Annotated in this window: 92 protein-coding genes, 2 tRNA genes and 1 other RNA gene (1 of these 95 running past the window's edge); 43 read left to right on the top strand and 52 right to left on the bottom strand. The window is 73.2% G+C overall.

The annotated features are described in order from the left end of the window. The first annotated feature begins 8 nt into the window (after positions 1–8). Both PKE99_RS20480 and PKE99_RS20475 read left to right on the top strand, forming a co-directional pair. Positions 9–1064 carry a 2-oxoacid:ferredoxin oxidoreductase subunit beta gene (locus PKE99_RS20480; RefSeq protein WP_051737093.1) on the top strand — a complete coding sequence of 352 codons (1056 nt, stop codon included), beginning with the start codon at positions 9–11 and terminating at the stop codon, positions 1062–1064. A 121-nt stretch (positions 1065–1185) separates the two neighbouring features. Continuing rightward, positions 1186–1788 carry a TetR/AcrR family transcriptional regulator gene (locus PKE99_RS20475; protein WP_051737094.1) on the top strand — a complete coding sequence of 201 codons (603 nt, stop codon included), beginning with the start codon at positions 1186–1188 and terminating at the stop codon, positions 1786–1788. A gap of 21 nt (positions 1789–1809) precedes the next feature. On the opposite strand, the gene PKE99_RS20470 is transcribed toward PKE99_RS20475, so the two are convergent. The 15 genes from PKE99_RS20470 to PKE99_RS20400 form a co-directional block, all read right to left on the bottom strand. Further along, entirely contained in the window at positions 1810–2415 is a 606-nt protein-coding gene (locus tag PKE99_RS20470; protein WP_197040521.1) for a TetR/AcrR family transcriptional regulator, read from the bottom strand. A 47-nt stretch (positions 2416–2462) separates the two neighbouring features. Further along, a complete protein-coding gene (locus PKE99_RS20465) occupies positions 2463–2873 on the bottom strand; it encodes a Zn-ribbon domain-containing OB-fold protein (RefSeq protein WP_037042658.1) in 411 nt (136 codons plus the stop codon). 11 nt (positions 2874–2884) lie between these two features. Then, positions 2885–4096: a thiolase family protein gene (locus tag PKE99_RS20460; RefSeq protein WP_037042659.1), complete on the bottom strand. Its 1212-nt coding sequence runs from the start codon at positions 4094–4096 to the stop codon at positions 2885–2887. Further along, a complete protein-coding gene (locus PKE99_RS20455; protein WP_037042666.1) occupies positions 4096–4899 on the bottom strand; it encodes a crotonase/enoyl-CoA hydratase family protein in 804 nt (267 codons plus the stop codon). Before PKE99_RS20455 ends, PKE99_RS20460 begins: the two co-directional genes overlap by 1 nt. Further along, the gene (locus PKE99_RS20450) at positions 4896–6347 is read right to left on the bottom strand and encodes an aldehyde dehydrogenase (RefSeq protein ID WP_037042668.1); all 1452 of its coding nucleotides are present in this window, start codon (positions 6345–6347) and stop codon (positions 4896–4898) included. Before PKE99_RS20450 ends, PKE99_RS20455 begins: the two co-directional genes overlap by 4 nt. A gap of 195 nt (positions 6348–6542) precedes the next feature. Further along, a complete protein-coding gene (locus PKE99_RS20445; protein WP_051737028.1) occupies positions 6543–7148 on the bottom strand; it encodes an Rv1363c family protein in 606 nt (201 codons plus the stop codon). Beyond that, positions 7145–7822, bottom strand: a complete 678-nt coding sequence (locus PKE99_RS20440) for an Rv1363c family protein (protein ID WP_051737029.1) — start codon at positions 7820–7822, stop codon at positions 7145–7147. Before PKE99_RS20440 ends, PKE99_RS20445 begins: the two co-directional genes overlap by 4 nt. A 26-nt stretch (positions 7823–7848) precedes the next feature. Next, entirely contained in the window at positions 7849–9198 is a 1350-nt protein-coding gene (locus PKE99_RS20435) for an MCE family protein (protein WP_051737030.1), read from the bottom strand. A gap of 1 nt (position 9199) precedes the next feature. Next, on the bottom strand, positions 9200–10525 hold the full coding sequence (locus PKE99_RS20430) for an MCE family protein (RefSeq protein WP_051737031.1): 1326 nt from the start codon (positions 10523–10525) through the stop codon (positions 9200–9202). Then, entirely contained in the window at positions 10525–11790 is a 1266-nt protein-coding gene (locus PKE99_RS20425) for an MCE family protein (protein ID WP_051737032.1), read from the bottom strand. Before PKE99_RS20425 ends, PKE99_RS20430 begins: the two co-directional genes overlap by 1 nt. Before the next feature lies 1 nt (position 11791). Beyond that, positions 11792–12856, bottom strand: a complete 1065-nt coding sequence (locus PKE99_RS20420; RefSeq protein ID WP_037042670.1) for an MCE family protein — start codon at positions 12854–12856, stop codon at positions 11792–11794. Next, entirely contained in the window at positions 12853–14052 is a 1200-nt protein-coding gene (locus PKE99_RS20415; RefSeq protein WP_063739690.1) for an MCE family protein, read from the bottom strand. Before PKE99_RS20415 ends, PKE99_RS20420 begins: the two co-directional genes overlap by 4 nt. Next, positions 14049–15245 (bottom strand): MCE family protein, encoded by a 1197-nt coding sequence (locus PKE99_RS20410; RefSeq protein ID WP_051737033.1) that lies wholly within the window; start codon positions 15243–15245, stop codon positions 14049–14051. Before PKE99_RS20410 ends, PKE99_RS20415 begins: the two co-directional genes overlap by 4 nt. A 4-nt stretch (positions 15246–15249) precedes the next feature. After that, the gene (locus tag PKE99_RS20405) at positions 15250–16104 is read right to left on the bottom strand and encodes an MlaE family ABC transporter permease (RefSeq protein ID WP_037042673.1); all 855 of its coding nucleotides are present in this window, start codon (positions 16102–16104) and stop codon (positions 15250–15252) included. Between the two features lies 1 nt (position 16105). Next, positions 16106–16882 carry an MlaE family ABC transporter permease gene (locus PKE99_RS20400; RefSeq protein ID WP_037043073.1) on the bottom strand — a complete coding sequence of 259 codons (777 nt, stop codon included), beginning with the start codon at positions 16880–16882 and terminating at the stop codon, positions 16106–16108. Positions 16883–17344: 462 nt separating this feature from the next. Here PKE99_RS20400 and PKE99_RS20395 point away from each other — a divergent pair, with 462 nt between their 5' ends. The 3 genes from PKE99_RS20395 (at position 17345) to PKE99_RS20385 (ending at position 20603) form a co-directional block, all read left to right on the top strand. Next, entirely contained in the window at positions 17345–18436 is a 1092-nt protein-coding gene (locus tag PKE99_RS20395) for an ABC transporter ATP-binding protein (protein ID WP_037042675.1), read from the top strand. A 23-nt stretch (positions 18437–18459) separates the two neighbouring features. Next, entirely contained in the window at positions 18460–18909 is a 450-nt protein-coding gene (locus tag PKE99_RS20390; protein ID WP_037042677.1) for a universal stress protein, read from the top strand. A 137-nt stretch (positions 18910–19046) separates the two neighbouring features. Then, entirely contained in the window at positions 19047–20603 is a 1557-nt protein-coding gene (locus tag PKE99_RS20385; RefSeq protein WP_037042680.1) for a class I adenylate-forming enzyme family protein, read from the top strand. Between the two features lie 6 nt (positions 20604–20609). Here PKE99_RS20385 and PKE99_RS20380 read toward each other — a convergent pair whose 3' ends face one another. The 3 genes from PKE99_RS20380 to PKE99_RS20370 are packed head-to-tail and all read right to left on the bottom strand — an operon-like array spanning position 20610 to position 24577. Beyond that, positions 20610–21545, bottom strand: a complete 936-nt coding sequence (locus tag PKE99_RS20380; RefSeq protein WP_051737034.1) for an alpha/beta fold hydrolase — start codon at positions 21543–21545, stop codon at positions 20610–20612. Next, positions 21542–23062 (bottom strand): class I adenylate-forming enzyme family protein, encoded by a 1521-nt coding sequence (locus tag PKE99_RS20375; protein ID WP_037042681.1) that lies wholly within the window; start codon positions 23060–23062, stop codon positions 21542–21544. The genes PKE99_RS20380 and PKE99_RS20375 overlap by 4 nt, the downstream gene beginning before the upstream one ends. A gap of 60 nt (positions 23063–23122) precedes the next feature. Next, complete coding sequence (locus tag PKE99_RS20370) at positions 23123–24577, bottom strand: aldehyde dehydrogenase (RefSeq protein ID WP_037042683.1); 1455 nt, start codon at positions 24575–24577, stop codon at positions 23123–23125. A gap of 295 nt (positions 24578–24872) precedes the next feature. Here PKE99_RS20370 and PKE99_RS20365 point away from each other — a divergent pair, with 295 nt between their 5' ends. Continuing rightward, a complete protein-coding gene (locus tag PKE99_RS20365) occupies positions 24873–26105 on the top strand; it encodes an acyl-CoA dehydrogenase family protein (RefSeq protein WP_037042685.1) in 1233 nt (410 codons plus the stop codon). Beyond that, on the top strand, positions 26105–27262 hold the full coding sequence (locus tag PKE99_RS20360; protein ID WP_037042687.1) for an acyl-CoA dehydrogenase family protein: 1158 nt from the start codon (positions 26105–26107) through the stop codon (positions 27260–27262). The genes PKE99_RS20365 and PKE99_RS20360 overlap by 1 nt, the downstream gene beginning before the upstream one ends. Before the next feature lie 155 nt (positions 27263–27417). Here PKE99_RS20360 and PKE99_RS20355 read toward each other — a convergent pair. From PKE99_RS20355 to PKE99_RS20340, 4 genes are all read right to left on the bottom strand, one after another. Continuing rightward, positions 27418–27490: transfer RNA gene (locus PKE99_RS20355), tRNA-Ala, on the bottom strand. 69 nt (positions 27491–27559) lie between these two features. Next, positions 27560–28324, bottom strand: coding sequence for a DsbA family protein (locus PKE99_RS20350; protein ID WP_037042690.1), 765 nt, complete (start codon positions 28322–28324; stop codon positions 27560–27562). Position 28325: 1 nt separating this feature from the next. Next, on the bottom strand, positions 28326–28826 hold the full coding sequence (locus tag PKE99_RS20345; protein WP_051737035.1) for a MauE/DoxX family redox-associated membrane protein: 501 nt from the start codon (positions 28824–28826) through the stop codon (positions 28326–28328). Positions 28827–28871: 45 nt separating this feature from the next. Continuing rightward, a complete protein-coding gene (locus PKE99_RS20340) occupies positions 28872–30353 on the bottom strand; it encodes a cryptochrome/photolyase family protein (RefSeq protein ID WP_037042692.1) in 1482 nt (493 codons plus the stop codon). 58 nt (positions 30354–30411) lie between these two features. Between PKE99_RS20340 and PKE99_RS20335 the strand changes: the two genes are divergently transcribed. Further along, the gene (locus PKE99_RS20335) at positions 30412–31140 is read left to right on the top strand and encodes a VIT1/CCC1 transporter family protein (RefSeq protein ID WP_081923911.1); all 729 of its coding nucleotides are present in this window, start codon (positions 30412–30414) and stop codon (positions 31138–31140) included. 60 nt (positions 31141–31200) lie between these two features. Next, positions 31201–31890, top strand: a complete 690-nt coding sequence (locus tag PKE99_RS20330) for a GntR family transcriptional regulator (RefSeq protein WP_037042694.1) — start codon at positions 31201–31203, stop codon at positions 31888–31890. Positions 31891–31893: 3 nt separating this feature from the next. Here the strand turns inward: PKE99_RS20330 and PKE99_RS20325 are convergent, their stop codons facing one another. After that, positions 31894–32991 (bottom strand): class I SAM-dependent methyltransferase, encoded by a 1098-nt coding sequence (locus PKE99_RS20325; protein WP_037042697.1) that lies wholly within the window; start codon positions 32989–32991, stop codon positions 31894–31896. A gap of 159 nt (positions 32992–33150) precedes the next feature. Here PKE99_RS20325 and atzF point away from each other — a divergent pair, with 159 nt between their 5' ends. Genes atzF through PKE99_RS20295 form a run of 6 tightly spaced genes read left to right on the top strand, consistent with a single transcriptional unit; the run spans position 33151 to position 38503 of the window. After that, on the top strand, positions 33151–34506 hold the full coding sequence (atzF, locus tag PKE99_RS20320) for an allophanate hydrolase (protein ID WP_231498109.1): 1356 nt from the start codon (positions 33151–33153) through the stop codon (positions 34504–34506). A 50-nt stretch (positions 34507–34556) separates the two neighbouring features. Next, positions 34557–35249, top strand: a complete 693-nt coding sequence (gene biuH / locus PKE99_RS20315) for a biuret amidohydrolase (RefSeq protein WP_037043078.1) — start codon at positions 34557–34559, stop codon at positions 35247–35249. Continuing rightward, a complete protein-coding gene (locus PKE99_RS20310; RefSeq protein ID WP_037042700.1) occupies positions 35246–35920 on the top strand; it encodes a cysteine hydrolase family protein in 675 nt (224 codons plus the stop codon). Before biuH ends, PKE99_RS20310 begins: the two co-directional genes overlap by 4 nt. Further along, positions 35917–37599 carry a hypothetical protein gene (locus tag PKE99_RS20305; RefSeq protein WP_037042703.1) on the top strand — a complete coding sequence of 561 codons (1683 nt, stop codon included), beginning with the start codon at positions 35917–35919 and terminating at the stop codon, positions 37597–37599. The genes PKE99_RS20310 and PKE99_RS20305 overlap by 4 nt, the downstream gene beginning before the upstream one ends. Continuing rightward, positions 37596–38102, top strand: coding sequence for an AtzH-like domain-containing protein (locus PKE99_RS20300; RefSeq protein ID WP_231498110.1), 507 nt, complete (start codon positions 37596–37598; stop codon positions 38100–38102). The genes PKE99_RS20305 and PKE99_RS20300 overlap by 4 nt, the downstream gene beginning before the upstream one ends. Before the next feature lie 11 nt (positions 38103–38113). Then, on the top strand, positions 38114–38503 hold the full coding sequence (locus PKE99_RS20295; protein WP_037042706.1) for an allophanate hydrolase-related protein: 390 nt from the start codon (positions 38114–38116) through the stop codon (positions 38501–38503). A gap of 1 nt (position 38504) precedes the next feature. On the opposite strand, the gene PKE99_RS20290 is transcribed toward PKE99_RS20295, so the two are convergent. After that, entirely contained in the window at positions 38505–39773 is a 1269-nt protein-coding gene (locus PKE99_RS20290) for an MFS transporter (protein WP_231498111.1), read from the bottom strand. 173 nt (positions 39774–39946) lie between these two features. On the opposite strand from PKE99_RS20290, the gene PKE99_RS20285 reads away from it, so the two are divergent. Continuing rightward, positions 39947–41110: a class I SAM-dependent methyltransferase gene (locus PKE99_RS20285; protein ID WP_037042708.1), complete on the top strand. Its 1164-nt coding sequence runs from the start codon at positions 39947–39949 to the stop codon at positions 41108–41110. A 98-nt stretch (positions 41111–41208) separates the two neighbouring features. Here PKE99_RS20285 and ssrA read toward each other — a convergent pair. Further along, positions 41209–41605: a transfer-messenger RNA gene (ssrA, locus tag PKE99_RS20280) on the bottom strand. Between the two features lie 57 nt (positions 41606–41662). Continuing rightward, on the bottom strand, positions 41663–42076 hold the full coding sequence (locus PKE99_RS20275) for a winged helix-turn-helix transcriptional regulator (RefSeq protein ID WP_037042710.1): 414 nt from the start codon (positions 42074–42076) through the stop codon (positions 41663–41665). Between the two features lie 67 nt (positions 42077–42143). On the opposite strand from PKE99_RS20275, the gene PKE99_RS20270 reads away from it, so the two are divergent. After that, a complete protein-coding gene (locus tag PKE99_RS20270) occupies positions 42144–43088 on the top strand; it encodes an NADP-dependent oxidoreductase (protein WP_306470744.1) in 945 nt (314 codons plus the stop codon). 70 nt (positions 43089–43158) lie between these two features. Here PKE99_RS20270 and PKE99_RS20265 read toward each other — a convergent pair whose 3' ends face one another. The 9 genes from PKE99_RS20265 to PKE99_RS20225 all read right to left on the bottom strand — a co-directional run bounded on the left by PKE99_RS20265 (position 43159) and on the right by PKE99_RS20225 (position 51258). After that, positions 43159–44064: an amidohydrolase family protein gene (locus tag PKE99_RS20265; RefSeq protein ID WP_037042713.1), complete on the bottom strand. Its 906-nt coding sequence runs from the start codon at positions 44062–44064 to the stop codon at positions 43159–43161. Continuing rightward, complete coding sequence (gene smpB, locus PKE99_RS20260; protein WP_037042716.1) at positions 44061–44546, bottom strand: SsrA-binding protein SmpB; 486 nt, start codon at positions 44544–44546, stop codon at positions 44061–44063. Before smpB ends, PKE99_RS20265 begins: the two co-directional genes overlap by 4 nt. A gap of 28 nt (positions 44547–44574) precedes the next feature. Next, positions 44575–45489, bottom strand: coding sequence for a permease-like cell division protein FtsX (gene ftsX, locus PKE99_RS20255; protein WP_037042718.1), 915 nt, complete (start codon positions 45487–45489; stop codon positions 44575–44577). Between the two features lie 37 nt (positions 45490–45526). Beyond that, positions 45527–46216 (bottom strand): cell division ATP-binding protein FtsE, encoded by a 690-nt coding sequence (ftsE, locus tag PKE99_RS20250; RefSeq protein WP_037042719.1) that lies wholly within the window; start codon positions 46214–46216, stop codon positions 45527–45529. Positions 46217–46297: 81 nt separating this feature from the next. Continuing rightward, complete coding sequence (gene prfB / locus PKE99_RS20245; protein WP_037042721.1) at positions 46298–47413, bottom strand: peptide chain release factor 2; 1116 nt, start codon at positions 47411–47413, stop codon at positions 46298–46300. Positions 47414–47486: 73 nt separating this feature from the next. Further along, a complete protein-coding gene (locus tag PKE99_RS20240; protein ID WP_037042723.1) occupies positions 47487–47996 on the bottom strand; it encodes a PadR family transcriptional regulator in 510 nt (169 codons plus the stop codon). Positions 47997–48168: 172 nt separating this feature from the next. Continuing rightward, on the bottom strand, positions 48169–49011 hold the full coding sequence (locus PKE99_RS20235; RefSeq protein ID WP_051737038.1) for a leishmanolysin-related zinc metalloendopeptidase: 843 nt from the start codon (positions 49009–49011) through the stop codon (positions 48169–48171). 63 nt (positions 49012–49074) lie between these two features. Next, entirely contained in the window at positions 49075–50079 is a 1005-nt protein-coding gene (locus tag PKE99_RS20230; RefSeq protein WP_037042726.1) for an acyl-CoA dehydrogenase family protein, read from the bottom strand. Positions 50080–50088: 9 nt separating this feature from the next. Continuing rightward, positions 50089–51258 (bottom strand): acyl-CoA dehydrogenase family protein, encoded by a 1170-nt coding sequence (locus PKE99_RS20225; RefSeq protein WP_037042727.1) that lies wholly within the window; start codon positions 51256–51258, stop codon positions 50089–50091. A gap of 174 nt (positions 51259–51432) precedes the next feature. On the opposite strand from PKE99_RS20225, the gene PKE99_RS20220 reads away from it, so the two are divergent. Together PKE99_RS20220 and PKE99_RS20215 are read left to right on the top strand one after the other, a co-directional pair. After that, positions 51433–51675 carry a ribbon-helix-helix domain-containing protein gene (locus PKE99_RS20220; RefSeq protein ID WP_037042729.1) on the top strand — a complete coding sequence of 81 codons (243 nt, stop codon included), beginning with the start codon at positions 51433–51435 and terminating at the stop codon, positions 51673–51675. 11 nt (positions 51676–51686) lie between these two features. Beyond that, positions 51687–52079: a hypothetical protein gene (locus tag PKE99_RS20215; RefSeq protein WP_037042731.1), complete on the top strand. Its 393-nt coding sequence runs from the start codon at positions 51687–51689 to the stop codon at positions 52077–52079. Here PKE99_RS20215 and PKE99_RS20210 read toward each other — a convergent pair. Beyond that, a complete protein-coding gene (locus PKE99_RS20210) occupies positions 52076–52834 on the bottom strand; it encodes a tyrosine-protein phosphatase (protein ID WP_051737097.1) in 759 nt (252 codons plus the stop codon). The two genes, PKE99_RS20215 and PKE99_RS20210, sit on opposite strands and share 4 nt — an antisense overlap. 47 nt (positions 52835–52881) lie before the next feature. Then, positions 52882–53649: a hypothetical protein gene (locus PKE99_RS20205; RefSeq protein WP_037042733.1), complete on the bottom strand. Its 768-nt coding sequence runs from the start codon at positions 53647–53649 to the stop codon at positions 52882–52884. A 68-nt stretch (positions 53650–53717) separates the two neighbouring features. On the opposite strand from PKE99_RS20205, the gene PKE99_RS20200 reads away from it, so the two are divergent. Further along, entirely contained in the window at positions 53718–55208 is a 1491-nt protein-coding gene (locus PKE99_RS20200) for an AMP-binding protein (RefSeq protein WP_081923912.1), read from the top strand. Between the two features lie 60 nt (positions 55209–55268). On the opposite strand, the gene soxR is transcribed toward PKE99_RS20200, so the two are convergent. Next, positions 55269–55733, bottom strand: a complete 465-nt coding sequence (gene soxR / locus PKE99_RS20195) for a redox-sensitive transcriptional activator SoxR (protein WP_037042735.1) — start codon at positions 55731–55733, stop codon at positions 55269–55271. Between the two features lie 322 nt (positions 55734–56055). On the opposite strand from soxR, the gene PKE99_RS20190 reads away from it, so the two are divergent. Both PKE99_RS20190 and PKE99_RS20185 read left to right on the top strand, forming a co-directional pair. Then, entirely contained in the window at positions 56056–56910 is an 855-nt protein-coding gene (locus tag PKE99_RS20190) for a transglycosylase SLT domain-containing protein (protein ID WP_051737039.1), read from the top strand. Positions 56911–57134: 224 nt separating this feature from the next. Then, positions 57135–59216 (top strand): acyltransferase family protein, encoded by a 2082-nt coding sequence (locus PKE99_RS20185; RefSeq protein WP_081923913.1) that lies wholly within the window; start codon positions 57135–57137, stop codon positions 59214–59216. 5 nt (positions 59217–59221) lie between these two features. On the opposite strand, the gene PKE99_RS20180 is transcribed toward PKE99_RS20185, so the two are convergent. After that, a complete protein-coding gene (locus tag PKE99_RS20180) occupies positions 59222–59446 on the bottom strand; it encodes an RNA-binding S4 domain-containing protein (protein ID WP_037042737.1) in 225 nt (74 codons plus the stop codon). Positions 59447–59519: 73 nt separating this feature from the next. Between PKE99_RS20180 and PKE99_RS20175 the strand changes: the two genes are divergently transcribed. After that, positions 59520–60461: an NAD(P)H-dependent flavin oxidoreductase gene (locus PKE99_RS20175; protein WP_037043088.1), complete on the top strand. Its 942-nt coding sequence runs from the start codon at positions 59520–59522 to the stop codon at positions 60459–60461. 1 nt (position 60462) lies between these two features. Here the strand turns inward: PKE99_RS20175 and PKE99_RS20170 are convergent, their stop codons facing one another. The 4 genes from PKE99_RS20170 to PKE99_RS20155 all read right to left on the bottom strand — a co-directional run bounded on the left by PKE99_RS20170 (position 60463) and on the right by PKE99_RS20155 (position 63658). Then, positions 60463–60930 (bottom strand): DUF3592 domain-containing protein, encoded by a 468-nt coding sequence (locus PKE99_RS20170; protein ID WP_037042739.1) that lies wholly within the window; start codon positions 60928–60930, stop codon positions 60463–60465. A 31-nt stretch (positions 60931–60961) separates the two neighbouring features. Next, on the bottom strand, positions 60962–61771 hold the full coding sequence (locus PKE99_RS20165) for an HTTM domain-containing protein (RefSeq protein WP_231498123.1): 810 nt from the start codon (positions 61769–61771) through the stop codon (positions 60962–60964). Beyond that, complete coding sequence (locus PKE99_RS20160; RefSeq protein ID WP_037042743.1) at positions 61768–62091, bottom strand: hypothetical protein; 324 nt, start codon at positions 62089–62091, stop codon at positions 61768–61770. Before PKE99_RS20160 ends, PKE99_RS20165 begins: the two co-directional genes overlap by 4 nt. A 151-nt stretch (positions 62092–62242) precedes the next feature. Then, a complete protein-coding gene (locus PKE99_RS20155; RefSeq protein WP_037042745.1) occupies positions 62243–63658 on the bottom strand; it encodes a phytoene desaturase family protein in 1416 nt (471 codons plus the stop codon). Positions 63659–63752: 94 nt separating this feature from the next. On the opposite strand from PKE99_RS20155, the gene PKE99_RS20150 reads away from it, so the two are divergent. The 16 genes from PKE99_RS20150 (at position 63753) to PKE99_RS20075 (ending at position 79250) form a co-directional block, all read left to right on the top strand. Further along, positions 63753–64589 (top strand): class II aldolase/adducin family protein, encoded by an 837-nt coding sequence (locus tag PKE99_RS20150; RefSeq protein ID WP_081923934.1) that lies wholly within the window; start codon positions 63753–63755, stop codon positions 64587–64589. 140 nt (positions 64590–64729) lie between these two features. Next, on the top strand, positions 64730–65944 hold the full coding sequence (locus tag PKE99_RS20145; RefSeq protein WP_037042749.1) for a cytochrome P450: 1215 nt from the start codon (positions 64730–64732) through the stop codon (positions 65942–65944). A 4-nt stretch (positions 65945–65948) separates the two neighbouring features. After that, positions 65949–66632 carry a TetR/AcrR family transcriptional regulator gene (locus PKE99_RS20140; RefSeq protein ID WP_271214899.1) on the top strand — a complete coding sequence of 228 codons (684 nt, stop codon included), beginning with the start codon at positions 65949–65951 and terminating at the stop codon, positions 66630–66632. Continuing rightward, positions 66629–66829: a ferredoxin gene (locus PKE99_RS20135; protein ID WP_037042750.1), complete on the top strand. Its 201-nt coding sequence runs from the start codon at positions 66629–66631 to the stop codon at positions 66827–66829. Before PKE99_RS20140 ends, PKE99_RS20135 begins: the two co-directional genes overlap by 4 nt. Positions 66830–66921: 92 nt before the next feature. After that, positions 66922–67863 carry an AraC-like ligand-binding domain-containing protein gene (locus PKE99_RS20130; protein ID WP_037042751.1) on the top strand — a complete coding sequence of 314 codons (942 nt, stop codon included), beginning with the start codon at positions 66922–66924 and terminating at the stop codon, positions 67861–67863. 76 nt (positions 67864–67939) lie between these two features. Beyond that, the gene (locus tag PKE99_RS20125; RefSeq protein WP_037042753.1) at positions 67940–69175 is read left to right on the top strand and encodes an acyl-CoA dehydrogenase family protein; all 1236 of its coding nucleotides are present in this window, start codon (positions 67940–67942) and stop codon (positions 69173–69175) included. A 202-nt stretch (positions 69176–69377) separates the two neighbouring features. Then, a complete protein-coding gene (katG, locus tag PKE99_RS20120) occupies positions 69378–71567 on the top strand; it encodes a catalase/peroxidase HPI (protein WP_037043090.1) in 2190 nt (729 codons plus the stop codon). Positions 71568–71717: 150 nt separating this feature from the next. Continuing rightward, on the top strand, positions 71718–73121 hold the full coding sequence (locus tag PKE99_RS20115; RefSeq protein ID WP_037042754.1) for a DNA-binding protein: 1404 nt from the start codon (positions 71718–71720) through the stop codon (positions 73119–73121). 368 nt (positions 73122–73489) lie between these two features. After that, complete coding sequence (locus PKE99_RS20110; RefSeq protein WP_037042756.1) at positions 73490–73957, top strand: MSMEG_3727 family PQQ-associated protein; 468 nt, start codon at positions 73490–73492, stop codon at positions 73955–73957. A gap of 13 nt (positions 73958–73970) precedes the next feature. Continuing rightward, positions 73971–75671, top strand: a complete 1701-nt coding sequence (locus PKE99_RS20105) for a PQQ-dependent dehydrogenase, methanol/ethanol family (RefSeq protein ID WP_037042758.1) — start codon at positions 73971–73973, stop codon at positions 75669–75671. 51 nt (positions 75672–75722) lie between these two features. Continuing rightward, complete coding sequence (gene pqqA / locus PKE99_RS20100) at positions 75723–75818, top strand: pyrroloquinoline quinone precursor peptide PqqA (protein ID WP_037042760.1); 96 nt, start codon at positions 75723–75725, stop codon at positions 75816–75818. Between the two features lie 60 nt (positions 75819–75878). Beyond that, positions 75879–76772 (top strand): pyrroloquinoline quinone biosynthesis protein PqqB, encoded by an 894-nt coding sequence (gene pqqB / locus PKE99_RS20095; RefSeq protein WP_037042762.1) that lies wholly within the window; start codon positions 75879–75881, stop codon positions 76770–76772. An 8-nt stretch (positions 76773–76780) separates the two neighbouring features. Then, positions 76781–77482, top strand: coding sequence for a pyrroloquinoline-quinone synthase PqqC (gene pqqC, locus PKE99_RS20090; RefSeq protein WP_037042763.1), 702 nt, complete (start codon positions 76781–76783; stop codon positions 77480–77482). A 7-nt stretch (positions 77483–77489) separates the two neighbouring features. Continuing rightward, positions 77490–77804 (top strand): pyrroloquinoline quinone biosynthesis peptide chaperone PqqD, encoded by a 315-nt coding sequence (gene pqqD / locus PKE99_RS20085; RefSeq protein WP_037042765.1) that lies wholly within the window; start codon positions 77490–77492, stop codon positions 77802–77804. Then, a complete protein-coding gene (gene pqqE / locus PKE99_RS20080) occupies positions 77797–78888 on the top strand; it encodes a pyrroloquinoline quinone biosynthesis protein PqqE (RefSeq protein WP_037042767.1) in 1092 nt (363 codons plus the stop codon). Before pqqD ends, pqqE begins: the two co-directional genes overlap by 8 nt. Next, on the top strand, positions 78885–79250 hold the full coding sequence (locus tag PKE99_RS20075) for a hypothetical protein (protein WP_051737040.1): 366 nt from the start codon (positions 78885–78887) through the stop codon (positions 79248–79250). Before pqqE ends, PKE99_RS20075 begins: the two co-directional genes overlap by 4 nt. A gap of 56 nt (positions 79251–79306) precedes the next feature. Here PKE99_RS20075 and PKE99_RS20070 read toward each other — a convergent pair. The 3 genes from PKE99_RS20070 to PKE99_RS20060 all read right to left on the bottom strand — a co-directional run bounded on the left by PKE99_RS20070 (position 79307) and on the right by PKE99_RS20060 (position 83793). Continuing rightward, a tRNA-Met gene (locus PKE99_RS20070) sits at positions 79307–79383 on the bottom strand. Positions 79384–79662: 279 nt separating this feature from the next. Beyond that, positions 79663–82593 carry a UPF0182 family protein gene (locus PKE99_RS20065; RefSeq protein WP_197040540.1) on the bottom strand — a complete coding sequence of 977 codons (2931 nt, stop codon included), beginning with the start codon at positions 82591–82593 and terminating at the stop codon, positions 79663–79665. A 177-nt stretch (positions 82594–82770) separates the two neighbouring features. Next, on the bottom strand, positions 82771–83793 hold the full coding sequence (locus tag PKE99_RS20060; RefSeq protein WP_197040522.1) for a YlbL family protein: 1023 nt from the start codon (positions 83791–83793) through the stop codon (positions 82771–82773). A 50-nt stretch (positions 83794–83843) separates the two neighbouring features. On the opposite strand from PKE99_RS20060, the gene PKE99_RS20055 reads away from it, so the two are divergent. Beyond that, positions 83844–85379, top strand: coding sequence for a zinc-dependent metalloprotease (locus PKE99_RS20055; protein ID WP_037042772.1), 1536 nt, complete (start codon positions 83844–83846; stop codon positions 85377–85379). Positions 85380–85599: 220 nt separating this feature from the next. Here the strand turns inward: PKE99_RS20055 and PKE99_RS20050 are convergent, their stop codons facing one another. Next, on the bottom strand, positions 85600–86202 hold the full coding sequence (locus PKE99_RS20050) for a M48 metallopeptidase family protein (protein WP_051737041.1): 603 nt from the start codon (positions 86200–86202) through the stop codon (positions 85600–85602). Between the two features lie 128 nt (positions 86203–86330). On the opposite strand from PKE99_RS20050, the gene PKE99_RS20045 reads away from it, so the two are divergent. Both PKE99_RS20045 and PKE99_RS20040 read left to right on the top strand, forming a co-directional pair. Beyond that, positions 86331–87461, top strand: coding sequence for a ThiF family adenylyltransferase (locus PKE99_RS20045; RefSeq protein WP_197040523.1), 1131 nt, complete (start codon positions 86331–86333; stop codon positions 87459–87461). Further along, entirely contained in the window at positions 87458–88774 is a 1317-nt protein-coding gene (locus PKE99_RS20040; RefSeq protein WP_037042774.1) for an ABC1 kinase family protein, read from the top strand. Before PKE99_RS20045 ends, PKE99_RS20040 begins: the two co-directional genes overlap by 4 nt. 205 nt (positions 88775–88979) lie before the next feature. On the opposite strand, the gene PKE99_RS20035 is transcribed toward PKE99_RS20040, so the two are convergent. From PKE99_RS20035 to PKE99_RS20020, 4 genes are all read right to left on the bottom strand, one after another. Further along, positions 88980–89219, bottom strand: a complete 240-nt coding sequence (locus PKE99_RS20035) for a hypothetical protein (protein ID WP_037042776.1) — start codon at positions 89217–89219, stop codon at positions 88980–88982. Between the two features lie 81 nt (positions 89220–89300). Continuing rightward, positions 89301–89693 carry a WhiB family transcriptional regulator gene (locus tag PKE99_RS20030; protein ID WP_425566440.1) on the bottom strand — a complete coding sequence of 131 codons (393 nt, stop codon included), beginning with the start codon at positions 89691–89693 and terminating at the stop codon, positions 89301–89303. Positions 89694–89872: 179 nt separating this feature from the next. Next, the gene (locus PKE99_RS20025; RefSeq protein ID WP_037042778.1) at positions 89873–90106 is read right to left on the bottom strand and encodes a hypothetical protein; all 234 of its coding nucleotides are present in this window, start codon (positions 90104–90106) and stop codon (positions 89873–89875) included. 219 nt (positions 90107–90325) lie between these two features. Continuing rightward, positions 90326–92404 (bottom strand): ATP-dependent DNA helicase UvrD2, encoded by a 2079-nt coding sequence (locus PKE99_RS20020; RefSeq protein ID WP_037042780.1) that lies wholly within the window; start codon positions 92402–92404, stop codon positions 90326–90328. 105 nt (positions 92405–92509) lie between these two features. On the opposite strand from PKE99_RS20020, the gene PKE99_RS20015 reads away from it, so the two are divergent. Further along, positions 92510–92752, top strand: a complete 243-nt coding sequence (locus PKE99_RS20015) for a mycoredoxin (protein ID WP_037042784.1) — start codon at positions 92510–92512, stop codon at positions 92750–92752. Between the two features lie 70 nt (positions 92753–92822). Here PKE99_RS20015 and nudC read toward each other — a convergent pair whose 3' ends face one another. Then, positions 92823–92989 carry the 3' portion of an NAD(+) diphosphatase gene (gene nudC, locus PKE99_RS20010; protein WP_037042786.1) on the bottom strand. The gene runs 829 nt beyond the window's last position, so the window shows 167 of its 996 coding nt (coding positions 830–996); its start codon lies beyond the right edge, outside the window; the stop codon is at positions 92823–92825.

Below are 92989 nucleotides of genomic sequence, written 5' to 3'. Positions count from 1 at the left end.
GCACCGACCTGGGTCTGCCGTCGATCGGCGGGCTGGACCTCGTCCCGACCACCGACGCCAAGCAGACCGCCAAGGACTACACCTCCGACCAGGAGGTCCGCTGGTGCCCCGGCTGCGGCGACTACGCCGTGCTCGCCGCGGTGCGCCAGTTCCTCCCCACCCTGGGGATCCGCCGCGAGAACACCGTGTTCGTGTCCGGGATCGGCTGCTCGAGCCGCTTCCCGTACTACCTGAACACCTACGGGATGCACTCCATCCACGGCCGCGCCCCGACCATCGCCACCGGCCTGGCCGTCTCCCGGCCCGACCTGTCCGTCTGGGTGGTCACCGGCGACGGCGACGCGCTGTCCATCGGCGGCAACCACCTGATCCACGCGCTGCGCCGCAACGTCAACCTCAAGATCCTGCTGTTCAACAACCGGATCTACGGGCTGACCAAGGGCCAGTACTCGCCGACGTCCGAGGTCGGGAAGGTCACCAAGTCCACCCCCATGGGCTCGGTCGACCACCCGTTCAACCCGATCTCCCTCGCGTTGGGTGCCGAGGCGTCCTTCGTGGGCCGGGCGCTGGACTCCGACCGCAAGGGCCTCACCGAGGTCCTCGGCGCCGCCGCCGCCCACCGCGGGTCGGCGCTGGTCGAGATCTTCCAGGACTGCCCGATCTTCAACGACGGCTCCTTCGACCTGCTCCGCAAGCCGGAGACCAAGGACCAGCGGCTCGTCCCGGTCCGGCACGGGGAGCCGATCCGCTTCGGACCGGTCGGCGACGACGGGCTCGGCCAGTACGCCGTCATCCAGCGCGGCTTCCGGCTCGAGGTCGTCGACGGCGCGAGCTTCGACCCCGCCGACATCGTCGTCCACGACGCCACGAACCTGGAGCTGGCCTTCGCCCTGTCCCGGCTGTCCGACCAGGACCTCAACCACACCGTGACCGGGATCTTCCGCGACGTCGACCGCACCACCTACGACGACGCCGCCCGCGCCCAGCTCGAGGAGGCCCGGAGGGGCGGGGCCCCGGACCTCCAGAGCCTGCTCGACGGCCGCGACACCTGGACGATCGCCTGATATGGGGACGGTCACCGAGCTGTCCGGCGAGTCCCGTCCGGTAGCGTCGACGGGCGCACGGAGGGGGAAGGCGATGGCGAAGGGCTCCGAGGGAGGGCGGAAGCGGGCACCGCGTGCCCGGGTGACGGACCCGGCCACGGCGATCCTGCTCGCCGCGGAGTCCTGCTATCTCCGACTCGGTATCACGAAGACGACGATGGACGACGTCGCGCGGGAGGCCGGCGTCTCCCGCCCCACCGTGTACCGGCACTACGCGACGCGGGACGATCTGATCACCGGTGTCCTGCTCGCCCGGGCCCGGGACCTGCTGGACCGGGCCCGCCGGTTCATCGACACCCGGTCGACCATCGACGCGAAGCTGGTCGACGGGATGATCTTCCTGGTGGACAGCGGGCGGCGGGACCCCATGGTCCTGCAGCTCGTCAGCCTCGAGTTCCTCGAGGTCGCCAACCGCGTCAGCGACACGCCGAAGCTGGCCACGGACCTCACCGCCGAGCTCTGGGCCCCGATCCTGCGGGAGGCCCAGGAGGCCGGTGAGGTCCGCGCGGACCTCGACGTCGACCGCTTCTGCGCCTGGCTGACCTTCGTCGAGCTGATCCTGGTGGGCCGCATCGAGCGGCTCGGTGCGGAGGACCCCTCCCACCGGCGTCTCATGGAGCGGTTCGTGGTGCCCGCGCTGCACCACGCCGTGGAGTACGACCGCAGCGCGGCCCGGGCGGGCTGAGCAGGGCTCGCGCCCGCGGGATCAGCCCGCGGGCGCGAGCGCCGGCAGCAGGAAGTCCCCGATGAGGTCGCGGGCCGTGGGGCCGTCGGGGTCGAACAGGTCCTCGCGGCTGACCATCATCAGCTCGAGGTCGGCCATCAGCGCGCAGAACTCGTGCAGGTCGACGTCCGGGCGCATCTCCCCCGCGGCCTGGGCGGCCGACAGGATGGGCTCCCAGATCTCGTAGGTGAGGTTCTCCGCCACGTTCGTCGACGTGAGGATCCCGCTGGCCGCGCCGAGGTTCTCCGGCCGCAGCAGGGCCCGCAGGATGGGGTCCTTGCGGCCGCCGTCGATGAGGAACGCCAGCCCGTCGACCAGCTTGTCGGCGAAGGTCGTGCGGCTGTCGATGTACTCGCGCGCATGCCCGCTGAAGGCCCGCGAGCGCCGGGACACGACCTCGACGATCAGCGCGTCGCGGTCGGCGAAGTACCGGTAGACGGTGGGCCTTGAGACCCCGGCGCGCTTGGCGATGTCGTCCATCGTGGTGCGCTGCACGCCGTAGGCGAGGAAGCACTCTTCCGCCGCGGCGACCAGCCGGCGCCGTGCCTGCTCCGGGCCGCCCGCGAAGGGCCCCCGTCCTCGTCCCACGTTCATCCCCCCGCCGTTCGGACCGTCAGCGTACCGGTCGGCACGGCTCAGACCGGCTCGAACACGGGCAGGACCTCGCCCGGCTCCTCCTCGGAGCCCGACGGGACGAACCGCGCCCGGACCTGCGCACCGGCACGCAGACCGGCCGGATCGTCGGCCAGTAGCCGGACCATCAGCCACGGCCCCTCCGCCAGCTCCACGACGGCGCTGACGTACGGCACGGCCTCGGCGAGCGCCGGCAGCGGCGCCTGGTGCACCACGACCCAGCTGACCAGAGTGCCCTCCCCGGACACGACCACCGGCTCCAGATCCGCCGACCCGCTGTCCGGGTCGGTGCGTGCCTCGGGCGGCAGCACGGCGCCGGACGGGCCGCGCTGCATCAGCAGCTCGCCGCGGGCCGCGGCGTCGTAGAACGCCGCACTCGCCTCGTCCCGCTCGACCAGGGGGAAGCTGCTCACCCTGCCTCCGCTCACGCCGCCGTCCTCTCGTGCGGGCCCCGCTCGTGTGGACTGAGCACCAGTGTGGAGTGGTGCTCGAGGATCCCGCCGTTGCCGCTGACCAGGACGACGTCGTTGCGCGGGGCCTGGCGTACTCCCCCGTCGCCACGCGCCTGGATGACCGCTTCCGAGAGCGGCGTGAAGCCCCACATGTAGTAGGACGACAGCTGCCCGCCGCCGGTGTTGCACGCCAGCTTCCCGCCCGGCGCGAGCCGCCCGTCGGACACGAACGCCCCGCCCTCGCCCTTGGCGCAGAAGCCGTAGTCCTCCAGCGTGACCAGGACCGTGTACGTGTAGCAGTCGTACAGCTCGGCCACGTCGACGTCGTCGACCCCGATTCCCGCCATCCGCATGGCCGCCGGGCCGGACCTTCCCGCGGGGGTGACCAGACCCCAGTCCGACCCGGCGTGCATGCGGCGGGGGGCGTGGGCCTGGCCGTACCCCCACACGTGGACCGGCGGCTGCGCCAGGGACGCCGCGCGGTCCGCCGCGGTCACGACGACCGCGACCGCTCCGTTGCTGACCAGGCAGCAGTCCAGCAGGTGCAGGGGATCGGCGATCCAGCGCGACGCCTGGTGGTCGGCCACCGTGAGCGGCTCGCGCATCTGGGCGAGCGGGTTGTGCACCGCCCACGCCCGCTGCGCCACGGCGATCTCGGCGAGCTGCTCGGAGGTGGTGCCGTAGCGCTCCATGTGCCGCCTTGCGCACAGGGCATAGAGGATGTTCGGGTTGGTGGCGCCGGAGTTCACGGACCAGCCCGCCATGCCGCGCAGGTTCCGAGGCGCGCCGGGCCGCTTCGCGCCGGAGCCCCAGGCCGCGCCGGCCGACTGCTTCGGCTTGAGCGGGGTGTCGGCGAACACGCAGGCCACGGTGGTCGCGGCACCCGCGGCGATCGCCTGGGCAGCCTGCGCCACCATGACCCCTGCCGTGGCCCCGTAGGCGTTGACCTGGTTGAGCACCGCCAGGTCGTGCAGGCCGAGCACGGCGGCGAGGTTGACGTTCACGTCCTGCTTCACCCCGGCGCTGACGAGCAGCCCGTCGAGGTCGCCCAGGCCCAGCCCGGCGTCGGCGACGGCGAGCCTGACCGCCTCGGCGGCGAGCGAGGTCGAGGACCGCCCGTACACCTTGCCCATCTCGGTCAGCCCGAGACCGGCGATCGCGGAGTTCAGCCCAGTTCCCGTCATCAGCGCCCCTCCCAGACCGGGTCGCGCTTCTCGGCGAAGGCCGTGGGACCTTCCCTGGCGTCCCGGCTGGTGAACACGACCTTCACCGCGTCCCGGTTGATCGCCCAGGTCTCCGGGCCCCAGTCCGAGCCGGCCGACCAGGTCTCGTGCACCACCCGCTTGCTCTGCTGCACCGAGAGCGGGGCGTTGGCCGCGACGAGCTCCGCCAGCTCCAGCGCCGCGTCGAGGGCCGTGCCCTGCGGGGCGACCCGGTTGACCAGGCCCAACTCGTAGGCGCGCGCGGCCGACATCGGCTCGCCGGTCAAGATCGTCTCGAGCGCGATCTTCAGCGGGATCTGGCGCTGCAGCCGGATGACGCCACCGGCGGCCGCGAACAGTCCGCGCTTGACCTCCGGCAGCCCGAGCGAGGCCGTCTCGTCGATCACCGCGAGGTCGCAGGACAGCATGATCTCCGTGCCGCCGCCCATCGCGTAGCCGTTCACCGCCGCGATCGTGGGCTTGCCGATCCAGTGCTGGACGATCCCGCCGAAGCCCCACTCCGGGTGCTCGCGGTCGTCGATCCGGTTGCCCTTGGCCAGCTCCTTGAGGTCCGCGCCCGCGCAGAACCCGCGCCCGGCGCCGGTGATCACCACGACCCGCACCTCGGGGTCCTGCTGCGCCTGCTCCAGCGCGGCGCCCGCGGCGATCGACAGCGCGGCGTTCACCGCGTTCATGGCCTTCGGCCGGTTCAGGGTGACGACGCCGACGTGGCCCCGGCGCTCGAAGAGCGCAGCGGGCTCGGTGGTCGTGTCCGGGCTGGTCATCGGGCCTCCGGGGGCAGGTAGACGGACTTCAGCGCGACGTACGGGGCGAGGCCCTCGGGCCCCAGCTCCCGCCCCAGCCCGCTGGCCTTGACACCACCGAACGGGCCGAGGACGTCCAGGGCGTAGTGGTTGACGCCCACCGTGCCGGTCTCGATCCGCGCGGCCAGGGCCTCGCCGCGCTCCTGGTCCGCGGTCCAGACGGTGCCGCCGAGGCCGTACTCGGAGTCGTTGGCCAGGGCGACGGCCTCGTCCTCGTCCGAGTAGGGCGTCACCACCAGGACGGGCCCGAAGATCTCCTCGCGCGCGATCGGGCTGGTGTTCTCGACGTCCGCGAACACGGTGGGCTCCACGAACCAGCCCTCCGGCCGGTCGGCGGGGATGGACCCGCCGGCCGTCAGGCGCGCTCCGCTCCGACGGCCGGCGTCGACATGGGCGAGCACCCGCTCGCGCTGGGCCGCGCTGACCAGCGGCCCGATCTGGGTGGTCCTCTCCAGCGGGTCACCGACGCGCAGGGACTTCACGGTGTCCGTCACGGCGTCGACGATCTCCGCGTAGCGCGAGCGCGGCGCCAGGATCCGGGTGCTCGCGTGGCAGGTCTGGCCGTTGTTGGCCAGCGACACCTCGGGCAGGGCGGCGAGGAAGACGTCCAGGTCGGCGTCCTCGGCGACGAGGGCCGCGGACTTCCCGCCGAGCTCGAGGGTGACCGGGCGCAGCAGCCGTCCGCAGACCTCCCCGATTGCGCGCCCGGCAGCCGTGGATCCGGTGAACGCCACCTTGTCCACGCCCGGGTGCTCCACCAGGTATGAGCCGGCCTCGCGGCCGCCGGGGAGCACGTTCAGCACGCCGGGCGGGAGCCCGGCCTCCGCCGCCGCGTCCGCGAAGGCGTAGGCGTCGAGCGCGGTCTCCGGGGACGGCTTCAGCACGACCGTGCAGCCCGCGGCCAGTGCGGGTGCGAGCTTCATCGCCGCGAGGGCCTGCGGATAGTTCCAGGGGGTGATCGCGGCGACGACGCCGGCGGGCTCGCGGCGGACGCGGGTGCGGGCCAGGGGGCCGTGGCGCACGTCGTCGGCGTCCAGCCCCGCGGCCAGCCCGGCGTAGTAGTCGAACATGATCGCCGGGGCGAACCCGTTGGCGCCCACCGACATCGCCCGCGGCATGCCGTTCTCGCGGCTCACCAGCTGGGCCGTCTCCCTACCCCGGGCCTTCAGCGCCGCCCCGAAGCGGCGGATCACCTCCGCCCGTTCGGCCCCCGTCGTGCGGCCCCACGGACCGCGCAAGGCGTCGTGCGCGGCCGCCACACCGGCGTCGACGTCGGTCGACGCGGCCAGCGCGGCGGTCCCGAGCGGCTTCCCGGTGGCGGCCTCGAGGATCTCGGTGACCTCGTCACCCGCGGGGGTGCGCCAGTCGCCGCCGACGAAGAAGTCGGGCCGGTCGAGGGTCGCTTCCACTGGTCGTTCTCCGTTCCGCGTGCCGCCTCCGTGCGGCCCGGTCCCCCGGACCGTAACGACGCACGTTCGAGACACGCAACGTTTTCTGTCTCACCATCACGAGCCTTGACGCCGCGAGGCCGGGCGGCCGGGTGCGTGGGCCGCCCGGCCTCACGAGCCGGGGAGAGGGGCTGGGGACGTCCCGTCCCCGGCTGTCTAGACCGGGGTCATCTCCGACACGAGCCAGTTCCCGTCGACCTCCTGCACGGTCACGCGCAGGCGGCTGCCCGAGAGGGTCGGATCGGGCTTGGCCGAGGACTGCGTGGTCTGGTTCAGGAACATGAGCAGCGTGACGGTGTCGGTGCCGTCCGTGCCGACGACGGACGTCGAGACGACGTTCGAGCGGGTCGTCAGCTGCTGCTGCGCGGCGGCCGGGGCCACGACGTCCTTGAGCAGTGACCCGTAGTCGTCCTTGAACTGCCCGGTCAGCATGGCCGTGCGGCCGTCCTGGTCGGTCGCGATCGACCGGTAGTCGTAGGACAGCAGGTCGGTGACCTTCTGCTCGGCCGCGGCGGTCGCCGCCGTGCGCGCGTTCTCCACCTGCAACTGCCGGATGGCGAAGAAGGCGAACAGCCCGGCCACGAGCGCGAGCACCACCGCCGCCACACCGAGCACGGCGAAGGCCCGCCGGGGCCGCCGTCGTGCCCCCGCCCAGGCCGCTCCCGGCAGGTGCACGGCGTACCGCGCTCCGCTGCCGACCGCCCGGGCTCCGGTCCCGACGCCTCCGCCCGCGGCGGCCAGCGCTCCACCCACCCGGCTCACGGCACGAACTCCACCCGCGAGACGAGCCAGCGGCCGTCGTGCTTCTCCATCTGCTCCACCAATCGGTAGAAGCGCTGCTCACCGTTCGGCACGGTCTTGTTCCTGACCGTGGTCCTCACGGCGACGACTGCGCTCGCGGTGTCGCCGTCGTACTTCTCGACGCCGGCCTCGGTCACCTCGCCGGTCGTGACGACCTCGCCGTCCTTGACCACCCCGACGTAGGAGTCGATGTTCTGGGTGAACAGGCCGCCGAAGTCGCCGGTGGAGCCGTCGAGCACGCGCCGGACGTCGTCCTCGGCGTGGTTGAAGTCGATCGTCGTGAGGTTCACGGCGGTCTGGCGGGCCGCGGACAGGGCGTTCTCGCGGTCGGCCTGCTTCGCAGCACCGTTCGCCCAGAACACACCCGCGGTGATCGCCGCGGCGAGGAGCAGCACGGTCACCACCAGCAGGGCGACCAGGCCGGCCGGCCCGCGCCCCCGGAGTGGCGGCTCCGGATCCGCCGCCCCGGCGTCCGACGACTCCCCCGCAGGCTCGGTCTCGTCGGCGGCGGGCAGCACCGTGGTCGCCTGCCCGTCCTCCGCGCGGTCCTCCCGCGCCTGTGGACCGACCTCGGTCGGGGTCTCGGCGGCCACGTCGACGTCGTCGTCGACGACGCCGTCCTCCCACGTGGGCACGGGCGGTGGGCTCGCACCGCGGCGGGTCATGCGCCCGCCCCGGTGAGCAGAAGTGAGTGCCATGTCAGCTCCTCGGGCGTCGGTGCCGGAGTGCCGTTCGCGCCGATGGCGGCGAGTGGCTCGGCGAAGGCGGGCTGTCCGTCGAGGGCCGTCCGCGGCTCGAGCGTGAGCCGCCCGGCGGCCTCGGGGCTGTACCCGCTGCCTCGGCACTGGAAGATGGTCGCCGCGCGCCGGCCGGGGGGTGACCCGGGTTCGAAGCACGGCAGGTTCCGCGCGCTGCGCGCCAGCGTGGGGTCGGACTGGGGCAGCTTGCAGTAGCTGTTCTGCGGCAGCGGCAGGTCCCCCAGCTCGGAGGAGTTCCGCGCGCCACCGGGCTGGTCCGGCGAGGTCCAGCCCTCGACGCAGCTCGGCGGGTTCACGTTCGTCTCGAGGTTGAACCGCAGGGCGCCGGGCTGGTCCTTGGGCACGATCATCTGGTTGACCACGGCCCACATCGGATAGACGACCAGGACCTGCTCGATCGGCGCGTGGTAGGCCTCGGCGAGCCGGGTCAGCACGCCGGTCGTCGACAGCAGGGTGGGCGTCGTCCGGCTCAGGTCCTTGAGCAGGTCCGTCGCCTTGCCGGCCGCGGTCGAGCCCTCGGTGAGCACGCTCCGCAGCGCGGGGTCGTTGTCGCGCAGGGCCTGGGAGAACCCGGCGAGATCGCGGCTCCAGCCGCGGATCGCGTCGCTCGACACCAGTTGCGGGTCGGCGAAGGGCTGGAAGTCCTGCAGCAGCTTCTGCGTGGGCTCGTAGTTCCCCTGCGCGGTCCGCACCAGCGTCTGCGTGTTGTCGATCAGCCGGCCGAGGTCGGGCCCGATGCCGTCGAAGGCCGCGGCGAACTCGTCGAGCGTGGACTGCATCTGCTCCGGCGGGACCGAGGCGAGCAGCCCGTCCGCGGACTGCAGCACGTCGGCGGTCGCCGGCGGGATCGAGGTGCGGGACAGCGGGATCACGTCGCCGTCGGCGAGCTCCGGCCCGGCGTTCCCGGGTGGCGGGATCAGGTCCAGGTACTGCTCGCCGATCGCCGAGACGCTGTGCACCTCGGCGCGGCTGTCGGCCGCGGGCAGGCGGGACGCGTCGATCGACATCGAGGCGACCACGTGGCCGTCGGAGAGGTCGACCGCCGTCACCTTCCCGACCGTCACGCCCCGGTACGTGACGTTGGCGTTCGGGTACAGGCCGCCCGCCGCCGGGAGCTCGGCGGTGGCGGTGATGCGGCCGATCCCGAGCAGGCTGGGCACCCGGACGTACACGAACACGATCAGCAATGCGGCGACCAGCGTGAGCACCGTGAAGATCAGCAGCTGCACCTTGACGAAGCGTGAGATCAGCATGTCAGTTGCCTCCCGTCAGGCCGCCGACGAGGCCGCCGACCGGGCCGGGTCCGGGGTCGCCCGGGGGCCGCTCGTCCGGCGGGACCGGCTCCCCCGACGGCGGCGCGGGCGGATCGGTCGGCCGGCTCGCGGGCTGCGACCCGGCGACCCCTCCGCCGCTGGGCAGCAGATCCCCGGCGACGTCCGGGACCGGCACGGCGGGCGGCTGTCCGTCCGGGCCGGGCTGGACCGGCGCCAGCAGCGGGTTCGCGTTCTGCAGCGCCGCGCCCCCGGTGCCCGCGAGCACCTTCTCGAAGTTCCCGAGGCTGCCCGCGAAGGGGGTCCCGGTGAGGAAGTTGCGGTCCAGGGTGGACAGCGTGAGGTCCAGGGTGAGCCAGAAGTTCACGTAGTCGCCCCGGAAGGTCTCCGAGAAGCCCTTGAGCGGGAACACGATCGTCCCCAGCAGCCCCAGCGAGTCGGTCAGCGACCGTCCGGAGTCCGCGAGGCCGCGCAACGCGGGCTCGAGGTTCGCGACGTTGGCCGCGAGGTCGTCCGCGGTCCGCTGGACGACGTCGTCGGCGGCCACCCCGAAGTCGCCGAGCGCGGTCAGCGTCCCGGTCAGCTTGTCCCGTTCGCGGTTCAGCACCCGGAGTGCCGGCGGGATGGAGTCGAGCGCGCCCTCGATCGCCGAGTTCTGCTCGGCGAAGCGGGCCGACAGCCGGTCGAGGCCGTCGATGGCCCGGACGATGTCCTGCTTCTGGTCGTCGAGTCCGCCGGCGAAGGTGTCCAGCTGCCCGAGCAGGCTGCGGTACTGGTCGGTGCGCCCGTCGAGCGCCTTGTCCAGTTCGGTCGTGATGGTCTTGAGCTGCTGCAGCCCGCCGCCGTTGAGCAGGGCGGCGACCGACGCCAGGATCTGCTCGGTCTCCGGGTACTTGCCGCTCTGGGCCAAGGGGATCCGCGAGTCGGCCGCCACGAGCTGTGGCGCCGGCTCCGCGGGCTGGTCCAGCTCGACGAACTTGGCGCCGAGGAGGCTGACCTGGCCGACCTTGGCCGTGACGTTGGCCGGGAGCGTCACGTCCGGGTCGAGCGTGACCGTGACCAGGGCCTTCCAGCCGTCGAGCTCGATCTTCTCGATGTTGCCGACGGTCACGTCCCCGATCCGGACGGGGTTGTTCGGCACCAGGTCCGCCACGTCCCGCATCTCGATCTGGACGCGGTAGGAGCCGTCCTCCGTGCCCTCCGCGCCGGGGAGGGTGAAGTCGTTGAGGCCTTTGTAGTCGCAGCCGCTCAGCAGCAGCGTCGAGGCGACCAGCGCCGCGGCGACGGCCGTCCTGCGGAAGGTGCGCATCAGTTGCCCCCGTTCGGGACGAGCAGGCCACCGAGGCCCGGCACGTCGACCGGCGGCGGCAGCTGCGCCGGCTGCTCGGCGACCGGCGGCGCCGGGTCGATCGGGCCGGGGTCGGGCTGGTTCGCGCCGCCCCCGGGCACGAGCAGCGGGTTCAGGTTCGCCGGCGGCTGCTGCACTCGCAGGACGTTGAGCAGCGGACCGAGGTAGCTCTTGCAGGACTTCACGCCCTCGTCGACGCTCTGGTACGCGACCGAGTAGGCCGAGCAGATGAAGTCCGCCGGGGTGTTGAGGTTGTCCACGACCAGCGCGCCGGAGAGCGACCCGCTGCGCGGCGAGTAGATGTTGAACAGGTTCATCAGCGTGCTCGGTCCGACGTGGAGGATCGTGGCGAGGTCGTCGCGGCTGTTCGCGAGGGTGCGGGTGAAGTGCCCGAGCTTGTCGACGGCGGTGTTCAGCGGGGCGCCGTTGGTGTCGACGAACTCGTCCACGGCCCGGGCCGCCGCGTCGATGCCCTGCAGGGCCTGGGTCAGCTCGTCGGTGTTGTCGTTCAGGAACGACGACACGGTGGACAGCCGCCCGTTGAACTCCACGATCTGGTCGTCGAGCGCGGACAGCGCGGTCACGAAGGCCTGCAGGTTGCGGACCGTGCCGAACAGGTCCTCGCGACCGTCGGTCAGGGTCTGCACCGCAGCCGAGGCCTGCCGCACCATCTCGTTGAACTTCGCACCCTGCCCGCCCGCGGCGTTGGCCGCGACGGTGTCGGCGAAGCGCTTGAGCGCCCCGTCCTTGTCGACGCCCTCCGGCCCGAGGGCCGAGGAGATGTTCCCGAGCTCCTTCTTCAGGTCGTCGAACTCGAGCGGGGACGCCGTCCGGCCCTCGGGGATCACGCCGCCGTCCTCCAGGACCGGCCCGCCCGTGTAGGCGGGCGCGAGCTGCAGGAACCGCGTGGCGACGAGGGTGGGCGAGATGATCGCGCCCTTCACGTCGGCGGGCAGGTCGTACTTCGAGTCGTAGTCGAAGCTGACCTTGACCGCGTCGCCCGCCGGCTCGATCGCGGTGATCTCGCCGACGTCGACGCCCTGGATACGGACCCGGTCCTTCGGGTAGACGTTCTTGACCGAGGCGAAGTACGCCACCCCGGTCTTGGTGCCGCCGTTCACGAGCAGGACGGTGACCGCGCCGATCAGCAGTGCCACGACGACCACGGCCAGGACCTTCGTGACCGTGCCGGTCGCCCTGACCAGCGCTGCGGTACGGGAGCCCATGTCAGTTGCCTCCCAGTCCGATGAGGTTCGACGGGGCCGGCAGCTCCGGCACCGCCCCGGCGGCCGGGTTGTTCGGCACCGTGAGGCTGGGGATGTAGTCGCTGACCGGGAACAGCGTGGGCGCCAGCCCCGAGAGGTCGCCGTGCCCGGTGAAGTACGGGCCGGTCGACAGGCCCTCGCCGAGACCCGTGATGAAGCTCGACACCCGCTGGACCGAGGACACGATGTTGCCCTCGTTGCGCTTGAGCACGTCCATCGCGGAGTTGAGCTGGTCGAGCGCCGGGGCGAGGCGGTCGCGCTGCTCCTCGGTCAGCCCGACGATCTGGTCGGCGACCGCCTTCGTGTTCACCAGCAGGCTGTGGATCGCCTCCCGGCGCTGCTCCAGCTCCTGCAGCAGGGTGTTGCCGTCGACCAGCAGGGTCGTCAGCTGCCCCGTGTGGCTCTGCAGCACGTCGGTGACCTTCTCCGCGTGGTCGAACAGCTCCCGCAGCGCCCGGTCCCGCGAGGCGATCGTCTGCGAGATCCGGGTGATGCCCGCGAAGGCCGGCGCGATCTCGTCCGGGGTGTCGGAGAAGGCGTCGGAGAAGGTGTCCATGGCCTGGCCGAGCTGGTCCATGTCGACCTCGCCCGTCCGTCGCGTCAGGTCCTCGATGCCCTGGGTGACGCTGTACGGCGAGGTGGTGCGCTCCACGGGGATCGTGTCGCCGGAGCCCATCTCCCCGTCGCCGGCAGGCTCAAGACCCAGGTTCCGCTCGCCGAGCAGGGTCTGTGTCTTGATCGCCGCCCGGGTGGCGTCCCCGAGCGTCACCCCCTTGGCCGTGAAGGTGACGACGACATCGGCGCCCTCGAGGTCCACCGACCTGACCTTGCCGACCTCGGTCCCGGCGACCTTGACGCGGTCGCCGGCCTTCAGCCCGCCGCCCTCGGCGAACCGGGCCTCGTAGCTCGTGCCGGCGAACACCGGGAGGGCGGCCAGCTGGAAGGACCCGAACAGCAGCACCAGCAGCCCGGCCAGGCCGGCGATCGCGATGACGACGGGGTTCTTCTCCCGGAACCGGAGCTTCATCGCTCTCCCTCCTGGGCCTGCGGCTGCGGGGCCGGGGCGTCGACCGGGTTCGGGTTCTCCCCCGGTCCGGTGCCCGGCGGGTTCTCCCGGCGCTCCTCGACGACCGGGTCGTAGGCCTCGCGCTGCTCCGGGGTCTCGAGCGGCTCGATGCCCGGCTTGCAGCGGTCGACGTTGTCCGACGGGCCGACCCACGGCGTGTACATCGGCTGCCCGTCGGGCCCGGTGAGCTTGAGCCGCAGGGAGCAGATGAACAGGTTGTAGGTGGCGCCGCGGGACCCGAGGCGGCTGACCCGGAGGTAGGCGCCGGGCAGCAGCGACAGGTTGGTGTCGACGGCCTCCTGGCCCTCGTTCACGAGCGTGGCGACGCGGTCGACCTGGTCGACCGTCCCCTTCAGCGGACCGCGGAGCTTGCCGAGCAGCTCGTCGGTACCCGTGACCAGCCGGTCGATGTCCGTGAAGGACTGTCCGATCCGGCCGCGGTCGTCGTTGAGCCCGCTGGTCAGCTCCTGGAGCTGGTCGATCGTCTGCGCCAGCTCGGGAGCGCGGCGGTCCAGGGTGCCCAGGACCGTGTTCAGGTTGGTGACGACCTGCCCGATCACCTGGTCGCGGTCGGCGAGGGTGTTGGTCAGCGAGGCCGCGCGGGCCAGCAGGGACTCGATCGTGCCGCCCTCGCCCTGGAACACCGAGATGACGTCCTGTGTCAGCGAGTTGATCTTCTCCGGGGCCAGGCCCTCGAACAGCGGGTTGAAGCCGGCGAGCAGCACGTCCAGGTCGAGCGCCGGCGTGGTCTGCGCGACCGGGAGCGTGGCGCCCTCCTCCAACGGGGCGGTGCTGCCCGGGCCCTCGCTCAGCGCCAGGTACCGGTCGCCGGTGAGGTTGAGGTACCGGGCGGAGGCCAGGACCCCCTGCGGCAGGGTCCGGTCGGCCTCGACGTCGAAGGTCACCTTGCCCTGGGTGTTGTCGTACACCTCGACGTCGGAGACCTTGCCGACCTTCACCCCGGCGATCCGGACGGAGTCCCCGGGCCGCAGCCCCGAGGTGTCCCGGAAGACCGCCGAGTACTCCTTGGTGGCGGAGAACCAGCCGCCGCCGGACAGCTCGAACCCGATCAGGCCGAGCACCATGAGGGTGACGACCACGAAGACGATGCTCTTCGTGAGCGGCGCGGCGATGGCCTGCGCGTTGCTGCTGCTCATCGCTCACCTCCCTGCTGCGCCGTGCCCTGCGCCGCGAGCGGGCCGAACAGCTGGGCCACGAGCGGCGGGTCGCCGATCCGGAGGGTGTTGTCGCCGGGCTCCGGGTTCGGCTCGCCGCCCTTGTCGACGTTGCGCAGCAGCTCCGGCGGCGTGCTCAGACCGTCGACGGAGGGCAGGCCGTTGCAGTTCGGACCGCCCGTCGCCGCGACGACCGGCGGCCCGTCGTAGGCGCGGTCGCCCGGCTCGAAGGTCGTGTTGCCGACCAGGCCGGGCACCGTGTCGCCCTGGGTCTTCTCGAGGCGCTTGCGGCCCTCGTCCATGCCCTGGATGAAGCAGGCGAACTCCGGCGAGTACTCGCGGAGCAGGTCGGTGGTCGGCAGGCCGGTGCGCACGACCTCCTCCAGGTCGTCGCCGTTGTGCCGGAAGAAGTCCGCGCCGACCCCGGAGAGGCGGGTGACCTGGTAGAAGAAGCTGTCCAGCTGGGCCTGCTGGTCCACGACGGTGCGGCTGGTGAAGGCCGCGTCGTCGAGCAGGTGCGTCAGGTCCGGCGCGATGTCGGCGTAGAGGTCGGTCAGGTCCGCGCCGCTGGCCAGCGTCCGCTGCAGGTCCGGGAGGTTCTCGTTGAACCGGCGCAGGTAGGCCTCGAGCTCGCCGGCGGTCTCGCCGATCTGTGCGCCGCGGCCCTGCAGGGCCTGGGCCATGTTCCCGAGGAAGGCGCTGACCTTGTCCGGCTGCAACGTCGTGAGCACGGAGTCGAGGTGGTCGAACAGGGTGTTGACCTCGACCGTGACCCGGTCGGTCATGAGCGTGTCGTTCGCCGCGAGGCGCACGGACGAGGGCTGCTCCGGGACGGTGATGCCGACCGTCTTCGCCCCGAACGCCGTGAGCTGGTTGAGCTGCACCCCGGCGTTGGCCGGGATGGCGTCGAGCGTGTCCGGGTCCATCTTCAGCGTGATCTCGACGGTCCCGCCGCCCTCGTCGAGGGCGACGGCGCCGACCTCGCCGACGTCGACGCCGAGTAGCTGGACCCGGTTGCCCGGGTACATCTGCAGGCCGGTCCGGTCGGCGCGCACGTAGACGGGCACGGTCGAGGTGAAGGCCTTGTTGTAGACGGCGACGCAGAGCGCGGCGAACCCGCCGATGACGCCCAGCAGGATCAGGGCGTAGACCTTGAGCTTGATCGAGTTCGTCATGCCGCTATCCCGAGATCCGGAAGGCGTCGGAGTCGGCGTAGAGCGCCATGGAGATGGCCAGCTCGACGGCGAGGACCGCGATCAGCGAGGTGCGCACGGCCTTGCCCACCGCACGTCCCACCCCGGCGGGGCCGCCGGAGGCGGTGTAGCCGTAGTAGGTGTGGATCAGGATCACCACCACGGCGATCCCGACGGCCTGGGCGAAGGAGTAGAGCACGTCCTGCCACTGCATGAACGTGTCCATGTAGTGGTCGTAGGTGCCCTCGGACAGCCCGAAGAAGTTGACCTGGGTCAGCTTCCAGCCGATCCACGCCCCGCACATCGCCATCGCGAAGATGGGGATGATGGTGATCATCCCGGCGACCAGCCGCGTCGTGACCAGATACGGCAGCGACCGGACGCCGATGACCTCCAGCGCGTCGATCTCCTCCGACACCCGCATCGCACCGAGCTGCGCGGTGAACCCGGAACCGACGGTGGCCGCCAGCGCGGCGCCGGCGACGATCGGGGTGAGCAGCCGCGGGTTGATGATCGCCGAGGCGAACCCGCCGAGCGCCTCGAGCTGCAGGTTCTGCAGCGCGTCGAAGGTCTGGACGCCGCCGGTGACCCCGGCGAACAGCGTGATGAACAGAGTGATCACCGAGGAGCCGCCGATCACGGCGAGCGCCCCGGAGCTCATGCCGACCTCGGCGATGAGCCGGACCTGCTCGGTCTTGTAGCTCTTGACCGCCTTCGGGGTCCAGGCGATCGACCTGCCGTAGAACTCGGCCTGCCGGCCGAGGTCGTCGAGCAGCCGCAGCGGGCCGGTGAGGAGCCGCTTCGCGCTCTCGGCGACCGAGCGCGCACCCATCTGCGCCATCTCAGTGCCCTCCGACGATGCCGAGCGAGTAGGGGATCTGCGTGAGCAGGATGTTGATCGGGAACAGCGCGAGGAACGTGTAGACGACGGTCTCGTTCACCGCGTTGCCCACGCCGCGCGGCCCGGCGGCACAGGTCATGCCGCGGTAGCAGCCGATGAGCGCGCCGACCACGCCGAAGACCACGGCGCGGATCTCGCCGTGGACCAGGTCGGGGAAGCCGACCAGCAGCTTCATCGAGTCGACGTACTGCCCCGGCGAGGCGCCCTGCAGGAACACGCCGAACACGAACCCGCCGGACAGCCCGATGAGGATCATGACGCCGTTGAGCAGGAAGGCGTTCACCGCCGTGGCCAGCACGCGGGGGACGACGAGGCGCTGGACGGTGTCGATGCCGAGCACCTCCATCGCGTCGAGCTCCTCGCGGATCTTGCGGGCGCCGATGTCCGCGCAGATCGCCGTCGAGCTGGCGCCGGCGATGATGAACGTCGTCGCGACGGGGCCGATCTGGGTGACCGTGGCGAAGCCCGAGCCCGAGCCGGACAGGTCGATCGCGCCGATCTCGACCAGGATCAGGTTGAACTGGAAGGTCACCAGGGCGACGAAGGGGATGCCCAGCAGGATCGCGGGGCCGAGCGAGACGCTCGCGACGAACCAGGTCTGCTGGATGAACTCGCGCCACTGGAAGGGCGGCTTGAACATCGCCACGAACGTGTCGAGCGTGAACGCGAAGAAGCCGCCGATGGGTTTGACGACGCGGGTGAGCGTGGGCGCGGCCATCACGCCCCCGTCCGGGAGGACGGAGCGAGGCGCGGCCGGCATGCGGTGGGGAGCTGCTGCATCTGGGCCTCTGCACTGAGACTGCGGGGACTACGCGGGGACGGGCCTTGCGCGTCGGGCGCCACGATCGGGGGCTCGGCGTCCGTTCAGAAGGACTCAACGACGGGTGACGCAACAAGTTACGTTCTTCGTAACGTCGGATGAGCCCCAATCCTGGGCCATCGGTGCGGTGAGCTGGGGATATACCGCCGATTCCCACACGTCCAGGTGAAAGCCACCGCGCTCACGATGCTTCATCTGACAGATTGCGTTGTACGTATCAAACCATCCGGAACCGCAGGTCAGGGCCCCGACGAAGGACACGGGACGACAGCCGGTGACGCACACCACAGCGTACCGCACGTCCCTAGGACCTTTAGGTTGGGTGCCGAACCCGCGCGACGAGCCCACGGAGGTGCTCCCATGCCCGGTGTCGAGGTGACCGTCGAAGGACTGTCCAAGTCCTTCGGCCGTGCCAACATCTGGTCCGACGTCACCCTCACCCTGCCCCCGGGCGAGGTGTCGGTCCTGCTCGGACCCTCGGGCACCGGCAAGTCGGTGTTCCTGAAGTCGCTGATCGGGCTGCTCAAGCCCGAGATGGGCTCCATCGTCATCCACGACACCGACCTGGTGCGGTGCAACGAGTCCAAGCTGTACGAGCTGCGCAAGCTCTTCGGCGTCCTCTTCCAGGACGGCGCCCTGTTCGGCTCGATGAACCTCTACGACAACATCGCCTTCCCGCTGCGCGAGCACACCAGGAAGAGCGAGTCGCAGATCCGCGACATCGTCATGGAGAAGATGGACATGGTCGGCCTCAAGGGCGACGAGATGAAGCTGCCCGGCGAGATCTCCGGCGGCATGCGCAAGCGCGCCGGCCTCGCCCGCGCGCTCGTCCTCGACCCCGAGATCATCCTGTTCGACGAGCCGGACTCCGGCCTCGACCCGGTCCGCACCGCCTACCTCAACCAGCTGATCATCGACCTGAACGCGCAGACCGACTCCACGTTCCTCATCGTCACCCACGACATCAACACCGCCCAGACCGTGCCGGACAACATCGGCATGCTCTACCGCAAGCACCTCGCCATGTTCGGCCCCCGCGAGGTCCTGCTCACCAGCGACGACCCCGTCGTCGCCCAGTTCCTCAACGGCCGCCGCCAGGGCCCCATCGGCATGTCCGAGGAGAAGGACACCGCCCAGGCCGCCCGCGAGATGGCCGAGGTCGACGAGCTCGACGGGCTGCCCCCGATCAAGCCCCAGCTGCAAGCCACCGCCGGGCTGCCCGAGCGCAAGGCCGTCGCCCGCCGGCAGAAGCGGGTGCGGGACATGCTGCACACCCTCCCGCCCGCGGCCCAGGAGGCCATCCGCCGCTCGTTCGGGGAGAACGGCGCCCCGCAGGAGCGCGCGCAGGCCGTCGGCGCGGCGCCCTACGGCCGGCCGGAGGACCCGACCCGCACGCTCCCGAGGGTCAGTCCGGACGACGACCCGACCACCCAGCTGCCGCAGGTCCGTTGAGACCACCGACCCAGGAGGCACCGATGCCCGCCTACTCCACCGTCGTCGTCGGCACCGACGGCTCCGACACCTCCTACGCCGCGGTCACCCGGGCCGCGGCCGTCGCCCGCGCCCACGACGCCGGCCTCGTGATCGTGTCGGCGTACCACCCGAGCGAGAAGGACACCGGTCCGGCCGACGACGTCCTCAAGGAGGAGGCCCACCTCGTCCACGGCTGGACGCCTGCCGAGGAGACCCTCCGGACCGCGCGCGACCACGCCGCCCGCGAGATCGCGGCCGACCGGATCAGCACCTCGGCCGCCGACGGCGACCCCGTCGACGTCCTGACCCGCGCGGTGAAGGACAACGCGGCGGACCTGCTCGTGGTCGGTAACCGGGGGCTCGGCAGCCTGGTCGGACGCCTGCTCGGCTCCGTCCCCGGGGACGCCGCACGCAACGCCGGGGTCGACGTGCTGATCGTCCACACCACCTGATCGCCTGCGAGACGATTGACGCAGACTGTCTCATGTGTCAGGGTCGGAGCGGCCACCCGCTCGGGTGAGTCCGCCCGGTCGCGCCGCTCCCGACGGCACGTCCGGACCACCGTCGACGCCGACTGGAGTGGTGCGCCGTGAACCTCGCCGAGCTGGTGCGTTTCTGGGGTCACTGGCGGCCCGAACACGAGGCCCTGATCTGCGGGGACGTGCGGCAGAGCTGGGCCGAGCTCGACGCGGTGACGGACGCGGTCGCCGCCGGCCTGGCGGCCCGGGGCGTCCGGCCCGGCGACCGCGTGGGCGCATTGATGGGCAACCGCCCCGAGCTCGTCCACGTGATCCTCGGGACGCTCAAGCTCGGTGCCGTCAGCGTGCCGCTCAACGTGCGGCTCACGGCCGGCGAGCTCGCTCCGCTCGTGCTCGACGCCGACTGCCGCATCGTGGTCACCGAGGAGGCGCTGGCCCCGGCCCTGGAGGTCGCGGCCGCCGCGCAGCCCCTCGACGTCGTGTGCCTCGGCGGCTCCGACCTGCCCGGGTACGCCGAGCTGCTGTCGGCCGGGACCACGCCGCCGGCCGTCGGGATCGCCGACGACGACGCCGCGTTCCTCTGCTACACCTCGGGCACCACGGGCGTGCAGAAGGGCGCGGTGCTGACCCACCGCAGCGTCCTCGCCCCCGCCGAGGCCAAGGTCGTGTCCGAGGGGCTGAGCTGGCGGGACCGGATCCTGGTCGCCGTCCCGCTCGTCTACACCGGGGCCGTCATCTCCTGCTTCATGCAGTTCACCGTGTACGCGGGCGGCACGATGGTGCTGGAGCGGGACTTCGACCCGGACCGCTACCTCGACATGATCGAGCGGCACCGGATCTCGGCGCTCACGACCGTGCCCGTGCTGTGGGAGCGGATGGCGCAGTCGCCCGACTTCACCCGGCGCGATCTCTCCTCGCTGGTGTCCGCCGCGGTGGGCGGGGCGCCGGTGCGGCTGGACCTGCTCGAGACCTACCGCGAGCGGGGCGTCTCCCTCGTGCAGGTCTACGGGATGACCGAGGCCTCGGGCCTGATCAGCGCGCTGCGGGCGGAGGACGCCGCGACGTACCCGGGGTACGCGGGCAAGGCGATCATGGGGACCACGATCCGCATCGCCGCAACCGACCCGGCCGAGACCGCCGCGTCCGGCGAGGTCGGCGAGATCCTGGTGCGCGGGGCACACGTGATGCGCGGGTACTGGCGCAACCCGGAGGCCACCGCCGCGACCGTGCTCCCCGGCGGCTGGCTGCGGTCCGGCGACCTGGGCGCGATGGACGAGCGCGGCTACCTCAAGGTGGTCGACCGCACCAAGGACATGCTGATCTCGGGTGGCATCAACGTGTACCCCGCGGAGATCGAGCGGGTGCTGGCCGGGGTCGAGGGCGTCACCGAGCTGGCCGTGATCGGGGTGCCGGACGAACGGTGGGGCGAGGTCCCGATGCTCGTCGTGCACTGCGCGGGCGATCCCGACCCGGTGCTCGACCGCCTCACCGAGAAAGCCCGCGGCGACCTCGCCGGGTTCAAGCGGCCACGCTTCGCGGTCGCCGCCGGGCCGCTCCCCCGCACCTTCTCCGGGAAGATCGCCAAGCCGGAGCTGCGCAAGGCCTACCCGACCGTCCCGGCCGACGCCGTCGCCCTGCGCGTGTCGTCGGCGGAGGGGTCCGCGTGAGCGGTCTCAGGTCCACCAGGGACCGAGCGAGCGCAGGAACCCGAGGATCGCCTCGGTGACCTCTGCGGGCCGCTCCTGCTGGATCCAGTGCCCGGCACCCGGCAGCAGCACCGTGCCCCGCAGGTCGTCGAGGTGGCGCTCCTGGCCGGCGTGGGGCATCACGACGAGAGCCGGGTCGTCGGTCCCCGCGACGAACAGGCAGGGCGCGGTGACGCGGGCCCCGGCCAGGTGCGGGGTGGCCGTCCAGTTCCGGTCGATCGCCCGGTACCAGTTCAGCGGGCCGGTGAACCCGGTGCGGGCGAAGGCCTCGGCGTAGGTGCGCAGGTCTGCGTCGGAGAGCCACGGGGGCAGGCCGTCCGGTTCGGCGAGGCGGTCGAGGTAGCCGCGGCCGTCGTCGGGGCCCAGCAGGGCGTCGACGGTCAGTCCGCCGAGCACGAGCCGCATGGTGCGCTCGGGGTCCTTGGCCAGCTCCGCGTCGGCCACGCCCTCCTCGTGGAAGTGCCGGATGTAGAAGAACCGGTCCGCCAGGCGCTCGCGCCAGATCTCGAGCGGGAGCCGGCGGGCGCGCGGGGTGAACGGGACGCTGAGCGCGCAGACGCCGGCGACCCGGTCGGGGTGCAGCAGGGCGAGCTGCCACACCACGGTCGCACCCCAGTCGTGCCCGACGAAGACCGCCCGCTGGTACCCGTGCGCGTCGAGCAGCCCGACGAGGTCGCCGGTCAGCGCCTCGATCCCGTAGGCCGCCGGCTCCGCCGGACAGCTCGATCCGCCGTAGCCGCGCATGTCCGGGGCGAGTACCCGGAACCCGGCGCCGGCCAGGGCCGGCTGCACGTGCCGCCAGGAGTACGCGAGCTCGGGGAAGCCGTGCACGAGCACGACCGGTGGGCCGGAGCCCTGCTCCCGGACCGACAGCGCGACGTCGTCGAGCCGGACCGTCCTCATCGGACCTTCGGGAACCGCTGCGGCGCGTCTGCGTAGACACCCCGCAGGTCCCGCTTGGCGATCTTCCCGCTCGCCATCCGCGGGAGCGGGCCGTTGTGCGGGATCACGTACCGCGGGACCTTGTAGTCCGCGAGGCGGTCGTTGCAGAAGGCGACGAGCGCGGCGGGATCCAGCTCGCCCTCGGTGTGCACGACGGCGGCGGGTGTCTCGCCGAACTTCTCGTCCGGTACCGGGATCACGGCCACCTCGGCGACGCCGGGCGCCTGCGCAAGGACGGTCTCCAGCTCGGCCGGGGAGATCTTCAACCCACCCGAGTTGATCATCTCGCCCATCCGGTCGACGTAGGTGAGCAGGCCCTCCTCGTCGAGGGTGCCGAGGTCGCCGGTGTGCAGCCAGCCGCCGCGCAGGGCCTTCTTGGTGGCCTCCTCGTTGCGCCAGTAGCCGGGGAACATGCCCGGGCCCCGCATGATGATCTCGCCGACCTCACCCGGGGCACAGTCGTGGCCGTCGGCGTCGACGACGCGGATGCGGGTGAACGGGCCACCCCAGCCGCACTTGTCCGGGTGCGCGAGCGCGCCCTCCGCCGACATCGCCGTGGCGGTGCCGCCGATCTCGGTCTGGCCGTAGATCTGGCGCAGCGCGACGCCGCGGGGGCGCCACTTCTCCAGCAACGGCACCGGGACGCGGGCGCCACCGACCCACGCCGTGGTCAGGTGCTCCATCCGGGTCCGCTCGAAGCCCGGCACGCGGGACACCTGCTCGAACAGGATCGGCGGCCCCGTGAAGGTGGTGATCCGGGCCTCCTGCAGCACCTCCAGGGCGCGAGCAGGGTCGAAGCGCGGCTGCAGGTACATCGTCCCGCCCTGCACGAGGCCGCGGGCGAGCCCCCAGATCACGCCGGCTGCGGTGAACATCGGCAGCACCAGCAGCACGCGCAGGTCGTTGGGCGCAACCGGCTCGCCGAGCGACCACTCGTGCATGATCCCGGCGACCGTCCGGTGGGTGAACACCACGCCCTTCGGCGTCCCCGTGGTGCCGCTCGTGAAGACGATCGCCGTCGGGTCGTCCGGGAGCACGTCGGGTCGCGCGGTCGGAGGGTGAGCACCTCCTCGCAGCGCGGCGACGGAGTCCAGGCCCCGCGGGGCGAACGCCGCGCCCGTGGCGACGACCTCGTCCAGCAGCGGGAGGTGGGCGGTATCGCCGCACACCACGGTGGGCTCGCACAGCTCCACCAGCGCACCCAGCTCGGCGGCGAGGAAGCGCTGGTTGAAGCCGCACACCACCGCCCCGACCTTCCACGCCGCGACGGCGGCCACGCACCACTCGAGGCTGTTCGCCCCGACGATCCCGACCCGGTCCCCCGCCGCGACGCCGTCGTCGCGCAGCGCGGCGGCCACCCCGTCCGACCACGTGTCCAGCTCGGCGTAGGTGACGACGTCGCCGTCGAAGTCGATCGCGGGATGGTCGGGAACGGTGCGGACCCACCAGGTCAGGGCGTCGACGACGGTGCCGCTCACGGGACCTCCAGCTGCGGTGGGACCGGGGCGGCAGGTCGGTGGCCGCCGCCCCGGCGGACTTCAGGAGAACAGGGGTGCGACGTCCTCGGTGAGGTTGACGGTCTTCAGCTCGTAGTACGCGTGGACCGCCTCGGGGCCGGTGTCGCGGCCGACGCCCGAGCACTTCACCCCGCCGAAGGGGGCCTCGGTGTTGTAGGTGAAGGAGTTGACACTGAACGTGCCGGTTCGCACCCGCCGCGCCACGTCCGCCGCCTTCTGCGGGTCCGTGGTGAACACCGCGCCGTGCAGGCCGTACTCCGAGTCGTTGGCGATCGCGATCGCCTCGTCGACGGTCTCGTAGCGGAGCACCGACGCGACCGGGCCGAAGATCTCCTCCTGAGCGATCTTCATGCCGTTCTCGACGCCGGTGAACACGGTGGGCTGGACGAACGCGCCCTTCTCCAGGCCGGCCGGGATGCCGCCGCCGGTGGCCACCGTGGCGCCCTCGGCCCTGCCCGCCTCGATGTAGCCGAGCACCCGCTCCTGCTGGCGCTTCGACACCAGCGGGCCCATCGTCGTGGCCGGGTCCAAGGGGTCGCCGACCACGAAGGACTCCGCGGTCGCGACCAGCGCGCCGACGACCTCGTCGTACCGTGAGGCCGGCACCAGCACCCGGCTGTAGGCGGCGCACACCTGCCCGGTGTTGAAGAACGAGCCCATCGCCAGGCCGGCCATGGTGGTCTGCAGGTCGGCGTCGTCGAGCACGATCGCCGCGGACTTGCCGCCCAGCTCCAGCTGCAGGCGCTTGAAGCTGCCGCCCGCCTCCTGCCCGATCTGGCGACCCGCGGCCGTCGAGCCGGTGAAGCTGATCTTGTCGACGCCCGGGTGTGCGACCAGTGCGCGGCCCGCGTCGCGATCACCGGTGATGTAGTTGAAGACACCGGCGGGAACGCCGGCCTCGTGCAGCGCCTCGGCGATGAAGAATCCGTCGAGCGGGGTCTCCGGAGCAGGCTTGTAGACGACGCTGCATCCGGTGACCAGGGCCGGCCAGATCTTCGACACCGCCATGTTGAACGGACCGTTCCACGGCGCGATCGACGCGACGACGCCGACCGGTTCCTTCACCACGGCGGCCGGGCCGTACATGGTCTGCCGGACCTCGGACAGTGGCGTGTTGCGCGCGACCTCGAGGAAGTACTTGCCGACCGCGAGCGCGCCCGGGATCTGCATCCCGGCGATGGAGGTCGGCAGGCCCATCTCTGAGGTCACCAGCCGGCCGATCTCGTCGAGCTTCGGCTCGATCAGGCCGAGCGCCCGCTCGAGCACCTCGGCGCGCTCCTCGACCGACCGAAGCCGCCACACGCCCTCGTCGAAGGAGCGGCGAGCGGCCTTGACCGCGGCGTCGACGTCCTCGGCGTTGGCGTCGGGGGCCTCGCCGATGACCTCCTCGGTCGACGGCGAGACGACGGGGATGCGGGTCGACGAGCTGGGCTTGCGCCACTCGCCGTCGATCAGGAGCTCGTCACGGATGGTCATGGTCGTCCCTTCGGGGCCGCGGTGACTCGGGGATGGCGGTCCGCTCGATCGGGAGCCACCGGTGGGTACGACGTCACCGGTGTCCCTTCGTCGGGCCGGACGGGCGTGCGGACGGACGACGGCGGCGGGGTCGCTCGTTCGACGTCGCAGTGCCGGGAGCCTAGAGCCTTTAGGTGAGCGGTGTCCAGGGTCACCCGTGCTCGCATCCGTCGTCCGCGCGCAGCACACTGCCGACAGGCTCCGTCACCTACCTACATCTGTTAGGTTGAGGCGGACGTCAGCCGGAGGAGCAACGATGGACCTCGAGTGGTCAGCGGCCGACCTCGCCTTCCGCGACGAGGTCCGTGCCTTCCTCGACGAGCGGCTCACGCCGGACCTGCGCCGGGCCGGACGTCTCATGACGAGCGTGTACGCCGACCACGAGGCGAGCATGCGGTGGCAGGCGATCCTGCACGAGCGCGGCTGGGCCGCGCCGGCGTGGCCGGTCGAGTACGGCGGCTGCGACTGGACGGTGACCCAGCACTACCTCTTCAGCCGGGAGTCCATCCTGGCCGGCGCTCCCCCGCTGTCCCCGATGGGCATCAGCATGGTGGCGCACGTGCTGATCGAGTTCGGCACGCCGGAGCAGAAGGAGTTCTTCCTGCCCCGGATCCTGACCGGTGAGGTGTTCTTCTGCCAGGGCTACTCCGAGCCCGAGGCCGGCTCGGACCTCGCCGCGCTGTCGATGACGGCCGAGGCCGACGGCGACGACCTGGTCTGCACCGGGAGCAAGATCTGGACGACCCACGCCGGCGAGGCGAACTGGATGTTCTGCCTGGTCCGGACCTCGCGGGCGGCCAAGAAGCAGCAGGGCATCACGTTCCTGCTGATCGACATGAGCTCGCCGGGCATCGAGGTCCGCCCGCTGGTGATGACGTCCGGGGAGCAGATCCAGAACCAGGAGTTCTTCGACCACGTGCGCGTGCCGAAGGCCAACGTCGTCGGTGAGATCGACGACGGCTGGACGGTCGCGAAGTACCTGCTGGAGTTCGAGCGGGGCGGCAGTGCCGCCGCCCCGAAGCTGCAGATCATGGCGGACGAGGTGGCCCGGGCCGCGGCCGGCCAGCCCGGACCCGACGGGCGCCCGCTGCTCGAGTCACCGGCATTCGCGGCCAAGCTCGCCGACGCCCGCATCCGGATCGACGTGCTCGAGGTGCTGGAGTTCCGCGTGCTGTCCGCGGCGGCGGGCGGGAGGAACCCCGGGACCGCGTCCTCCATGCTCAAGATCCTCGGCACCGAGCTGAGCCAGACGTTGACCGAGCTGCTGCTGGAGGCCGCCGGACCGCGCGGGCGCGCCTACCAGCCGCACGCGACCCGACCGGGCGGCCCGCTCGCGGGCTTCGCGCCCCCCGCCGACGGCTACGTCAGCGGGGAGGAGTGGCAGGCCGTGGCGCCGCTGCGCTACTTCAACGACCGGGCCGGGACGATCTACGCCGGCAGCAACGAGATCCAACGCAACATCCTCGCGAAGGCGGCACTGGGGCTCTGATGGACTTCTCGCTGACCGCGGAGCAGCAGCTCCTGCGCGACTCGCTCGCCGACTGGCTCGCCGACCGCTACGACCTCGCGCGCAGCCGGGAGGCCGCCGCCTCGGAGGCCGGCTGGCAGCCCGAGGTGTGGCGCGCGTTCGCCGACGACCTCGGCATCCTCGGCGCCACACTGCCCGAGGAGGTCGGCGGATCCGGCGGCGGGCCCGTGGAGGCGATGGTGATCGCCGAACAGCTCGGTCGCGCCCTGGTCGTCGAACCCTACGTCGACACCGTGGTGCTCGGCGGGGGTGTGCTGCGGCGCCTCCCCGGTGCCGGCGACGTCCTCAAGGGGGTCGTCGCGGGTTCCGTGCGGATCGCTCCGGGCCTGCTCGAACCGACCTCCGGGCACACCGCACACTCCGTGGCGACCACGGCTCGACGGGACGGCGGGGACTGGGTGCTGACCGGCGCCAAGGCCGTCGTGCCCGGGGTGCCGCAGGCGACCCACCTGCTGCTCACCGCCCGCACCTCGGGTGAGCAGCGCGACCTCGACGGGATCTCGATCTTCCTGCTCCCCGTCGAGCTCCCGGGCCTGCAGGTGCACCGCTACCGCACGATCGACGACCGGCACGCGGCCGACCTCGTGCTCGACGACGTGCAAGTCCCTGCCGACGCGCTCCTCGGCGAGGAGGGGCGGGGTTGGACGGCGCTCGCGCCCGCGCTCGACGAGGCGCTCGCCGCGCTCACCGCCGAGGCGGTGGGCTGCATGCGCACGGTGCTCGCCGACACCGTCGCGTACAGCAAGGAGCGTCGGCAGTTCGGCCAGCCCATCGGTTCGTTCCAGGCACTGCAGCACCGGATGGTGGACATGCACCTGGAGGTCGAGCAGTCTGTCGCGGCCATGTACCTCGCCACCCTGCGACTGGGCGCGGAGCCGGCCGAACGGGCCCGCGCCACCTCCGCCGCCAAGGTGACCGTCAGCCGCGCCGCACGCTTCGTCGGCCAGAACGCCGTCCAGCTCCACGGCGGGATGGGCATGACGCAGGAGCTCGCGATCGGCCACTACTTCAAGCGGCTCACCGCGATCGAGTACGAGCTCGGCCCCGCCGACCACCACCGGTCCCGCTACGCCTCCCTGACCCCGAAGCCCCGGAGTGCGGAGAGAGGCGAGGACTGAACCCGCCGCACTGTGACCGCTCGCATCGCGAGCGGTCACGCGGTGAGCGGGCCGAGATCACACCGCCGCGGAACGTCTCCGGCACGTCGTCGACGTGGCGTCCGGCCCCGAGAACGCGAAAAGCCCGGACGGAGGTCCGGGCTGATCAGGAAGGGTGGAGCTGAGGGGATTCGAACCCCTGACCCCTTGACTGCCAGTCAAGTGCGCTACCAGCTGCGCCACAGCCCCTTGCGATGAGGAAACACTACAACACCCCGTGGGGACCCGTTCGAGGGGGGTCCCCACGGGTGCCGGGCCTCAGGCCTGGATGGCCTTCTGCAGCCAGTCCGTGTCGTTGACATCGACCTTCGTGCCGTTGACGGCGATGGTCGGGGTGCCGAACTGGCCGTTGCTCTGCAGCGCCGGGGTCGCGGCCGCGGTGTTGGTGGCGTTCTCGATCAGGCCGGTGTTGGCCTGGGCGGCCACGCACTGACCGAAGGCGGGGCCGGCGCCGAGGGCGGTGCCCTTGGCCGTCAGCTCGTCGTTGGAGAAGCCGGCGCTGCCCTCAGCGGGCTGCTCGGCGTAGAGCTGGGCGTGGTAGGCCGGGAAGATGCCGGCGTCGGCGGCGCAGATGGCCGCGTTGGCGGCGCGGGTCGAGTAGCCCACGGGGTTGCTGGCGCGGTCGAGGATCGAGATCGCGTGGTAGTTGACCTTGATCTGGCCGGCGTTGAGCGCCGTCGTCAGCTCGTCCTTGTAGGTCGTCTCGAAGCGCTCGCAGTAGGGGCAGAGGTAGTCCTCGTAGATGTCCACGGTGACCGGTGCCGCGGCCTGCCCGGCGGTGATGGCGGCGCCGTTGCGCGCGACCGGGTAGGTCGGCGCGGGCGCGGCCGAGTCGGCGGCCTTGTTGTTCATCGTGACGACGACCCCGACGACGATCGCCGCGATCACGACGACGGCCACGATCGTCAGCACCAGGCCGCTGCCGCCGAGGCCCCGCCGCTTCGGGGTGATCCCCGCCGCCCGCAGCCGCGCCTCGGCCGCGGCCTGCCGCCGCTTCCGATCGCTGCGATCCGCTCCGCCCACGTCAGTTCCTCTCCGCACCCGAACCCGACGTGACGAGGGACCCGGCCAACCGGTTCTCCACGGCGAACAGCGTCCGCGGCCGCACGATCAACCAGGCCGCCAGCAGCAGGAACCCGGTGTCGCGGAGGATCTCCTGGACGTACTGCGTCTGCCCGGGCGCCACCGCCCCGCCGCCGCCGAAGCAGCCGCAGTCGATGTTCAGCCCGCGCGCCCAGGCCTGGGTCACGCCGGCGACGAACACCAGCAGCAGGCCGGCCGAGAGCCAGGCGACCGCGCGGGTCCCGATGCCGAGCAGGAGCAGCACGCCGAGCGCCAGCTCGAACCAGGGCAGCACCCCGGCGACGACGCCGACGGCCTCCCGCGGCAGGACGTCGTACGCCCGGACGGCCACGTAGGTCTGCGCCGGGTCGAGAGCCTTGATCAGGCCGGACGCGAGCCAGACGGCCGCGAGGCCGAGCCGCGCGAGCGTGCCGATCCCGTCGAGAACACGGCCCCTCGTCACGCCGCGAACGGTAGCGGGGCCACCTGAGACCCGGGTGAGCGACTCTCAGAAGTGCTCGCGCGCCGACTCCTGCTCCAGGACGGCGTCGAGGTCCTTGAGCCGGTTCATCCCCGAGACGGCCCGCGCGGTGCGGTTGTTGTCGGCGAGCAGCCCCTGGTGCCGGTGCACCCACTGCCAGTAGCCCGCGGTGAAGGGGCAGGCGTCGTCGCCCAGGCGCTTCTTGGGGTCGAACGCGCACCCACGGCAGTGGTCGCTCATCCGGTCGATGTAGGCGCCGCCCGCGGAGTACGGCTTGGTCGCCATCTTCCCGCCGTCGGCGTGCTGGCTCATGCCGATGACGTTGGCGGGCATGACCCATTCGAAGCCGTCGACGAAGGCGGTGCGGAACCACTCGTTGAGCTCGGCCGGCCGGTAGCCGCGCTGCAGGGCGTGGTTGCCGAGCACCATCAGCCGCGGGATGTGGTGCACCCAGCCGCGGTCCCGCACGCCCTCCAGCGCGCTGCGCAGGCAGGCCGCGGTGACGGCGTCGGACTCCAGCTCCGCCCACCAGTCCGGCAGCGGGGTGCGGGCGCGCAGGGCGTTGCGTCGGGTGTAGCCCTTGCCGAAGTGCCAGTACAGGTGCCAGACGTACTCGCGCCAGCCGAGGATCTGCCGGACGAACCCCTCGACGCTCGGCAAGTCGACGTCGCCGTCGCGGTAGGCCTGCTCGGCGGCGTGCACGGCCTCGAGCGGGTGCAGCACGCCGTGGTTCATCGGCACCGACAGCAGGGAGTGGGACATCGCCCAGTCCTGCTCGAGGATCGCGTCCTCGTAGGGCCCGAACGTGCCGAGCCGGTGCCGGACGAAATGTCGGAGCGCCTTGATCGCCTCGTCGTGCGTGATCGCGAACCAGCGCGGTCCGTCCCGCCCGACGGTCGGGTAGCCGGCCTCGTCGAGCTCGCGGCGGACCTCGTCGTCGATCCGGTCCTCCTCCGGCTGCCACGGCCCCTTCACCCCGAGCGTGCGCTCGCCCTTCGGCGGCGGTTCGCGGTTCTCCGAGTCGTAGTTCCACCGCCCGCCGACCGGCTTCTCGCCGTCCATCAGCACGCCGAACCGCTCGCGCTGGGTCCGGTAGAAGTCCTCCATCCGGAACCGGCCGCGGTCGCCGGCCCACTCCTCGAACTCGGCGCGGGGCAGCGCGAAGGTCGGCGTGGGCAGGACGTCGGCGACCAGGCCGTCCTTGCGCAGCCGCTCGACGAGCTCGGCCGCGGCGAACGACGTCGGTTCGTGCACCACCACCGGCCCGCCCACCTGCTCGAGGGCCTCGCGGTAGGTGTCGGCGCGGACGTACCGGGCGCGGTCGCCCAGCTCGGCGGCCAGGTGCCGCATCCCGGACAGCACGAGGTGCAGCTTCTGCCGGTGGAACCGCTTGCGGCGCAGCGCCCGGCCGGACTCGACCAGCACCACGTCGCGGTCGCGCATCCCGTCCGTGTCGTGGACGTGCGGGCCGAGCTGGTCGGCGAACAGCCACAGTGGTTCCCGTCCCATCCGATCAGTGTCGGTTCGCCACCCGGCCGCCGCGAGTCGGCGGATTAGGCTGCCCGGTGTGAGCGATCCGGCATTCGACGCCGAGCTGGCCGCGCATGAGCACGACCACCAGCACCGTGACGTCTCGGGCGGCTGGCTGCGCGCCGCGACCTTCGGCGCGATGGACGGGTTGGTCACCAACATCGCCCTGATCGCGGGCGTCGGGGGTGGCGGTGCAGACCGGCAGACGATCGTGCTGACGGGCATCGCGGGCCTGGTCGCGGGCGCCTTCTCGATGGCGCTCGGCGAGTTCGCCTCGGTGGGCACGCAGAACGAGGCGATCGACGCCGAGGCGGAGGTCGAGCGCCGCGAGCTCGCCCGGCACCCGCACGCGGAGCAGGCCGAGCTCGTCGAGGAGTACCGCAAGCTCGGGCTGACCGACGAGACCGCGCGCCGGGTCGCCGAGGAGATCAGCGCGAACCCCGACATCGCGCTGCGCGTGCACGTCAGCCAGGAGCTGGGTGTCAGCCTCGACGACAAGCCGTCGCCCTGGGTCGCGGCCGGCTCGTCGTTCCTCTGCTTCGCGATCGGCGGGATCATCCCGCTGCTGTCGTTCCTGTTCGGCTCGCCGTCCCTGCTGCTCGGGCTGGGCATCGGCGCGGTGGGGCTCTTCGTCGCCGGCGCGCTCTCCTCCCGCTTCACGGTGCGCACGTGGTGGGGCGGCGGGCTGCGGCAGTTGATGTTCGGCGTGATCGCCGCCGGGGCCACCTACCTCGTGGGGATGCTGATCGGTGTGACGGCCGCCTGACCCGCGGGTGTGACAACCTTGTCGGCAGCACCAGGACCGCCCGCACGTCAGGAGACCGCCGTGACCGCTGAGGTCCCGCTCGACGGGCTCGGCGCGCAGAGCCTCGTCGAGCTCGCCCTCGAGCGGATCCGCGGCGACATCCTGCGCGGCGCCATCGGGCCCGGCGAGCGGTTGGTCGAGGAGCAGCTCACCCGGCGGTTCGGGATCAGCCGCGCCCCGGTCCGGGAGGCGCTGCGGCTGCTCGGCCAGCAGGGGCTCGTCGAGCACCTCCCCCGCCGCGGGGTCCGGGTCGCGGAACTGTCGGCACGCGACATGACCGAGCTGTTCGGACTGCGGGACGCCCTCGAGCGGTACGCCGTGGACACCGCGCTCGGCGGCGGGGCCCGGCCCGACCCGGAGAAGCTCGCGGTGCTCGAGCGGGCCACCGAGCGGATCGAGCGGGCGGCGGGTGACGACCCCGCGCACGCTCCGATCGACCGCGCCGAGGCCCATCGCGAGTTCCACCTCGCCCTGGTCGCCCTCGCCGGGCACCGGCACCTGCTGCGGGTCTACGAGCCGGTGATCATGCAGCTGCAGCTCTACATGGCCGCGAACATGCGGCGGGAGGCCGAGCAGCGCTCCCCGGCCGAGGGCGCGCACCGGCACCGGCACCTGTACGAGGCCGTGGCCTCGGGCGACGCCGAAGCCGTGCTCACCGCCCTGGCGAGCCACGGCGCACGCACCTACCTGCGCCCCGAGCTCGAACCCTGACCGTCAGGGCCTCAGCTCGTAGATCAGGTTGAACGGGGTCGCGGTCGCGACCCGCGCCGTCCCGAACCCCGCCTCGCGCGCGAGGGCGCAGGTCCGTGCCGGTCCGGCCTGGTTGCCGAGCCCGGCCTGCGGTGGGCCCGACAGCCCGCTCGGGAGGCAGACGTACAGCGACGCGGCGGCGAACACCTTCCCGAGCGGGTTGAGCCCCTCGGCGACCGTGTCCCAGGACATCGGCTCGACGAGCATCACCGTGCCCCCGTCGGTCAGCGCGGACCGGGCGGCCCGCAGGGCGCCGACCGGATCGGGCATGTCGTGGAGGCAGTCGAAGAAGGCGACGAAGTCGTGAGCGCCGGACAGTCCGCCCGCCGCACCCACCTCGAAGGTCACGTTGCCGAGTCCGGCGGCAGCGGCGCGCTCCCGGGCCGCCTCGATCGACGGCGCGTGGGAGTCGACCCCCGACCAGGTGCTCGCCGGGTAGGCGCGCGCCATGATGATCGTCGACGCGCCGAACCCGCACCCGACGTCGACCGCCCGCACGCCGGCCCGCAGCCGCTCCTCCAGGCCGTCGAGGGCGGGGATCCACTCGCTCGTCAGGCTTGCGGTGTACGCGGGCCGGAAGAACCGCTCGGTGCCCTCGAACAGGTCCGGGTGGTGCTCGTGCCAGCCGATCCCGGCGCCGGTGCGGAAGGCGTCGGTGAGCCGGTCCAGCACGCGGAGGGCCGCCGCCATGCTCTGGAACCCGCCCGTCACGGCGGCCGGACTGTCCGGGTCGGTGAAGGCCGCGGCCTGCTCCGGGGTCAGCCGGTACCGCGCGGCGGCCGGATCGTCCCCGGACACGTGCTCGACGTACCCCGCCGCCGCCATCGCCCGCAGCCACTCCCGGACGTAGCGCTCTGCGAGTCCCCCGGCCGCGGCCAGCTCCTCCGGCGTCGCCGGCCCGACGTCGCGCAGCCGGGTGAAGAGGCCCAGGCGGTCCCCGATCAGGGCGAGCGGGACGACGAGCGCGCCCCCGAGATCGGTCATGACCCTCCCGAGCAGGTCGTCGAGGGCCTGCTCGTCGAGGACCGGCGCGGTGTCGGTGGGTGTGGTCGGAGTGCTCATGTCCCGCTCCCGGGCGCGGATCGGAGGACCGGTTCCGGGGCATCGCAGCGCTCACCAGCAGGTTCGTCGATACGCAGAAATGCGTACGCGGTCACAGGCCTAACACAGCCGTAACGCACGACACCTTTCCCTGACACCAGACTGTCGACAATCGACCGGGTGCAGACAGCGACAGCGGCCTCCTCCGCGGGGGTTCTGGGGCTCCGAACGGCCTACCGCACGGGCACGCTCCGTCCCCGGGACATGGTCGAGGCCGTCCTTGCGCGGATCGCCGGGCGGGGCGACGACGCGGTGTGGATCACCGTCGCGCCGGCCGCCGAGCTGCGGGCACGCGCGACGGAGCTCGAGAGGCTCGACCCGGCGCTGCCCCTGTACGGCGTGCCCGTGGCGGTCAAGGACAACATCGACGTCGCCGGGCTCCCCACCACCGCCGCCTGCCCGGCCTTCGCCCACACCCCCACCGCCGACGCCGGGTCGGTGCGCCGGCTGCGCGAGGCCGGCGCGATCGTCGTCGGGAAGACGAACCTCGACCAGTTCGCCACCGGGCTGGGCGGCGGCCGCTCCCCCTACGGCGCGCCGGAGAGCGTGTTCGGCCGCGACCTGATCTCCGGCGGATCCAGCTCCGGCAGCGCCGTCGCCGTCGCCGCCGGGATCGTGCCGGTCGCGCTGGGCACGGACACCGCCGGATCCGGGCGGGTCCCGGCCGCGCTCAACGGCGTCGTCGGGCTCAAGCCGACCCGCGGGCTCGTCGGGGCGTCCGGGGTCGTGCCGGCCTGCCGGTCGCTCGACTGCGTCAGCGTCTTCACCCGGGACATCGCCGACGCGGCCGCGGTGCTGCGCGTCCTCGCCGGCCCCGACCCCCACGACCCGTGGTCCCGCACCGGGACACCCGTGCCCCGCGGCCTGACCCTCGCCCTCCCCGAGAGTCTCGACTTCGAGGGCGACGCGGCCATGCGAGCGGCGTTCGAGACGGCCGCCGACATGGCCGGGGCCAGGGCGGCGCGCGTCGTCCGGACGTCGGTCGCCCCGTTGCGGGAGGCCGGGGACCTGCTCTACGGCGGACCCTGGGTGGCCGAGCGGCTCGCCGTCCTGCAGGACTTCCTCGCCGCGCACCCCGACGGCGTCCTGCCCGTCACCCGCGCGGTGATCGAGAAGGGCGCCGCGTTCTCGGCGGTCGACGCCTTCCGCGCGCAGTACCGGCTGCAGGAGCTGAAGGCCTGGACCGACCGGCTGTTCGCGACGGCGGACGTCCTCGTGCTGCCGACCGTGCCGACGACCTTCACCCGCGCCGAGCTGGCCGCGGAGCCCGTCGCCCGCAACCTCGTCCTCGGCCGGTACACGCAGTTCACGAACCTGCTCGACCTCGCCGCCCTCGCCGTCCCCGCCGGGACGACGGCGGACGGCCGCCCGTGCGGGGTCACGCTCGTCGGCCCCGCCTTCTCCGAGGACCGGCTGCTCGCCGCAGCCGCAGCGCTCCTGCCCGCCCCTGTCCCGTCCACCCCGGAGGTCCCGTGACGACCGACATCCACGCACGTCCCGACCCGACCGCACCCCCGCGGACCGCCGTGATCGGACCGGTCGCCGCGCGGCCCTACGCCTGGCCGTACGACGGTGCCGTGCCGGCGTCGAGGACGGCCCTGATCTGCATCGACTGGCAGGTCGACTTCTGCGGGCCCGGCGGCTACGTCGACCGGATGGGCTACGACATCGGCCTCACCCGGGCCGGCCTCGGGCCCACCGCGCGGCTCCTGCAGCACGCCCGCCGGACCGGGATGCTCGTGATCCACACCCGGGAGGGGCACGCGCCGGACCTCTCCGACCTCCCGGCGAACAAGCGCTGGCGGTCCAAACAGATCGGCGCGGAGATCGGCTCTCCCGGGCCCGCCGGTCGCATCCTCGTCCGCGGCGAGCCGGGCTGGGAGATCGTCCCGGAGGTCGCACCGATCCCCGGCGAGGTGCTGATCGACAAGCCGGGCAAGGGCGCGTTCTACGCGACCCGGCTCGACCTCGTGCTCCGGTCCAACGGCATCACGCACATCCTGCTGACCGGCATCACCACGGATGTCTGCGTGCACACGACCATGCGCGAGGCCAACGACCGCGGCTACGAGTGCCTGATCCTGTCCGACTGCACCGGCGCCACCGACCCGTCCAACCACGACGCCGCCCTGCACATGGTGACCATGCAGGGCGGGGTCTTCGGCGCCGTCGGGACCGCCGACGCCGTCGTCGGGGCGACCACCTGGAGCACCTCATGATCGTCGAGGCGAGCCCCGGCCCGTTCACCTTCGATCCGGCGACCACCGCCCTGGTGATCATCGACATGCAGCGGGACTTCTGTGAGCCGGGCGGGTTCGGCGAGACCCTGGGCAACGACGTCTCGCTGCTCCGCAGCGTCATCCCACCCCTGCAGCGGGTCCTCGCCGCCGCCCGTGAGCTGGGCATGACCGTGATCCACACCCGCGAGGGGCACCTCCCCGACCTCTCCGACTGCCCGCCCGCGAAGCTCCACCGCGGCAACCCCACGCTGCGCATCGGCGACCCGGGGCCGAAGGGCCGGATCCTCGTCCGCGGCGAGTACGGCCACGACATCGTCGACGAGCTGGCGCCGCTGCCGGACGAGCTCGTGGTCGACAAACCCGGGAAGGGCTCCTTCCACGGGACCGCCTTCGGGGCGGAGCTCGAGGCACGCGGCGTCACGAGCCTGATCGTCACCGGCGTGACGACCGAGGTCTGCGTGCACACCACCGTCCGGGAGGCCAACGACCGCGGCTACGAGTGCCTCGTGCTCTCGGACTGCACCGGCTCGTACTTCCCGGAGTTCCACCGCGTCGCGCTGGAGATGGTCGCCGCCCAGGGCGGGATCTTCGGCTGGGTCGCGGACTCCACCGCCCTGCTCGAAGCCCTCACGCAGGAGGCCGTCGCATGAGCACCACCGAAGCAGCCCCACAGCCGATGAAGCTCTCCTGGTGGGTGTCCGGCGACACCAACGCCTTCTTCGGCCTGGGCTTCAACACCCTGGTCAACGTCCTCACCCTGTCCGGCCTGTGCCTCGGCGTGGTGAACATCCCGGGCGCCGACGTGTTCGGCGTGATCCTGCCGGCGCTGGGCGTCCAGCTCCTGATCGGCAACGTCTACTACACCTACCTCGCCCGCCGGCTGGCGCGGCGCGAGGGCCGCACGGACGTGTGCGCGATGCCGTACGGCCCGTCCGTGCCGCACATGTTCATCGTCGTCTTCGTGATCATGCTGCCGATCTATCTGCAGACACGGGACCCGCTGACGGCGTGGGCCGCGGGCCTCGCGTGGTCGTTCATCATCGGGATCATCGTCCTGCTCGGCGCGTTCGTCGGGCCGTGGATCCGCAGGTACACGCCGCAGGCGGCGATGCTCGGCACGCTCGCCGGCGTGTCGATCGCGTTCATCTCGATGCGCCCGGCCGCGCAGATGTTCGAGGCGCTGTGGATCGCGCTGCCGGTCATGGTGATCATCCTGATCGGCTTCTTCACCGACCTCAAGCTGCCCGGGAACATCCCGGTCGGGCTCGCGGCGCTGCTGGTCGGCTCGGCGATCGGGTGGGTCGGCGGGTACATGTCGACGCCCGACGTCGTCGCCGCGGCCAAAGACGTCGCCCTCTCGCTGCCGACGGCGGACCTCGCCCGCCTCGGCGAGGGCCTCACCGACGTCGCCCCGCTGCTCGCCACGGCCATCCCGCTGGGCATCTACAACTTCACCGAGGGCATGACCAACGTCGAGTCCGCCGCCGTCGCGGGCGACGAGTACAACCTGCGTGCGATCCTCGCCGCGGACGGCGCCGGCGCGGTCGTCGGCTCGGTCCTCGGCTGCCCGTTCCCGCCCGCGGTGTACATCGGCCACCCCGGCTGGAAGGCCGCCGGCGGCCGCACGACGTACTCGCTCGCGTCGGGCGTGGTGATCGCGTTGATGTGCTTCCTCGGCCTGTTCTCGCTGCTCGGCGCACTGCTGCCGACCCCGGCGATCGTGCCGATCCTGCTCTACATCGGGCTGCTGATCGGGGCGCAGGCCTTCCAGGAGACCCCGCGGCGGCACGCCGTCGCCGTCGTCATCGCGATCATCCCGAACATCGCGTCCTGGGCGGCCGGGTTGATGAACAACGCCCTGTCCGCGGCCGGGACCACCGCACAGCAGGTCGGCGAGGAGGCCCTGAACGGGGCCGGGCTCGTCTACCACGGCACCGTGCTGCTCGGCGGCGGCGCGATCCTCGCCGGGATGGTGCTCGGCTCGATCACCGTGTTCGTCATCGACAAGAACTTCTTCGCGGCGGCGATCTACTCGGCGATCGGCGCGGTGCTCGGCTTCATCGGGCTGATCCACGCGGAGCAGGTGGGCTGGAACGTCGGCGGGCAGATCGCGCTCGGATACCTGTTCGCCGCGGTGCTCCTGGCCGGGTTCGGGCTGGTCATGCGCCGGCGCGGGCCGGTCGGCGACGGGGTGCGGGAGGACCAGCCGGTCGCCGCGGACCTCGTCGGCGCCGAGCCGGGCGAGGGCGTTCCGACGCCTCGCGAGGGCGAGCCGGCCGCGGCCGGCCCGGCCGACCCGGGGCCCGACGGCCGCCCGGCGCCCGTGTGACCGGCGTCCTGCCCGGGCTCCCCGGACCGTCCGCCGCGGGGGCGGGGGCACACGTCCCCGTGGCGGGCACCCTCGGTGCGGCGGACGTCCCCGCCGCGCCGGGGGCCGGGTCCCGGATCGACGCGCCGGAGGTGGTGGCCGAGGTCCGCGCCGTGTTCGAGCGCTACGAGCGGGCTTTGCGAGAGGCCGACGTCGCCACGCTGACCGCGTTGTTCTGGGCCGACCCGCGCTGCGTCCGCTACGGCGTGGCGGACCGGCAGCACGGGGCGGACGAGATCGCGGAGTGGCGGCGGGCGAACCCGGGCGTCCCGCCGGGCCGGACGCTGACGGAGACCGTGGTGGTCGCGATCGGCGACGCCGCGGCCGTGGTCAGCACGCTGTTCGGGTATCCGGGCGGCGCGACCGAGGGCCGGCAGACCCAGACCTGGGTGCGGTTCCCGGATCTCGACGGCCACGGCGGCTGGCGGATCGTCGCGGCGCACGTGTCCGAGGTGCCCCTGTGAGCGTTGCCCCGGTGAGCACGGTCCTGCTCGCGGTCGTGGCCGCCCACCGGCGCGGCCAGCCGCTGCACCCCGAACTGCTGGCCCTCGGCGCCCGGTTCGCCGGCCTCGGCCGCACCGCCCCGGTGTACCGGCTACTGGCGCTCCCCGGGGAGGAGGTCCTGCGGGGCGGCCTGGTCCGAGTGGCCGACGGCGGCGCGGAGGTGGAGGTCGAGCTGTTCCGGCTGCCGGTCCCCGCGGTCGGCCGGCTCGCCGTCGCCCTGCCCGCGCCGCTGGCCGTCGGCACGCTCGTGCTGGCCGACGGCCGGTCCATGGTCGGGATCGTCTGCGAGGGCTGGGCCGCCGGCACGGCCCGGGACGTCACCGCGCACGGCAGCTGGCCGGCCTACCTGGCGGCCCGCTGAGCTACTCCGCCCCGACCGCGCGCTCCCCCGCGACCGTCTCGGCGGTGGCGTCACAGTGGTCGTGCGGGCGCGGGAGGGTCTCGGGCGCGCGCAGCCAGAAGCCCAGCGCGATGATCGAGACCACGCCGGTGAGGGCGAAGGCGAGCCCGAACCCGGCCGCCTGGGCCACGGCACCGGCGGCCAGGGGCCCGACGATGGCCCCGACGTCGGCGGCCATCTGGAAGCCCGCCAGCACCGTGCCGCCGCGGGCCCGGCTGCCGATCACGTCGGCGACCGCGGCGGTCATCGGCGGGTTGACCAGCCCGCTGCCGACGCCGGCGACCAGCGACAACGCCAGGAAAAGTCCGGACGACGGCGCGAACCCCAGCAGGCCGGTCGCGATCGCGGACACCACGAGACCGGCCAGCACCGGGGGCTTGCGGCCGCGGCGGTCGGCGAGCCGACCGGAGACGAGCAGGGTCGCGGCGTTGCCGGCGGCGAAGACGGCGAGCGCGAACCCCGCCCACGTCTCGCTCTGCCGCAGCGCCTCGACCACGAACAGCGGCACCAGCGCCACGCGGACCCCGAACACGGTCCAGCCGTTGGCGAAGCTCGCCACCAGCGCCGCGCGGTAGGCGGGGTGCCGGATCGCCGTCGGGAAGGTGGCGGCGGCCTCGGCGGGATCGGTCCCGGCGCGATCGCCCGTCCGCCCCCGCAGCAGCGGGACCGACACCAACATCGCGCACAGCAACGCCGCCGCGTACACCAGGAACGGCGCGCGCAGGCTCACCGCGATCAGGCCGCCGCCCGCCAGCGGCCCCGCGATGTTGCCCAGCAGGAACCCCGTCGCCCACATCCCCGACGCCCGCCCGCGCGCCTCGGGCGGGGCGAGCCGCACCAGCAGCGAGATCGCGGAGACGGTGAACATGGTGGAGCCGATGCCGCCGACGCCCCGGAACAGCAGCAGCTGCCAGTAGCTCTGCGCCGCCGCCGTCAGCCCCACCGAGGCCGCGGCGATCACCAGCCCGACGGTGTAGACGCGCAGCTCGCCGAACCGGCCGACCAGCCGCCCGCTCACCGGGGCGAAGGCGAGCCGGAACGCCGCGAACAGGCTGATCACCGCGGAGGCGGCCGCCACCCCGACGTCGAACGTGCGGGCGAAGGCCGGCAGCGCCGGGGCCACGATCCCGAAGCCGATGGCGACCACGAAGGCCGCCACCACCAGTACCCAGATCTCCCGCGGCATGCGCACCCGCGTGCGCGCCGGCACGGCGTCCCCCGTCGTGGCCACGTCGCCCCTTCCGTCCCGATCGTTGGCAACGCTACGCGATCGGGTTAAGGGCCGGGTTCGTCACCGGGTGCCGGGAAGGGCGTGCACGCCGCGGACGGCCCTCTCGTCCCGGAACCTGCGGCGCCCGGACCGACGCCCGCCACCCAGCTGATCGTCGGTAGCCTCTCCCGGCGGTGGACACGGACGAAATGCTGGCTCGCCTGCACGAACTGGCGGGACCGACGGGCGCCGAGCTCTTCGCGGCGATCGCGGCCGGGCTCGAGGGGCGCCCGCTCACCGACGACGCCGCCCTCCGGCTCGGGACCGCACTGCGCCGCACCTACCCCGCGCCGCTGGTCGCGGAGGCCCTCACGCAGGCGCAGCTGCGCGAGCGGGCCGCGGGGAAGTTCGACCGGGCTCGCACGATGTTCCTGACGCGCGCGGGCTGGGAGCAGGCGTCGCCGGAGATCGTGGCACGGCACCGGGCGGCCCGGTTCGCCTCCGCGCGCCACGTCGCGGACCTCTGCTGCGGCATCGGCGGCGACCTCCTCGCCCTCGCCCCCGGCCGGGACGTCCTGGCCGTCGACCGCGATCCGGTGCACCTGTGGATGGCCCGCCACAACGGCGCGATCTACGGGGGCGAGGCCCGCACCCTGCTCGCGGACGTCCGGGAGGTCGACCTGGCCGACGTCGACGCGGTGTTCGTGGACCCGGCCCGGCGCTCGGCGCGCGGCCGGATGCGGACCGGCGACAGCGAGCCGCCGTTCGACTGGTGCCTCGGCCTGCCGGTCCCCGCGATCGGGATCAAGGCCGCCCCGGGCCTCGACCACGACGTCGTCCCCGAGGGGTGGGAGCTGGAGTTCGTGGCGGTGGACCGGGACCTCAAGGAGGCCGTGGCCTGGTCCCCCGCCCTGGCGACGACCCGGGCCCGGGCGACCGTCCTGCCCTCAGGCGACACGCTCGTCGCCGTGGAGGGCGAGCCGGTCGCGGTGCGCGACCCGGGCCGGTACCTGCTCGACCCGAACCCGGCCGTCACGCGGGCCGGCGCCGTGGAGGAGCTCGGCCGCCGCACCGGGACGTGGAAGATCGACGACCGGATCGCCTTCCTGTCCGCCGACGAGCCGGTCGCGACGCCGTTCGCCCGCACGCTCGAGGTGATCGACTCCGGGCCGTGGGACCAGAAGCGGCTCCCCCAGCGGTTGCGCGAGCTCGACATCGGTGCCGTGGACATCCGCCGCCGCGGCCTCGCCGGGGACGTCGACGCCCTGCACAAGCGGCTCAAGCTGCGCGGATCCCGGCGGGCGACGCTGGTGATGACGCGGGTCCGGGACCGGCCGTGGGGCCTGGTCTGCCTCTGAGAACGGCCTGCTTCCGAGGACGGCCTGCTTCCGAGGACGGCCAGCCTCTGAGAACGGTCAGGGCCCCGACCCGTCCGGGTCGGGGCCCTGAACTCCAGGGGTGGAGGTGCCGGGAATCGAACCCGGGTCCTCCTTCGCATTGCGAGGGCTTCTCCGTGCGCAGTCCGCTGTGTCTCTACTCGGATCCACCGGTCTCACGGACGAGCCGGTGTGACGATCCCAGTCGCTGTTTGGTGTCCCGTCCGACCCCGGCGACCGGGCCGGACGGTGAAGTCCCCTAGCTGATGCCGGGCACCGGGGCGGGAACACCCCCGGGCCGACAGTCCCTTACTGGATCAGGCAGCGAGCGCGAAGTCCGCGCGGGCGCCCTGAGCCGGGACAGTGCGACTCTCGTCGGCACTTATTTTGTTACGACGCATGGTTAACGAGCTCATCGTCGTCTTCCTCGGCACGCTTCCCCTCGGTCCGCCTCAGGAGTCGAGACCGTTCACCCCCTTGTCGCGACCCGCACGCCGGGCCGTCGATCCATTCTAACGCCCGCGCCCCCGCCGCTCATCCCGATTCGGTGTCGGCCCGCGAGTCGTACCGGTCACGCGCCGCGAGCACCTCCTCGACGTGCGCCTCCGCCCAGTCCTTGACGTGCAGCACCGCCCGGTGGAGCCCGGCACCGAGCGGCGTGAGCCGGTAGTCCACCCGGACGGGCACGGCCGCCGTCACCTCGCGCTCCACGAGCCCGTCCCGCTCCAGGCCGCGCAGGGTCTGCGTGAGCATCTTCGGGCTGACGCCGGCGACGCGCCTGCCGAGCTCGGAGTACCGCTTCGGGCCGTCGGCCAGCGCGGCGAGCAGCAACCCGACCCACTTGTCGCTGATCCGGTCCAGCACCATCCGCGAGGGGCAGGCGGCCAGGAAGGCGTCGTAGGCCGCGCGGTCGGCCTCGCGACGCTGGGCCGCGGTCGTGGTCGCCATGGCTCTCCTCCGGCTCTCCTACGCACTTCCAGGTAACTACTACCCGCCGGATAGTAACGCTCCTAGCGTGAGTTCTGGAAGCACGGACGACGAGGAGAGCGACATGCGTGCAGTGGTGTTCCGCGAGTTCGGTGGCCCCGAGGTGCTCGAGGTCGCAGAGGTGCCCGAGCCCGAACCGGGGCCGGGCGAGGTGCGGATCGCGGTGGAGGCCGCGACCGTGAACCCGGTCGACCTGGCGACCCGCTCCGGGTTCACGGTGCAGGCCGGACTGGCGCCGGCGCCCGAGGGGCCGTTCGTGCGGGGGCTGGGTTGGGACGTCGCCGGGAAGGTCGACGCCGTCGGCGCCGAGGTCGAGGGGCTCCGGCCCGGCGACGCGGTGATCACGGTGCTCCCGGCCTTCGCGGTGCCGGTCGGGGCCCAGGCGGAGAAGGTCGTGGTGCCGGCCGCGGACGTGGCACCGGCACCGGAGGGTGTGGACGTCGCGGCGGCCGCGACCCTGCCGCTGAACGCCCTCACCGCCGCCGCGGCGCTCGACGACCTCGCTGCGCCGGAGGGGTCGTCCCTCCTGGTCATCGGCGGGGCCGGCGGGGTCGGGGCGTTCGCCGTGCAGCTGGCCGTGCGGGCCGGGCTGCGGGTGCTCGCCACGGCGTCGGCGCGCGACGAGGCCGCGGTGCGGGGGTACGGAGCCGAGGTCGTCCGCCGGGACGCGCTGCCCACCGGCGTCGACGGCGTGCTCGACACGGCCGGGATCGGCGCCGCGGCGCTCGCGCCGGTGCGGGACCGTGGGACCCTCGTGACCGTCGCCGGGCCCGTGCCCGCCGAGCGCGGGATCCGCAGTGTGCAGACGATGGTGCGACCCGACGGCGTCCGGCTGGCCGAGCTCGCCGCGCTGGCGGCGAAGGGCGAGCTGACCCTGACCGTGGCCGGAACCTACCCGCTCGACGACGTGGCCGCGGCCCACGAGCGGCTCGCCGGCGGCGGGATCGGCGGCCGGCTGGTCCTGCTCGTCTGACGCCGTTCGCGCAGCTCACCCCGGGTTGTGAGTGGCAACTGCCCCTAGAGGGGCAGTCGCCGCTCACGGGTCAGAGGCTCAGGAGGCGGGTGCCCGTGTCGTGGAGGACCGAGCGGAGGAAGGTTTCGCCGAGGCGGTCGTCCGCGGCCGCCCAGTCCGCGATGGCGCGGAGCTGCTCGGCGTAGGGGTACGGGATGTTCGGGAAGTCGCTGCCCAGGACGACCCGGCCGGGGATCTCGGCGAGCCGCGCGGGCCAGTCCGAGGGCAGCGGCGCGAACGCCTCGGCGTAGGGCGTGCCGACCATCGTGGTGTCCAGGTGCACGTTCTCGTAGCGGTGCACCAGCTCCAGCGCGGCGTGGAAGTCCGGCATCCCGGCGTGGGCGAGCACCGCCGTGAGCCGCGGGTGGCGGGCCAGGACCTCGCCGAAGACGTCGAGCCCGGTGTGCTCGCCGGGGATGGGCCCGTGCCCGCAGTGCACGATCACCGGGACGCCGGCCTCGGCCAGCAGGCCCCACGCCCCGTCGAGCAGGGGGTCGCGCGGGTCGAAGGACCCCACCTGCACGTGCACCTTCACCGCCCGGGCCCCACCCTCGACGGCGGCGCCCAGGTACCCCTCGACGCCGGGCTCGGCGTAGAGGGTGGCCGTGCGGACCGCGGCCGGGGTGGCGGCCGCGAACTCGGCCGCCCACTCGGTCAGCCACGCCGCCATGCCGGGCTTGTGCGGGTAGACCAGCGGCGCGAACCGCAGCACGCCGATCTTCTCCAGCGTGGCGACCCGCTCGGGTTCGGGCGTGCGGTACTGGATCGGCCAGTCCATGCCGTAGTGCGTGCGGGCCTGGTCGAAGTAGGCCCACACCTTGTCGAGGACCCGCTCGGGCAGGAAGTGCACGTGGACGTCGACCAGCCCGGGCAGGCCGAGGTCGGCGATCCAGCGGGGGACGTCGTCGTCCGACGTGGGCGGCGCGGGGAGCGTCACGAGAGCGACCTCGCCCGGCCCTTCGCGGCGCGGCCGATGGCCCGAGCCATGTCCCGCTCGGCGTCCTTCTTCGCCAGGTCCTGCCGCTTGTCGTAGGTCTTCTTGCCGCGGGCCAGCGCGATCTCGCACTTGACCTTGCCGTCGCTGAAGTAGAGCGACATCGGGACGAGCGTGAGCCCGCCCTCGCGGATCTTGCCGATCAGCCGCTCGATCTCGTACTTGTGCAGCAGCAGCTTGCGGGTGCGCCGCGGCTCGTGGTTGGTCCAGCTGCCGTGCGTGTACTCGGGGATGTGCAGGCCGCGCAGGAACACCTCGCCGTCGTCGACGGTGGCGTACGCGTCGACCAGCGACGCCCGGCCCAGCCGCAGGCTCTTCACCTCGGTGCCCATGAGCGCCACACCGGCCTCGAACTCCTCGAGCACCGCGTAGTCGTGACGCGCGCGCCGGTTCTGCGCGATCACCTTGCGGCCTTTCTCCTTCACCCCTCCAGCCTACGCGGAGGTGGTCACCTCACACCTTCACATAGAGACGCAGGGTGACGTAGCCGGTGATCCCCGCGATCACGGCGCCGATCGGGACCAGGTACGCCGAGACCGTCAGGACGTCGGCGAGCGTGACGGGCGGGATCACGCCGTTCTGCGCGATCCCGGCCAGCAGGGAGTCGATGAAGGCAACCTTCCCGACGAGCAGCCCGACGCCCGCGAGCACCGCGCCGACCACGCCGGTGATCACGGCCTCGACCAGGAACGGCAGCTGCGTGTACCAGCGGGTGGCGCCGACCAGCCGCATCACGCCCACCTCGGTGCGGCGGGTGTAGGCGGAGACCTGGACCGTGTTGGAGATCAGCATCAGCGCCGCGACGGCCTGCACCAGGGCCAGCGCGAAGGTCACGTTCCGCACGCCGCCGAGGAAGTCGAACAGCTTGGCGACCACGTCGCGCTGGTCGATCACGGTGCGCACGCCGACCTGGTTCTCCATGGCCTGCTTCACCGCGGCCGCCCCGGCCTCGGTCGACCCGTCCTGGTCGACGAGCTTGACCCGCAGCGTGGCCGGCAGCGACTGCGGCCGGGCGAGCTCGGCGACCGACTGTCCGGCGAACAGCTCCTGGAAGCGCTCGTACGCCTCCTGCTGGTTCTCGTACGTCACGCCCGCCACCAGCGGCGAGTTCTCCAGGGTGGACCGCAGGCCCGCGCAGATCGGCTGCGTGCAGTCCGTGTCCGCGGTGGACACGTCCTGGGTGAGCGCGACCCGGATCTCCAGGCGGTCGGAGTAGATGGCCTCGGTGGCGTCGATCGTCTTCACCGCGAGCAGGCCGGTGCCGACCATGAGCAGCGAGATCGCGGTGGTCAGCACCATCGCCGCGGTCATCGTGACGTTGCGGCGCAGGCCGGTGGCGACCTCCCGGACGACGAAGTCGGTTCTCATGGCGCCTCCGCGGGGAGGCGTACGTCGACGGTGCCCACTACCGGCCCACCCCGTACACCGCGTGGGCCTCGTCCCGGACGACCCGGCCCATGTCCAGCTCGACCACCCGCCGTCGCATGGAGTCGACGATGGAGTGGTCGTGGGTCGCCATGACGACGGTCGTGCCGGTGCGGTTGATCCGCTCGAGCAGCAGCATGATGTCCTGGCTGGTGTCGGGGTCGAGGTTGCCGGTGGGCTCGTCGGCCAGCAGGACCAGCGGGCGGTTCACGAACGCGCGGGCGATCGCCACGCGCTGCTGCTCGCCGCCGGAGAGCTCGTGGGGCATCCGGTCGGCCTTGCCCTCGAGCCCGACGAGCTCGAGCACCTCGGGCACGACCTTGCGGATCGTCGAGGGCGACTTGCCGATCACCTCGAGCGCGAACGCGACGTTCTCACCCACGGTCTTGTTCGGGAGCAGCCGGAAGTCCTGGAACACCACGCCGATGCGCTGCCGCAGCCGGGGCACCTTCCGCCGCGGCAGCTTCGCGACGTCGAGGTCGGTCACCCAGATCTTGCCGCGGGTCGGGACGTCCTCCCGCAGCAGCAGCCGCAGGAAGGTCGACTTCCCGGAACCGGACGGCCCGATGAGGAAGACGAACTCGCCCTTGCCCACCTCGACCGAGACGCGGTCCAGCGCGGGCCGCGTCGAGGTCCTGTACATCTTGGTGACGCGCTCCAGCCGGATCACGGCCGGGACGTTACCGGCGGATCATGACCGGGCCGTCACCCGACAGGCCCCCTCGGCGCAGCAGCGCTACCGCTCGTCCGATCACGCGTTCTCCGCCTCGAGCTGCTGGTTGCGACGCCAGCGGATGCCCGCCTCGATGAAGCCGTCGATGTCGCCGTCGAGCACCGCGCCCGGGTTGCCGACCTCGAACTCGGTCCGCAGGTCCTTGACCATCTGGTACGGGTGCAGCACGTAGGAGCGCATCTGGTTGCCCCAGCTGGATCCGGAGTCCTTGAGCGAGTCCATCAGCGCCCGCTCCTCCTCGTGCTTGCGCGCGAGCAGCTTGGCCTGCAGCACGACCATCGCGGTCGCCTTGTTCTGGATCTGGGAGCGCTCGTTCTGGCAGGACACCACGATCCCGGTGGGGATGTGGGTCAGCCGGACGGCCGAGTCCGTGGTGTTGACGCCCTGCCCGCCGGGCCCGGACGACCGGTAGACGTCGACGCGCAGGTCCTTCTCGTCGATCTCGACGTGGTCGGTCGACTCGACGACCGGGGTGACCTCGACGCCGGCGAACGACGTCTGCCGGCGGCCCTGGTTGTCGAACGGCGAGATGCGGACCAGCCGGTGCGTGCCCTGCTCGATCGACAGCGTGCCGTACGCGTAGGGGGCGTGGACCTGGAAGGTCGCGGACTTGATGCCCGCCTCCTCCGCGTACGAGGTGTCGTAGACGTCCACCCCGTAGCCGTGCCGCTCGGCCCAGCGCAGGTACATCCGCATGAGCATCTCGGCGAAGTCCGCGGCGTCGACCCCGCCCGCCTCGGAGCGGATCGTCACCAGCGCCTCGCGCTCGTCGTACTCGCCGGAGAGCAGGGTCCGCACCTCGAGCGAGGCGATCTCCTCGCGGAGCTTCGTGCGGTCCCGGTCCGCGTCGGCGATCGCGGACTCGTCCCCCTCGTCCTCGGCCAGCTCGTAGAGCACGGGGAGGTCGTCGAGCCGGCGGCGCAGGTCCTCGACCCGGCGCAGCTCGGCCTGGGCGTGCGAGAGCCGGCTGGTGACCTTCTGCGCGGCCTCGGTGTCGTTCCACAGGTCGGGGGCGCCCGCCTGCTCCTCCAGGTCCGCGATCTCCGCCTTGAGCGCGGGGACGTCGGTGACCGCCTCGATGCCCTCCAGGGTGGTTGCGAGGTCCTTCAGGTCGGCTGCCACGTCGGGGTTCACAACGCTCCAGGCTACGCGGGCACGCGAGGGCGGTGCGGCGGGAGGGTTCGGGCCCGGGTGTGCCGCAGGGCCGTCAGTCGAGCGGGATCGCGTCGAGCAGCTTCACCATCGCCCGGGTGTGCGCGACGGTGAAGTCCGCGACCGCCTTGCGGTACGGGTCCTCCTCGCCCCGGGCGGCGGCGCGGGACTCGGCGAGCCGCGCCGTGTAGACCTCGCGCGAGGTGCCGACCAGCTCGGCCCGCTGCTTCACGGTGAGCTGGCCGGCGTGCAGCAGCCGCAGGACGAGCGGGCTGCGCAGCGCGTCGCCGCCGCTGCCGTGGTGCAGCCACGCCTTGAACGCCCGCTTGCCCGCCGCAGTGATCACGTACTGCTGCGACGCCCGCGGCCCCTGCTTGCCCAGCCGCAGCAGGCCGGCCTCGGCCATCACCGGCAGCTCGCGGTAGACCTGGCTGCGGGTCACGGTGAAGAAGGAGCCGAAGCGCTCGCCGGCGGCCGCGACGAGCTGGCCGCCCGTCATCGGACCGCTGTGGAGCAGTCCGAGCAGAGCCGCGGCGGTGGCGTTGACTGCGGGTGGGGCCGGCATCCCCCAACGGTCCCACGAGCGACGGGGTTCCGCATTCCACAGTGGCCCCCGACCTGCGAGTTCGGACGATCACGACGGCTGCGCAACCGAGGTGCGTACCCCGCCGACGGGGGTCCACACCTCGCCCGCGACGGACGGGGTGAAGGGCTGCGGGGGAACCGGTGCGGCGCGGTCAGACGTGGAGGGCGGCCTCGGGCAGGACGTGCGCGGTGGGGCGCCCGACCCGGCACCGCCGGCCCGGCCGGCCGACGATCGCGGCGGACCCCTCCGCGCCGGCGGGCAGGCGGTAGCGCTCGGACGCTTCGAGGTCCACGACGTACCCGAGATCGCCCAGGCTGGCCACCGTGACCCGCGAGATCGGGTTGCCGGCCTCGGTGATGAAACCGCTCATCAGCTCGTCGCCGAAGACCGACTCCCGCCAGTGACCGTCGCGCGTGCCGGGTCCGCCCGTGTTCTCCACGGGCACCCCGCCACTGCCGCCGAGCGCGGTCCACTCCGCGACCGCGCCGGTGCCGGTGAAGACCGGGTCCGCCGTGCCCGCGCCCGCGCCCGACAGCAGGCCGAGCCGGGACCAGAGGTTGCCGATGCCGAGGACGTGGCCCATCTCGTGGGTGATGACGTCGTCGAGCGTCCCCTCGCTCTCCATCCGGGCGAGGTCCGCGGTGTCGAACTGCATCTGCCCGACGGCGGGGAGCAGCCCCGCCGAGACCGGCCGCAGCTGCGTCGGGCCGGCCTGGCCGAGGATCTGTCCGGAGCCGTCGATGTCCGCGCCCGAGGCGAGGATCAGGACGTCGTCGATCGTCTCGCCGTCCACGACGACGGCCGGGAGGTCGCCGACGATCATCCGGGTCCAGCGGTCCGCCGCGGCCGCGAAGGCCTCCTGCTGGCGCGCGTCGAGCCCGCCGGTGAAGCGGACGTCGATCGTGAACGGCGACGCGGCGGCGGCGACGCCGAGCGTGCCGGCCGCGGCCTCGACTGCGCGGGCCGCGTCGGCGACCGCCCGGTAGCTCTCCATCCCATGATCGTGCCGGGGCCCGGCGGCGGCCGCCACGGGACGCGCCGCCGGCCCTCGCCGACGTCAGAGGGTGAGCGCCGCGATCCGCTCGCGGTGCTGGTCCACCCCGCCGTACAGCCCGGCCAGCCGCTTGGCGCGCTTGTAGAAGAAGTGCGACTCGTGCTCCCAGGTGTAGCCGATGCCGCCGTGGTACTGGATCATCGCGGCGGTCGACTGCAGGGCCACGTCGCTGGCCTTGGCCTTGGCGACGGCGACGGCCAGCTCGACGTCGTCGAGCCCGGCGTCCACGGCGTGGGCGGCGTAGAGCGCCGCGTGCTCGGCCATCGTCACGCCGACGTGGATGTCCGCCAGCGCGTGCTTGAGCGCCTGGAACGAGCCGACGGGCACGCCGAACTGCTCGCGCTCGCGGTCGTAGGCCACCGTCCGGCTCAGCGCCTCCCGGGCGATCCCGACCAGGTCGGCGGCCACGAGCACGGTGGCCCGGGCGGTCAGCTGGGCGGCGGCGTCATCCGGCAGCGGCTCCACCTCCGCGACGTCGAGCGTGGCCAGCCGGGTGGTGCGGTCGTAGGACCCGACCGGGGTGGCCTGCGCGCCGGTGGCCAGGCCGAGCCCGTCCGGGGTCCGGACGACCACGACGTCGGCGATCGCCCCGTACTCCACCGCGGGGACGACGCCGGGGGCGTCGCCGCGCAGCCCGACGGCACCGATCGCGTCGCCCGAGGCGAGCCGCGGCAGCCAGGCCGCCTTCTGCTCGTCCGACCCGGCGAGCCGGATCGCCTCGGCGGCGAGCACGGTCCCGCGCCACGGGCCGGGCGCGACGCCGGCGCCGAGCGCCCGCGCGATCACCTGCGCCTCGACCAGGCCGAGGCCCAGCCCGTCGTGCTCCTCGGGGACGGTGACGGCGAGCCAGCCCTGCTCGGCCGCGGCCTTCCACAGCGATCCGGGGTTGCCGTCCCCGTCGGCGTCCTCGAAGACGCGGCGCACGGCTTCCATGTCGAACCGCTCGGCGAGGTAGGTCGTGACCGCCGCGCCGAACTCCTGCTGGTCCTCGGTGAGGGCGAAGAACATGCCGGGCTCCTACCGGGGCAGGCCGAGCACGCGCTCGGCGGTGACGTTGCGCTGGACCTGCGACGAGCCGCCCCAGATCGTGACCGACCGGGACCACATCGCCTGCGCGCTGAGCGGACGCAGGTCGAGGTCGCCGAGCGCCTCGAGGGTGTCGTCCTCGCCGAGGACGTCGTCGTAGACCTCCCAGAGGTCCTGGAAGGCCTCCGACCACTGCAGCTTGGTCATCGACGCCTCGAAGCCCAGGTCGCGACCCCGCTCGGTCTGCGTGAGGACGTGCATCGAGTGCAGCCGCAGGCACTCCAGCTCGGTGAGGACGCGGGCGAGCTTGTTGCGGATCACCGGGTCGGTGTCGCGGCCGAGCTTCTTCGCGACGGCGGCGATCTCGTCGTACTGCCGGCGGAACTCGGTGTACTGCGAGATGCCCGAGGCACCGCGCTCGAAGGACAGCAGCAGCATCGCGGTGCGCCAGCCCTCACCGATCTCGCCGAGGACGTCGGTGGCGGGGACCCGGGCGTCGTCGAAGAAGACCTCGCCGAACTCGCTGGCGCCGGACATCTGCTTGAGCGGCCGGGCGTCGACGCCGGGCTGGTGCATGTCGATGAGCAGCATCGAGATGCCGCGGTGCTTCTGGCTGCCCGGCTCGGTGCGGACCAGGGTGAAGATCTTGTCGCCGTGCACGGCGTTGGTGGTCCACACCTTCTGCCCGTTGACGACGAAGTCGTCACCGTCGCGGACGCCGCGGGTGGACAGCGCCGCGAGGTCCGACCCGGCGCCGGGCTCCGAGAAGCCCTGGCACCAGATCACCTCGTTGCGCAGCATCGGGCCGATGATCTCCTTCTTCTGCGCGTCCGTGCCGATCGCCATCACGGTGGGCGCGAGGAAGGTGAGGCCAAGCGGGTTGACCGTGCGCGGGGCGTCGGCCAGCACCATCTCGACGTCGTAGATCGCCTTCATGCCGGGTGTGCCGCCGCGGCCGCCGAACTCCGTCGGCCACTGGATGCCCGCGAAGCCGGCGAGCGCCTTGTCACGCTCCCAGTCGCGGCGGAGCCGGAAGCTCTCCTCGTCGGGCAGCGACTCCCAGAAGCCCGGGCGGCGCCACTCGTCGGGGATGTTCGCCGAGAGCCAGGAGCGCAGCTCGCTGCGGAACTCCTCCTCGGCGGCGGTGAAGGTGAGGTCCATCGTCGAGACCCTCCTGCGTACGGAACCGGGTGCGGCGGGCCGGTCCTCGTCGACCGCCGCGCTGGGACCCAGCCTGGCATACCCGTCGGTAACCTGCATCGGCCGAGGTGGCCCTCATCCGGACGCGCACGCCTTCCGGTCGACGGCCCGGTATGCGCCCAGTAGCCTGACGGTATGCGCAGCGAGCGGGTGACCGTCACCCTGCCGGCCGAGCTGGTCGCGGAGGCCCGGGAGGCGGTCCGCAACGGGAGTGCGGCGAGCCTGTCCGCGTACGTGGCGGAGGCCGTGCAGGCACGGCAGTCACGCGATCGGTCGCTCGCTACTCTGGCCGACCTGTACGGAGGTCCCCCACCGGCGGACGAGCTCGACGCGGCGCGCAGGTCGCTGCGGCTCGTGCCTCCCGTGGCCGTCGGCTGAAGGGCGCGCACATGATCGGCGGAAGAGTGCTGGACGCCAGCGCGCTCCGGGCGTTCGCGACCGGCCGGCCCGTCTACATGCGCGCCCTCGTGTGGGCCGCCGTGGAGGAGAACCTCGTGCTCGCGGTGCCGTCCGCGGCACTCGGCCGCGCGTGGTCGCAGCTCGAGCCCGAGCACCACGCCGCCCTGCAGGTCCTGCTCGGCCTGCCCAACACCGTGATCCACGACCTCAGCCCGGCGATGGCCCAGGAGTCCGGGCTGCTGCTCGCCGCCACGGGTCAGGACGACATCGTGGCCGGACAGGTCGTGACCACCGCCCGGCACCGGGGCTGGCCCGCCGTCACCGGCGACCCCGGCGCCCTCCGCAAGCTCGACGGCGCGGTGCCGATCGAGGAACTGCCCTAGACCAGGCGGTCGCGCAGGGCGGTGAGCTCGTCGCCCGTGAGGCCGTTGGCCTGCAGCCAGCCCGCCGCACCGCCGTCGCGCTCGTCGAGCGTGGCCAGCACCTGCTCCATCGCGACCGCGCGCGGGCTGTGCCGGTCGATCTCCTCCGGCCCGGGCATCTCCTCGCCGGACAGGGAGGTCCAGCGCCGGAACATCGCCTCGATCTTCGTGGCGGACAGCGCGTAGTCCTCGACGACGGCCTCCCGCTCGACCCCGACGGCGTCGAGCACCATCGCCACCAGGGTCCCGGTGCGGTCCTTGCCCGCGGCGCAGTGCACCAGCGCGGCCCCGTCCGCGGCCGCGAGCCGCCGGACGGCGCCGACGACGTTCGGGCCGCGGTCGCGCAGGTAGCCGAGGTAGTTCGCGACCATCGGGTGGACGTCGTCGCCCACCTCGGGCAGCTCCCGCCCGGACTCCGGGATGAACGTGAACTGCACGGTCTCCACGCCGGCGCGGGCCAGCTCGGTCTCGCCGTGCTCGGCGATCTCGCGGTCGGTCCGCAGGTCGAGGATCAGCCGCAGGCCGAGGCCGTCGACGAGCTGCCGGACGTCGCCCGGCGTCACGTGGTCGAGCGACTCGCTGCGCAGCAGCACACCGGTGCGGGTGCGCCCGCCGTCGACGAGCGGCAGGCCGCCGACGTCCCGGATGTTGCTGAGCCCCTCGAAGCGCAGCCAGCGGTCGGCGGAGGTGGTCGGCACGGCGGCGGCGTCGGTCACCACCCCACGGTAACGGCGGTTCCTCCGGATCGCGGGTGACCGGCGTCTCACCCCAGCAGCTTCTGGGTGCCCGCCTTCGCGACCGTGAGCGGGTCCGGGAGCGCGGGCAGACCGTCCTCGGCGGCGAGCACGGTGAAGTTCATGACGACCTCGCCCTCGCGGACCGAGATCATCACGACGTCGAAGCCCGCGCCGCCGATCCGCCACCCGGTCGCCTCGTCGTGGCCCAGGTCGGCGCGCAGGTCCTCGGCGGGCGCGATCACCGCTGGGCGCCCGTCGACCCGGCCCTCCGAGCAGGACATGCCCGCGACCGACGCGCGGTAGGCCTCGGCGGCGCCCGCCTCGTCGCCGTAGACGCTCACGGTCTCCTGGACCAGCCCGTTCGCGCTCTCCGCGGCGGCGCCGACCCGCACGGCGAACGGGAACTGCGCGACCACGCCCGGCCCGCCGCACGGCGCGGGGGTCGCCGGGTCGGGCCGGGGCTCCTCCCCCGCCGTGAACTCCGGGCCGATCTCCGCGGGCGTGAGCAGGAAGGGGCGCAGGCCGTCGGCGGCGGCGTCCATGCCGGGATCGGAGACCGGGGCCCGCGACGCGCCGCCGGAGGACACGGGGCGCGGCGGCGCGGCCGCCTGCCGCTGCGGCAGGACCTCCTGGGCGGCCGCCGGAGCGGCCGGGGCCGCCTGCGCAGCCGGGGCCACCTGAGCAGCCGGGACCGGCGCGTCGACGCGGGGATCGGCGGAGGCCGCGCCGCACGCGCCGGTCGCGAGGACGGCACCGAGCACGGCGGCGGAGAGGGCGGCGGGCAGGAGTCGCATACCGGGAAGTCTTCGCCGGGCGGGGCGGCGCGTCGGGGAGGCCAGCACCACCTCCGCACGGCGGAGGCATGTGCATCATCGCCGCGAAGGCGCAGGATCGGGTGGTGATCCCCGACGAGACCCCACTCGGCCGCACGATCGACCTGCTCGCGGAGCAGGACCCCGACGCCGTCGCCCTCCTCCATCCCGCGGGCACCACCACCCGCGCCGAGCTCGCCGCCGGCTCCAGCCGGGCCGCCCGGGAGCTCGCCGCGCTCGGGGTGCGCGAGGGGTCACTCGTGACCATCGGGCTGCCGAACAACGCCTCCTTCTACGCCGCCGTCGTCGGGGCGTGGAAGCTCGGTGCGGTCCCGCAGCCGGTCTCGGCGAAGCTGCCGCCCGCCGAGCTCGAGGCGTTGATCGAGATCGCCGACCCGCCCGTCGTCGTCGGGCTGCCGACGCCCGACGGGCGCCCCTCGCTGCCCGGGGACTGGGCGCCCGACCCGACCCTCGACCCCGGCCCGCTGCCGCCCGCGGTGCCGCCGACCTGGAAGGCGCCGACCTCGGGCGGGAGCACCGGGCGACCGAAGATCATCCTCGCCGGGAACGAGGGCCGGTACGGGGTCGTCACGCAGGCGGCCGAGCGGCTGCGCCTGGAGGGCGAGGGCGAGGTCTTCGCCGTGACCGCGCCGCTCTACCACAACGCACCGTTCATGTTCTCGCTGATCAGCCTGCTGCGCGGGGGCACGGTGCTGGTGCTCGACCACTTCGACGGCGCCACCGTGCTCGAGGCCGTCGACCGGCACCGCGTGACCTGGCTCTACGCCGTCCCGACCCTGATGGGCCGGCTGCTGCGGCTGCCGGAGGAGGTGCGGGCCGCTGCCGACGTGTCGTCGGTGCGGACCCTGCTGCACGTCGGGGCGCCGTGCCCGGAGCACGTCAAGCGCGGGTGCCTCGAGTGGTTCGGACCGGAGACCGTGCTCGAGCTGTACGCGGGCACCGAGTCGCAGGCCAGCTGCATGATCGACGGCGTGGAGTGGCTGGCCCACCCGGGCTCGGTCGGGCAGGTGGTGTCCGGCGAGATGCGGATCGGCGACGAGGAGGGGCGGCCACTGCCGATCGGCGAGGTCGGCGAGGTGTGGATGAAGGTGCCCGAGTCGCCGTACCGGTACCTCGGCGCGGTCGCCCGGGGCCGCGACGGCTGGGAGTCGCTCGGCGACATGGGCCGGATGGACGCCGAGGGCTACCTGTACCTCGCCGACCGGCGCAGCGACATGATCCTCGTCGGCGGGTCCAACGTGTACCCGGCCGAGGTGGAGGCGGCCCTCGACGCGCACCCGGCCGTGCTGTCGTCGTGCGTGATCGGGCTGCCCGACGACGACCTGGGCTCACGGGTGCACGCGATCGTCCAGCTCGACGGCGGCTCGACCGTCACCGACGAGGAGCTGCGCGCACACGTCGCGGGGCGGCTGGCCCGGCAGAAGGTGCCCGCGACGATCGAGCGGGTCGACCACCCGCTGCGCGAGGACACGGGCAAGGTGCGCCGCTCCGCCCTCCGTGCCGAGCGCCTGCCGGGCTGAGGCACGGCGCGACCCGCGGGGGCGCGACTCGCGGGTGGCCAGAGCGCGACTCGCGGGGGGTCAGGTGGCGGGGCCGCGGCGGAGGGCGGCGGGGAGCATGCGGGCGCCGTCGCCCGCGGAGGCCGCGCGGTCCTCCGGGTTCATCAGCCGGCAGCGGGCGAGGGAGAGGCAGCCGCAGCCGATGCAGGAGTCGAGCCCGTCCCGCAGCGCGACCAGGGCGTCGATCTGCTCGTCGAGCCGGCCCCGCCAGGTCCTGGACAGCCGCGTCCAGTCGGTCTTGGTCGGCGTGTGGTCGGCGGGGAGCTCGTCGAGGGCGGCACGGACGTCGTCGAGCCCGATGCCGATCGAGCGGGCGGCCCGGATGAACGCGAGCCGGCGCAGCACTCCCCGCTCGTAGCGCCGCTGACCGCCCGACGTCCGGGTGGCGCTCACGAGCCCCTCGCGCTCGTAGAACCGGAGTGCCGAGTGCGGGAAGCCGCTGCGGGCGACGACCTCCCCGATGGTCAGCAGGTCCTTCGCGTGCACGGCGCCTCCCGAGAGCTGAAGCTCGATTCACGTCCACCCTACGCGTCGGTAGCGTCCGGTCGCGCGCGGTGACCGTTCACCGCAGGAGACGCGGAACACCTTGCCGGTGGACGGCGCGACGAACGGCCGCGGAGCAGCGGCGACAGGCAGCCCCGGGGGTTGTGTCCGGGGGTTCACCATCCGTAGTGTCGCCGGCAGTCATCACGGTCCGATCACGAGCGGACGGTGGAGCCGGAGTCCCCGACCGGCTCCCCGGGACCCCCGACCCGGGTCCGCTCGAGACCGTCCGTGGACGTGAAGAGAACGCGAAAGGCTCAACACCTTGGCTGGCCACCGCTCCCCAGGCGGCCGGCGTGTCACCGGAGACCCGGCTCCCCACCGGGTCCCCACGAGGCACGCCGCCAGGCACGCGACCGCCCCCGGTCGCGTCGCCCCCCGACGCACCGTCGCATCCACGACGGCTGCCGTCGGCGCCGCGTTCGGCGTCCTCTCGACGGGCACGTTCGCGGCCGTCACCTCGACCGGGGTCCCGGCGATCGCCGACGCCGCGGAGACCTCCACGGCCGCCACGCAACTGGCCGCGAACTCCGAGGCCCTGCAGGTCGACCCGGCGGACGTCCCGCTCACCGGCGCGCACCTGAGCCCGGTCGCCTACTCGGTCGCCGGCATCGACGACCCCGGCCCCGCCGAGGCGGACCCCGAGACGATCACGGACGTGGAGCTGGCCTCGCTGGACAAGGCCGGCCGGATCGCGGACCGGATCGCGGAGCAGCAGGCCAAGGAGGCCGCCGAGGCCGCGGCCCGGGCCGAGCTCGACGCGCTGATCTCCCGCGGCGGCGTCGACGGCTGGATCGCCCAGGCCCTCGAGATCTGCGACCTGCCGCGGGACCTCGCGCCGGGCGTCAAGAAGATCATCATGGCGGAGTCCGGCGGCAACCCGCGGGCGATCAACCTGTGGGACTCCAACGCCCGCGCCGGCCGCCCCTCGCAGGGCCTGATGCAGGTCATCCCCTCGACCTTCCGGGCCTACGTGCACCCCAGCCTGTCCGGCCGCGCGATCACCGACCCGGTCGCCAACATCACCGCGGGCGTGCGCTACATGATCGCCAACTACGGCCTCGACACCCTCGAGGCCGGCGGCCGCAGCAACGGTTCGGGCGGGTACGTGGGCTACTGAGCCCACCGACCGCGATCACCACCGATGCCGCCGGAGCCGGGTCCCGTCGCGCGGGACCCGATCTTCCGGCTTACAGTAAGTGCGACCCGGATCGTCACGAGGGGTGACGAGCCGGCCCTGCCTCCCCCTCGCCCCCGCCCCCGCCGCGGGGCCCGCCCGGAGTGCCCGCCGGGACCGGACGGGCGTACGAGCTGGGCCGGAGGAGGCGACAGCGGAGGGACCGGATGACAGCGATGCGGCCCGACCCCGTCGATCCCGCCTCCGGTCCCGTCCCGAACGTCCCGCCCGCGCCCGCCGCCCCGGCCACGGAGCGTGCCCGTCGTTTCCGCCCCGAGCTGCAGGGCCTGCGCGCGCTCGCGGTCCTCCTCGTCGTCGCCTACCACGTCTGGTTCGGCCGGGTCTCCGGCGGCGTCGACGTGTTCTTCGTGATCTCCGGCTTCCTCATCACCGGGCAGCTCTTCCGGGCCGCCGCCCGTGGCCGGCTCCGCTTCCGGCCGACGTGGGCGCGCCAGGCCGCGCGGCTGCTGCCGGCCGCCTTCACCGTGCTGGTCGTGAGCGCGGTCGCGGGCGCGCTGCTGCTCCCCGAGGCCCGCTGGCAGCAGACGCTGCACGAGCTGTTCGCGTCGGCGGTGTTCCTGGAGAACTGGCAGCTCGCGGCCGACTCCGTGGACTACGCGGCCCAGCACAACACCCAGAGCGTGGTCCAGCATTTCTGGTCGCTGTCGATCCAGGTGCAGTTCTACGTCGTGTGGCCGCTGCTGATCGCGGTGGTGGGGCTGGTCGCCGGCCAGGCCGGGGAGCGGCTGCGCGGGCACCTGCTGCTCACCCTGAGCGGCCTCTTCGCCGCCTCGCTGACCTTCTCGGTCGCGCTCACGATCACCAACCAGCCGCTCGCCTACTTCCACTCGCTCACCCGCGTGTGGGAGTTCGCGCTCGGCGGCCTGCTGGCGCTGACGATCGACGCGATCACCCTGCCCCGCCGCTGGCGGGTCGTGCTCGGCTGGGTCGGCGTCGTCGGGCTCATCGCGTGCGGCGCCCTGCTGCGGGTCGACGCCGTGTTTCCCGGCATCGCGGCGCTGTGGCCCACCGGCGCGGCGTGCCTGGTGCTGATCGCCGGCATGACCGGCAGCCGGATCGGGGCGGACAGGATCCTCGGCTCGCGGCCCGTCGGCTACCTCGGCGACCTGAGCTACTCGCTCTACCTGTGGCACTGGCCGGTGCTGATCTTCTTCCTGGTCGTCCGCGACCAGGAGACCGTCGGGCTGCGCGGCGGGCTGGCCATCGTCGGGCTGTCGGTCGTGCTCGCGGTGCTCACGCACCACCTGATCGAGGAGCCGATCCGGCGGGCGCCGCTCACCGACCGGACGCGCTGGCGGGGCGCGGCCGCCGGGCTCGCGGTCGTCCTGCTCGCCGGCGGCGTGTGGCAGTTCGAGGCCGCCCAGCGGGCGAACGAGACCGCCGCGGTGGGCGACACCGACCACCCCGGGGCGATGGCCATCCACTCCGGCTCGATCGACGACGTCGACCCGGCCGTCGAGCTGATCCCCCCGATGGTCACGGCGCCGGACGACTTCTACCAGTTCACGGGCTGGGCCTGCGCCCCGATGACCCGCTACCCGACCGCCGAGGCCTGCACGTCGCCCCGGCCGGATCCCGCGGTCCCGCCGGCCAAGCGGATCGTCGTGGTCGGGGACTCGCACTCCCAGCAGTACACCGCCGCGCTGGCCCCGGTCGCGCAGCGGAACAACTGGGAGCTGATCGACATGCTGAAGGGGGCCTGCCCCTTCTCCACCACGTCCGAGGTGGACCCGGCCAACCTGGACTGCCTGAACTGGAACGCCGCGGTGGTCGACGAGATCGCCGACCTGCATCCCGACGCCGTGTTCACGCTGGCCAGCCGGGACGTCCGGGCCGGGCTCACCGAGGTCACCCCGCCCGGCTTCGTCGCCGCCTGGCAGCGGATGAACGAGCTCGGCATCCCGGTGATCGCCGCGCGGGACAACCCGCGCTTCGACACGTCGTTCAGCCCGCCGGACTGCCTGCAGCAGCGCGGCCGCGGGGCCGCCGAGTGCGGCGTGCCCCGCGCGGACGTCTACGGCCCGATCCCGCCGTACCAGCTGGCCCCGGACGTCCCGCCGAACGTGACCTTCCTGGACTTCTCCGACCACCTGTGCGACGCCGCGCTCTGCCCGGCCGAGATCGGCAACGTGCTCGTCTACATGGACTTCAACCACGTCTCGGCCACGTACATGACCTCCCTCGCGCCGGTCATGGAGGAGCGGCTGCACCAGGCCCTGGGCTGGTAGCCCCGCTACCCGACGGGCCGCGCCCGCCGGCCGTGCACGGCCACGACCTGCCCGCGGCGCAGCTGGGCGCCGCGCCGGGTCTCCGCGCGGCCGTCGACCATGACCTCGCCGGCCTCGACCAGCTCCCGGGCGTGCACGCCGTCCTCGGCGAGGCCGGAGAGTTTGAGGAACTGTCCGAGCCGGATCGGCTCGGTCGCGATCGGGACGTCCTGGATCGGCGTGGCTGCCATGGCCCGATCCTCGCACCGGGGACGTTTCCCGTGGACCCTGGCCACCAAGTGAACGTTCGTTTAGCCTGCGGTGGTGACCTTCGCCAACCGCGTGACCCAGCTGCTGGGCGTCGACGTCCCGATCCTGCAGGCCCCGATGGGCTACATCGCCAAACCGCGGCTCGTCGCCGCGGTGTCCGAGGCCGGCGCGATGGGCCTCGTCCCCGGCTCGCTCGGGGTCGACGAGGTGCGCGAGGACATCCGCCGCACGCGCGACCTCACCGACAAGCCGTTCGGCGTGAACCTGCCGCTCGCCTTCGTCAAGGACCCGGCGATCGTCGACATGATCGTCGAGGAGGGCGTCCGCTTCGTGACGACGTCCGCGGGCTCCCCCACCGCCCACACGCCGCGGCTGAAGGAGGCGGGCCTGACCGTCTTCCACGTCGTCCCGTCCCTGCGCGGCGCGCAGAAGGCGATCGAGGCCGGCGTCGACGGGCTGGTGGTCGAGGGCAGCGAGGGCGCCGGGTTCAAGGCGCCGCGCGAGGTGTCGTCGATGGTGCTGCTCCCCCTGGTCGCGGCGCAGGTCGGGGTGCCGATCGTGGCCGCCGGCGGGATCGCCGACGGCCGGTCGATGGCCGCCGCATTCGCCCTCGGCGCCGAGGGCGTCCAGATGGGCACGCGGATGGTGGCCACCGAGGAGTCCCCGGTGCACCGCAACATGAAGGACGCCGTGGTGGCGGCCGCCGAGACCGACACCATGCTGATCAACAAACACAACGGCAAGCAGGTCCGGGTGCTGCGCACCGAGGCCACCGCGCCGTTCGAGATCGCGACCGCGGGCGACCCGATGGCCCTGCTCGGCAACATCCACGGGCTCTACCGGGACGGCGACCTCAACGCGAGCCTCGCCCAACTGGGCCAGGTGGCCGGCCGGATCGGCGCGGTCGAGCCCGTCGCGGAGATCATCCGGCGCACGGTGGCGGAGTTCGAGGAGACGCTCGGCGGCCTGGCCAAGCGGTACCTCGAGGGCGCCTGAGTCAGGTCGCTCCCCCGCGGACCAGCTCGTCGGCGTCGGTGGGCGGCTCCGGCTCGCGCCACCGCCCGTACCTCCCCACGAACACGGCGACCAGCAGCAGCCCGGTCAGCGGGATCACGATCTGCCGCCACGGCCAGCCGTCCCCGGCGAGCTCGGCCCGCGCCGGGTCGCGGGGATCGACGACGACGTCGACCGTGTCGCCGACGTCGAGGTCCTTGCGGGGCGTGGTGACCCAGGCCGTGCCGCCGAACCGGGCCGTGTCGACCTCCACGCGGTCGGCCCGGCCCGGGGACGTGTGCCGGACGGCGACGACGGTCCCCCGGTCGGGCTCGCCGCGCAGGCCGAGCACGTGGTCGTTCCAGGCGGCCGACCCGGCAGTCTGCAGCACCACGCCCGTCATGACCAGGGCGGCGACGCGCACGAGCAGCACGCCGTACCACCGCAGGCTCCCGACCCGCCGCGCCTCCACGGCCGGTCCTCGTCGGAACCGGGGGTGGGCGTTAACCGGACGCCTGCGAGCCCTCCGGGATCCGGCGCTCCACGAACCGCGGCAGCCGGTCGACGAAGAGCAGGTAGCCGCCGGTCGTGGTGGCCGCGAAGCACGTCAACTCCACGACCGCGATCAGGCTGTCGCTGATCCAGCCGATCATGCACAGGTGCAGCAGGAGCCCGAGCGTGATCGCGACGGGCCGCGTCCGCCGGAACCACAGCGCCACCGAGACGAACAGCTCCGTGGCCACCGCACCGACGGCCATCGTCACCAGCACGGGCAGGACCAGCAGGAACCGCGGCGCGAGGGCCGAGTCGATGCCCCACGAAGCGAGCCCGTTGCCGGAGAGGAAGTCGAGGCTGAGCTTCCCGAGAGCGGCGTAGACGTAGACGATCGTGATCTGCGCGCGCATGAGGTAGACCGGCGGCGCCCACACGCCGTCGGCGTACCGGCGCGGGCGCAGCGCGAGATCGGTGTCGCACCGCGTGCAGGAGATCAGGAGCGACATCGTGGCCAGCAGGTAGGCGCCGTTGCCGTAGTAGCCGGCGCCCCACATCAGCAGCAGGACGCACACGCCGACGGTCGCGGCGGCCGGGCGGGCCCGCACACCCAGCACGACGAGTACGGCGGCGGCCAGCATCACCAGCCCGACGACCGTCCACACCGGCGTGGGCACCGCCGGCAGGAAGGAGTAGAGCGGGTGCGGGCGGTTGCCGAGGTACGGGTTGGCGGTGAGGGCCAGCGCGCGCACCACGGCGACCAGCCCCAGCACGATCCGGTACGCGGCTAGCGGCCGGCCCGGCACGGTCTCGGGGATCATCCGCACGGCTGCACGCTCTCGAGGTCGGTGTCGTAGAACCGGGTCACCGAGGTCAGCTCGGGGTGCCGCGCGCACAGCCGCTCCGGAGTCTGCGGCCCGTAGTGGATGCCGGACCACGGCCGCCCGACCTCGCCCGGGTCGAGATCGACGTGCGTGCCGTCCGTGGTCTCGCCGACGTAGCGGTAGTCGGTCGAGGACTCGACGAACATGCTCCAGGCGTAGTGCCGTGGGGTCGAGGTGGTCGCGAGGGAGACGGCCGGGACCACGATCTCGAGGGCCAGCACCCCCACCAGCAGCCGGGAGGCCAGCGCTCGGTTCATCGGGCCGACCGTAGTGCGGTGATCCGCCGGCCGAGTCCGGTCGCGGGCCGGCTGCGGTCGGCGGTGGCCGGGCCGCGCTGATCCGTCCCGCTCGTCCGGTCGGCGTCGTGGTGCCCGGGTCGGCGGGTGCACCGCCGGCGACCGGCCGGCGTCAGCGACGCAGGTGCCGCAGGGCCCGTTCGGCCGCGTGCGCCCCGCACATCCCGTGCGCGCCGGCGCCGGGCGGGGTGGCGGCGGAGCAGACGTACACGCCGGGGACGCCGGTGTCGTAGGGGGCGAGCGTGGCGCGGGGCCCGACCAGCAGCCGCACCGCCCGCGTCGAGCCGGTGACGATGTCGCCGCCCACGAAGTTCGGGTTGTACCGGGCCAGCTCCGTGGTGGTCCGCACCGCGGTCCCGACGACGCGGTCGCGGAAGCCGGGCGCGAACCGCTCGAGCTGCGCGGTGATCGCCTCGGTGGCGTCGCCCGCGTACCCGTGCGGAACGTGCGCGTAGGCCCAGACCGGGTGCACGTCCCCGACCGATCGGCCCGGGTCGGCGAGGTACTGCTGCCCGACCAGCACGAACGGCCGCTCGGGCAGCCGGCCCGCGGCGATCTCGCGCTCCCCGGCTGCGACCTCCTCCAGCGGCCCGCCCAGGTGCACGGTGCCGGCGCGGGCGGCGGCCGGGTTCCGCCAGGGCACCCCGCCCTCCACCGCGAAGTCGACCTTGAACGCCCCCGGCCCGTGGCGGAAGCGTCGGTAGGCCCGGGCCGCCCGGCGGGGCAGCCGGTCGCCGAGGATTCCGGCGACCGCGCCCGGAGCCAGGTCGAACAGCACGACGTCGGCAGGAGGCAGCTGCGCCGCGGAGGTCACCCGGACCCCCGTCTCGATCCGCCCGCCGTGCTCGGCCAGCACCGCCGCGAGCGCGTCGGAGATCGCGCGCGAGCCACCGGCCGCGACCGCCCAGCCGTGCCGGTGCCCGGCGGTGAGGATGCCCAGGCCGATCGCCGAGGTCAGCGGCCGCTCCAGCGGGTGGAAGGCGTGCGCCGCGACCCCGGCGAACAGCGCCCGCGCCCGCGGGGTCGCGAACGCGCGGGCCAGGACGGTCGCGGGCAGCAGCGTGGGCAGGCCGAACCGGGCGAGGTCGAGCGGGTGCGACGGGATCCGCAGCAGCGGGCCCAGGACGTCCTCGGCCAGGGCGTCGTAGCGCGCGGCGGGCCGGCCGAACAGCGCGGACCAGCGCCGGCCGTCCCGGCCCAGTCCCCGGGCCGTCTCCCCGACCGAGCGGTGCAGCACGCCGGCCGTGCCGTCGTCGAGCGGATGGACGCAGTCGATCTCCGGCCACCGCCACTCGAGGCCGTACTTCGCCACCTGCAGGTCCTGCAGCGCCGGCGAGCCGACGGCCATCGGGTGCACCGCCGAGCAGTGGTCGTGCAGCAGCCCGGGCAGGATCGCCTCGCCCGTGCGGGTGCCGCCGCCGATCTCCGCCGCCGCCTCCAGGACGGTGACCTCGACGCCCGCGCGCGCCAGCAGCGCCGCCGCCGTGAGCCCGTTGGGGCCGCTGCCGACCACGACCGCAGTGCTCACGGCCGCGACCCTAACGCCCGGCCCGCCGGCACCCGCGCAGCAGGAGCCCGCGCACCCGTTGACGGGCCGGTGCGGCGGGGCGCACCGTCGGAGGATGGCTGCACCGACGACGTCCGCACCCGCCTCCGCACCCGACAACGGGGGCATGCCCTCCTTCGAGCCCACCCAGGAGGGCATCGCCCTGCCGCGCCCGCCCGAGTTCGCGACCGTCGAGGAGGAGCGGCTGCACCGCAAGCAGCAGCTCGCGGGCGCGTTCCGGATCTTCGGCCGCTTCGGCTTCGGGGAGGGCGTCGCCGGGCACATCACCGTGCGCGACCCGGAGCACGAGGACATGTTCTGGGTGAACCCGTTCGGCATGTCCTTCCGGCACATCCGCGTCTCGGACCTGATCCTCGTCGACCACACCGGGACCGTCCGGTACGGCAACAAGCCGGTGAACCGGGCCGGGTTCGTGATCCACTCGGCCGTGCACGAGGCCCGGCCGGACGTCGTCGCGGCATGCCACGCGCACTCGGTCTACGGCAAGGCCTGGTCCTCGCTCGGTCGGCCGCTCGACCCGATCACGCAGGACGCCTGCGCGCTCTACGAGAACCACACGGTGGTCACCGAGGGGGCGGGCGCGGTCGTGGTCGACGAGGAGGCGGCCCGGCTGCTCGCCGAGGGCCTCGGCGACAACTCCATGTGCTTCCACCGCAACCACGGGATCTTCACCGTCGGGCACACCGTGGCCGAGGCGGCGTGGTGGTTCGTCAGCACCGAGCGCAACTGCCAGGCCCAGCTGCTCGCCGAGGCCGCCGGCACGCCGACGCTCGTCGACCCGGAGAACGCGCGCTTCACCCGCGAGCAGACCGGCGGGCACTACGCCGGCTGGTTCGCCTTCCAGCCGCTGTGGGACGAGATCGTGCGGACCGACCCGGACCTGTTCGACTGACGCCCGACGAACGACGACGGCGGGGACCCGGCACGCGCCGGGGTTCCCGTGCCGGGCGTGACCTTCCAGGTGGTGTCTCAAATCAAGCGGTTGATTTAGAGTGGGACGAGCCCCGACCGCCCACCACCGGAAGGACCGCTGTGACCCTCTCCGAACCCGGCACCGACGAGCTGCACTACCCGCTGCCCGCGCCGGACCCGCTCGACCCGCCGAAGGAGTGGGCCGAGCTGCGCGACCGCTGCCCGGTCGCCACGGTGACCCTGCCCAGCGGCGACCACGCGCAGCTGCTCACCCGCTACGACGACGTCAAGCAGGTCCTCTCCGATCCCCGCTTCCCCCGCGTCGGCGGCGGGCAGGGCGCGCGGATCTCCGACTCCGGCGGCGTGTTCGACAGCGACATGGCGAGTGCGCTCCCGCAGAGCGGCCCGGCGCACCAGCAGTGGCGACGCCTGGTCATGCGCTGGTTCACCGCGAAGCGGATGGCCGCGCTCCGGCCGCGGATCGAGGCGATGGCCGACTCGCTGATCGACGAGATGCTGGCCCACGGTCAGCCCGCCGACCTCAAGGCCGCGCTCGGCTTCCCGCTCCCGGTCTGGGTCATCTGCACGATGCTCGGCGTGCCGGACTCCGACCGCGACAGGTTCTCGTACTGGTCGGACACGCTGCTCAACCTCACCCGGTACGGCCGGGACGAGATCGTGGCGGCGCAGACCGAGTTCCTCGGCTACATGCAGGCCCACGTGCAGGCCAAGCGCGCGCAGCCCGGCGACGACCTGCTCAGCGAGCTGACCACCGAGCCCACCGCGGACGGCACCCTCCTCACCGACGCCCAGCTCGTCGGTACCGGCCAGGGCCTGCTCGTCGCCGGGCACGAGACCACCGCGAACATGATCAGCAAGATGGTCGCGATGCTGCTCGCCGACCGCCGCCGCTGGGAGCAGCTGCTGGCCGACCCGTCGCTGGTGCGCACCGCCGTCGAGGAGTCGCTGCGCTTCGACGCCAACCCGGGCATCGGCATGCCCCGCTACATCGCCGAGGACGTCGCGCTCGGCAGCGCGGCCCTGCCCGCCGGCACCACCGTCATGTGCAGCATGGGGGCCGCGAACCGCGACGCGCGGGCGTTCGACGGCGCCGAGGAGATGGACCTGACCCGCTCGCCGAACCCGCACCTGAGCTTCGGCTCCGGCCCGCACTCCTGCCTCGGCCAGGCGCTCGCCCGCACCGAGCTGCAGGTCACGCTCGAGGTACTGCTGCGCCGGCTGCCCGGGCTCGACCTCGCCGTCCCGGTCGAGGAGCTGCAGCGGGTCGAGGGCCTGGCCGTCGGCGGGCTCCGCGAGCTGCCGGTGCGCTGGTGAGGCGGTGAACGGGGATGTCGTGGTGACGGGGCCGCGGGCGAGCCGCGCCGAGGCCACCCGGGCGCTGATCCTCGCCGCCGCCGAGCGGCTCTTCGCCGAGCGCGGCGTGGCGGCGGTGTCGAACCGGCAGATCGGCGAGGCGGCCGGGCAGGGCAACACCGCCGTCGTCGGCTACCACTTCGGGGCCAAGGAGGACCTGGTCCGGGCCGTGGTGCGGCGGCACACCACGCGGATCGAGGGCCTGCGGGCCGAGGCGCTCGCCGCGACCGAGGGGTCGTCGGACGTGCGGGACTGGGTCGACTGCCTGGTCCGGCCGATGACCGACTACCTCGACGGCCTCGGCCCGCCCACCTGGTTCGCCCGCTTCCACGCCCAGCTCACCACCGAGCCCGCCTACCGCGAGATCGTCACGCAGGAGTCGCTCAGCTCGCCGGCGCTGCTCGCGACGGCCGAGGGGCTCGACCGCTGCCTGCCCGACCTGCCCGCCGAGGTCCGCCTCGAGCGCGGCGACATGACCCGCCTGCTGCTGGTGCACGTGTGCGCCGCCCGCGAGCGCGCCCTCGCCGAGGGCGCCCCCACCCCCCGGACCACCTGGGACGCGACCGCCACGGGCCTGGTCGACGCGCTCGTCGGCCTCTGGCTCGCCCCGGCCGCCGCGCCCGCCACCACCGAAGGAGACCGAGCATGAAGGTGACCGTCGACGAGGACCGCTGCTGCGGCGCCGGGCAGTGCGTGATGCTCGCGCCGGACGTGTTCGACCAGCGCGAGGACGACGGGATCGTGGTGCTGCTCGAGGCCGAGCCCGACGCCGCCCACCACACGGCGGTCCGCGAGGCCGCGGACGTCTGCCCCGCGGCGGCGATCACGGTCCACGAGGACTCCTGACCGCGGCCGGTTGACCGGCACCGGCGTGCCGGACGAGCATTCGGCGTGGGCGGCGACCCCGCCGCCCGCGCCGGGCACGAGGAGGTCGGCGGATGGCCGTCTGGGACGTCGCCGCCCGGCCCGAGCGCGAGCAGTTCGGGTACTGGCACGAGGTCATCTGCCGGGCCTTCGTGCCCCTGACCCCGCGCCGGGCCGACCGCGCCGCACCCGGCTTCGCCGCCCGGGTCGAGACGCGGCCGCTGCAGCAGGTCGTGCGCGCGCACATCGCCTCGCAGCCGCAGGCGACCCTGCACGGGCCGGCCGAGGTCGCCCGCACGGACGGGGCCTTCTACTTCCTGAACCTGCAGGTCACCGGCCGGTGCCGCGTGCGGCAGGGCCGCGCCGACGCGGTCGTGGGGCCGGGCGAGTTCACCGTCGTCGACACCACCGAGCCGTACCGGTTCGACTTCGACGCCCCCTGGCGCATGGTCTCCTACCGGCTCCCCCACGAGCTGCTCGACGGCCGCCGGCTGCGGCCCCGGCTCGGCAGGCGGTGGGACGGGCGCGGCGCCGGCGGGGTCGTCAGCGCGATGATCGGCGCGCTCTGGGAGGTCGACGACGCCGACCCCGCCGGCGCCGAGCTGGAGCACGCCCTCGCCGCGGCCGTCACGGCCGCGGCCGCATCCGAGGCGCAGGCCCCGCCCGCCGAGCTGCTGCGGGTCGCGGTCCTGCGGTACGTCCACGGCCGGCTGGGCGACCCGGCCCTGTCCGTCGCCGCGGTCTGCCGCCGGTTCGCGGTCTCCCCGCGGACCCTGCACGCCGCCTTCGCCGGCTCCGGCGACACGTTCGCCGCGACCGTCCGGCGGCTGCGCCTCGAGCGGGCCGCCGCGCTGCTCGCCGACCCCGCCGACACCCGGACCGTCACCGAAATCGGCGCCTCGGTCGGCTTCGTCGACCCGGCCTCGTTCAGCCGGGCGTTCCGCCGCGCCCACGGCTGCGCGCCGACGGACGTGCGCGGAGCTGCACGAACTGCACAGGTCCCGCGCACGGACTGACGAGACGTTCGCGCCGCGCGCCGGGAGCCTGGGGGCTCCCGCCGGACGCCGTCCGGCACCGACGTCGGAGGTCCCGGTGTCCGTCTCCTTCTCCCTCTCCCCCGAGCAGGTCGGGCTCAAGCACGCCGCGCGGGAGTTCGCCGAGGCGAACCTGCGCGACCTGGCCGACGCCGTCCGCGCCGAGCCCGACCCGGTCCGCCGCGCCGCCCTGGCCCGCCCGGCCTTCGAGAAGGCCGTCGCGGCCGGCTTCCTCAAGGGCCTGATCCCGGCGCCCTTCGGCGGCGCGGCAGGCGGCGGCGTCGACGCGGCGATCCTCGTCGAGGAGTGGGCGGTCCACAGCCCGGACTTCGTCATCTCGATGGCCGGGCCGCTGATCGCCCTCGCGCCCGTCTACGAGATCGGCACGCCCGAGCAGATCGCGCGCTTCGTGGCCCCCTTCCTCGCCGACTCCGGTGCGCCGGTGGCCGCGATGGCCTACTCCGAGCCTGGCGGCAGCGCCAACTTCGACGCGCCGCCGCCCGCCGAGGGCACCCGTACCACCGCCGTGCCCGACGGCGACCACTATGTGATCAACGGGCGCAAGGCCTGGGCGTCGCACCTGCCGGGCTGGGACGGCGACGGCCCCGACCTCATGACGATCGTCTGCCGCGCACCCGGCGGCGTCTCGCTGGTCGTCGCCGAGCGGGAGCACCTGGCCGGCCACGTCGAGGTGGAGGAGTACCACGACCTCCCGGCGCTGCGCGGGTGCCTCACCGCGACCGTCCGGCTCGTCGACGTCCGGGTTCCCCGGGCCAACCTCCTCGGCCGCGAGGGCCAGGGAGTGGAGCTGTGCCGCAACGCGTTCGTCGGCAGCGGGGCCTCCATCGGCACCTTCGCCGTCGCGGCGATGCGCCGGGCCTTCGAGGTGGCCCTGCGGTTCGCCACCACCGAGAAGCGCGGCGGCGCCGTGCCGATCGTCGAGCACCAGTCCGTGGCCGACGTGCTGGCGGACGCCAAGGGCCGCATCGAGGCCGTCCGGCTGCTGTCCTGGCGGGCCCTCGACGCCGCGCTCGCCGGGGACCCGCACGGTCCGGAGTGGGCGTTGCACGCCAAGGTCTTCGGCTCGGAGACCGCCGTCGACGTGATCACCGACCTGGTCAAGATCGTGGGCGTGTCGGCCTACGACACGGCGTTCCCGCTGCTCCGCTACCTGAACGAGGCCCTCGCCTACCCGGTGATCGAGGGGTCGAACGTCGGGGTGCGCCGCCGCCAGCTGCAGGCGCTCCTCCGCACGCCCGGCTACGACCCGCTGGCCGCGTCGGGCATGGAGTAGCCGGGCCGGGGACGCGCCACGTCGGTGGTCTCAGACTGCGACACGTTCTTGAGGCATTCCAGAACGTGGGCCAGACTCCGCGCGTGTCCACGGGTCGGCGGACCACCACCACGCGGTCCGCCGATCACCCGCCCACCACCGAGCCGAACGCAGGAGGATCGCAGTGTCGTCGTCCGAGGACCACACCACGGTCGAGAAGCAGATGCAGACGGAAGGGGCGGGCGGCTGCCCCGTGCACGCCGGCCGTCTCGGGCACCCGACCGAGGGTGCGAGCAACACCGACTGGTGGCCCGACCAGCTCAACCTGAAGATCCTCCGCAAGCACCCGGCCGTCGCGAACCCGATGGGCCCGGACTTCGACTACGCCGCGGAGTTCCTGACCGTCGACCTGGACGAGCTGGCCCGCGACGTCGACGCGGTCCTCACCGACTCCAAGGACTGGTGGCCGGCGGACTTCGGGAACTACGGCCCGTTCATGATCCGCATGGCGTGGCACAGCGCGGGCACCTACCGCGTGGACGACGGCCGCGGCGGGGCGGGCGCGGGCATGCAGCGCTTCGCGCCGCTCAACAGCTGGCCGGACAACGGCAACCTGGACAAGGCCCGGCGCCTGCTGTGGCCGGTCAAGAAGAAGTGGGGCAGGAAGGTCTCCTGGGCCGACCTCATGATCTTCACCGGCAACCGCGCCCTGGAGACCATGGGCCTGAAGACCTTCGGCTTCGCCGGCGGCCGCGCGGACGTCTGGGAGCCGGACGAGGACGTCTACTGGGGCCCGGAGCGCACCTGGCTCGGCGACGAGCGCTACACGGGTGACCGCGAGCTGGAGAAACCGCTCGGCGCGGTCCAGATGGGCCTGATCTACGTCAACCCGGAGGGCCCCAACGCCGACCCGGACCCGGTCGCCGCGGCCCGCGACATCCGCGAGACCTTCGGCCGGATGGCGATGAACGACGAGGAGACCGTCGCCCTCATCGCCGGCGGGCACACCTTCGGCAAAACCCACGGCGCGGCGAACCCGGACGTCGACGACAACGTCGGTCCCGAGCCCGAGGGCGCCCCGATCGAGCAGCAGGGCCTCGGCTGGAAGCAGGGTTTCGGCACGGGCAAGGGCCGCGACACCATCACCTCGGGCCTCGAGGTCACCTGGACCTCCACCCCGACGCAGTGGAGCAACGGCTTCTTCGACAACCTCTTCGGCTACGAGTACGAGCTGACCAAGAGCCCCGCCGGCGCCTGGCAGTGGGTGGCGAAGGACGGCTCCGGGGACGACAGGATCCCCGACCCGGAGACCGGGGAGCTCAACCGGCCGGTCACGATGCTGACCACGGACCTGGCCCTGCGGTTCGACCCGATCTACGAGCCGATCTCGCGGCGCTTCCACGAGAACCCGGACGAGTTCGCCGACGCGTTCGCCCGCGCCTGGTACAAGCTCACCCACCGCGACATGGGCCCGATCCAGCGCTACCTCGGCCCGCTCGTGCCGCAGGAGGAGCTGCTCTGGCAGGACCCGGTCCCGGCCCGCGGCGACTACACGCTGTCCGACGAGGACGTCACCGCCCTCAAGGAGAAGATCCTCGAGACGGGGCTCTCGGTCTCCCAGCTGGTCTCGGCCTCCTGGGCCGCGGCCTCGTCGTTCCGCAGCAGCGACAAGCGCGGCGGCGCGAACGGCGGGCGCATCCGCCTCGAGCCGCAGCGCGGCTGGGAGGTCAACGACCCGGACGAGCTCGCCCAGGTCGTCCGGGCGCTGGAGGGCGTCCAGGCGTCGTTCGGCAAGGAGGTCTCCTTCGCCGACCTGGTCGTGCTGGCCGGCGCGGCCGCGATCGAGAAGGCCGCGAAGGACGCCGGCACCCCGGTCGCGGTGCCGTTCACCCCGGGCCGGACCGACGCGACCCAGGAGCAGACGGACGTCGGCTCCTTCGCGTACCTCGAGCCCACCGCGGACGGCTTCCGCAACTTCCGCGGCAAGGGCCACCGCCTGCCCGGCGAGTACCTGCTCGTCGACCGGGCGAACCTGCTCGGGCTGAGCGCACCGGAGCTGACCGTGCTGGTCGGCGGCCTGCGGGTGCTGGGCGCGAACACCGGCGGCTCGAAGGCCGGCGTGTTCACCGACCGGCCGGGCACGCTGACCAACGACTTCTTCACGAACCTGCTCGACATGGACATCGAGTGGAGATCGGTGGCCGGCGACGACGACCTGTTCGAGGCCCACGACCGCGCCACCGGCGAGGTCCGGTGGACCGGCACCCGCGTCGACCTGGTCTTCGGCTCGAACTCCGAGCTGCGGGCCCTCGCCGAGGTGTACGCGAGCGACGACGCGACGGAGAAGTTCGTGAAGGACTTCGTCGCGGCGTGGGTGAAGGTCGCGAACGCGGACCGGTACGACCTGGTCTGATCCCGACCCGCCGGGGCGCCCGCCCCGGCCGTTGACCCGAAAGGGCCCCCAGGACTTCGTCCTGGGGGCCCTTTCGTCGGCTGACGCACGGGCGTGCCGGTGCCTACAGTGGGACCTCCCTGGCTGCGCTCAACGACGAGTGGTCTCCACATGAACGACGTACACCGGCTCGGTCCCACGGCGGCGACCCCCTACCGGGACACCGTGCTCGCGGCGTGGGAGCGGTTCGTCGACGGCGAGGACAGCGTCCCCGGCGTCCGCCCCGAGGTCGTCGTCTCCTGGCACCGTTGCCGGGAGCAGTACCGCGTCGACCCGCTCCTGCGCGCCGCACCGGTCGCCGTCGAGCAGATCGACCACACCCTCGAGCACGACGTCGTGTTCACCGAGCTGGGCGGGCTGGCGGCCTCCGTGGCCCAGGACGTCGACAACCTCAGCGGCATCGTCACCGTCGCCGACGCCACCGGGCGGATCCTCGCCGCGTGGGGGAACCACACCACGTTGGGCCGGGCGTCGGACTCCAACCTGGCGCCCTGGTACTGCTGGTCGGAGTGTGCGGCGGGCACGAACGGCATGGGCACGGCGCTGGAGGGCCACGGCCCGGTCCTGGTCCGCGGCGCCGAGCACTGGTGCCAGGCCTTCCACAACTGGGTCTGCGCCGGGATCGCGGTGCGCGACGTCGTGACCCGGGCCCCGATCGCGGTCCTCAACATCTCCTGCTGGCGCACCGCCCTGCCCGACGCGACGGGCGCGTGGCTCTCGCAGGCGGTCGCCACGACCCGGCGCACGCTGCGCAGCCGGGCCCGGGACAGCGGGACGGCGCTGGTCGCGGCCTTCACGCAGGCCCGGGCCCGCCCCGGAATCGCGCTCGCCGCGATGGACACGGCCGGCAAGGTGGTGATCGCCGACGAGACGGCGAGCGTGCTCATGGGCGTGCCGGCCCTCACCCCCGCGATCGACCCCACGGTGCGCTGGAACCCGGGGCTGCCGGACCTGATCGGCATCGCGCGCTACGCCGACCGGCAGGCGGCGCACAACCCGGACTGGGTGGGGGCGACCCAGGTCTTCACCCACCTCGCGGACGAGCCGACGCCGGTCGGCGTCCGCCCGGTCTTCGTCTCCGGTCGCATGGTGGGGAGCCTGCTCTCCTTCGGGGTCGTCGAGGGGGATCAGGTCGGCGAGCTCGAGGCGCCGGCCCGGCCGCGGGTGCCCCAGGGGGCGCGGCGGCGGATCGTCGCCCTCCGCGAGAACCGCCTCGTGCTGCTGCGGCCGTCGGAGGTCCACCTCGCCGAGGCCGACGGCAACGACGTGTGGCTCTCGACGGACGAGGGGCGCCTGCGCGCCGCCTCCGCCGGCCTCGACCGGCTCGACGACGACCTGGCCGACGCCGGGTTCCTGCGGGTGCACCGTCGGTACGTGGTGAACCTCGATCGCGTCCGGGAGGTCGAGCGCGGGGACAAGGGAGAGCTGTCGCTCGTCCTCGACAGCAAGGCGGGCGACCGGGTGCCCGTGTCGCGGCGCAACGCCCCCGGGGTGCGGCGCGCGCTCGGGATCTGAGCCCGGCCGGCGATCTTCCGGCGGCACCGGATCGCGGGGGAACGGTAGCCCGGACCGAACGAACGGCGCCCGGCACCGTGAACCAGTACGTGACCTTGCCGCTGCTCCTGTGACGCGCGTAACGTTTTCCTCCTCCGGCGAACGAATTCGGGGCGGGGTTCGATCGCGTACGGCGAACGCCGTTCCCGGCGATCGCCGTGCACATTTCCGGACGGCATTCGAGACGACCGACAGCGACCGATGCCCGGTACCCCGGCTCGTCGTCGCGCCCCGGACGAGCGGAGCGCGACACCCGAACCGGGACCGGCGGGCGGCCGGGCGCGCGAGGCGGACGACACGCGACAGGCGCGGACCAGGAGGCGGAGCCGATGACGACCAGTAGCGCCCAGGATCGGGCGGACCTGCTGCACAAGCTGGGACTGGACCAGCAGAACAAGGGCCCCATCGGACGTGTCATCACGACCGGCAACGTCGAACAGGCCAAGGAGCGCGAAGACGGCACCATGCACATCCGCCTCCGGATCAACCCGGACGAGATCGCATGGGACCCCGCCGTCATCGTCATGCCGCACGGCGGCGACCTCGAGATCGAGATCTTCAACGACGACCTGAACACGCACTGTGCGCTGTTCCCCAGCAATGGCGACCGGAAGTTCATCTGGTTGGTGAACCATTCCCGCGGCCGGGCGAAGCTCAATCTCGACGGCCCCGGCTACTACTGGTTCAGCTCGCCCACCGGCAACGACGAGGGCCGTGGGTTGACCGGCGCCATCGTCGTCCTCGGCGACGTCCCGCCCGAGGCGCGCCTCGACCGACCCGAACAGCCGCGGCCGTAGGAAGGAGCAGACCATGACCGTCGAGTACGTCGACGCCGGCGAGGCCATCGACCAGGGCGATCTGAGCGGCAAGCACGGCGACGCACCGCCGGTCGTCGAGAACGTGACCTACGAGCGTATCCTCGACGCCCGTTCCGAGCCCCAGAACTGGCTCACCTACTACGGCGCCTACAACGGCCAGCGGTTCAGCCCGCTGGACCAGATCAACACCGAGAACGTCAAGGGCATCGGTCCCGCCTGGATCTTCCAGTCCGGGACGAGCGGCATGATCGCCGGCGCGTCGACGTACGCCTTCGAGGCCACGCCGATCGTCGTCGACGGGATCATGTTCGTCTCCGGCTGGGACGGCTGGGTGTGGGCCCTCGACGCGAAGACGGGCACCGAGATCTGGCGGTACAAGCACGCCACCCCGTTCGACATCTCGCTGTGCTGCGGGAACGTGAACCGCGGGGTCGCCGTGGCGAAGGGGAAGGTCTTCTCGGTCACCCCGAACGCCCACGTGATCGCGCTCGACGCCGTCACCGGCAAGAAGGTCTGGGACAAGACCTACGGCGACGTCCGCGCCGGCGAGAGCGCGACGGTCGCTCCGCTGATCGTGAAGAACATGGTCATCGTCGGCAGCTCCGGCGGCGAGTTCGGCGTGCGCGGCCACCTGGACTCCTTCGACCTCGACAGCGGCGAGCACCTGTGGCGCTGCTACATGGTCCCGAAGCCGGGTGAGCCCGGTTCCGAGACCTGGCCGGCCGACGGCCAGGCCTGGGCCCGGGGCGGGGCGAACTGCTGGCTGACCGGCACCTTCGACCCCGAGACGAACCTGCTGTACATCGGCACGGGCAACCCGGCACCGGACTTCGACGGCGAGGTCCGGGAGGGCGACAACCTCTTCACCGACAGCATCGTCGCCGTCGACGCGGACAGCGGGCAGATCCGCTGGCACTACCAGTGCACCCCGCACGACGTCTGGGACTACGACAGCATCTCCGAGTGCATCCTGTTCGAGTCGGAGGGGCGCAAGCTGCTCGGACACTTCGACAAGAACGGCTACTTCTTCGTCGTCGACCGGACGAACGGCCAGCTGGTCCAGATCACGCCGTTCGTCGACCGGATCGACTGGGGCAACATCACCCGCGACGGCAAGGTGACCCCGGCGCGGTACCCCGACAAGGAGGGCGACCCGGTCCACTTCTACCCCGGTCCGGCCGGCGCGAAGGAGTGGACGCACGCGGCCTACAGCCCGGAGACCGAGCTGTTCTACGTCCCGATCCAGGACGTCGGCGCCACGGCCACCCGACGGCGCCGCGAGTTCAAGGAGAGCATCCCCTACTGGGGCGCGGGCGTTCAGGTCGACATCGAGGACATGACGGGCTACGTCAGCGCGTTCGACGCCAACGGCGAGGAGAAGTGGCGCTGGCGCAACAACCTGCCGATGTGCGCGTCGGTGCTGGCCACCGCCGGTGGTCTGGTGTTCGCCGGCACGCCCTCGGGCGAGTTCAACGCGCTCGACGCCCGCACCGGTGAGCTGCTCTGGCAGTTCCAGTGCGGCAGCGGCCACCACAGCAGCCCGACCACCTACTCGGTCGACGGCCGGCAGTACGTCGTCGTGCCGGTCGGCTGGGGCGGCTGGGCCGAGGGGTTCCTGCCCGGCATGCTCGGCGCCGGTCACGGCAGCGCGCTGATCGCCTTCGCCCTGCCGGAGGGGGCCCCGAGCCGGTAGGTCACGTGCCGTTCCTGTGCCGCACATCGGGCGCAGAGGGGAGGTGAATCCATGGAGTCCCAGCTCACCGAGTGGGAGCCACCGGAGTTCGACGAGATCGGCGTCGCCCCCGAGGTGACGATGTACGTCGCCCGGAGGGAGGCCTGACGGGATCGAGAGGTGCGCCGGGTCGACCCGGCGCACCTCTCCGCTTCGTGGAGGTGCCGGATGTGGCTGCGGGTGCTCGGGTCCGCCGCCGGCGGGGGTTTCCCGCAGTGGAACTGCGGCTGCCCGGGGTGCCGGGCGGTGCGCGACGGCTCGCGGCCGTGCGTGCCCCGTTCGCAGTCGTCGGTCGCGGTGAGCGCGGACCGGCGTTCCTGGTACCTGCTCAACGCCTCGCCGGACGTCCGGACGCAGATCGAGGCGTTCCCCGCCCTGCACCCGGACGCGGGCCGGGCGACGCCGCTGCGGGCCGTGCTGCTCACGGACGCCGAGCTCGACCACACGCTCGGCCTCCTGCTCCTGCGCGAGGCGCGCGCGCTGGAGCTGCACGCCACGCCCGCGGTGCGCGAGACGCTGTGCGAGGGGTCCGCGCTGCTCAGGACCCTCGAGCGCTACTGCGCGGTCGACTGGCACCCGGTCGTCCCGGGCGCCGACGTCGCCCTCGGCGACGGGCTCTCCTACCGCGCCTTCGACGTCCCCACGAGGAAGGCGGCGCGTTTCGGTCCCGGGAGGGCCGAGGGACGCGTCGTCGGGTACCGGCTGACCGACACCCGCACCGGCCGGGCCGCGGTGTACCTGCCCGGGGTGCAGGAGCTCGGCGCCGGCGTGCTCGCGCAGCTGCAGGACTGCGCCTGCCTGCTCCTCGACGGCACGTGCTGGAGCGACGACGAGATGGTCCGGCTTGGCCTCGCGTCGAAGACCGCGCGCGACATGGGGCACGTCCCGATGGACGGTCCCGGCGGCAGCCTCGCGCAGGTCGCGGAACTGCCCGTCGCACGGACGATCTACGTCCACCTGAACAACACCAACCCCGTGCTGCTGGACGACTCCCCGGAACGCCGGGCCGTCGAGCGGCACGGGGCGGAGATCGCCACGGACGGCCTCGAGGTGGAGGTCTAGGGGGTGCCATGACGGCCACGACCGACAGGACCGGGACGACCGCAGGCTTCGTGGACGCGCTGCGGGCGCGGTCGCGGCGCTACCACGACCAGCACCCCTTCCACGTGCGGATGAACGCCGGCCTGCTGAGCCCCGCGCAGATCCGGGGCTGGGTGGCGAACCGCTTCTACTACCAGGAGAACATCCCCCGCAAGGACGCCGCGATCCTCGCCAACTGCCCGGATCTCGAGGTCCGCCGGCGGTGGATCCGGCGCATTGTCGACCACGACGGCACGGCCGGCACCGAGGGCGGCATCGAGGCCTGGCTGCGCCTGGCCGAGGCCGCGGGGCTGACCCGCGAGGAGGTCCTCGACCACCGGCACCTGGCCCCCGGGGTCCGGTTCGCCGTCGACGCCTACGTGACCTTCGCCCGCACCCGGCCGTGGGTGGAGGCGGTGGCGTCGTCCCTCACCGAGCTCTTCGCGCCGGACCTGATGGCCGAGCGGCTCGCCGCGTTCGAGCGGTACTACCCGTGGATCGAGCGGGACGGCCTGACCTACTTCCGGAACCGGCTGCACCAGGCGCCCCGGGACTCCGAGCACGCCCTGCAGGTGGTGACCACGCACTGCCGCACCCCCGAGGAGCAGGAGCGCGCGGTCGACGCGCTGTCGTTCAAGTGCGACGTGCTCTGGAGCCTGATGGACGCCGTCGACCGGGCCTACCCGGGGTGAGGCGCCGATGAGCTCGCCCGACTCCGTGGTGACCGGCGCGGTGTCCCCGTCCGGGCGGCCGCGGCTCGCCCGGCACGTCCGGCTGACCTTCGACCGGGCGCGGGAGCGGCACGTACTGCTGCGCCCGGAGGCCGTGGTCGTCCTCAACGACACGGGGGCGGCGATCCTCGGCCTGTGCGACGGCGAGCGGACGGTCGCCGGGATCGTCGAGGAGCTGCGGGGCCGCTACGACCACGTCGCCGAGGCCGACGTGGAGCGCTTCCTCGCCGGCCTCGTCGAGCGGCGCTGCGTGGTGATCGACGTGGAGGACGACGATGGATAGGCCCTTCGGGCTGCTGGCCGAGCTGACCTACCGCTGCCCGCTGGCCTGCCCGTACTGCTCCAACCCGCTCGACCTCGCCGGGTACCGGGACGAGCTGGGCACCGCGGAGTGGCTCCGGGTGTTCGACGAGGCCCGGGACCTGGGCGTGCTGCAGTGCCACCTCTCCGGCGGCGAGCCGCTGCTGCGCCGGGACCTCGTGGACCTCGTCCGGCACGCGACCGGGCTCGGCCTCTACACGAACCTCGTGACCAGTGCCGTCGGATTCTCCCGGCGCCGCGCGGAGGAACTGCGCGAGGCGGGCCTCGACCACGTGCAGATCAGCATCCAGGCCGACGAGCCCGGCGCGTCGGACCGGATCGCCGGGACGCCGTCGTTCGCGCGCAAGATCGCCGCGGCGCGGATCGTGAAGGAGCTGGGCTGGCCGCTCACGGTCAACGTCGTGCTGCACCGGCAGAACATCGACGGTCTCGCCGACATCGTCGGGCTGGCCGAGGAGCTGCGCGCCGACCGCGTCGAGCTGGCCAACACCCAGTACTACGGCTGGGCGCTGCGCAACCGCGCCGCGCTCCTGCCCACCGCCGAGCAGCTCGACCGGGCGGAGGAGGTCGTGCGCGACGCCGCCACCCGGCTGGCGGGCCGGATGGACGTCGTCTACGTGCTCCCGGACTACTACGAGCGCTATCCCAAGCCCTGCATGGGCGGCTGGGGCGCGCGGCAGCTCACGGTCGCCCCCAACGGCGACGCCCTGCCCTGCCCCGCGGCGCAGACGCTGCCGCTCCCCCGCGCGAACGTCCGCGAGGACTCCCTGGAGCGGATCTGGACGGACTCGCCGGTGTTCCGGCGGTTCCGCGGCACAGATTGGATGCCGGAGCCCTGCCGGAGCTGCGACCGCCGCGAGATCGACTTCGGCGGCTGCCGCTGCCAGGCGTTCCAGCTCACCGGCGACGCCGCCCGCACCGACCCGGTCTGCCACCTCTCGCCGGACCACGAGATCGTCGTCGACCTCGTGCAGGCCGCCAACTCCGGAGCGCGGCCACGGGTGGAGGCCCTGGTCCCGCGCCCGCACCGGGCGGGTCCGTCATGAGGACCGCCGCCGACCGGCCCCGGCACCCCGAGGCCGACCAGGCCGAGCTGGCGTACCGCATCGCGTGCGACGCCTCCGTGCTCCAGCTCGAGTGCACCTACGCCGAGGCGCCGGAGCCGCTCTGCCACGAGCTGGTGCGCTGGTTCACCGCGACCGTGCGCCGGCTCCGGGAACCCGGCCTCCCCCTCGACGACCTGCGCGAGCTCGCCGACGAGTGGCGCCGGCGCCGTGCCGCCTACTTCTCCGACCACGACTGGGCCGAGGTCCGCCTCGTCCCACCGCTCGACCGCCCACGGCCCTCGCTCTGGTGGCGCCTGCGCCGGGGGCGGGAGCCGGTGCCACCGCGCCCGGCCGTTCGCTGACCCCCATGCGCACGAGCGGAAGGCCCCCGGGACGATGTCCCGAGGGCCTTCCGTGGTGGTAGCGGGGGCAGGATTCGAACCTGCGACCTCTGGGTTATGAGCCCAGCGAGCTACCGAGCTGCTCCACCCCGCGCCGCTGTGGTCCGCCCTTCCGGGCTTCGCACTGCTGTCTTGCTGTTGTGCCCAGAACATTACACGCTCGCGAACGGCATGTGCACGGGGGGGTCGGTTTCGATCCCCGACCCTCTGACCTGCGACAACGCCGCGTTCTCCCGCACGCTGAGGCGTTCTCGCCGGTCAGCGGGCCGCGGACCGGCTCCGGTAAGCCTGCTCACATCCTTCGGCCGGCTCCGAGAACGCCGACGGGCGGCCCCGGTGACCGGGACCGCCCGTCTGCAGCGCTGTGCGGGCCTCAGCCGCCCGGCGACGGGGCCGGGGTGGCCGAGGGCGCCGGGGCGGCGCTCTGGGCGGCCTGGAACTTCTTCACGGCCGCGTCGAGGGCCGAGAGCGCCTCACCCTGGGCCGTGAAGTCACCCGACTGCTGCGCGGCCTTGAGCTGGGCCAGGGCCGCGGAGATCTCGCCCGCCGCGGAGGCCAGCTCGGGGCTCGCCCCGGTGTTCGGTGTCGGCGACCCCGTCGACGGTGCCTGTGGCGTGGAGCCCTGGTTCGGTGTCGTGGCCGCGGCCCCGGCACCGGCGCCCGCCCCGAACACCTGGTCCAGCGCCGTCGCCAGGTTCGCGTCGTAGCCGACGCGCCCGCCGAAGCTCACCAGCACGCGGGCGAGCTGCGGGTAGGACGAGTCCTGCCCCGCCCGCTCGATGTACACGGGTTCGACGTACAGCAGCCCACCCGCCACGGGCAGCGTCAGCAGGTTCCCGTAGTCGATCGTGGTCTGGTTCTGTCTCAGCAGGTTCAGCTCCGACGACACGTTCGGCGAGCCGAGGAACTGCGCCTGGACCTGCTGCGGGCCGAGTGTCTGCGTGTCCGCCGGCAACTGCAGCACGGTGATCTTGCCGTAGGTGCCCGGTTCCGAGCTCGCCGACATGTAGGAGGCCATGAACTGGCGCCGCAGGCTCACGAGGGCGCTGGTGAGCTGGAAGCTCGAGCCGCTCTGCCCCGGCAGGCCCGTGAGCATGTAGTACGGCGGCTGCGCGTCCTGCGCCGCGCCCGTGTTGCCCTGGACCGTCGGGTCCGAGGGGACGTCCCAGAAGGAGACCGTGGAGAAGAACTCGCCCGGGTTGTCGACGTGGTAGCGGGTCAGCAGCTCCCGCTGGACCTTGAACTGGTCCTCCGGGTACCGGAAGTGCTCGCGCAGCTGGTCGCTGATGTCCGACGCCGGCTTGACCGTGCCCGGGAACGTCTTCATCCAGGTCTGCAGGACCGGGTCCTTGTCGTCGAAGGCGTAGAGGGTCACGGTGCCGTCGTAGGCGTCGACGGTCGCCTTCACGGAGTTGCGCAGGTAGCTGATGGTGTCGTTCGGCAGCCGCTGGCCCTGCAGGCCGAGCTGGCTGTCCTGCGTGGTGTCGCCCAGCGGCACCTGCTCCGCGTACGGGTAGTTCCGCAGCGTGGTGTAGCCGTCGACGATCCACTGGATACGCCCGTCGACGACCGCCGGGTACGGGTCGTTGTCGACGGTCAGCCAGGGGGCGACCTTCTCGACGCGGTCCCGCGGGTCCCGGTCGTACATGATCTTCGAGTTGTCGTTGATCGAGCTGTTGAACAGGATGTTCCGCTCGCCGTAGTAGAGCGAGAAGACCAGCCGGTTGAACAGGTTGCCGAGCGAGACGCCGCCCTTGCCCGTGTACGTGTACTGGGCGCTGTCGGTGTCGTACTCGCGCGGCGCGGCAGCCTCCTCGGCGCCGACGATCGAGTAGTCCGTGATCAGCTCGCCGTAGTAGATCCGCGGCTCGGCGACCGGGATCTGCCCCTCGGTCGTGGTGTCGCTGACGGTGAACTTCGGCAGGCCGCCCTGGCCGCCGGTGTCCTCCAGCGCGGCGTTGACCTGGTTCGCCGGCGCGGCGACGAAGCCGTTGCCGTGCGTGTAGACGAGGTGCCGGTTGATCCAGTCCTGCTGGTTGCCGACGAGCGCGCTCGAGTCGAGCTCACGGGCGGCGACCACGTAGTCCTGCTTCTGCCCGTCGACCGTGTAGCGGTCGATGTCCAGCTTCTCGGGGAAGCCGTAGAAGTTCCGCCGCTGCTGGAGCTGGGTGAAGGTCTTGGTGAGCTTGCCCGGGTCGAGCAGGCGGATGTTCGGGATCGTGTCCGTGTCCGCCCGGACCTGCGCCGACGTGGCGGACGACGTTCCCGAGTACGGCTCGATCGTGACCTTGTCGTCCGTGAGCCCGAAGGCCTGCCGGGTGGCGGCGATGTTGCGCTCGATCGACGGCGCCTCGCGCTCGTTCGCGTTGGGCGCGACGACGAACTGCTGCAGCACCGCGGGCCATGCGGCGCCGACCAGCACGCTCGACAGCACCAGCAGCACCACCGCGATGGCCGGGAGCTGCAGGTTCCGCCGGAACACCGCCGCGAAGAACGCCGCGGCACAGATGATCGAGATGACCAGCAGGATGATCTTGGCCGGCATCACGGCGTTGAGGTCCGTGTAGGTGGCGCCGAAGAAGTTCTGGTTGCGGTCGGAGTAGAGCAGCTCGTACCGGTCGAGGTAGTACGCCACCGCCTTGAGCAGCACGAACACGCCGGCGAGGATCGCCAGCTGCGCCCGCGCGGCCGCCGAGACCTGGCCCGAGCGGCCGGCCAGCCGGATCCCGCCGAAGACGTAGTGCGCGATCAGCGCCACCACGAAGCAGATCGCGACCGTGACGAACAGCCAGTTCAGCAGCATCCGGATGAACGGCAGCGTGAAGGCGTAGAAGCCGATGTCGTTGCCGAACTCGGGATCGGTCTGCCCGAACGGCGTGCCGTTCAGGAACATCTGCGTGGTCTGCCAGTCGCCCTGCGCGGCCAGGCCGGCGATGATGCCGACGATCACCGGAATGCCGATCCCGAACAGCCGCAGCCGGCCGATGATCACGGTGCGGTACCGGGCGATCGGGTCCTCCGGCCCGTTGACCGGCACGAAGACGGGGCGGAACCGGTAGGCGAGCCAGAGCGTGAGCCAGACCGCGCCGCCGAGCAGCAGCCCGCCGATCACGAACTGGACGATCCGGGTGCCGATCACGGTGCCGAGCACGCCGCGGTAGCCGGTCTCGCCGTACCAGAGCCAGTCGACGTAGAAGTCGACCAGCCGGGATCCACCCAGCAGCACCACCACCAGGACCGCGGCCGCGATCAGCAGTATCCGCGTACGGCGGGACAACGACGGTGCTCCCGCCGGGGGCCGCATGGCCACGGCAACTCCTCGAGGGTCGGTTCTGGTGCGTCAACTCTACGGACGGGGTGTGGAGTTCCCGTGTGTCCCGTGTGCCCGCACCGTTCGTACGGTTCGTCCGTTCCGTGTCCGCTCGCCGGCGACCGTACCGCGTCCGCCCGACAGTGCGGATCCGCCCAGCTCAGCCATTCTTCAGGGGGTGCACAGCGGGGCCTGCCCGCCGCCGTCGAGCGTCTCCAGCGCGTCGACCGCGGAGGCGAGCGTGGTCACCCGGACCAGGCGCAGCCCGTCGGGCGCGTTCTGCACGGCCTCGGCGCAGTTGTCGCTCGGCACGAGGAAGGTGACCGCGCCCGCGTCCCGCGCCGCCCGCATCTTGAACGGGATGCCGCCGATCGGTCCGACCGTCCCGTCCGCCGTGATCGTGCCGGTGCCCGCGACGAACTGGCCGCCGTTGAGCTCCCCCGGCGTCAGCTTGTCGACGACGGCGAGCGCGAACATCAGCCCGGCCGACGGGCCGCCGATGTCCCCGAGGCTGATGGTGATGGCCCCGGAGACGGGCTGGACACCCGGCCGCACGCCGAGCATCCCCTGGTCGCGGTCCGGGCTGGAGCCGAGCGTGATCGTGGCGTCCTGCTGGGCGTCGCCGCGCCGGTAGGTGACGACGACGGGCTCGCCCGGCCGGGTGCCGTTCAGCGCGTCGGCCACGGCCTGCGGGGTCGCGACCGGGGTCCCGCGCACCGCGACGATCGTGTCGCCCTGCTGCAGCACGCCCTCGGCAGGCGAGCCGGGCACGACGTCGGCCACCGTGGCCCGGGTCGGCAGCTTCAGCTCGGACAGCGCGGCGAGCTCGGCGTTCGTCTCCGACGCCGTGAACTGCTCCGCGTTCTCCCGGTCGACCTCCTGGGTCGACCGCCCGGGCGGGAACACCGTGTCCCGCGGCACCAGCCGCCGGTCCGGTGCCAGCCAGAACCCGAGGGCCTGCAGGCCGGTCACGCCGTCGTTGACCGAGACCGTGGTCATGTTGAGGTGCCCCGAGGTGGGGAAGGTCGGCGCCCCGTCGACGGCGACGACCTGCGTCCCGTCCACGGCGCCCAGCGTGTCGTAGGTCGGCCCGGGCCCCAGGGCGACGAAGGGCACGCGGACGACGGTCCCGACGCCCACCACCACCATCACCAGGAGCACCGCGGCGACCAGCGTCGACGTCCGGCGTCTCACGGAGAGCGAACCTACGCCGCAGCCCCCGGGGGCCGCGTACCGTGGTCGGCATGAGTGACGTCCCGTTCGGCTTCGGCCCTTCCGACCGCGACCCGGACCGCGACCCGGACCGCGACCGCAAGCGGGACGAGGGTGGCGAGGGCGGCAACGAGGGCCCCAAGGACCCCTTCGGCTTCGGCAGCCTCCCCGGCGGCGGTCAGTTCCCCGGCATCCCGGGGATGCCCGGCATCCCGGGGATGCCCGGCATGCCCGGCGGCGGTCCGGGCGGCTTCGACGTCGGCCAACTCGGCCAGATGCTCAGCCAGCTCGGGCAGATGCTGTCCAGTGCGAGCCAGGCGGGCGGCGGCGGTGGCGGCCCGGTCAACTACGACCTGGCCGCGCAGATGGCGACCCAGCAGCTCGCGCAGAAGACCTCGTCGCTCACGGACGCGCAGCGCACCGCCGTGGCCGACGCGCTCAAGCTGGCGGAGCTCTGGCTCGACCCGGCGACGGAGTTCCCGGCCGGCGCGACCGAGACCGTGGCCTGGACGCCGACGGACTGGGTGAAGGCGAGCATGCCCACCTGGAAGCGGCTGTGCGACCCCGTCGCCCAGCGGGTGTCCGGCGCGTGGGTGGAGGGCCTGCCCGAGGAGATCCGCAGCGCCGCCGGCCCGATGCTCGCGATGATCGGCCAGATGGGCGGGCTCGCCTTCGGCAGCCAGCTCGGCAGCGGCCTCGGCCAGCTCGCCGCCGAGGTGCTGACCGGTACCGAGGTCGGCTTCCCGGTCGGGCCCGAGCGCACCGCCGCCCTGCTGCCCGAGGCCATCGAGAAGTTCACCGAGGGCCTCGACCGCCCCGCGAGCGAGGTCATGATCTACCTGGCCGCCCGCGAGGCGGCGCACCATCGGCTGTTCGCGCACGTGCCGTGGCTGCGGGAGCGGCTGCTCGGCGCGGTCGAGGACTACGCCCGCGGCATCACCGTCGACACCTCGCGCATCGAGGACATGGCCCGCCAGATCGACCCGTCGAACCCGGCGTCGATCCAGGAGGCCATGCAGTCCGGCATGTTCGAGCCGCAGACCACGCCGGAGCAGAAGGCGGCGCTGGCCCGGCTCGAGACGCTGCTCGCCCTGATCGAGGGCTGGGTGGACACCGTCGTGGCCGAGGGCGTCGGCGAGCGGCTGCCCGGCGCGGGCGCGCTGCGCGAGACGCTGCGTCGCCGCCGCGCCTCCGGCGGCCCGGCGGAGCAGGCCTTCGCCAGCATCGTCGGGCTCGAGCTGCGGCCCCGGAAGCTCCGGGCCGCCGCCGAGCTGTGGAAGCTGCTCGGCGAGGAGCGCGGCATCGAGGGGCGCGACGCGGTGTGGGCCCACCCGGACCTGCTGCCGGACTCGGACGGCCTCGACGACCCCGCCGGCTTCGTGCAGCACCGCGACGACACGGCCGACCCGATCGCCGAGCTGGAGAAGCAGTTCGCCGCCGAGGCCGCCGAGGCCGCGGAGCAGGAGAAGCCGGAGGAGCCGGAGACCCCCGACGCCTCCGACTCGTCCGACCGCCCGGACGAGTCCGGCAAGGGGGACGACGAGGGCGGGTCGGGCCCGAAGGCCTGATCCTTCGCTCTGGTGGGTGTGCGGGCCGGGACGGGCGCCACGCCGTTGAGCATGATCACCGCTTGCGGTAGCTGGCGGACGCTGATGGCCGGGATGTACCCCGTTCGGTGATCATGGTCGCCGGCGGGCGGGGTGTGCCGGGTCCCGGCGGGTGTCCGGGGCGGCAGATCGTCGACGAGGCGACCAGGCCCGGTGCCCGGTGGGAGATCGCCGGACCTGGTCAGCCGATGCTGGCGGCCGCCTCGTCCGGGTCCGCGGCGCCCTCGTCCTCGGCGTCCGGCAGGTCCTCGCCGTCCGTGCCGACCAGGCCCAGGCCCGCGGCCGCGGACAGCCCCTCCAGGTAGCCGATGGCGCGCTCGGTGCGCGGGTAGTGGTGCACGAGCGACCAGAAGTAGTCGTCGTGCCCCGGGGCGAGCAGGTGCGCCAGCTCGTGCACCAGCACGTAGTCGACCACCCAGCCCGGCGCCTCGCGCAGCCGCTCGCTGATCCGGATCGTGCGGTCCTGCGGGGTGCACGAGGCCCAGCGGGTGCGCATCGGCGGCACCCACCGCACCGACGCCGGCGTGGCCCGGCCGCCCAGGTACCGCTTCGACAGCTCGAGGCAGCGGTCGAGCAGCGCCTCGTCGCCGTGCCGGCCGGGTGAGCGGCGCTTGGCCTCGCTCTTCTCGAGCCGGTTGACCATCTCGTCCACCCAGCGCCGTTCCTCGGCCTCGCTCATCCAGCCCGGGATGAACACGATCACCGTGTCACCCTCGCGCCGCGCGCTGACCATCCGACGCCGCCGTTGACTCCGTCTCACCTCGACGACCGCGGGGCTCGCCATTCCCCCACCCTAGGCCCCGCGACGGGCGGGCGGGAGCGGAGGACCTCGGGCGCCCGGGTTGTCCACAGGTCGGCGCACCTGTGGACAACCGTTCGCGGGGCCGCGGCCCGCCGACCATGCTCGGTCCCGTGATCCGCGCACTCGCCTCCCTCCCCCGCCGGCTGGTCCTGGCCCCGCACCGGCCCCTGCTCGCCCGCGGTGCCCGCGCACGCCAGGTCGGGCTGGCCCCGCGGGGCAACGTCGTGGTGGACGGGCTGCCGGCCGCGCTGCTGCCCCTGCTCGAGCGGCTGCGTGCTCCGGCGGTCGCGCTGGACTGGGTCGCCGAGGCGGCGGCCCGCGGGGTCGGGGTCGAGTTCGCGGAGGCCGTGCTGCGCGGGCTCGTGGCGCGCAGCGCGCTCGTCGACCCGGCCGTGGGCGAGCGGCGGGCCGAGCGCCGGGCGGCGAGCGCGGTGCAGGTGCGGGGCGACGGGCCGTTGGCCGTCGCAGTGGCGGTGGCGCTCGCGCGGGCCGGCGTCGGCGCGGTGCAGGTGCTGGCCCGGGGGCACGTCGAGAGCGCCGACGTCGGCTGCGGGTACGAGGAGGAGTCGGTGGGCGGGCCCCGTGCCGACGCGGCCGCCGAGGCGGTGAAACGGGTCCGGCCCGGCACCGCCACCGATCCCCTGCCGCCCGGCCGCACCCCCGATCTGGTGGTGCTCACCGACGCAGTGGTCCCGGAGCCGGAGGTCGTCACCGAGCTCACGGTGACCGGGACCGACCACCTGCCGGTGCTGGTCCGCGAGGGGCTCGGGGTGGTGGGGCCGCTGGTCCTGGTCGGGCGCTCGCCGTGCCTGCGGTGCGTCGAGCTGGGCCGGGGCGACCTCGATCCGGCGTGGCCGGTGGTCGCTGCCCAACTGACCGGGCGCAGCGGTGGGGCGGAGCCGGAGGCCGTCACCGCCACCGCGGCCCTCGGGGCGGCGCAGGCGCTCCTCGCGCTCGACGGCGAGCGCCCGCCGCCGACCCTCGGCGCGGCCCTCGAGCTCGACGTGCACGGCGGCGGCCTGCACCGGCGGCCCTGGCGGGCGCACCCCGACTGCCACTGCGGCGCGAGCCCGCGGGCTGCACCCGTCCCGGCCCCGCGCATCGCGCCGGGTCGGGCGGGTGTGGGGGCGACTGCAGCGGCCGTCGGAAGGGCAGATGTGACGGACGCCTCCCCCACGTGCGCCGCGGAGGTCGGCGCGACGTGCGTGCCGGCGGCGCGGCGGGAGACAATCATGAGGTGAGCGACATCCCCCGCCGCACCGCCTCCCGCACGGCCAAGCTGGCCAGCCTGCCGCTCGGGGTCGCCGGACGCGCCGCCGCAGGATGGGGCCGCCGGCTCGCCGGTGGCGACCGTGACCAGATCTCCGCGCAGATGATGGCCAAGAGCGCCGAGCAGCTCTTCGCGGTCCTGGGCGAGCTCAAGGGCGGCGCCATGAAGTTCGGGCAGGCGCTGAGCATCTTCGAGGCCGCGGTGCCCGAGGAGCTCGCCGGCCCGTACCGCGAGGCGTTGACCAGGCTGCAGAGCGCGGCCCCGCCGATGCCACCGGCCGACGTGCACCGGATGCTGGCCGAGCAGTTCGGGCGCAACTGGCGGTCGCGGTTCCAGGACTTCGACGAGGAACCCGCCGCGGCGGCGAGCATCGGCCAGGTGCACCGCGGCGTGTGGCGCGACGGCCGTGAGGTCGCCGTCAAGGTCCAGTACCCGGGTGCGGAGGAGGCGCTACGGTCCGACCTGCGCCAGCTGTCCCGGATGAGCCGGCTGCTGCAGCCGCTGGCGCCGGGCATGGACATCAAGCCGCTGATCACCGAGCTGCAGGAGCGGATGGTCGAGGAGCTCGACTACCGGGACGAGGCCGACAACCAGCGGGCCTTCGCCGCCGAGTACGACGGCGACCCCGAGATCCGGGTGCCGAAGGTGGTCGCTTCGGCGCCGCGGGCGATGGTGAGCGAGTGGGTCACCGGGCGCCGGCTGTCGGACGTGATCCGCGCGGGCACCCAGGAGGAGCGCGACCACGCGGGCGCGCGGCTCGCGGGGTTCCACTACTCGGCGCCCTACCGGCTGCACCTGCTGCACTCCGATCCGCACCCCGGCAACTTCCAGGTCCTCGACGACGGCCGGCTGCTCGTCGTCGACTTCGGGGCGGTCGCGCGGCTCCCCGAGGGACTGCCCCCGCCGCTGACCGTCATGACGAAGTTCGCCCTGGAGAACCGGCCCGCCGACCTGCTGCAGCTGCTGCGGGACGAGGGCTTCGTGCGCCCCGGCACCGAGCTCACGGCGGAGGAGGCGCTGGCCTACCTGGCGCCGTTCACCGAGCCCCTGCACACCGAGAGCTTCCACTTCACCCGGGCCTGGCTGCAGCGGCAGGCCGAGCGCGTCGGCGACCTGCGGCGGCCCGAGTTCGACACCGGGCGTGCGCTGAACCTGCCGCCGCAGTACCTGCTGGTGCACCGGGTCACCCTCGGCACGCTCGGGGTGCTGTGCCAGCTCGAGGCGGACGTGCCGCTGCGGGGGATCGTCGGCCGCTGGCAGCCCGAGCTGTTCGCGGCCACCTGACCCGCCGCGCCGCCGGGGCGGACGCGGATCCGGACGGACGACGCCCGCCCCGGAGGTAGCTCCCGGGGCGGGCGTCAGGAACCGCGGTGGGACGCGCGGCGGCCGTCGTGGCGAGCGAGGGCGGCGGGGCGTCACCCGTCGCCGGGCCCGGTCCGGTGCGACGGACGGGGCCCGGCGGACGTGCACCGCGGTGCCCTCCCGCGACTCAGCCGGAGGCGGCGCGGGCGCGCGCGGCCCGGCCGGCGGCGTAGGCCGCCAACCGGTCCCAGCGCCGGCCCGCGGAGAGCCGACGCGCGAGCCGGTGGTCGCGCGCGGCCTCCTCCGCTTTTTGCTGTCGCGATCGGGCCAGGGCTTCGTTCATCACCAACATCGCGGTGCCCCGGGCGTCGACGCGCGGTCGCACGTCGTGGGCCGGCCGGTCGGTGCGGATCACGAGATCGGTCATCGGATTGTCTCCTCTGAAGGGACGCCGTCCCGGGGGGAAGGGATCGGGCGCCGGTTTGTCGGTCGGGTGGTTCTCGATCGGTCAGGCGCAGGGCCGGGCGGCCGTGGCGGCCATCTGCCGGGCCCGCTCCTGGGCCTTCTGGTGCGCCTCGGCCCAGGCCCGGTCACGGGCGAGGTCCGCCTTGCTGGGTCGGCCCCTCGGGCGCTTGCGCGGGATGACGACTCCTCGTTCGAAGATCTCGCCGCCCCACACGCCCCAGGGCTCCTCCCGGGACAGCGCGCCCGCGAGGCACTCGATCCGGATCGGGCAGCTCTCGCAGAGAGCCTTCGCCTTCTCCAGCTCGGCCGGGGCCTCGGCGAACCACAGGTCCGCGTCGCCCTGCCGACAGGGCAGGTCGAGGCCGGACTCGGGGGTGTCGCTGAGCAGACCGCCGAGGTCGGGAGCGGTGTCGCCGCCGCCGATCTCGTGCCTGATCGCCCCGCCGTCGCACGGGGTGGATCTGACTAGCACCGCACTACCTCCTGGTGTGGTGGGTGTTCTCTTCCTTCGGTGGTGGATGGGTGGACGCCGTGTCCCGGGTGGGGACACGAAAAAGGGCCGCGGATCCCTGGTGTGGGTTCCGCGGCCCCGAAACTCGACGGCCGGCTGGGCTGCTACGACCTTCGTCGGCACAGCCCGTTCGGAACGGACACACCTGTCCAGTTGTGATCGGCGATGACCGCGACCTGCGGCACCTGCTTCTCGGTGACGACGCGGAACGCGGCGAACGGCCAACCGCCGCGCGGGCGGCGGAGGGACGGCGCGACACCGAGGCGGGTGGAGACACCGGCGGGCGCGATCGCACGCGGGGTCCCGGTCGTCCCGGTCGTCATCGCGTAGATCTCCATGGCGGCGCCTCCTCTCCGGCAGCTCGGTGCGGTTCCGTGCGGAAGGACGGGGCGTTGCTCCGTCCGTGCATGTGAGACTAGAAGCAGCGCCCCGACGCGCACAACAGAATTAATCCGTTGATTCGAGAAGCAGTTTCCGATCCACCCGGGCGTCGTCGATCGTTCGCCACAGGGTCACCGGGGCGTAGCCGATGCCGCAACTCGCGGTGCGGTGGCCGGTCAGGCGCCCGAGTCGGTGACCAGTGCGAGGACGTCGGGCCCGTACCGGTCGAGCTTGCGGGCCCCGATCCCGGGGATCCCGACGAGCGCGGCGGCGTCGGCCGGGCGCTGCTCGGCGATGGCGGTGAGGGTCGCGTCCGTGAAGATCACGTAGGACGGCACGCCCTGCCGCTTGGCCACCTCGCCGCGCCAGTCGCGCAGCCGCTCGAGGAGCTCGGTGTCCACATCGGACGGACAGGCCCCGCACCGCTGCAGCTTCAGCGCGGTGGTGCCGATCAGTGGCTCCCCGCACACCCGGCAGCGCGGTTTCGGGCCGCCCGACCGGCGGCGGTCGCCCTGGGCGACACGCGACGCCGGGTGCTCCTCGGGGATCAGCCCGTACAGGAATCGGCTGCGGCGGCGCTGCCGGCCGCGGCCCGAGGCGCGCGCGAGGGCCCACGACATCCGCAGCACCCGCCGGGCCCGGGTGACGCCGACGTAGAGCAGGCGGCGCTCCTCCTCGATCGCGGACTCGTCCCCCTCGGCGTGCTGGATCGGCAGGGTCCCGTCGACCAGCCCGACGAGGAACACGACGTCCCACTCCAGGCCCTTGGCGGCGTGCAGGGACGCCAACGTGACGCCCTGGACCACCGGCGGGTGCGACGCGTCCGCCCGGGTCTCGAGCTCGGCGGAGAAGCGGCGCAGGTCCGCCTGCGGCTCCACTGCCGCGAGCTCCTCGGCCAGCCCCACGAGCGCCAGCAGCGACTCCCACTGGGCGCGCATGGCCGTGCCGGCGGGCGGCTCGTCCGTGAGCCCGACCGTCCCGAGCACCCGGCGCACCGCGGTGACCAGGTCCATCCCCTCGGGCAACGGCGGAGCGGTGCGCAGCGCGATCATCGCCCGGCGCACCTCGGCGCGGGTGAAGAAACGCTCGCCGCCGCGCACCTGGTACGGCACGCCGGCCTCGGTGAGCGCCTGCTCGTAGCTCTCCGACTGCGCGTTGATCCGGAACAGCACCGCGATCTCGGCGGGCGGGGTGCCGTCGGCGACCAGCCTGCGGATCTTGGCCGCGACGGCGGCGGCCTCGGCGGGCTCGTCCTCGTACTCGGCGAAGTCCGGGTCCGGTCCGGGCGGCAGCTGCCCGACGAGCCGCAGCCGGCTCCCGGCGACGCGGCCGCGCGCGGCGCCGATCACGGAGTTCGCGCAGGAGACGATCTGCGGGGTGGAGCGGTAGTCCCGGGTCAGCCGGACGACGGTGGCCTCCGGGAAGCGGCGCGGGAAGTCCAGCAGGTAGCGGGGCGAGGCCCCGGCGAAGGTGTAGATCGTCTGGTTGGCGTCGCCGACGACGGTGAGGTCGTCCCGCTCGCCGAGCCAGGCGTCGAGCACCCGCTGCTGCAGCGGGGTGACGTCCTGGTACTCGTCGACCACGAAGCACCGGTACCGGTCGCGGAACTCCTCGGCGACCGCGCGGTGCTCCTCGAGCGCGGCCGCGACGTGCAGCAACAGGTCGTCGAAGTCGAGGGCCTCGGCCTGGTTCTTCAGCGCCTCGTACCCCGCGTAGACCTGCGCGACCTGCTCGACCGGGCCCGGGACGTCCCGCCGCAGCCGGGCGACCTCGGCCGGGTAGCTCTCCGGGGTGACCAGGCTGGACTTGGCCCACTCGATCTCGGTGGCGAGGTCGCGCAGCGCGTCCGAGTCGGTGCCCGCCCGGGCGCGCGCCGCGGCCTGGCCGATCAAACGGAGCTTGCCCTCGAGCAGCTGCCACTGCCGCTCCCCGACGACCCGCGGCCAGAAGTAGCGCAGCTGCCGCAGGGCGGCCGCGTGGAACGTGCGGGCCTGGACGCCGCCGGCGTCGAGCGCCCGGAGGCGGGTGCGCAGCTCCCCCGCCGCCCGCGCCGTGAACGTGACGGCCAGGACCTGCCCGGGCGCCACGTGCCCGTGCCCGACGAGATGGGCGATCCGGTGCGTGATCGTGCGGGTCTTCCCGGTGCCCGCGCCGGCCAGCACGCAGACCGGACCGCGCGGCGCGGTGACGGCGGCCCGCTGTTCCTCGTCGAGCCGGTCGAAGTCGGCCGGAGCCGTCACGGAAGCCGTCACCACCCCATCCTGACAAACCCCACCGACGGTTCCCGCGCACCCTCGTGACGTGACCGACCGCACAACCGGGTGCGGAACGGCGTGCCCGGCGCCGCTGTTGAAGCCTGCATGGCGCAGCTGACGATGTACTCGACCACGTGGTGCGGCTTCTGCCGCCGCCTCAAGCTCCAGCTCGACGAGGCGGGCATCGAGTACCGCGAGATCGACATCGAGCGGAACCCCGACGCGGCACGCTTCGTCGAGGGCGTCAACGGCGGCAACCAGACGGTGCCCACCGTCCTCTTCCCGGACGAGACGACCGCCACGAACCCGAGCTTCGCCGAGGTGAAGAAGCGACTGACTGCGGCCTGACCCGCGCCACACGGCCCCGACCGGACCCGTCCGGCCGGGGTCGCGACGTTCTCGGCGCCGTGCGGCCCGCTCAGGCCTGCGCCGCCCACGAGTCGAGCATCGACCGGGCGATCGACACCCGGCCCGGGAGCAGGACGAGCTTGCCGTCCGACTCGTCCCGAGCGCCCCAGTCGCCCTTGTCCATCGCGGCGCGCAGCTCCTCGCGGGTGACCCAGATGGCCTCCTCGATCTCGCCGT

It is taken from the genome of Pseudonocardia halophobica (assembly GCF_027922425.1).
In the GTDB taxonomy this organism is placed as follows: domain Bacteria; phylum Actinomycetota; class Actinomycetes; order Mycobacteriales; family Pseudonocardiaceae; genus Pseudonocardia; species Pseudonocardia halophobica.
The sequence above is the reverse complement of the archived record's forward strand: the minus strand, read 5'-3'. Positions and strand labels throughout refer to the sequence as shown.

Coding starts and splice junctions, on each gene's coding strand:
- PKE99_RS20460 (WP_037042659.1), bottom strand. CDS start 4,096: ATGACGGGAACTGGGCTGAACTCCGCGATCGCCGGTCTCGGGCTGACC.
- PKE99_RS20455 (WP_037042666.1), bottom strand. CDS start 4,899: ATGACCAGCCCGGACACGACCACCGAGCCCGCTGCGCTCTTCGAGCGC.
- PKE99_RS20435 (WP_051737030.1), bottom strand. CDS start 9,198: ATGCTGATCTCACGCTTCGTCAAGGTGCAGCTGCTGATCTTCACGGTG.
- PKE99_RS20430 (WP_051737031.1), bottom strand. CDS start 10,525: ATGCGCACCTTCCGCAGGACGGCCGTCGCCGCGGCGCTGGTCGCCTCG.
- PKE99_RS20425 (WP_051737032.1), bottom strand. CDS start 11,790: ATGGGCTCCCGTACCGCAGCGCTGGTCAGGGCGACCGGCACGGTCACG.
- PKE99_RS20420 (WP_037042670.1), bottom strand. CDS start 12,856: ATGAAGCTCCGGTTCCGGGAGAAGAACCCCGTCGTCATCGCGATCGCC.
- PKE99_RS20415 (WP_063739690.1), bottom strand. CDS start 14,052: ATGAGCAGCAGCAACGCGCAGGCCATCGCCGCGCCGCTCACGAAGAGC.
- PKE99_RS20410 (WP_051737033.1), bottom strand. CDS start 15,245: ATGACGAACTCGATCAAGCTCAAGGTCTACGCCCTGATCCTGCTGGGC.
- PKE99_RS20405 (WP_037042673.1), bottom strand. CDS start 16,104: ATGGCGCAGATGGGTGCGCGCTCGGTCGCCGAGAGCGCGAAGCGGCTC.
- PKE99_RS20400 (WP_037043073.1), bottom strand. CDS start 16,882: ATGGCCGCGCCCACGCTCACCCGCGTCGTCAAACCCATCGGCGGCTTC.
- PKE99_RS20395 (WP_037042675.1), top strand. CDS start 17,345: ATGCCCGGTGTCGAGGTGACCGTCGAAGGACTGTCCAAGTCCTTCGGC.
- PKE99_RS20390 (WP_037042677.1), top strand. CDS start 18,460: ATGCCCGCCTACTCCACCGTCGTCGTCGGCACCGACGGCTCCGACACC.
- PKE99_RS20380 (WP_051737034.1), bottom strand. CDS start 21,545: ATGAGGACGGTCCGGCTCGACGACGTCGCGCTGTCGGTCCGGGAGCAG.
- PKE99_RS20370 (WP_037042683.1), bottom strand. CDS start 24,577: ATGACCATCCGTGACGAGCTCCTGATCGACGGCGAGTGGCGCAAGCCC.
- PKE99_RS20365 (WP_037042685.1), top strand. CDS start 24,873: ATGGACCTCGAGTGGTCAGCGGCCGACCTCGCCTTCCGCGACGAGGTC.
- PKE99_RS20360 (WP_037042687.1), top strand. CDS start 26,105: ATGGACTTCTCGCTGACCGCGGAGCAGCAGCTCCTGCGCGACTCGCTC.
- PKE99_RS20340 (WP_037042692.1), bottom strand. CDS start 30,353: ATGGGACGGGAACCACTGTGGCTGTTCGCCGACCAGCTCGGCCCGCAC.
- PKE99_RS20325 (WP_037042697.1), bottom strand. CDS start 32,991: ATGAGCACTCCGACCACACCCACCGACACCGCGCCGGTCCTCGACGAG.
- PKE99_RS20310 (WP_037042700.1), top strand. CDS start 35,246: ATGATCGTCGAGGCGAGCCCCGGCCCGTTCACCTTCGATCCGGCGACC.
- PKE99_RS20305 (WP_037042703.1), top strand. CDS start 35,917: ATGAGCACCACCGAAGCAGCCCCACAGCCGATGAAGCTCTCCTGGTGG.
- PKE99_RS20275 (WP_037042710.1), bottom strand. CDS start 42,076: ATGGCGACCACGACCGCGGCCCAGCGTCGCGAGGCCGACCGCGCGGCC.
- ftsX (WP_037042718.1), bottom strand. CDS start 45,489: ATGAGAACCGACTTCGTCGTCCGGGAGGTCGCCACCGGCCTGCGCCGC.
- PKE99_RS20240 (WP_037042723.1), bottom strand. CDS start 47,996: ATGCCGGCCCCACCCGCAGTCAACGCCACCGCCGCGGCTCTGCTCGGA.
- PKE99_RS20235 (WP_051737038.1), bottom strand. CDS start 49,011: ATGGAGAGCTACCGGGCGGTCGCCGACGCGGCCCGCGCAGTCGAGGCC.
- PKE99_RS20230 (WP_037042726.1), bottom strand. CDS start 50,079: ATGTTCTTCGCCCTCACCGAGGACCAGCAGGAGTTCGGCGCGGCGGTC.
- PKE99_RS20225 (WP_037042727.1), bottom strand. CDS start 51,258: ATGGACCTCACCTTCACCGCCGCCGAGGAGGAGTTCCGCAGCGAGCTG.
- PKE99_RS20220 (WP_037042729.1), top strand. CDS start 51,433: ATGCGCAGCGAGCGGGTGACCGTCACCCTGCCGGCCGAGCTGGTCGCG.
- PKE99_RS20215 (WP_037042731.1), top strand. CDS start 51,687: ATGATCGGCGGAAGAGTGCTGGACGCCAGCGCGCTCCGGGCGTTCGCG.
- PKE99_RS20205 (WP_037042733.1), bottom strand. CDS start 53,649: ATGCGACTCCTGCCCGCCGCCCTCTCCGCCGCCGTGCTCGGTGCCGTC.
- PKE99_RS20200 (WP_081923912.1), top strand. CDS start 53,718: ATGTGCATCATCGCCGCGAAGGCGCAGGATCGGGTGGTGATCCCCGAC.
- PKE99_RS20185 (WP_081923913.1), top strand. CDS start 57,135: ATGACAGCGATGCGGCCCGACCCCGTCGATCCCGCCTCCGGTCCCGTC.
- PKE99_RS20180 (WP_037042737.1), bottom strand. CDS start 59,446: ATGGCAGCCACGCCGATCCAGGACGTCCCGATCGCGACCGAGCCGATC.
- PKE99_RS20165 (WP_231498123.1), bottom strand. CDS start 61,771: ATGATCCCCGAGACCGTGCCGGGCCGGCCGCTAGCCGCGTACCGGATC.
- PKE99_RS20160 (WP_037042743.1), bottom strand. CDS start 62,091: ATGAACCGAGCGCTGGCCTCCCGGCTGCTGGTGGGGGTGCTGGCCCTC.
- PKE99_RS20150 (WP_081923934.1), top strand. CDS start 63,753: ATGGCTGCACCGACGACGTCCGCACCCGCCTCCGCACCCGACAACGGG.
- PKE99_RS20135 (WP_037042750.1), top strand. CDS start 66,629: ATGAAGGTGACCGTCGACGAGGACCGCTGCTGCGGCGCCGGGCAGTGC.
- PKE99_RS20130 (WP_037042751.1), top strand. CDS start 66,922: ATGGCCGTCTGGGACGTCGCCGCCCGGCCCGAGCGCGAGCAGTTCGGG.
- katG (WP_037043090.1), top strand. CDS start 69,378: ATGCAGACGGAAGGGGCGGGCGGCTGCCCCGTGCACGCCGGCCGTCTC.
- PKE99_RS20115 (WP_037042754.1), top strand. CDS start 71,718: ATGAACGACGTACACCGGCTCGGTCCCACGGCGGCGACCCCCTACCGG.
- PKE99_RS20110 (WP_037042756.1), top strand. CDS start 73,490: ATGACGACCAGTAGCGCCCAGGATCGGGCGGACCTGCTGCACAAGCTG.
- PKE99_RS20105 (WP_037042758.1), top strand. CDS start 73,971: ATGACCGTCGAGTACGTCGACGCCGGCGAGGCCATCGACCAGGGCGAT.
- pqqA (WP_037042760.1), top strand. CDS start 75,723: ATGGAGTCCCAGCTCACCGAGTGGGAGCCACCGGAGTTCGACGAGATC.
- pqqB (WP_037042762.1), top strand. CDS start 75,879: ATGTGGCTGCGGGTGCTCGGGTCCGCCGCCGGCGGGGGTTTCCCGCAG.
- pqqC (WP_037042763.1), top strand. CDS start 76,781: ATGACGGCCACGACCGACAGGACCGGGACGACCGCAGGCTTCGTGGAC.
- pqqD (WP_037042765.1), top strand. CDS start 77,490: ATGAGCTCGCCCGACTCCGTGGTGACCGGCGCGGTGTCCCCGTCCGGG.
- pqqE (WP_037042767.1), top strand. CDS start 77,797: ATGGATAGGCCCTTCGGGCTGCTGGCCGAGCTGACCTACCGCTGCCCG.
- PKE99_RS20075 (WP_051737040.1), top strand. CDS start 78,885: ATGAGGACCGCCGCCGACCGGCCCCGGCACCCCGAGGCCGACCAGGCC.
- PKE99_RS20065 (WP_197040540.1), bottom strand. CDS start 82,593: ATGCGGCCCCCGGCGGGAGCACCGTCGTTGTCCCGCCGTACGCGGATA.
- PKE99_RS20055 (WP_037042772.1), top strand. CDS start 83,844: ATGAGTGACGTCCCGTTCGGCTTCGGCCCTTCCGACCGCGACCCGGAC.
- PKE99_RS20050 (WP_051737041.1), bottom strand. CDS start 86,202: ATGGCGAGCCCCGCGGTCGTCGAGGTGAGACGGAGTCAACGGCGGCGT.
- PKE99_RS20035 (WP_037042776.1), bottom strand. CDS start 89,219: ATGACCGATCTCGTGATCCGCACCGACCGGCCGGCCCACGACGTGCGA.
- PKE99_RS20025 (WP_037042778.1), bottom strand. CDS start 90,106: ATGGAGATCTACGCGATGACGACCGGGACGACCGGGACCCCGCGTGCG.
- PKE99_RS20015 (WP_037042784.1), top strand. CDS start 92,510: ATGGCGCAGCTGACGATGTACTCGACCACGTGGTGCGGCTTCTGCCGC.